The sequence below is a fragment of the Halorubrum salsamenti genome, from assembly GCF_007671685.1.
Classification (GTDB): Archaea; Halobacteriota; Halobacteria; order Halobacteriales; family Haloferacaceae; genus Halorubrum; species Halorubrum salsamenti.
The window spans coordinates 611,696-718,443 of the sequence record NZ_VCNL01000002.1; the positions used below are offsets into that span (position 1 = coordinate 611,696).

Genomic DNA, 106,748 nt, shown 5'->3' on the forward strand with positions numbered 1-106,748 from the left:
GCGATCCCATTCCGCACGGGACGGAGCTGGGGTACGTGGAATTCAATTCGACGCTTGACGCGACCGAAACGAGTGCGGCGACGCTGGAGTTCGCCGTCGACGAGGAGGCGATCCCCCGTGAACTGGGACCGGAACACGTTGCGGTGTTGCGGTACGTCGACGGCGAGTGGACGCTGGCGAACGTCACGCATGAGGTGGAGGGAGACACTCACACGGTAACACTGCCAGACGCCACACCCATCGCCGTCGCCGCGCTCGAACCCGGACGCGTCGACATCGTCGAGAGCGCGGTGCCGGCAGACCAAGTCCAGGCGGGGTACGAGACGACGCTTCGCGCGACGGTGGATAATCCCGGTGACCGCCCGGCAACTCGAAATCTCACCGTCAGCATGAACGGCGAGTCGGTTGCCGAACGAGCGGTGACGCTCGGGCCCGGTGAGAACGAGACCGTCCGGATCAGGTTCGAACCGCGCGGGAGTGGAACGGTGTTACTTGAGGGAACCGAGGCCGGCGCGATCACGCAGTTCGGTGGTGACGGTAACGCGACACCGACGGACGCTGAAACCACTGGAGACGCTCCCGGATTCGGTGTGATCGTCGCGGTGCTCGCGCTCCTCGTGACGGCACTCGGTGTCCGTACTCGGCGGTCGTGACCCAAACAGCATTTTTGACATCCTCCTCCGCGTTCACGCGGAGGAATCCCGAGCGGTGGGAGTTTCAGGTTCGCAACCATGACTCCGCCACTTTGCGGGAACCCGTCTAACCCAGTCGTCGTAGTCGGTAGCTGGCTGGCGGTGCCAAACCGCCGGTACTCCTATCCTCGGCGTCGGTGACTCTCACCTGTTGTTTTTGCCAGCAGGGAGTCGCTGACACGTCGCCGGACTTGGAGTTATCTTTGGGCTTGCTCGACCAACAGGCACAGACGAACGCTTCTGGCATTCGCGTTCACCGTGTTGGTGTTTCGGATATTGTCTCATTAGCGGCGGCGAGGCCGCCTCCCAAGGCCGTTCGGAATCCGCTCCGTTCCGACCTGACCTTACTTCCCTGTTGAAGCGATTGACAATTAAAACTGCGGATTGGGAAACTCAGGCTGTGCCATCCACGGTAGAACGTGTCGACGTTGTCGGATTCATCCTGCGGCTAAAGCCGCAGGTATTCTCCTTGAATCCTTATAAGTGGTGTACTCCAGTCTCGCGAATCCTGAACGAATGCGGGAAGAAGTGGGCCGGCGCGAATTCGAATCGCGGTTACGGCCACCCGAAGGCCGAAGGATACCAAGCTACCCCACCGGCCCGCATTCTCAGAAAGGCCGCTCGTTCTTTTAACCTTTCCGAAAACCAGGGACGTTCGAGCGTCGGTCCCGACGAGGGCCGACCGGGGCGCCCGCCTCACGCCTCGAAGTACCGGTCGCGGTGTCGTCGGCAGCCGGGGTTGAACGCGGCGTCACAGCGGGGGCAGGCGTCGTCGTCGGGCTTCGCCCGACTGCCAGAGGCGCGTTGCGCCTCTCCGTCGCCGTCGAGGTACTCGCGGGCTGAGAGCGTCGCGCCGCAGACGCCACAGCGGACCGCCGGCTCGTCGAACCGGTCACGGGGCCACTGTTCGGCCTCGTGGTCGGTCGCGGCGTCGTGGCACGCGTCGCACGGGTAGTACGTCTCACAGCAGCCGAACCGGAGCGCGACCACGTCGACGGCGCCGTCCCAGTGGGCACAGCGCGTCTCGGGGTCGACGTCGACGCCCCGAAGCGGGACCGCGAACCGGTCGTCGGTCGCGGGCGCGGTCGTCGTGCGCCGGTCGTCAGTAGGAGGCGTAGCCATCGGTGTCGAGCCAGTTGTGGACGACCGAGACGGTGTGGTCGGCGTGGAGGCGCTTCGGCCCGACCCGCACGCGGCGCTCCGCGCGATCCGCGAGCAGGTCGCGCTCGGCCGGAGTGAAGTCGTTGTGGTCGGAGAGCACGAACACGGGGTCGGTCGGCGGCGCGGCGTCGACGAGGGGGTCGCCGTCCTCGTGGAGCTGGACGGGCGTCGGGCCGGCGTCGGCGGAGTCGCCGGAGGCACTGGCGGCACCGGAAGCGTCGAGCAGTCGATCGAGGGTCGCCTCCAGCCCCATCCGCCGGAGCTCGACGCCGGGCGAGACGTCGGCGGGCATGTGCCCGATCGCGTCGTCCTGCGCGTCGAGCGCGTCCCGGATCCGCGCGGCGACGTTGCGCTCGTCGGGGTGGAGGTGTCGGAGGCTGTCCGCGTCGAAAGTGACCGTGAACTCGTCGGCGACGACGAGGTGAACGCGAACGTCCTCGCGGATCCCGTGCGAGAGGAAGACGCCGGCGGCGACGCACCGGCAGAGGAGGTCGAGCCGGCCCGCACCGGGGATGTCCGACAGCGAGACCGCGTCCGGATCGGTGGGCACGTCGTGGCCGATGACGACGAACTGGCGCATACGCGGGGGTCGCCCCCGACACTCATAAGCGACCCGACCCAAGGGGATCCATGAGCGTCACCGGACTCTGTCAGGTCTGTGAGGCGGCGCCGGCGCGCCACACGTGTCCCCGATGCGGCCGCGCCGTCTGTGAGGACCACTGGAGAGACGCCGGTGAGATCTGCACGGCGTGCGCGCAGGGGCGCCAGCAGTGAACCGGCCCCACACCCGATCCTAACGGCGTCGACGAGTCCTACCGATACCGATTCAGCCGCTTTTTCAGCCGCTTGGCGGCGTCGCCCGCGGCGCCGAAGTACGTCGCCTCGTCGCCCGGCCGACTCGACTCCTCGCCGGCGAAGATGATCCCGCGCGAGGAGTTGACGAGCCCCACGTCGACAGCGGTCTCCGGGCGGTCGGCGAGGCCGTACTCGACCGCGGCCTCCGCGTCGCCGCCCTGCGCGCCGACGCCGGGGACGAGGAAGGGGATCTCGGGGACGATCTCGCGGACCTCGGCGAGCTCCTCGGGCGCGGTCGCGCCCACGACGAGGCCGACGTTGTCGTTGCCGTTCCACACGTCCGCGAGCGCCGCGACGCGCTCGTAGAGGGGTTCTCCGGAGGCGAGTTCGAGGTCTTGGAGGTCGCTGCCGCCCGGGTTCGACGTGCGACAGAGGACGAACACGCCCTTCTCCGCGCGGTCGAGGAACGGCTGGAGGGAGTCGCGGCCGAGGTACGGGTTCACGGTGATCGCGTCGGCGTCGTCGAGCGCCGCGGCGTACCGCCGGGTGGTGTTGCCGATGTCGGCGCGCTTGGCGTCGAGGAGGACCGGCACGTCCTTCCCGTGGGCGTAGGCGATCGTCTCTTCCAGCGCGCGCCAGCCGTCGGCGTCCTCGTAGAAGGCCGCGTTCGGCTTGTAGCAGGCGGCGTGCTCGTGGGTCGCGTCGATGATCCGGCGGTTGAACGCCCACCGCGGCAGATCGGCGTCGGCGACGAACTCGGGAAGCCGGCTCGGGTCCGGGTCGAGACCGACCGAGACGACGCTGTCGGTCGACTCGCTCCGGTCCGCGAGCGTCTCGAAGAAGCTCATGACCGGTCGTGGGGACGGGGGCGCGCTAAACGTTGCGTTCCGCCCCGTGGTTCACCCTTTCCGATCGTCCGCGGGTCCGTGACCGGCGTACATCGATATCGTCCCGAACAGATATCGCTCCTCGCTCACGGTTTCCATCCGGTCCGCGAGCGCCCGTCCCGTCGCGGCCGTCCGCGCGTCAAGCTGGTCGAGCGGATCGCCACCTCTCACGTCGAACAGCCGCCCGTTCAGCCGGGCGAACGCGGAGAGGGCGGCGTTCGCGGGACGGCTCCCCCGCGGCGCGAACGCCGCGACGACGACGCTGTCGGCCAGCGCACACCACTCGCTCACGACCGCGTACGGGTCCGAGAACAGCGACGTGACGAACGTGGCGAGGACGGCGTCGGCCGAGCGAACCGGCGGACGGGTGGCGTCGCCCCGGACGAACTCGACGTTCTCCCACCCTCGCCGCCTCGCGAGCCCGCGCGCCCGCTCCAGCATCGCGCCGGTGATGTCGACGCCGATGACCCGACCGGTCGGCCCCACGGCCTCGCGCAACGCCGGGACGTTGACGCCGGGGCCGCAGCCGAACTCGACGACCGCGTCGCCCGCGTCGAGGTCGAGCGCCCGGACGCAGTCCGCCCGCACCCCGCCGACCGAGGCGGTCGCTCGCGCGAACCAGTCGTAGACCCGTGCCCACGCGGCGTACCCGCGCTGGATCCGGCGCGCCACGGGTTCGCCGTCGGTCGTCGGGGGCGACCCGTCGCCCGAGTTCGGTCGCGACGGTGGCGACCGCGACCGGCGACGGTCCCGGGTCACGATCGGGCGCGAACCGCCGCGGGCGGGTTCTTCGGCCACCACACCTCCGGGCCGTCGCGGGCGACGGTGGAGTAACACCGCTCGCTCCCGTCGCAGTCCCGCGGCCGCTGGTAGTCGATCCCCCGCTCCGCGAGGTACGTCACGTAGCCGTCGTCGACGCGGTCGAGCTTCTCGTGACACAGCCACTTCTCGCCGTAGATCCGCCCGCCCACGTCGCGGTACGGGCAGGTGAACGCCGTCCGCTCGGCGCCGGCCTCGCTCGCGGTGTCGTCGATGCTGACGCCGACCGACCGGTACGCCAGCCGGAGCCGCCGGACGACGCGCTCGGGCGAGGCGGCGCCGAGGAAGAGTCCGTGCGCGAGGACGTAGCCGAAGCCGTGGAGCAGGCGCTCGAGCCGGGTCAGACCGTCGGGGTCGTCGTCAAGCATCGACCTGAGGGTCGCGTACCAGCCGGCGATTTCGGTCACCTCGTCGGCCGTCTCGTCGGCCTCGGCGAGCGCCCGCCGCTTCTCCGGGAGGGGCGCCGCGCCGTCCGAGAGACGGAACGAGGGCACCGCCTCGACATGTTCGAGCACGTCCTCGCGGAGGACGTCGCCGTCGCGGTACGCCTCCGTCACGCTCTCGAGTTCGGGGTACCACTCGCGGAGCAGCCTGCCGTACGTCCCGTCGAGGAGGTCGTCGACGCGAGCGATCCGAGTCGACTCGGCGGCGCCGGCCGCCGCCGGGAACGCGTCGACGACCCGCCGCAGTTCGGCGGGATCCGGTCCTGCCATGCGTATCCGTGGCAGGCCACGGACTTGAATCCGCAGGTCGCCCCGGTGGCCCCGCCTCCACGACGGCCGGACCTTCCCCAGTCCGATCCGCTCGGCGGTCGCCGGGGCGAACACGTCGATCTCGTCGGCCTCGGCGTCCGCGGACTCCGAGCGCGTGGCGGGTTCGGCGAGGTCGTCGAGCCGCCCGGCCGCGAGCGTCGGGGCGTCGTCGAGGGAGCTGGGAGGGTCGAGGGCAGCCGATACGAGAGACACCGTCGGGCGGGGGAAAGCCGTACCGGTGGGCCCGATGAAATAAGCGTCGGAACCGGCGGGGACGGTCAGTCCGTCGACTCCGTCCTCTCTGCCTCCTCGACGCGACCCCGCGGCGCGTCGCGCTCCGAGAGCATGTCGACCACTTCGAGCAGCAGCGACGAGGGGGCCGACGATGAGCCCGATCGCTCCGAGGGTGAGGATACCGCCGACGAACCCGACGAAGTACAGCCCCGGGGAGATCCGACCGGTCCAGTCGGCGAGCTGCGTCCGGATCACCGCGTCGGGAACGAAGGAGACGACGACGAGGCCGAGCGCTAACACGGCGATCGCCCGCCCGGTCTCCCCGACGAGGAGGTCTCCCGCCGCCAGCGCGACGACGAGTACGCTCGGCCCGATGATGGGGACGAACTGGAGGACAGCCGCGATAACGGCCAGCAGGACCGGGGAGCCGTACCCAAGCGCCCAAAACACCGCAAACGCGAGCGCAAACGTCGCCGCCGCCGTCGCCGCCTGGAGGACGTAGATCGAGTACAGCGTCTCCCGCGTCCGCTCGTGGAGCCGCGTCGGGATGTCGTGGTACTCCGCCGGGACCACGCCGAAGACGGCGGTTCCGACCGCCCCCGGTCGGTAGAGGATTCCGTACACGAGAACGGTGAAGACGACGAGTTCGAGTACGAGCCGCGGCGCCGCGGCCGCGACCGCGAGCGCGACTTGCCGCACCCACGCTTCGGCGGCCGCCACGTACGGCGCCAACTCGATACCCAGCTCGAACCCGCCCACGCTGATCGGGACGACGTCGGGGATCCGTCCGAGGATCTCGATCAGCTCTCGCCGCCGCCGATACAGCACGTAGAGCAGCGGAACCACGAGGAGCACGGCGGCGACGAAGGCGACGACGGTGGTGGCGACGCACGCGATCCGACGAGACACACCCCGTCCGACGAGCCGCTGGCGGACCGGGTACAGGACGTACGCGACGGTGACCGCGAAGACGACGGTCCGCAGCACTTCCGCCAACACGACCGCCGCGAGTGCGGCCACCGCGACGAGCAACGCGCCCAGCAGTCGTTGTCGGTTGAGTAACATGGTATCGTATCACAATTGCGACCAAAAGCCGTTGCGGTGGCGTCGTCCGGGGATTCGGCCGCCGACGCTGGCCGCCCGCTGTGGGGTGCTTCTCGGCCCCGATCGGCACGGGGGACCGTAGCACCTAACCTCGCGCCACTCCCACGTCCGGTATGCGCATCGACCCGTTCGGCCTCGAACGCTGGTTCGCGGAGTACGAGCACGAGGCCGACATCATGTTGGCCGAAAGCGGGATCCGCTCGCTGGACGCGAGCCGGTTCGATCTCGACCCGGGCCGCCTCGATTACGTCATCCCGACCAACGGCGACCCCGAGTTCCGCGCGTCGGTCGGCGAGCGGTACGGCCGGAGCGCCGACGAAGTGCTGTTCACCTGCGGGACCCAGGAGGCGAACTTCCTGACCTTCCTGTCGCTGCTCGGCGACGACGCGGGCGTGGGCGGCGAGGGAGCGGATGCCGACTCGGCGGTCGGCTCCGGCACCCACGCGGTCGTCGTCACGCCCACGTATCAGGCCCTCCACGCGGTCCCCGAGGCGTTCGGCGAGGTGACCCGCGTCGAACTGGAGCCCCCGGAGTGGGAGCTCGACCCGGACGCGATCGCCGACGCGGCCCGCGACGACACCGCCGTGATCGTCGTGAACAACCCGAACAACCCCACCGGTCGGTACCACGACGAGGCGGCGATGCGGGCGGTCTACGACGCCGCCGTCGAGCGCGACGCGTACCTCCTCTCCGACGAGGTGTACCGTCTGCTGGCCGCGGAGCCGCAGCCCCCGGTCGCCAGCTTCGGCTCTCACGGGATCTCGACGACGAGCCTCACGAAGGCGTACGGGCTCGCCGGGCTCCGGTTCGGCTGGATCGCCGGCCCCGAGGCAGTCGTCGAGCGCGCGTGGCGGTGGAAGGACTACACCACCATCTCGCCGAGCCTGTTCGGGCAGCACGTCGCGAAGCAGGCGCTCGGGCGGCGCGAGCCGCGCATCTTGGAGGAGAACCGCGAACTGGCGGAGACGAACCGCGCGATCGTCGCCGACTGGCTCGACCGCCACGACCTCGACTGGCACGACCCCGTCGGCGTCAACGGGTTCGTCACGGTTCCCGACGGGTTCGACGACGGCGAGGCGTTCTGCCGGGCCGTCGTCGAGGAGGAGAGCGTCGTGCTCGCCCCCGGCGGGCTGTTCGGGTTCCCGGACCGCTTCCGGATCGGGTTCGGGCTCCCGACCGGGGAGCTGGAGGAGGGCCTGCAGCGGGTGAGCCGCGTCATCGAAAGTACGGAAGGAGGTGCCTGACGATGGGCTTTTTCAGCGACATCAAGGAGGACGTGGTCGGCTTCGTCCGCGACCCGACCGACGAGCAGAAGGCGCTGTTCGTCGCCGCCGTGGTCATGATGATCGCCGACCGCGCGCTCTGGTGGATCGACTTCCCGTTCGTCGTCCGGACGACCGCCGCGGTCGGCGTCGGCTTTATCGGCCTCTTCATCGCCAGCTACCTCCTCACCGGGCAGTTCGTCCCGCCGGACGGGAACGCCGACGAGGACGAGTACGTCGACGAGCTGGACCCCTGATCGGCTCGCCGATCGGGGCGGTTCCCCGCCTCTCGATCCCGGCCCACCGTTCCCGCACAACGCCGTTCCACCCGGCCCACCGTTCCCGCACAACGCCGTTCCAAACCGTTTATACCCGCGCCGGGGAAAGTAGCGCTCATGCCGCGAGAGCAGAAGCAGGTTCGCGAACTGCAGGAGGGTAGCTACGTCATGATGGACAGCTCGCCCTGCAAGATCAATCACTACAGCACAGCAAAGCCCGGGAAACACGGGAGCGCAAAGGCGCGCGTCGAGGGCAAGGGCGTCTTCGACGACAAGAAGCGCTCGCTCTCGCAGCCGGTCGACGCGAAGGTCTGGGTCCCGATCATCCAGCGGAAGCAGGGACAGGTCGTCTCCGTCTCCGGGAACGACGCGCAGGTCATGGATCTGGACACCTACGAGACGTTCACCATGCGCATCCCCGAAGGCGAGGACTTCAACTCCGACGACAACATCGAGTACCTCGAGTACGAGGGTCAGCGCAAGGTCGTCGGGTAATCGAGGCCGATGTTTCCGGGAGCGACGACGGACCGCGAGGCTGCTTCGTACGTGGTCGTCGGCGCTCCTCTCGACGCCACGACCACCTTTGAGCCGGGCACCCGGTTCGGACCGGACCGGATCCGGCGTTTCGCCGAGACCTACGACGACTACGACCGCAGAACTGACAGCGACTTCTCCGCGCTCGGCGTCTGCGACGCGGGCGACGTGCGCCCGTGGGACGACGTGGAGGGATACCTTGACCACCTCGCCGCCGAGCTCCGGAGCGTCACCTACGACGACGCCGTCCCCCTGACTCTCGGGGGCGAGCACACCGTCACGCACGCCGGCGTCGAGGCGGTCGACCCCGACGCCCTCGTCGTCTGCGACGCCCACCTCGACTTACGCGACGCCTACGACGGAAACCCGCTGAGCCACGCCTGCGTCACCCGCCGCGCCCTCGACGACCTCGGCGTCGACCGCGCCGTGATCGTCGGCGCGCGCACCGGCTCCGAGGCCGAGTGGAACCGCGCCGCCGACGCCGACGTGACGGTCGTCTCGCCCGAGGACGCCCGGGCGTGGGTCGACGGTCTCGACGCGGACACTTTTAAAGACGAATCGGTGTACTGCTCGGTGGATATCGACGGGCTCGACCCCGGCTTCGCGCCGGGGACCGGGACGAAAGAGCCGTTCGGGCTCGGCCCGCGGGAGGTCCGCGACCTCGTCCGCGCGGTCGCGCCCGCCGCCGACGGGTTCGACGTCGTCGAGGTGAACGACCGCGACGACGGGCAGGCCGCGGCGCTGGCGGGCAAGCTCCTCCGGGAGTTCGTGCGGTCGCACGCGGCGGCCCGGACCGAGTGAGCCGCGGCGCCTCGGACCGACCGATCGCTTCTCAGGACAGCTCCGAGAGCCGCCGTCGTACCGCGGTCACCGCCTCGACGGCGTCGATCCACTCGCGGGGGTCCGTACACCAGATGCGGTCGCCCTCGACGCTGACGCAGAACACGGACTCGCTGGAGGGCGCGAGGGTGACTCGGTCGACGTCGGACCGGTCGCCGAGGTAGGAGTCGATCAGGCGTCGGGCGGTCTCCGCCTCCGATCGGAGGCGACTGCCGGCGGCGTACTCGATGGCGATCTCGGCCATACCCCACGTACATCCTACACGATTAATAACTACTGTTTTCTGGCAGCGCTTGCGTGGTTTCGGGGCGGGGCTCGGCCGGGAGACGCCCTCACCACTTGTCGTACACCTCCGCCGCCCTCACCGCCCGTCGTACACGACCTCGCCGTCGACGACCGTCATCGCGGCGTCGATCCCGCGGATCGCCGCCGGCTCCTCCCACGGCGACGAATCGAGGACGGCGAAGTCGGCGCGCTTACCGGGCTCGACCGTGCCGAGCCGGTCCTCGTCGAAGCCCGCGTACGCCGCGCCCCGGGCGTACGCGCGCAGGGCCTCGGTCACCGTGAGCCGCTGCGCCTCGTCGGGGGCGTTGACGGCGTGATGGACGCCGAGCAACGGGTCCATCGGCATCCCGTCGGAGCCGAACGCGAGGTTCACGCCCGCGTCGAGCATGTCGCGGTACCGGTTCGTCGCGGCGGTGCGTTCCGGCCCGAGCCGCGCCTCGTAGAGCCCGCCGTCGCCCGCCCACTTGAGGAAGTTCGGCTGGACGCTGGCGACGACGCCCGTCTCCGCGAGCCGTTCGAGAGCCGCGTCGTCCGCGAGTTCGGTGTGTTCGATCCGGTGGCGCGCCGCGCCGGGGTCGGTCTCGGAAGCCTCCTCGTAGGCGTCGAGGACGGCGTCGACCGCCTCGTCGCCGATGGCGTGAGCGGTGAACTGGTAGCCGGCCGCGGTCGCGTCCGCGACCCTCGCCGCCAGCTCGTCCGGGTCGACGACCCACTGGCCGGTCTCCTCGGGGTCGTCCGCGTACGGCTCGGAGATCCGCGCGGTCCGCCCGCCGAGGCTCCCGTCCGTGTACGACTTGATCGCGCCCGTCTCGACCATGTCGCTCCCGGCGTTCGTCGGGAGACCGACCTCCCGAAGGGCGTCGAGGTGGTCGCTCCAGTAGTTGATCCGGACGCGCGCGGTCAGCTCGCCGGCGGCGTCGAGGTCGCGGTAGACGCGCGGGGCGTGGGAGTTCCGCACCATGTCGTGAAAGCCCGTGATCCCCTTCGCGGCGCAGTCGTCGAGCGCGGCCGCCACGAGCTCGCGGGTCGCCGCCGGTCCCGGTTCGACCGCCTCGTAGATCGGGTCGATCGCGCTCTCCAGGAGGACGCCCGTCGGCTCGCCGGCGTCGTCGGTCGGCACCGTCTCGTCGGGAACGCTCGCTAACTCGCCCGCGAACCGGTCGAGAACGGCTCCGTTGACCGCGGCGACGTGCATGTCCTCGCGGAAGGCGGCGACCGGGCGCTCCGTCGAGACGCGGTCGAGATCCTCGCGGGTCAGGTAGCGATCCTCGTCCCACGTCGACTCGTCGTAGCCGTAGCCGAGGACCCAGTCGGTCGCGGAGCCGTCGGACCCGCCGTCCGGCGCGTCAGCGTTCTGGTCCTCGACCTCCGCGGCCCGCTCCGCGAGCAGATCGACCGCCTCGCTCGGCGAGTCGGCGGCGGAGAGGTCGGCGTGGACGAGGTAGCGCCCGACCGTCGTCAGGTGGGTGTGCGCGTCGACGAATCCGGGAAGGAGTACGCGACCGTCGAGGTCGGTCACCTCGGTGTCGACCCCTTCGAGGAACCGGACCTCGCGGCTCCGGCCGAGGCGGACGACCTCGCCGTCCCGCACGGCGACGGCCTCATGGGTCTCGTCGGGGGTCGCGAGCGTGTGTATCTCCCCGTTTACGAACAGTCGGTCCGCGGCGTCGGTCATGGGCGATTCCGGGGGTGGCAGCGTGTTAACCGTTCGGGAAACGGCGACCGATTTATTCGGTGACGGGTCGAACCCCCGCGTATGTACGACCGGATACTGCTCCCCACGGACGGCAGCGAGGGCGTCGACCGCGCGATCGACCACGCGATCGACGCCGCCGAGCGCTACGGCGCGACCCTCCACGTGCTGTACGTCGTCGACAGCGACGTGGTCAACGCGTACTCCGGCGACGAGTTCGTCGACGGGTCGGAGGGCGCCGAGGAGACCTTAGAGGAGCGCGGCCGCGAGGCGCTCGACGAGGTGGCCTCGCACGCCGCGGACGCCGGCGTCGACGCGGTGACCGATCTGGTGTACGGCGTCCCCCACGAGGCGATCCTCAGCTACGTCGACGACGAGGACATCGACCTGACGGTGATGGGATCGAAGACCCGGTCGGGCGATTACCGCCGGATGCTCGGCTCCGTCACCGAGCGCGTCTCGCGGCAGTCGACCGCGCCCGTCAGCATCGTGAAGACGACCCTCTCGGAGTGAGGCGGACGTGAAACGCTGACCGAGAGCCGACGCGATCGGAAACTCGACCGGCGTCGAACGCCGAGGCCTCCGGCGCCCCGTCGCCACCCGTGGTCGACGATCACTGTCGATATGTGCGAGGAGGCCCAAGACGGCGTATGGCGCCATCGCACGTTCTCGTCCCGCTCGACGGATCGCCGCTGGCGGACGAGGCACTCACACAGGCGCTCGAACTCTTCGACTGTCGGGTGACGGTTCTGAACGTCGTGACACCGATCGACGCAGCGATGAGCGAGGGAGGCGTCCTCGAACCCGGCGAGGAGCGCCGTGAGGCCGCCCGTGACCGTGCCAGCCGCGTCGTCGAGCGTGCGAAGACGCGGGCGACCGAGGCCGACAGACCGATCGAAACGGCGGTCGAGACCGGTGACCCGGCCGAGACCATCCTCGGGTACGTCGCCGCTCACGACGTCGACCACGTCGTGATGGGCGGGCACGGCGGTGAGCAGCGCGATCTCGCTCAGCGGTTGCTCGGAACCGTGGCGACGACCGTCGTCAGCGAGGCCCCCGTGACCGTGACCGTCGTCCGCTGACCGGTTCTCCTCGCCTTATTTTACCTCATCTCAGCCACCCAGCACCGCGGCAAAGACCTTGTAGAGCCCGAATCCGATCGCGATCGAGGCGGCGAGCGTGATGAGCCAAAACGCGAGAGTGACACCGATTTTCCGCCGAGAGACGCCCGCAGAGCCGCCGGCGAGCCCACCGCCGATGACGCCGGAGATGATGATGTTGTTGAACGAGATCGGAATCCCGAGCGCGATGGCCAGTTGCGCGATGATGAACCCGGGGACCAGCGCGGCGATCGAACGCCTGACTCCCAACTGCGCGTACTCGCGGGAGGTCGCTTGGAGCAGTTTGGGCGCTCCCATCCACGCGCCCGCGAGAATCCCCGTTGCGCCGAGCGCGAGCAGGACGATGCCGGGGACCCCGAGCTCGACCCCGTAGAGGTTCTCGAGCGGGCCGGTCGCCAGGCCGACCTGACTGCCGCCACTGGAGAAGGCGACGACGCTCCCGAGGACGATCAGGAACGTCCGGATGCCGCCCTCGACCGACGCCTGGGTCCGCCAGCGAATGAGCAGGAACCACGCCGCGGCGGCCGCCAGCGTGACGAGCACCGTCACGGGATCGACGTCGGCGACCGTCGGCGTCTCGACCTGTCGCGCGATGAATCCCGCGATAGAGCTCTGGGTGGCGTCGGGCGGCGAGGGGATGACGCCCAGTTGGACGTTGGCGATGATGCCGCCGACGACCGCCGCGAGCAACGGGACGCCGATCGTCTCCGGGATGTCGTCTCGCCGGAGGATGGTGGCGGTGAGGTAGGCGAGCCCGCCCGAAACGGGAGGGACGAGCGCCCAAAAGAGCGCGATGCGGCGGTAGGTGTCGATGGCGGGGTCGCCGCCGAGCGAGAGCCCGACGCCGACCATCGCCCCCGTGGTAGCGAACGCCGCCGGGACCGGGTAGCCGGTGTAGACGCCGAAGGCCATGAACCCGGTCGCGGTCAGCAGTCCCGCCGTCGCCGCCAGCGACGTTATCTGGACGCCGTCGATGAGCCCCGCCCCGACCGTCTCGGAGATCGCGCCGCCCTGCGTGAGCGCGCCGAGCGCGGCGAGGATGCCGATGAGGAAGGCCGCTCGCATCGTCGAGATGGCGTTGGCACCGATCGCCGGTGCGAACGGCGGCGAATTGCTGTTCGCGCCGAGGGTCCACGCCGTGGCGAGGCTGGTGAGCGTCGCCAGCACGACGAGCGCCCAGAAGACGGCTCCCGCCACGATCAACGGCCTCCACTAACGTGGGTCCGAGCCATGTCACCCACTTCGACAGAGGCGGTGATTAAACGTTCCCCCACGGGATCTGTCAGATCGCACCGAGCGACCGGACGAAGGGCACCCCGACCGCGTCGGTGACTCCCGCGAACGGGAGCACCGCCAGCACGAGCACCGCCGACGCCCACGCGACGAACCCGATGACCCCCGCGTGGACCCACGAGGTCCCGTAGCGCGCTCGAATGACCCATATCCACGCGAGAAGCGGGACGAAGTCGCCGATCAGCGGGACCCACGAGAGGAAGAAGGCGGCGAGCCCCCAGACGATCGCGCCGACGAGCGCCGTGAACACGGCGTGGCCGTAGTCGCTCGCGCCGGTGACGACCGCGGCGGCGATGAAGATGGCCAGCCCGCCGACGAGCAGGCCGACGGCGAACGTGACCGCCGATCCGATGAGACTCATGGTCGCCCGTTTCGAGGCGAGCCACTTGGGGGCGTCGCCGACGGATCGGAACCCCCCGCCCGCGACCTGCCCGCCCCTCCCCGTCGGCCACAGCCCGACAGCTGCTCCCGCGCGTCACCGGCGTGGGTTCGAGATCGAGTCCCCCCCGCGCGCCTGCCGGCGGGAGGCGGTGGCCATTTATAAATCGGGCGGCAACGTCCGGCGATGAACGTCCGGCTGACCTACGAGGACGGAACGATCCGGGTCGCCGCCGGTGGCGCCGCTGACGACGGTGCGGGCGGTGTCGCCGGGGACGGGGAAGCCGACGGCGACGCCCTCGAATCGCTCCCGCCGCTCCCGGGTGTCGAGAGCGATCCGCGGTCGGGGACCGGGCGCGCCCCGGCCCACCGCTACGCCGCGATCCGCCGGGCGCTGGAGGTCGCCGGGGTGAGCGTCGAGGATCACGTGCTAGACGCGAGCGACCGCGCCGCGGAAGCGGCCGGGCTCGGCGACGGACTGTCGACCGACTACGACCTCCGGGAGTACCAGCGCGAGGCGCTCGACGCGTGGCGCGACGCCGGCGACCGGGGCGTGCTCGAACTCCCGACCGGGGCCGGCAAGACCGTGATCGCGATCCGCGCGATGGTCGAGTTGGGCGTGCCGACGCTCGTCGTGGTGCCCACGGTCGACCTGCTCGACCAGTGGCAGCGGGAGCTGGAGGCTGAGTTCGACGTCCCGATCGGGCGGTTCGGCGGCGGCGAGCAGCGGCGAGAGGCGATCACGGTGTCGACGTACGACTCGGCGTACCTGAAGGCCGAGGGCGTCGGCGACGCCTTCGAGTTCGTCGTCTTCGACGAGGTCCACCACCTCGGCGGCGAGGGGTACCGGGACGTGGCGCGCCTGCTCGCGGCCCCCGCGCGGCTCGGGCTCACCGCCACCTTCGAGCGCCCCGACGGCGCCCACGAGGCCGTCGCGGAGCTGATCGGCGACCGCGTGTACGCGCTCGACGTGGACGACCTGGCCGGCGGCCACCTCGCGCCCTACGACATCCGCCGGATCGAGGTGGAACTGACGCCCGACGAGCGCGAGCGCTACGACGAGAAACAGGGGACGTTCGTCGAGTACGTCCGCGACGCGGGGATCACGTTCACGAGCGGGAGCGACTACCGGGAGCTCGCCAAGCGCTCGGGCAACGACCCGGCCGCGAGGGAGGCGCTCCTCGCGAAGCAGGACGCCCGCGAGATCATGATGAACGCGCGCCGGAAGATCGACCGCCTCGAGTCGATCCTCGACCGCCACCGCGACGACCGGGTGATCGTCTTCACCGCGCACACCGACCTCGTCTACCGGCTCTCCGAGCGGTTCCTGCTGCCCGCGATCACCGCCGAGACGGGCGCGAAGGAGCGCCGCGAGATTCTGGAGCGCTTCCGCGAGGGGACCTACGGCCGGGTCGTCGCCGCCAACGTCCTCGACGAGGGCGTCGACGTGCCCGACGCGAACGTCGCGGTCGTGCTCTCGGGGTCGGGCAGCGAGCGGGAGTTCACCCAGCGGCTCGGGCGGGTGCTCCGCCCGAAGGAGGACGACGGCCGGGCGGTCCTCTACGAGGTCGTCAGCGCGGAGACGGCGGAGGAACGGGTGGCGAGTCGGCGGCGATAGGACCGTCGCGGGACGACAGTGCCGAATCCCGCGAGCGTTCGTCGACGAACGCTTCCTGATCGAGTACGGGAGTACGTCTCTCAGTGTGGTGGTGTGGTCATTTATAAGTCGGATCGGGGTGTTGCTGTTGGTGGTTTATAAGTGATCGGCGCTGTGGTGACGACCTCCAAAGCCCCGGCCGCGAGGACTCGCGCGGCTCGCTGCGGTCCTCGTCACTCGCTGCGCTCGTTCCTGCAGTCCTTGCGTCGCCGAGCTTCGTCCTCGCGGCCGCCCCTTTGAGTCCCACCCGCACAGCACCGCAGCCTCACACCTCCCCAGCCTCGCGATTCGCGCTCTGCGAGCGCTCACCGCGTCCCTCGCGCGTGCTCCTCGCGCCCGGTGGGCGCTCGGAGGCACGCGCCACCGCACTCGTCAGTTATAAGCGATCGTCGCCGTCGCTCACGGCTATTTAAATACGGTTACGCAGACGCCGATCTGCAATACCTACTCCCGCCGTCGTTCACCTATCGCGAGTTCTCTACGGACGATGGACACGTGTCGACGCCGAGCAGGGCGTAGAGCCCGCAGGTACCGGTCGCGGCGGTGCCGAGCATGACGAGAGCGATGACTCCGAGGACGGGTGCGGCGAGCGCGGGCAGCGGCACCGCGCCGCCGAGAGTTCCGAGCGAGGCGATCCCGAGGACCGCTCCGAGGGCCGTTCTGACGCGCTTGTCGGTCACTCCAACATTCTGTTGCATACATCACAATACAGCACACAACTGTATATACGTTTGCACGCCCGGGATATCTCGGAGGTGAGACGATCCGTTTGCGATCGAATAGCCGGCACGGACGCCGCCGGCGCGCTCCGCGACTCCGTCTCCCTCCCGGGGATCGCGAGCGGTCGTCGAGGCCGACGGATCGACGCGGAGCGGAGCGCAGTCGCCGCGCTCGACGGGTGGCGGGGCGGCTTCAGCCTCGGCCGCCGGGCGAGTTAAACGGTGTTGCGGCAGTTGAAAGAGGCGATCGCCGCCTCACCCGTCCTACTCGCCCGTCTCGATCGGCGCGCCGACGAGGTTCCCCCACTCGGTCCACGAGCCGTCGTAGTTGCGAACGTCGTCGTAGCCGAGCAGCTCGTGCAGCAGGAACCACTCGATCGACGAGCGCTCGCCGACGCGGCAGTAGGTGATCGTCGACTCGTCGCCGTCGACGCCGGCGTCTGAGTACAGCTCGCGGAGCTCGTCGGCGCTCTTGAACGTCCCGTCCTCGTTCAGCGTCGTCCCGATCGGGACGTTGCTCGCGCCGGGGATGTGGCCGCCGCGCTGGGCGGTCTCGTTGAGTCCCTCGGGTGCGATGACCTCGCCGGAGAACTCCTCGGGGGAGCGCACGTCGACCATCGGGATCCCCTCCTCGATCGCCTTGTCGATGTCGTCCTTGTACGCGCGGACGCTCTCGAAGGGACCGCGGGCCTCGTACTCCTGTACCGGGAAGTCGGGCTCCTCGGTGGAGAGCGGGTAGTCGTTCTCGACCCAATACCCCTTCCCGCCGTCGATCACGCGCACGTCCTCGTGGCCGTAGTACTTGTAGATCCAGTAGCCGAACAGCGCGAACCAGTTGGGGACGCGGCCGCCGCCGTACACGACGACGGTCGTGTCGGCGGTGATCCCGCCGTCGCCGTTTCGCTCGGCGAAGTCCCCCTTCGAGACGATGTCGCGCTCGGTCTCGTCGGTGAAGACCTCGTCCCACTCGAAGTTCAGCGCGCCCGGGATGTGGCCCTCCTCGTATGGCGTGTACTCCGACTCGTCGGTGACGGTCGGGTTGTTGATCTCGACGAGCCGATACGCCGGGTCGTCGCTCTCGAACTGCTCGAGGTTCGATTCGACCCAATCCGCCGTGACGAGTGCGTCTTCTGACATCGTGTCCTGTTACGCACCCAACGGTTTTTGAACTCCCGATATTGGTGGTCCTTGCCGTGGTCTCGGACGGGCCGGAGCCGTGCCGGCGCTACCGGAGTAGACTCGGCCGCGCTACCGGATCACCGTCACGGGTACGTCGGCCTTGTCGACGACGCTCTTCGCGACGCTGCCGACGACCTGCTCGCGCTCCTCCGAGAGCCCGCGGTGGCCGACGTAGATGGCGTCGACGGCCTGCTCGGCCGCGTAGTCCGTGATCGCGTCGGCCGGACGGCCGGTGAGCAGTTGCGTCTCCACGTCGATGGGCTCGTCGCCGACCGCCTCCTCGGCGACGGTTCTGGCGCTCTCCAAGACGCCCTGTCCCGCCTCGACGGCGGCCTCCTCGCCCGGGAGGATGATCGTCCCGTCGACCAGCTCCGAGTCGGGCGTCAGCACGTGGGCGATCTCGAGCGTCTCGTAGAACGCGACCGCCTGTCGCGCGGCGTACCGGACCGCTTCGTCGCTCTCCGTCGAACCGTCGGTCGCAACGAGGTAGCTCATACCCGGAGATGGCACGGGGACGCACATAACTCCTGTCCGGCGTTCCCGCGTCCTGAGTGCGCGGGGGCGTCCACCCGGCGCGCCGACCCAGTTCGTCGAGCCGCATTCACCGGTTCTTATACCCCCGGCCGATCGTTGCGGAGACGACGACAGATGCCCTCCGTTCCCCGCCGGGAGCGGCTCCACTCCCTCGGAGCCACCGGGTTCCTCCCGGTCCTGCTCGCCAACCTGGTCCCGCTCGTCGGCGTGGTCACCCTCGGGTGGGACCCCGCGACGCTCGCCGCGGTGTACGCGGTCGAGGTCGTGCTGTCGATCCCGCTGGCGGGCGCGACGGCGCTGTTCGCGGCCCGACCGCCCACCGAGGACCGCGAGTCGGGCGTCATCAGCGTCACGGAGTCGCCGTTGGCGAGCAAACGGGGCGCGTTCCGGCCGGTCTCGTGGCTCCCTCCGGTCTACCCCCGAAACCTCCCGTTCGCGGCGGCCGTCTGCGGCGCGACCGCGTGGATCGCGCTGTTCGTCGGCGTCGCGTTCTCGCAGGCGTTCGACGTGCCGGCCCTACTCGGTCGTCCGACAGTCCTCGCGTCGGCGCTCGCGCTCCTCGCGGGGCAAGCGGTCGAGGCCGCCCGCGACTACTTCGGCCGACGGCGGTACGCGGAGACCTCGCCGTACGCGGTCGTGGAAACTCCGACGAGGCGGGCGTTCTTCCTGGTGTTCGCCCTGTTCGCGCTCCCGCCGCTCCACGCCGCGGGCGGCGGGGTCACCGTGCTCGCCGCCTTCGTCGCCGTCAAGCTCGTCGTCGAGTGGTCGGCGTTCCGGACGGCTCACGCCGACGACGGTTCCGCCGGCGGTCAGATCACCGGCTGGCTCGCCGGTCCGACCGAGTCGCCCGGCGACCCGGAGCCGATCGCGGTTCCCGACGCCGAACCGGACGCAGGGGTCCCGGTTCATCGCCGGACCGCCGTCGCCACCGCCGTTCTGAAGACGCTCGTCGGCGTCGCCCCGATCTACGCGACCGGCTTCTTCGTCGTGTGGATCGCCGCTTTCGGTCTGTTCGTCGGCGGGGCGCCTCCGGTGCCGTCGTCAGCTGGTCCGCGGTCGCCCTCTTCGCGCTGTACCTCGGCGCGCTCGCCGCGAACGCCGCCGGATTCGCGCTCACCTACGCGCCGATCGAGTACCGTCGGTACGGCGACCGGCTAGTCGCGTACGACGCGTGGCTCGACGAACCGCAGTGGGCCGCCTCCGTCGATCGGATCCGGGGGGCGAGCGTGGTTCACACTCGGCTCCCGGACCGCGTGTTCGGCACGCGGACCGTGGAGCTGACCGCCGGCGTCGGCGACGAGGAGACGGAGCGGTTCGTCGGTCCGGTCGCCGACGGCGAGGCGCTCGTCTCGGCGTTCGACCTCCCGGTCCGCTCGACCGACCTGCCGGCGATGGACCGGCGGATCGCCGCGGGCGCGGTCGGGTTCGGGCTCGCGCTCGCGGCCGGCGCGCTCGCGTTGATCGCCGGGCCGTGGGGCGACTCAGGGACCACCGTACGGGTCCTCTTCCTGCTGCCGTTCGGCGTCTGGTCGGTACGGCTGCTGTGGCGGCAGGCGTACGGCGAGCCGGAGTGAGCGTGAGCCCGCCCTCCCGGGGGTCAGCCGTCGAGGGGCCGCGCCACCATCTCGCCCCACGGTTCGAAGCCGTGGCGGTCGTAGAAGGCTTTCGCGCGCTCGTTCGCCGGATCCACGTCGAGCACGATCCGGTCGAGCGGGAGGTCCTGATCACCCGCGAGGGAAACGACGGCGTCCAGCAGCTCGTCGGCGACGCCGGTCCCGCGGTACTCCGGGGCGACGTAGAGCTCGTTGATCACCGCGGCGTCCCAGACCATCGCGAGGCGCTCGGGGAGGACGTAGACGTAGCCGACGAGGTTCTCGTCGTCGCCCTCGATCCCCTCGCCGCCTCTGTCGACCGCGACCGTCACGCACCGCTCGTCGTCGGCGACGCACCGGTCCACCCACGCGAGCCACCGGTCGCGGTACTCGCCGGTGAGCTTCCCCTCGTAGACGGCGGCCTTCTCGTCCCCGCCGGTCGACTCGCCGAGCCCGCGCTCGAAGGCCGTCTTGAGGTCGTACAGCGCGTCGGCGTCGGTCTCGGCGTCGTAGGGGCGAATCTCGGCGGTCATTCCTCCTCGGCGTGAGGGTATCCGTCGTCGGCGACGGCGACGTCGCCGTCCTCGCCCTCCAGCACGAACTTCGCGAGCGTGGGAACGAACGTCCCGATGTCGGTGACCATCCCGACCGCCTGCGCCGAGCCGCGGTCGAGCAGCTGGGTGACGGTGGCGGGGTTGATGTCGACGCAGACGGTCTTCGTCGTCGACGGGAGGCAGTTCCCGACCGCGACCGAGTGGAGCAGGGTCGCGAGCATCAACACGATGTCGGCGTCGTGGGCCTGCTCGCGGATGGCGTCCTGCGCCTCCACCGCGTCGGTGATCGTGTCCGGGAGCGGCCCGTCGTCGCGGATCGAGCCCGCGAGGACGGTGTCGACGTCGTTTCGCACGCACTGGTACATCACGCCCTCCGTGACGATCCCGTCTTCGACGGCGGCCTCGATCCCGCCCGCCCGGATGATCTCGGAGATGGTCCAGATGTGGTGTTTGTGGCCCTTTCGCGGGTGTTCGAGCGTCTCCACGTCCATCCCGAGCGAGGTGCCGTACAGCGAGCGCTCCAAGTCGTGGGTGGCGAAGCCGTTGCCCGCCGAGAGGGAGTCGACGTGGCCCGCCTCGACCAGGTCCGCGAGCGCGTCGCCCGCCCCCGAGTGGATCACGGCGGGCCCGGCGACGACCATCACGTTCCCGCCGGCCTCGGTCACCTCGCGGAGCTCCTCGGCGACCTCGCGGATCGTCGACTCGGAGGGGCGCTCGGAGGAGACGCCGCCCTGCATGAAGCCGAACGCGCCGCCCCCGCTGCGGGGGCGCTCGGGGGGGTTCACGCGGATCCCCGACTGGTCGGTCGCGACGAGATCGCCCTCCTCGACCGCGTTGAGCACCTTCGTGTACGCCCGGGGACCGTCATCGGGACCGCCGTCGGGGTCCACGATCAGCGCGCAGTCCATCTCGATCCGTTCGACGTCGATCCACTCGCCGTCGTACAGCACCTCGGTCGGATGGTTCGTGGTGGAGTAGAAGTCCGGGGGAACGACCTTGTCGGCGGGCGCCGCAACGAGTTCCACGTCGCTCGGATCTTCGAGCACCGCGCCGTTCTGGTGGAGCTCGTGGAGGATCGCCTGGAGCGTCTCCGGGTCGTCGGCAGAGACCGCCATCCGGCAGTACGACTCCTCGTTCTCGTGTTTCCCCACGTCGAACTGCTCGACGTCGAAGGAGCCGCCGAGATCCATCACCGCGCCGAAACAGCGCTGCATCGTCCCGCTGTCGATGATGTGCCCCTCGATCTCGACGGTGCGTGAGTGGCTCATACCACACGGTTTCGCCCCGCGGAGAAACCCGTTTCCCATTCGCCGAACGTCGCGGGGGACTCCCGATCGCCGACTCGGGATTATAACAAGCCGAGCGCCATGAGGATCTGATTCCCGAAGATCATCATGATCAGCCCGGCGAGCATGACGAGTCCGGACGAGACCGTGATCGTCCGGACCGCGGCGTGGCGGTCGGAGACGGGGACCCGGCTCACCACCGCCTCGGCGACCATCCGGAGGATGCGGCCGCCGTCGAGCGGGAACGCGGGTAGGCAGTTGAACAGCGCGAGCTGGATGTTGATCCACCCGGTCCAGAAGAGCAGGTTCGCGAGCAGGAACGTCCCGCCTCCGAAGGCGGCGAACGCGCCCTCGACCACGTAGAAGTTGGTCATCTCGCCGGTGAACCCCGCGAAGTTGAACGGGAGCCCGAAGAGGCTGCCGAGCGGGAGGATGAGCGACGCGAACACGAGCCCGAGCGGCGAGTCCGTGAGCCCGCCGAGCGCGAGCCCGTCGGTCGCGCCCTCGCCGCCGTCGCCGCCGAGCAGTTCGAGGTACGCGCCGGCCGGGTACTCCGAGACGCCGAAGTCGTCGAGCGCGAGCCCGCTGGAGCCCGGGAAGACGCTCACGCCGACGAACCCGCCGTCGCGGTTCGGGTGCGGGTCGAGCTCCACGTCGTAGGGCACGCGCTCGTCGTCTGGGCCGTAGGCGACGACCTCGACGGTCGTTCCGGGCTGGCGCTCGCCGAGCGCCGCCGAGAGCTCGTCGTTGCTCCGGACGCGCTCCCCGTCGATCGAGACGATCGTCATGGGCTCGCCGAGGGGGGCGCCCGCCGCGTGAAGGGGGCCGTCCTCCTGCACGCCGAGCGCGTAGGCGCCGATTGGGATCTCGGCGGTCTCGGCGTCGATCGTGGCGTTGGCCGCGCCGTCGGCGTCGACGGTCACCGTCGCGCGCTCGGCGTCGCCGACGGCGTCGAGGAACTGCCCCTCGGTCGCCACGGGCTCGCCGTTGACCGAGGCGATCGCCACCGGCTCCGACTCGATGGTCACCCCCAGCGGGTTCCCGCCCGCGGAGCCGATCACGTGGAGCTCGCGGTCCACCTCGACGGTCCGCTCCCCGTCGCCGTCGTCGGCCGTGACGCTCACGGTCTCGCCGGCGTCGGCGAGGGCGGCCTCGAACTCCTCGGCGGTGTCGACCGGCGCGCCGTCGACCGCGACCAGCCGGTCACCAGACGCGATGTCGGCCGCCGCGGCCGGCGACTCGGGGGTCACCTCGCCGACGCCGTAGCCCGGTGCCGGCGCGATCGCGCCGACGACGGGACCGAAGAGGAGCGCGAAGACGAGCACCGTGAGGACCGTGTTCGCGGTGACGCCGGCGGCGAACATCCGGGCGCGGGCGCCGCGGGAGGCCTCCTGTGTCGCCTCCTCGTCCGGCTCGACGAAGGCGCCGACCGGGAGGAACGTGAAGAAGACGAGTCCCATCGACTCGATGTCGATCCCCTCGACGCGACACAACAGGCCGTGTGCGCCCTCGTGGACGACCATCGCGACCGCGAGCCCGGCGACGATCTCGGGCGCGACCGAGAGGGGGAGGAAGTCGTTCACGCCGGGGATGATGAGGAAGTTCTGCGGCTGCTGGATCGCGGAGGGTTGGACGGTGCGGATCGCGGACAGCGCCGACGAGAGGATGAGAACGAACGACCCCACCATCGCGACGAGCGCGCCGCCGAGCCCGAGGTTCGCGACGGCCCGCCAGAGCCGCTCCGGCGCGGCGAGTCGATCGAGGAAAGCTCGGCCACGGAGGGTGCGAAGGGTCAGTACCGGTCCGGAGACGCGGACGGACTCCGGGAGGACTCCCCGGTTCCGGAGCCATATCGCGGCCGCGGAGTACGCGAGGACCCCCGTGAGGACCCACAGCAGCGTGTTCTCGGCGAACAGTTCCGTCAGGACGTTCATGACGAACAGGTCCGTGTCGGTCGGGTGTAAGCCGTTCGGTTGTCGGGACGGTTCTTCGGTCCCGTTCCGGGCCGCAGTCACCAAGAAGGAAGGGCCGCCAACTCAACACCCAAGTACCCCCCGGTCCAACTGCCGGCCATGATGGCGCTCACCGATGTCGTCACCCGACTCGTCGGAGACGTGGGGCGGTTCGTTGACCTGTTCTTGAACGACCTGATCCTCGGGGCCGGCGATCCGGTGTCGGCGCTCTTGGTGGTCGTCGGTCAGGTGCTGCTCGTCGCCGCGGTGGCCATATTCGGCTACGCGACGATCGGCGCCCTCTTACAGGAGATCGGCGTGACGCTCCCCTCGCTCGGTGGCCGCGGTCCGGCGGAGTAGCGCGTCACAGTCGCGGGTCTCTCCTCAGTCGTCGTCGGCGCCCGCAGTCGACGCTCCCGATCGCTCCGCCTCGGGGACTTCCGTTCCGGTCGCGCGGTCGTCGCCACCGGCGTCCTCGGGAACGTCGAACTCGTCGAGCGTCGCGAGCAGTTCGTCCGACTGGTCAGAGAGCGCGTGGACCCGTCGGGTGACCTCGGACACCGTCGCGGTCTGCTCCTCGGCCGCGGCGGCGGCGGTCTCCGCCTCGGTCGCCGTCTGTCGGCTGACCGAGGCGATGTCGTCGACCATGTCGACGACCTCTTGGGTCGTCCGCGCCTGGTCGTCCGTCGCCTCGCTTATCTCCTGGACCGTCTCGTCGACGGTCGTCACGTCCTCGACGACCTCCTCGAACTCCCGGAGCGTCGACTCGATCGTGTCGACGCCGTCCGACACCTGCGACTCCATTGCGTCTACGTCCTCCGCGGTCTCCGCAGACGCCGTCTGCACCTCGTCGATGCGCCCGGAGATCGCCGCGGCCTCTTCGCGGGTCTCCTCGGCGAGCGCCTTCACCTCGTCGGCGACGACCGCGAACCCGTCGCCGGAGCCGCCGGCCCGCGCCGCCTCGATTGAGGCGTTCAGCGCGAGCAGGTTCGTCTCCTCGGCGATCCCGTCGATCACGGAGGCGATCTCGTCGATCTCGCCGATCCGGTCGACGAGGTCTTCGACCGCCGTCGCCGTCTCGGCGATGCTGGCTTCGAGCGCCTCCAGCTCCTCGATCGCCTCGGCCGCCTCCTCCCGCCCGGTCCGTCCCCGCTCCGCCGCGCTCCGGGCGGTCGCGGCCGCGTCGTCGGCCGACGCCGCGATCTCCTCCACGGTCGCCGAGAGCGTGCTCATCTCGCCGGAGACCGACTCCAGCTGCTCGGTCTGTTCGGCGGCGCCGTCGCTTATCTCTTGGACCGACCGCGCGACCTCCTCGCTGGCGTCGTCGACCTCGTCCATGCTCACGCGCACGTCGCCGCTCGCGTCCGCGACCTCGCCCGTGAACGACGCGACCTCGCCGACCGTCCCGCCGAGCGTGGTCACGAGCCGGTTGTAGTTCTCGACGAGCCCGACGTACCGGTCCTCGTCGGTCGCCAGCGCGCCGTCGTCGATCGTCGCGGTCAGGTCGCCGCCCCGCGCGCGCTCCGCCGCGTCGCCGAAGGCGTCGACGAGCGATTCGAGTTCGGTCGTGTACGACTCGAGGTTCGCGGCCATCTCGTCGAGCGAGTCGCCGAACGCGCCAGGCACGTCCTCGTCGAGCGCGGGGTCGTCGAACTCCTGTGTCGCGAGCGCCTCCGCCTGCGCCGAGACGGTGCCGAGGTAGCGCTCGACCTCGGCGAACGAGTTCGCGAGGCTCCCGATCTCGTCGGGCTGGTCGCTGCCGGCCAGCGCGGTGCCAGAGGCGTCACTCGCGCCGAGAACGCCGACATCGCCCGAAGCGATCGCGTCGGCGCCGGTCTCCAGTTGCCGGATCGGAGTCACGAAGTCGCGGCGGACGATAAGGAGGGTGTTGTAGATCGCGACGACGGCGCCGAGAAACAGGGCGCCGGAGAGAACGTACGAAAGCGTTCCCGAGACCAGAAGCGGCACGAGGAAGATACCGACGGTGACGAGAAACTGTATCCCGACGGCCGTGACGACCTTGCGCTCGATCGATTCGGAGATTTCGAGGCGGTCCATCGTCCCCCACAGGAGGGCCTCGTACCGCCCCTGAAGACCCGATCGTGGCTGTCGTGTCGTCGACATACACGGGACTCGACGGAAGCGGGTTATGAAGCTCACCCCGGAGTTATCAGGCGCGATTCCCGATTCTCGGGCCGCGGGAACGCCGGGGACGCCGGGGATGGCGGGGACGGTTTAAAAGACTCCGCTCACGGCTTCGGCCGCGAGACCGACCGCACTCTCCAGGTCCGGGCCGAGCGGCGATCCGACGACGAGCCCGTCGGCGTGTCCGGCGACGGCGGCCGCGCGCTCGCGGACGGTCTCGGGGGTGCCGGCCATGCAGAACGCGTCGATCATCTCGGGAGTCACGCGCTCGAAGGCCGCGGAGAACTCGCCGGCCGAGACGCGGTCGCCGATCGCGGCGGCGGCGTCGGGGTCGATCCCGTGGCGCTTCAGGACCGGCGGCGCCGCGCCCCCGGCGATGAACGCGACCGGCGGGCGGGCGGCCTCGCGGGCCGCGTCCTCCTCTTCGGCGATCGAGACCGCGGCGTACGCGATGAGGTCGAAGTCGCCGCGGTCGTCGGGGCGGTCCGCGAGCCCGTCGTCGACCTGTTCGCGGGCCCACGCGAGGTCCCTCGGATGCGACCCGTTGTACAGCAGCCCGTCGGCGTGTTTCGCGGCCATCCGACACATGTGCGGTCCCTCGCCGCCGACGTGGACCGGGATCGACGCGCCCTGCGGGGGCTCGTAGTTGAGCCCGGCCCCGTCGGCGTCGAAGGTCCCCTCGTGGTCGACGCGCTCGCCGGCCCACAGCCTCTGGGCGGTCTTGAACGCCTCCAGCACGGGGCGGAGCCCGCGCTCGTCTTCGAGCCCGAGGTTCCGGAGCGTCGAGGGGTCGCCGGGGCCGAGCCCGAAGACGGCGCGCCCCTCCGACAGCTCGTCGAGGGTCGCGACCTTCGAGGCGAGCGTCACGGGATGGGTCTCGTAGGGGTTGGCGACGCCCGGGCCGAGCCGGACCGAGTCGGTGGCGGTCGCGAGCTGCGAGAGGAACGCCCACGGGTCGCGGTTGTTGTAGTGACACGTCGAGTAGACGGCGTCGTAGCCGGCGTCCTCGGCGCGGACGCCGAGGTCGACGAGGCGATGCAGGTCGTGTTCGGGGGTGAGTTCGATGCCGAGCATGGTTATCCGTCGAACGTCCACTGCCGGAGGGCCTGTCGCACGAAGTCGCTCTCGACGGCGCGGAAGTGGTTGTCCGAGCCGTCGTGGTCGCCGAACGCCCAGTCGCGGACGACGACGACCGGGGTGCCGCCCGCGCCTTCACCGGCGACGAGGTTGGCGGCCGACGCGAGCTCGTCGATCACGTTCTGGACGGTGACGCCCATCTCGCGGCCGTCGCGGTCGCGTTCGCCGCGCCAGTCGCGGCTGGCGGGCATCCCGGCCCAGCCGATCGCGACCCCGCGCTGACCGTGTCTGAAGGGGCGCCCGCAGGTGTCGCTGACGACGACGCGGTCGGCCGCGAGCCCCTCGCGGATGCGGTCCGCGCTCTCGGAGGGGCGCTCCGGGAGCAACAGCAGGTCGCCGTCGGGGACGTTCGACCGGTCGATCCCGGCGTTGACGCCGATGTGGCCGAAGCGGGTCGCCGTCAGGAGGAACGGCGCCTCCATGATCAGCTCCGTCGACTCCTCGATGACGGCCTGCGCGAAGCGCGGGTCCTTCTCCTCGCCGGCGATCGCCGCGAGCCGGTCGGCGACCTCCTCCGCGCGGGGGCTCGCCGGGAAGTCCGAGAGATCGAAGGCGCGTCCCTCCGCCTTGGAGACGACGGTGCTGGCGACGACGACCACGTCGTCCGCGCGGAGGTCGACGCGTTCGCCGATCATGGCCGCCAGATCGTCTCCTTCCCGGATCTCCGGGAGGTCCGGGACGGGGAACAGCTCCATGTGCAAACCTGCGTGGCGGTGAGGAAAAACCCCGCCGGTACCGGGTCGGTTTGACGGTATCGGGATTCAGGAGCGGGGCGGTGAGTTCATCGCGGTTGGCGGCGACGATCGCTTATAAACGTAGTGCGGTGGCGCGTGCCTGCGAGCGGCCGCCATCGGCGGCCGCGAGGAGCACGCGCGAGGGACGCGGCGACCGGAGCGAAGCGGAGGGAGCCGCGAGGTTGGGGAGGTGTGAGGCCGCGGTGCGGGCTGGGGCTTTGGCGGTGTTCATCGTCGATCACCACCCGCCGACTTATAGACGAGTGGCTGGAGCTTTCGCAGTGTACCCTTCCGCTCCGCACACCTTATAAACAAACCCGCCAATTTCGTACTGTGGACCTGCACGTCCGGTACGAGGGCGACGACGACCCCGACAAGTGCACGGCCCGGAAGCTCGCGCGGTTCGACCTCGCGGAGCTCCACCGCTCCGACCGCGCCACGCCGTACGGCGTCGTGCTCAATCCCCACGCCGAGCGCGCGCTCTCGCCCGCGGACGCCGACCTCGCCGCCGACAACGCCTTGGTCGCGCTCGACTGCTCGTGGGAGTCGGCCGGCGAGAAGCAGTTCAGCCTCCCCGGCGAACACCGCGCGCTCCCGTACCTCGTCGCCGCCAACCCCGTGAACTTCGGGCGCCCGATGCAACTCACCACCGTCGAGGCGTTCGCGGCCGCGCTCGCGGTCCTCGGCGAGCCCGACCACGCCGAGCGGATCATGGCGAAGTTCACGTGGGGCGAGACGTTCCTCGAACTCAACGAGGAGCCGCTTCGGCGGTACGCAGCCTGCGAGGACTCGTCCGAGATCGTCGCGATCCAACAGGAGTACCTCGACCGGGAGTAGTCGGGCGCCGACTGCGAACGCGGCAAGCCTTTTGGACGAGTCGGTCGTATTACACGACGATGGTATCCACAGGCGACGCCGCACCCACGTTCACCGCGACGGTCGGCACGAGCGACCACGAACCGTTCGACCTCGACGACCACATCGGCGACGGGCCGGTCGTGCTCGCCTTCTTCCCGGGCGCGTTCACGCCCCCGTGCACGAACGAGATGGTGGCGTTACAGGAGCGCGCCGCCGCGTTCGACGACGCGGGCGCGACGCTGTTCGGCGTCAGCGCCGACTCCCCGTTCTCGCAGGGCGCGTTCCGCGAGGAGCACGGGATCGAGTTCGACCTCGTGAGCGACACGGCCGCCGACGCGATCCGGGCGTACGGGCTGGAGATGGACATCGCCGATCTGGGCCTTTACGGGATCGCCAACCGTGCCGTGTTCGTGATCGACGACGACGGCGAGGTCGTCTACGACTGGGTGGCCGACGACCCGACCAACGAGCCGGACTACGACGCCGTCCTCGACGCGGTCGAAAGCGCGTAGGACGCAACTGGCAGGTGTTCTTTATAAGCAGTTGACCGCGATCGGGTAGCGGGCTCTTCCGAGGCTCTCGCTGTCAGCTTATAAATAGCCGTTACGGAGAACACACTCACCAACCTCGCCGGTCCGTCCAACCTCGGAGAAAACGGTCTCAGTCCCCGAGTACGCCGCCGATCGCGCCCGCGAGCGCCGAGTCGATCGCGAACAGGAGCGTCAGGAGCAGTCCGACGACCAGCACGCCGGCGCCGCCGAGCAGGCTGCCCACCGGTCCCCCGACGAGCCCCACGAGCCCGCCGAACGCGGCCAGCAGCAGGGTGACGACGATTCCGCTCACCGACCCGGCGAGCAGGCCGTGCCACGTCCCCGAGAGCAGCCCGCCGCCGGCGACGTAGCCGGCGACGAACCCTCCGATCAACCCCGCACCGATGTGGCCGACGACCGGGACGAACGTCGCGAGGAGCCCGGCGATCAACATCACGATGAACCCGTAGCCGACGGCGCGCCAATCGGTCATACGCACCGTACCCGGTCGCGAGATAAATACTCGCCGCCGCATCCGTTCACGTCGCTGCCGTCCGGACGCGACGGGGGGAGAGCCGACGCCGGCCACTTCCCGACCGGCGTGGCGACCGGAATTTAAGCCCTCACCGGCCCAACGAGTGTCCATGCCCTCCGAGTCCGGCGCGTCGATCGACGGGATGCAGTCGCCGGGGGACCGAGAGCGCGGCGCGGACTCCGAGACCGATTCCGCCGCGGCCCTCGACTCCCATTCCGCCGCGGCTCCCGATTCCGACACCGGGCCCGACACGGCTCCCGTCGAGTGGGGACCGGTCCGTTTCGAGCGCCTGCGGTCGCTGGCGCTCGGCGCGAGCGTGACCGCGGGCGGACTCGTCCTCGCGGCGCTGCTGTTCGTCGCCGTCGGGATCGGCGCCTCACTGCTCGGCGGTGGCGGACCGCCCGCGTCGACGTGGGCGGTGGCCGTCATCCTCCTCGTCGGCGGTCCGATGTCGCTGCTCTACTGGCTCGTGGCGTACGACCGAACCTCCCCGGAGCGCCGCCGCGAACTCCTGTCGCAGTTCGGCGACTACTCGTTCGACCCCTCGCAGTTTCGGCTCGGCTGGACCGTCGCCGGGGCGGGGGCCGTGTTCGCGGGCGCCGCGGCGGCGGTCGGCCCCGGATCGCTCTCGGCCGCGCCGTCGCTGCTCTCGGGATTCGCTCCGCTGCTCGTCTCGTTCATCGCGTTTCTCCCGGTGATCGCGGGCTCGCGGGGGACCGACCTGCGGCTCGATCCGGCCGCCGAGACTATCGAGCGGACCTCCCGGAGCCACGACCGGACGCGCTCGGACGACCTCGGGTCCGCGATCCGGACGCGCCGGATCGACCTCCCGTGGGCGACCGTGTTCCTGCTCGCGTACCGCGGGAACGCCTGGTACCGGTCGACGCCGTGGCTGTTCGTCCCGACCGACCTCGCCGACGAGGTCGAGCGGGGGCTGGACGCGGCGCTCGCGCGAAGCGACGGACCAGACCGAGCCAGCGTCCCGGAGCGCGCCATCCTCGCGATCGCGGGATCCGCCTCGCTCGTCGTCGGCCTCGCGATGGCGCTCGCGGCCGGCGAGCCGGCGGCCGGCGCGCTGTTGGCGCTGCTGACGGCCCCGTTCAGCCTGCTCTTCCTCGCGCTCGCGGCCCGGCTGTGACCCCTGCCGGAGCGTGGTCGCGGTGGGCCGTCGACACCGGATGTGCCATTTTCTACCACGCGACTCATATACTCGGGCCTCGTAGGTTCGCCCATGGACCGACAGCGTCTGGAGAAGGCCCTCGAGGCGGAGTTCGGCGGGACCGAGGCCGAGCGGCGAGCGGTCGCTCGGGCGGCTCGCGACCTCGCCGACTCGGGGAAGCCCTCTCACGACCGGGGACACGCCCTCACCGTGCCCGGCGTGATCGACCACCTCGGCGACGCGCCGGACGGATCCTCGCTCGTCGAGCGCTGGAACTGGTGGCTGGGCGCGCTCGACGCCGCCTACGGCGGCTACGACTACTTCACCGTGCGGTTCGTTGAGGGCGACGAGGAGGCGGGACTCCGGCGGTAGGCGGCGGCGAGACCTCGGTTCGTTCCCACGCTCGCACCGCCAACGCCTCCACTTTCACTTTCACTCCGCGCATGGCTCGCTTATACGGGCGTTCCGACCCTCGTTGGAGATATGAGCGCGACGAGCCACGATCAACCGCGGTACGCGACGCCGACTCGCGTCGACATCACTGAGTGCAAAACCGATCGGATCGCCGACCGCGCACGCCTGAACCGCGTGCAGGGCAGTGAGGTCCATCTCGAACGCCGCGGCGGGCGCACGTTCCTCGTGACGACCCCCGCCGAGTGAGGCGGGGGCTGGCGGGGGACCGAGTCAGTCGTCAGCGGCGACCTGGTCACGGGCGGATCCGTCGTCGGACAGCAGGCTGTCGAGCCCGACGCCGAGCGCCTCGTTCGTCCGCGCCACCGATTCCCCTCTGGAGACGTCGGTCGCCAGCGTGCGAACCGCGTCGACGTTTTCCGGGACCACGTCCGCCTCTTGGTGGACGTTCTGGAACAGGTACAGGTCTCGTCCTTCGACGCTTATCGACTCCTCCCAGATGCAGTTCTCCCAGAGATCACCGCGGGGACGCCCCACGTCGGCCGCGTAATCTTTCAGGGCTCCAGCGCCGTCGATGCCGGCGTGTTCGGGGATCAGAAACAGCCGCGTCTCCGCGCGGAACAGCTCCCGGACCTCCGCCGTGGTCGGCGCCTCCTCGAGCGTGACGTTGACGCTGTGAGTGTGCATGGCGGTGACCGGTGCCTTCAGCGCGGCCGTGTCGATATCGATCTCGGGGAGAATCGCGTTCACGTCAGGCCCGTGGTGAGAGGGGACCGTCTTCGGATCCGGGACCACGTCGTTTATCGGGCCGCGGTCGGTCTCGCTCGGGTCGCCGCCCCGACGAACGAGGGTCACGCGGGCCTTCTCGACGCCGTACGCCTCGTCGAGCGGAGCGAGGAGCCGCGAGAGCCCGGTCGTGTTACAGGAGACGACGCGAAGCGAGCCGACGTCGCCGATCTCCCCGCTAGCGCGGGCGTTGAAGGAGGCGTCCGCGATCGCGGCGTCCTCGCCGCCCTGATAGATCGCGGGGGTGTCGTGTGCCTCGTAGGTCGGTTGGTTGCGCTCGCCGATCCCGGCCGGCGCGCAGTCGACGATCACGTCGACGGCATCGAGCAGGTCACCGAGGGTCCCCGCGACGCCGAGGCCGGCGTCCTCGAACGCGGCGGCTCGCTCGTCGATCGCCGCGTACAGGTCGTAGCCGCGACGGATCGCGGCCTCGGCGACGTAGTCCGGGCTGGTCTTCGTTACGCCGACGAGTTCCATATCGGGCTGGGCCGCGACCGCGTCCGCGACGCGTTTCCCGATCGTCCCGTACCCGTTGACGCCCACACGTATCATGGATCCCGGTCGCTCGGGGAACAGCATAATCTTTTCGAGTGATGCAATAAGAAATTAACTACGCCGAGAGTAATCTGTCGGTTAATTCGCGCGCCGCAAAGATGAAACTGAATTTCGAAATGGAGTAAATCGATCGGCGATGGGAAGGACTAACGCCCGTCGTCGCCGATCGGAGGGTATGTCGAGCGATCTTTCGGACGCCGCCGAGACCGCCGTCGAGCAGTGCCTGCGCGTCGCCCCCGAGGAGTCCGTGGTCGTCGTCACCGACGACAAGCGCGAACGCATCGGCGAGGCGCTCTACGAGGCCGCGAGCGCCGTCACCGACGACGCGACGATACTCCGGTACCCGCCGGCCGATCAGCACGGCACCGAGCCGCCCGCGCCGGTCGCGGCCGCGATGGCCGAGAGCGACGCCTTCCTCGCACCGACGACGAAGAGCCTGAGTCACACCCGTGCCCGCGGGAGCGCCTGCGACGCCGGAGCGCGCGGCGCGACGCTCCCCGGGATCACGGAGCCCGTGTTCACCACCGGGCTCGACGCCGACTACGCCGCGATCGACGCCGCCTGCGACGACGTGCTCGCACAGGTCGTCGACGCCGACGAGGTCCGGGTGACCTCGCCCGCGGGCACCGACATCGCGTTCGGGATCGGCGACCGCGAGTGGCTCGCCGACACTGGGATGGTCCACGAGCCCGGCGACTTCTCGAACCTGCCGGCCGGCGAGGTGTTCGTCGCGCCCGAGACCGCGACCGGCACCTACGTCGTCGACGGGACGATGATGCCACACGGCCTGCTCGGCGAGGGGCGTGAGCTGACGTTCGAGGTCGAGGACGGGCTCGTCACCTCGGTCAGCGACGACGCGGTCCGCGAGGAGCTCGAGACCGCCGCCGAATCGGTCGGCGACGCCGCGTACAACCTCGCGGAGCTGGGGATCGGGACCAACGTCGGCGTCGACGAGCTGGTCGGCTCCGTCCTCTTAGACGAGAAGGCGGGCGGCACGGTCCACGTCGCGATCGGCGATAACGCCGGGATCGGCGGGGAGACCGACGCACCCGTCCACCTCGACGGAATCCTCCGGAACCCGACCGTCTACGCCGACGGCGAGGAGATCGAACTGCCGAGCGCGTAGAGCGGGCGCTCAGACCGAAGGCGAGTGTTCATTTATAAGTAAACGAGACGGTTGGATCAACTACTTATAAAGACCCGAAACGCAATTCGTCACTCCACGACCGCGAGCGCGACGCTCGCGACCCCCCGCACGCCGACGACCTGGTGGCGCCAGCCGTCGCCGGCGTCGACGCAGAGCGTGCCGACGTCGGTCACGGCCACCGACACGCCGGGACCGTAGCCGAGCGCGACCGGCTCCTCGTCGACCGGGAGGTCCGCCACGGTCCACGTCTCGCCGTCCCACTCGGCGCCGTCGTCCGCGTGGACGAACAGGTCGCCGTCGATGACCGCCATCGCGTGCCCATCGCCGTCGGCGGCGACCGCGGTGGCGTCGCCCTCCAGCGCCGTCATCCAGCCGTTTCCCAGCCAGTAGGCGCCCGAGCCGGTCGCCGCGAGGGGCATCCCCGCTCCCGCCACGTCGCGGGCGTCGTCGAGGCCGACCGCGGTGAGCGCGCGGGTCGCACCCGCGCTATCGCCTCCGGTGACCCGGTGGACCCCGTCGCCAGCGGCGACGAGGGGACCGTCGATCGCGCGCGGGTCCGACACGGTCCCGACCGAGGTCGTCGTCGGCTCTGATCCCTCGTCATCGACCGCGATCCGGTCGATCTCACCGTCCTCGCCAGCGACGAGGAACGCGTCGTCGTGGACGCCGACCGCGACGATCGACTTCGAGCCGACGGGGTCGGCCGTGACGGGCTCGAACTCGGGGTCGTCGCCCACGTCGGCGACGCGCAGGCCGTCCCCGGTCGCTATTCCGACGAGATCCGGGCCGCCGTCGCGAGGGAGGACCGCCGCGTCGCGGGCGGGGTCGCGCGCGACCATGTCGAACGCGCCGACCTTGTCGGCCGAGAGCGCCACCCGGACGACGCCGCTCTCGGTGGCGACGTACGCGTCGGTGCGGCCCGCCGTCCCGGCGTACACGCGCTTCTCCTCGATCGAGATGTCGTCTTCGGCGGGTGCCATTGCCGGTGGTTCGGTCGGGGGTCCCATAAGCCCCGCGCGGCGCGACGGCGGGGACGAGAACGGCGAGACGTCACCTCCCGGTCCGCCCCTTCCGACGCTCATTAGGTCGCCGACCTCGTACGGTCGGTAGTGCAATCGGTCGCCGCCGAACTCGTCGCCCTGCTCGCCGAGGTGGCCCCGCGGCTCGCCCGCATCGCGGCGTTCATCGCGGTCGGCGTCTTCGCCGCCAACGTCGCGGTCGCGTTCGGGCTGATCCGGTACGTCGCCGGGCTCGCCGGGTGGCTCACCCGGCCCGCGAACCTTCCCGACGAGGTCGGCACCGCGATCCTCACGACCGCGGCGTCGACCACGGCGGGATACGCCACGCTCGCCGAGTACCGGGAGTCGGGCCTGCTCGACGACCGGGCGACGCTGGTCGCCGTGACCATCAACACGTTCTTCGGGTTCGTCCAGCACGTGTTCACCTACTACGTCCCCGTGTTGATCCCGATTCTGGGCGTCCGGACGGGGATCGTCTACGTCTCCGCGCGCGCCGGGATCGCGCTGGCGATCACCGTTACGGGCGTGCTCGCGGGCGGCGTTCTGCTGTCCGAGCGCAACGTCGACCGGAGCGCGCTCGCCGAGGTCGACGCGAGCGGGCCCGACGCCGACGACCGCACGAGCCGGGAGCGCGTGCGCGAGGCCGGCGAGAAGTCCTGGTCCACGCTCCGGCGGATCGTCCCGCGGCTCGCGGTCGTCTACACCCTCGTGATCGGGCTCGTCAACAACGCCGACGTGGAGGCCCTCACGAGCGTCGCCGAGCCGATCACCGGCCTCCTCGGGCTCCCCGGCGCCGCGGTCCCCGTGATCGCCGTCTACACCCTCGACACGACCGCCGGCGCGGTGACGCTGGCCGGCACTACGGAGGGGATCTTCACCGTTCGGACCGCGGTCGCGAGCCTGCTCATCGGCGGGATCCTCTCTTTCGCCGTCTCGACTTTCCGGCGCTCGATCCCCTTCCAGTACGGGATCTGGGGCGCCGAGTTCGGCACCAAGGTGATCGCCGTCAACACCGGCCTGAAGCTCGTCTTCATCTCGGTCACGGTCGCGCTGTTGCTCGCGCCGGTGTGGTGAGACGAGACAGTACGGCGGTTAACCGGGATTTCGAGAAACGATTTATAAACCGGATGCGGTCGGCGCGCGCCTCCGAGCGGTCGCCACTGCGACCGACGAGGCTGGGGAGGTGTGAGGTGCGGTTGCGGGCGGGTGGGACTTTGGAGGTGGCCACCGTCGATAATCGCGATCGAACCGTCGACGACCAGTTCCGACTGAAAGCAACGGGCAAAAAGCGGCCCCTGACAGAACCGATCCGAAAAAGCGGTCAATTTCGAGGTTCAAAACCCCACCCGCGAAAAACCGCTATTTCCGATTTTAGAGGTCGAAGCGGTCGAGCGTCATGACCTTGCTCCACGCGTCGGCGAAGTCCTGCACGAACTTCTCCTCGCCGTCGGCGGCGCCGTAGACCTCGGAGACGGCGCGGAGACGGGAGTTCGAACCGAAGATCAGGTCGAACCGGGTCGCCGTCCAGTCGACCTCGCCGGTCTCGGGGTCGCGGAGCTCGAAGATCTCGTTGTCCTCGTCGACGGGCTCCCAATCGCGGTCGAAGTCGAGCAGGTTGACGAAGAAGTCGTTCGTCAGCGTCTCCGGCTCGTCGGTGAACACGCCGTGATCGGAGCCGTCGTAGTTCGCGTCGAGGACGCGCAGCCCGCCGACGAGCACCGTCATCTCGGGGACGCTCAGCCGCAGCAGCTCGGCCTTGTCGACCATCTCGTGTTCCGGCTTGTGGGGCAGGTCGTCACCGAGGTAGTTGCGGAAACCGTCCGCCTCCGGCTTGAGCGCCTCGAAGGACTCGGGGTCGGTCTGCTCCTGCGTCGCGTCGACGCGTCCCGGCTCGAACGGGATCTCGACGTCGTGGCCGGCGGCCGCGGCGGCCTGCTCGACGGCGAGGTTGCCGCCGAGGACGATGAGGTCGGCGAGCGACACCCGCGTGTCGTCGTCGCGAAGGCCGTTGAACTCGGCCTGGATCTCCTCGTAGGTCTCCAACACGGACTCCAGCTCCTCGGGGCTGTTGACCTCCCAGCTCCGCTGGGGTTCGAGGCGGATCCGCGCGCCGTTCGCGCCGCCGCGCTTGTCGCTGTGGCGGAACGTGGACGCGGCCGCCCACGCGGTCTTGACTCGCTCGGAGATCGAGAGGTCGAACTCGGTGATCAGCTCTTCGAGCTCGGCGACCTCCGACTCGCCGACGACGTCGTAGTCCGCGTCGGGGAGCGGGTCCTGCCAGAGCATCGTCTCCTCGGGGACCTCGGGGCCGAGGAACCGCTCCGGCGGACCCATGTCGCGGTGGATGAGCTTGTACCACGCCTTCGCGAACGACTGCTGGAACTCGTCGGGGTCGTCGCGGAACTCCTCGAGGACCGCCCGGAAGTCGTCGTCGTGTTTCAGCGCCACGTCCGTCGTGAGCATCATCACGTCCTCCTTGTCGGAGGGGTCCTGCACGCCGGGGGCGGCGCCGTCGAGCTCGTCGTTCTTCGTGGTCCACTGCCACGCGCCGCCGGGACCCTTCTCCGGCTCCCACTCGTAGCTGAGCAGGTTGTTGACGTAGCTCAGGTCCCACGCGGTCGGCGTGGCGTTCCACGGTCCCTCGATCCCACTGGTGATCGTGTCGGGGCCCTTGCCCTCGCCGAAGTCGTTGTCCCAGCCGAGGCCCTGCAGGTCGATCGGGGCGTCCTCGGGCTCCGGACCGAGGTGGTCGCCGTCGTCGGCGCCGTGGACCTTCCCGAAGGTGTGCCCGCCGGCGATAAGCGCGACCGTCTCCTTGTCGTTCATCGCCATGTGGCTGAACGTGTCGCGGATGTTCTCCGCGGACCCCTCCAGATCGGGCTCGCCGTTCGGCCCCTCCGGGTTCACGTAGATGAGGCCCATGACGGTGTTGCCGAGCGCGTCGTCGAGGCGACCGTCCTCCTCGAAGCGCTCCGCCGATGTCGACTCCCACTCGTCTTCGGGGCCCCAGTCGACGGCTTCGTCGGTCTTGAAATCGTCCTCGCGGCCGCCGGCGAAGCCGAACGTCTCGAAGCCCATCGACTCGAGGGCGACGTTCCCGGTCAGAACGATCAGGTCGGCCCACGAGAGCTTGCGACCGTACTTCTGTTTGACGGGCCAGAGCAGCCGCCGCGCCTTATCGAGGTTAACGTTGTCCGGCCAGCTGTTGAGCGGCGGGAGCCGCTGTCGCCCGCCGGACGCGCCGCCGCGGCCGTCGTGCGTCCGGTACGTGCCGGCGCTGTGCCACGCCATCCGGATGAACAGCGGCCCGTAGTGGCCGTAGTCGGCCGGCCACCAGTCCTGCGACGTCGTCATTACCTCCTCGATGTCCGCTTTCACCGCGTCGAGGTCGAGTTCCTCGAACGCCTCGGCGTAATCGAACTCCTCGTCCAGCGGTCCGGGGTTTCCGGCGTGCTCGTCGAGGACGTCTAGGTCTAGCTGGTTCGGCCACCAATCGGTGTTGTCTCTTGGCATTATCGTTGAAGTTCCGTGGTTAGTTCGCTCGCAACTGTACCGAAAGCGTCCGCACGGTGGCTCCGCCCTCGAAAACGGTCGTACCGAAATCCGGTGCCGGCGGCGCGAGAGCGACCGGCGCGTGGAGGTCGGCGGTGCCCGCCTCGGAAGCGGAGTCGTCACGCATTCGGCGTCATCATTTCTTTAGTGACCTCAAATAAAAAGCTGGCTACTGTCGTCCGTGCCGCTTATTAGTTGGAAATTATCTTTCGACTTCATAAATAAGACTTTGAAAAACCGAACCGCCATCGGGATGCCCCGCGGTCCCGTTCCGCGATGCCCCGCGGCCCCGTTCCGCGATGCCACTACTCCGGGTCAGCCCGCGGATCGAACTCGCCGTGTCGGATCCCCACTCTGACGGGCGTGTGTTCCGCGTCTGTCGGCGTCGAAACCGATCGCCGGCACATCACTCACCCATCCGGACGGGCGACGCGCAGTGGTCCCCCTCGATACCGGTCGACGGATCGGAAGCGGTGTCGATCACGGCCGGTCGAGCGGTGTCGATCACGGCCGGTCGAGCGGTGTCGATCACGGCCGGTCGAGCGGTGTCGATCACGGGCGACCGTTCGGAATCCGCGGGCGAGTGCGTGTCCCCGAACGTATTCGGCTCAACACGGAATCGGGTCGGACCCGACTCTCCGATCGCATGCCCAGACTCGACGTCCGCGAGATCCCGCCGGTGAACCGCCACGACAAGATCCACGAGGAGTTCGACGGGATGGAGCCGGGCGAAACGCTCACGATCGTCAACGACCACGAACCGAAGCCCCTGTACTACGAGATGGCGGCCGAGGTCCCCGCGTTCGACGAGGAGGCGTACGAGGTGCGACAGAACGCGCCCGACGAGTTCGTCGCGGAGTTCCCGAAAACCGAGGAGTAGACCCCAACGGGACACCTGAGACGTTTCTCCGGACCGAAGCTACGCCTCGTCGATGTCGAAGAGTCGACGGATCGCTCGCGCTCGCTCTCGCTCCCGTCTCCCCGTCCTCTCAGACCGCTCCGCCCGCTCCAGCGCCTGTTCCGGGGCGTCGGTCAGCCCTTCGACGAGCGCGGCCCCGAGCTCGCGGACGGTCTCGCGCTGCTCGTCGGAGAGATCACCGCGCGCGTCGAGCTTCGAGATGGCTTCCTCGAGCTCGCACCGCTCTATCTCGGCAGTTTGACGGCGGAACCGTCTCCGGAGCTGCTCCGCGTCGAGCGATGGTTCGGACCGATCGTGTGTCGCCTCGGTCCGATCGGGAGCCGCTTCGAGGCTCTCGGTACTCATATCGGAACGTCGGTCGTCGGCGGGGTGCGTGTTCCCCCGAACGTATTCGGGGCCGATCGGGAGATACGGATACCCGAACATGTTCTTTCGGAGGCGTCTTCCGTCGGAACGAAGTTGATAGACGTGATGTCTAAATCCCAGTCGATCTACGAAACAATCGGCGGCAGAACGGCCGTCGAGGCAGTCGTCTCGGACTTCTACGACCGCGTCTTCGACGATCCCGTCCTCGAGCCGTATTTCGAGGGTATCGACCGCGAGGCGCTGTACGCCCACCAGGTTCAGTTCATCAGCGCGGTCGCCGGCGGCCCGGTCTCGTACGAGGGCGCGGACATGCGGGCGGCTCACGAGGGGATGGGAATCACCGAGGAGGCGTTCGGTCGCGTCGCGACCTACCTCGGAGAGGCGCTCAGGGAGAACGATATCGACGAAGGGGACGTCGAGACGATCCTCGAAGAGGTCGGCGCGCTCGAACCCGACGTCGTCGGGCAGTAGTCCGACCGGAGTCGGTCGGTCCTCGTCCCACGGCGATCGGGACTGGCAGGCACACTCAAGTCCCCGCCGAGAGACGTGCCGCCATGGGCACCGAGCGCTTCCTCTTCGTCTCCGCGGACGCCGCGCTGATCACCGACCTCGCGTGGCAGGTCCACCGCGAGGGTCACGACGTGAAGTACTATATCGAAGCCGAAAGCGATCAAGAGATCGGCGACGGTTTCGTCCCGAAGACGGACGACTGGCGCGCGGAGGTCGAGTGGGCGGATGTCATCATCTTCGACGACATCTGGGTCGGGTCGGATATCGGCACGGGTGAACTCGCTGAGGAACTCCGTGAGAGAGGGAAAGCTGTCGTCGGCGGGACGCCGAACACCGATCACCTCGAAGAGGATCGGGGATACGCGATGGAGGTCCTCGAAGACCACGGCGTCAACACCGTCGAACACCACATCTTCCACGACTTCGACGCCGGGATACAGCACGTCGAAGAGAATCCTGCCCCGTACGTGATCAAACCGCTCGGCGAGGTCCAGAACGTCAAGCGCTTACTGTACGTCGGGAACGAGGACGACGGGAGCGACGTCGTGGACGTGCTGAAGGCGTACAAGAAGGCGTGGGGTCACCGGATGAAGGGGTTCCAGCTCCAGCGGAAGGTCGAGGGCGTGGAAATCGCCATCTGCGGCTTTTTCAACGGCAACGAGTTCATCGATCAGGTCAACTTTAATTTCGAACATAAGAAGCTGTTCCCGGGCAACATCGGTCCCTCCACCGGCGAGATGGGAACGTCGATGTTCTGGGCCGGCCAGAACAAGCTGTTCAAAGAGACCTTCGGGAAGATCGAAGACTGGCTCGCCGACGAGGGGTACGTCGGGAGCATCGACATCAACTGCATCGTCAACGACACCGGCATCTACCCGCTGGAGTTCACACCGCGGTTCGGGTACCCGACGATCGCCTTACAGGAGGAGTCGATCGAGTCGTCGACCGGTCAGTTCTTCGCCGATCTCGCGCGCGGCAACGAGCCCGAGGTAGCGGTTCACAACGGCTACCAGATCGCGGTTCGGGTCGTCCTCCCGCCGTTCCCGTTCGACGACGAGCAGACGTACGACGAGAACTCCCGGAACGCCGCCGTGGTGTTCGAAACGGAGAGCCGCGATGGAATCCATCTTGAAGACGCAAAGAAGATCGATGGCCAGTGGCGCGTCGCCGGCGACAACGGCATGCCCATCGTTGTGACCGGCAAGGGCGACACGATGCAGGCCGCGCGCGAGCAGGCGTACGACCGGGTCGACGATATCGTCATGCCGAACATGTACTACCGCGATGACATCGGCGAGCGATGGGTCGACGGGGACGGCGATCGGTTGCAGGCGTGGGGATACCTCGGACCGTAATCGATTGCGGGAGTGGGTGTTTCAGAACCACGACAACGATACAGTATTTAAACTATCGTGAGCGCCAGCAGCATCTACTTATAAACGCGGTGCGGTGGCGCGCGCCTCCGAGTGGCCGCCCTCGGCGGCCGCGAGGAGCGCGTGCGAGGGAGCCCGCGGCCGCCAGAGGCGGCCGCGGCGAGGCTGGGGAGGTGTGAGGCTGTGCGGTTGGGTGGGGCTCAAAGGGGCGGCCGTGAGGCGGGCGCAGGAGACGTAAGCACCGCAACGAAGGAGCGATAGCGACTGAGTGAGGAGCGCAGCGAGCGTGCGCCCGCCTCACGGCTGGGGCTTTGGAGGGCATCACCGCAGAGCCGTCGATCACTTATAAATAGCCGACAAAACACCCAAACTCGACTTATAAATAACCACGCTATCACAGTGATTCATCCACTCCCGCCATCGATCGCCGCTGTTCCTGTACGAATCGCGTCGTCGGCCGAGCCGATAGTTTATGGGGCGGGCGGTACCTGTTCACGAGTATGACCGAGCAGGAGACGGTCCACGTCGCGGACGTCAGCGAGGGGATCGGGGGCGACGCGACGGCGGAGCCGGGGTCACCGGTAGAGCTTCCGGTCGTCGACGTGCTCACCGGCCGATCGTTTATCACGGGTAAAAGCGGATCCGGCAAGAGCAACACGGCGTCAGTCGTCATCGAGAACCTCCTCGATAACGGGTTTCCCGTGATGATCGTCGACACGGACGGGGAGTACTACGGCCTCAAGGAGGAGTACGAGATCCTCCACGCCGGCGCCGACGACGAGTGCGACATCGTCGTCTCGCCCGAACACGCCGAGAAGCTCGCGAACCTCGCCTTAGAGCAGAACGTCCCGATCATCCTCGACGTCTCCGGCTACTTAGAGGAGGAGACCGCAAACGAGCTCCTCTTGGAGGTCGTCAAACAGCTGTTCGCCAAGGAGAAGCGCATGAAGAAGCCCTTCCTGCTCGTCGTCGAGGAGTGTCACGAGTACATCCCGGAGGGCGGCGGGATGGACGAGACGGGCAAGATGCTGATCAAGGTCGGCAAGCGCGGCCGGAAGCACGGCCTCGGCATCGTCGGGATCAGCCAGCGTCCGGCCGACGTGAAAAAGGACTTCATCACCCAGTGCGACTGGCTCTGCTGGCACCGGCTCACGTGGGACAACGACACGAAGGTGGTGGGGCGAATCTTGGGGTCGAAGTACGCCAGCGCCGTCGAGGACCTCGGTGACGGCGAGGCGTTCCTGATGACCGACTGGGACGAGTCGATCCGCCGGATCCAGTTCCACCGCAAGCAGACGTTCGACGCGGGCGCGACGCCCGGGCTCGACGACTTCGAGCGCCCGGAGCTCAAGTCGGTCTCCAGCGACCTCGTGGGCGAGCTCCAGTCCATCTCCGACGAGAAGGAGCGCCGCGAGTCCGAAATCGCGGACCTCAGACAGGAGATCGACAAGAAAGACCAGCGGATCGCCGATCTCGAACGCGAGCTGGAGGAGGCCCGCGACCTGAGCAACATGGCCGACCAGTTCGCGCAGGCGCTCCTCGGAAAGGCCGAGGCTCCCTACCGGGGCGGAGGCGGGCGCTCCGCGGCCGCCGGCGGGGAGGAAGCGACCGGCGACCTGGGGGCGACCGGCGGCAACGGCGACCAGTCCGTGCTCAAGTCGTACGACGAGGCGGTAGCCGCGACCGAGAGAAGCGGCGAGAGCGCGACCGGATCGAGCGACTCGGCCGCCGACGGGGGGGCCGAGGTCGACGCGGACCCCGCCGCGAGCGAGGCCGACTTCAACGACCCGACCGACGAGGGGCTGAGCGATAACGACCCGGCCGTCGACGCCGCGACCGCCGGCGACGCCGCGACCGCCGCCGACGGGCCAACCAGCGACACTCCCGTCGACGACGTCGATCCGGTCACGCGCGCCGACGTGGCCGAGAGCGCGCTCCGGTTCGACGACGCCGTCGAACTCGGCACCCGCGAGGCCGTCATCGAGGAGCTCCGGAGCCGGATCGAGGCGCTCCCGGAACTCGCACAGGGGATGCTCCGGCACTACCGCCGCGAAGGAGTCAGCGACCCCGTCGCCGCCCACATCGACGCCGGCGGCGACGGCGACTCCGGCCACGCCTACAGCCGCCACCGACCCATCCGCCGGGCGGGGCTCATCCGGCACGCCGGCCGGGGCCACTACGCCTACGCCGTCCCCGACCTGATCCGCGAGGCGTACGCCGATCGGCTCGGCGAGGAGAGCGTCCGCGAGGTCGTTCGCGCCGTCGAGACCGCGTTCGTCCCGCCGGCCGAGCGGAGCTACCCGCCGGACGCCGATCCCTCGGAGGTCGGCGTCGGTGACGGCTCGACGGAGACCGGTTTGGACGGCGAAGGCGTTTCGGCCGGGGCGGACGAGACGGACACCACCGACGCCGCTCCCGGCGACGGCCGCGTTGACAGCGACGACAGCGCCCGCGACGATGAGAGAGGCGACGGCGACGACCGGGAGACGGGGGAGAAGCCAGAGCGACCGACGGGCGGCCTGAGCGACGCCGCACGGCGGCTCGCGGAGCGTGGACACGCCGCTGACGAGTAACTAGCCAGTACGGGAGACCGGTCAGTACGGAAGCCCGATCAGTACGGAAGCCCGATCAGTACGGAAGCCCGATCAGTACGGAAGCCCGATCAGTACGGGACCGACGGGTACTCGCTCGGGACCGCGTTCCACTGGGCCACCTGCGGGTCGACCGCCTCGCAGACGGTCCATTTCCGATGCGAACTCGTCGACGTGGCCGTCGCAGTGTGGGATCCCTTCTCGTGATGTCGTCTGATTCCGCGACCCGAAGACAAGTACCTCCCCGACGCCACGAGGTCAGCCGGTCCTGCGACCGAGCGCGGGGCGTTACCGGAGCGAATGGAGGAGACGTGTGAGCCGTGATCGGAGGGTCGTCCGGCGATCGGAGTCGGAGTCCGCGTCGGACGCGTCCGCGAGCTTGCGGTTCTTCTCCGCGATCAGGTCCTCGTACCGCCGGGTGACGCATCGGAGCTGTTCTTCCTTGCGTTCGATTTCGGCTTCGAGCCGTTCGATCTCTCGGCTGTCGGCGACGGCCGGCTCCCCGAGATCGCCGTCACGTCGTCCCTCCACTCGCCTATCGGCGGCGTCGCTCGGACGATGCGACGCCGTCCGAACGGACGTGTCATCCGTCCGGCGCGATTCCGTTCGATCGGCCAGACTCTCAGCGGGGACATCGGAATCCATGGGGCATGGTAGTATTTAGCATGGAAGCACGATAAAGGTCAGTCAGACGAATGGCGTGCGTTCAATATCGAGGGGCCGAGCCCGTCACGACGACGACTCGGCCGAACCCTCCCTGCGGGTGTCGGCGACACCGACGTAGCCGCCGTCGTCCTCGACGACGATGGACTGGACGTTGCCGATGGAATCGACGATGGAGACGTCGTGACCGGCGGCGTTCAGCTCCTCAGACGCGCGGCCGGTCCCGACCGGAACTATCCCACACCCAGTGTGACGCGTACTAGTAGAGAGTGCCGCGGTTGAGTGTCTCCAACTTGTATCGCTTCCCTATGTGACACCCATATATAACGTTAGATCAACTTTACAAGTCAACATCGCTCAGTAGAGACAATGATGTTCTCTCGGGAGCTCGCCCGTGTCTTTCTTCTCGTCGCCGTCGTCGTTCTCGCCGGCTGCGCGGGCGCACTCAGTGATCCGGAATCCACCGGTGCAACACCCGATAGCGGGGCGGATATCGAACCGACAAACGGCTCTCTCGAAGTTCACTATATCAACGTCGGACAATCCGTGAGTACGCTCGTCATCGAACCGGACGGCGAGACGATGCTCGTCGACACGGGCCACTACGACGACGACGGGGAGCACGTGCTCGAGTACCTCCGACGACACGACGTCGAGCGGATCGACCACCTCGTGACCTCGCACAACGACGCGGATCACATCGGTGGGAACGCGGCGATCATCGACTACTACGAGACGGAGGCCGACGGGATCGGCGCCGTCTACGATCCGGGAATCGCGGCGAACACGCTGACGTACGACGAGTATCTCGACGCCGTCGAGGAACACGACGTGACGCTGTACGAGACGCGTGAGGGCGACACCATTTCCTTCGGTGAGGCTACCGTCGACGTGCTCGGTCCCCCCGAGCCGTATCTCGAAAATGAAGACCGCAACGAGAACAGCATCGTTCTCAAACTCACGCACGGCGAGACGAGCTTCATGCTGTCCGGGGACGCCGAAAGCGACCAAGAGGCGTATCTCGTCGACGCGTACGGCGATGAACTCCGATCGACGGTGCTGAAAGCGGGTCACCACGGATCGAGCAGCTCCTCGAGCGGCGCGTTTATCGATGCGGTCGACCCGCAGGTCGCGGTCGTCTCGAGCGCCCACGACTCGCAGTACGGACATCCACACGACGAGGTCCTCCGGCGTTTCGCTGACCGGTCGGTGCCGACGTATTGGACGGCGACGCACGGTGATATCGTCTTCGTCAGCGACGGCACGAACGTCTCGGTACGAACGCAGCGGGACGCGCCGACGGATCCGCGGTCGCTCCGTGAGGGGAACCCGGTCGAACCCGGGACGGCTGGCGACGTCGCGGAACGAGCCCAGATTGGCAGTGGTGGAGCCGTCGCCGTTACCGACGGCGGCGACGGTACAGACGACTCTGGCAGCAGCGATACCGAGACGGCCCCCAACTCGAACGGCACGCTCGCGATCGCGACGATCAACGCGGACGCCGCCGATGACGACCGAGAGAACCTCAACGACGAGTACGTCGTCTTCGAGAACACGGGCACGGAGACGCTCGATCTGTCGGGGTGGACCGTCGAAGACGAGGCCGGGAAGCGCTACGTGGTTCCGGACGGCGCGACGCTCGCCCCCGGCGAGACGCTGACACTCAGAACGGGGAGCGGGACCGACACGGAAGGCGAGCTCTACTGGGGCGCCGGCTCGCCGGTCTGGAACAACGACGGCGACACCGTGATCGTCGCAAACGCTACCGGGGACCGCGTGCTAGAGGAGTCGTACGAATGACTGATATCGATCTTGCCGACGGTGAGTACACGGCGGTCGTGGACACGGTCGAAGACGGACTCGCGACCCTCTTCTTTGAGCGTGACGGTGCTGAAGTAGGCAACGCTGCCCTCGATGTCGACCGACTACCGGATAAGGGGCGGCATGCAGATGCGATCTTGCAAGTACAGATCGAGAACGGATCGATCGCGACCGCGATCTACGACCCGGAACGCACCACGACCCGTTCTGAGGCCGCTCAAGACCGATTTGATCGGTTATCCAAACGGCCGCCGAGAGACGATCGAGAGTAGGAGATCGACCGCGTGAATCGCCCTACCGAGGTGCAGTCGTCAGTGACCGATGACACGCATCCGCGATGAATCCGCACTCGCGACTCTCCCGCTGTTCGATCGTGTTCAGGTAGCTGAAATCCATAATACACCCGTAATAGTGGGTAACACATATCAGCGGTGGGTCCGTACCGTTCGTCGATTCACTCGACGGACCCACGATGACCGAAGTCGACGAGGCGGTAAAACTGAGTCTCGGCCTCGACTGAGCTACCGGCTCTCTCTTTGTTCGACCTTGTTCAACTCGATCAGCAGGCGGAAGATCGCCTTCACGAGGTTGGCGTCGACGTCGAACCGCTCGGCGTTCTCGCCGGCGCGCTCCATCACGCGCTCCTCCTGTCCCTCGTCGGTCGTCGGGAGGTCGCGCTCGTCTTTCACGGCCGCGACGGTGTCGGCGACGTAGGTCCGGCGGGCGATCAGTTCCACGATCTCGCGGTCGATGTCCTCGATCTCGCGTCGCAGTTCGTCGAGGCTTCGGTCCTCCGTGTTCGGTGTGTCACTCATTGGTAGTGGGGTCGGTGGTGTGGTCATTCGACGGCCGCGCCGTCGTTTCTGGTGGTCGTTCGTCGCAGCGTTCCGGGGCGATCGCCCCACGCGTCGGCGACCGCGTCGAGGTCGGTCTCGGAGTCGTCGGTGTCCGCGACGGCGACGACGCTCGGACCGGTCCCCGACAGCGACACCCCGGTCGCGTGGGGCATCGCCTCGACCGCGGGATCGGCGTCGAAGCCGAGCGCGGCGGAGAACGCGAGTCCGTTGACGGTCATCGCCTCGGCGTACCGGCCGTCGAGCGCGAGGTCGGCGACGAGATCCGCCATCGGCGCGACGGCCTCGCAGCGGGCCACGTCCGCGTCCGCGCTGTAGGCGCGTTCGGGGGGCGTCCACACGAGGACGTTCCAGTCGACGGTCTCGTGCGACCGCAACTCGTCGGCGCCGTTGTCGGTGACGGTGACGCCACCGAGCATCGAGGCGGCGGCGTCGTCGAACGCGCCCGTGACCGTGACGCCCGCTTCGCGCGCCGCCCGGACGCCGAGTCGGCAGGCGTCGATCCGGGTGACGTCGACGGACGGGTCGGAGTCGTCGTCTCCGACCGACAGCCCGAGAGCGTCGCAGGTCGCGAGCACGGTCGCGTTGGCGGCCGCGCTGGAGCTTTTGAGGCCCGCCGCGAGGGGTACGTCGCTGTCGGTCCGGACGGTGCCGCCCTCGCCGTCGCCCCAGCGCTCGGTCGCGACCGCGACGCAGCGCTCGATCAGGGCGGTGTCGGCCTCCGAGTCCTCGGCGATGGTCCCGCGTACCTCGTCGGCGTTCGAGTCGAGTGCGACGCTCGCGCGCGTCTCGACGTCGATCCCGAAGGCCGCGCCGGTACCCGTCGCGAGCGCGTTCAACACGGTGCCGGCGCCGAGCGCCGCTGCCCGTCCCTCCATGCACTCACGGCTCGCGAGCGCGGACAAAGAGGTAGCGATCACGGCGAGTCTCTCGGGGCGATCGGGGGCGTTACAGTGCGGGCTCGGAACGTCCTCTCCCTCAGGAACGTCCTCTCCCTCTCTCAGACCGGCTCCGCGCGCCGAACCGCGACCTCGATCTCGTACCAGTCCGGGTCGGCCCGCGCTCGGGTCTCCCGGCTCCGGAAGGCGATCTCGACCGTGAACCGCCGAGTGCCGTCGGCGAACCGGTCGCCCGACGAGTACTCCTCGCGGTGCTCCGCGAAGCCCACCGCCTCGCGCTCGATGGAGTTCGGACGGCTCGCGTACGCGTCGAGGCGAAAGAGGACCGTTCCGTAGGTGAACTGTCCGGCGTTCTCCACGGTGAGCCGCGCACGGACGGTCGTCTCGTACCCGCCGTCGGTCACGCCCAGCACGTCGACGTTCGTGACCACGAGACCGGAGCCGTCGGGACCGGTCTCTTCCGGGGGATCCTCGTCGTCGGCCTGTTCGGCGTCGGACTCGTCGCTCTCGGGTCCCTCGCCCTCGGAGAGGGATTCGCGGTCGGCCTCGCTCCCGGTGCCGCCTTCGGCCTCGCTCCCGGTGCCGCCTTCGGCCTCGCTTCCAGCCTCGCCCGCGGAGGTCCCCGTCCCGTCTCCGGAGCCGTTGGCGTCCTCGCTCGACTCCACGAGGCAGCCGGCGAGCAGCCCGGGGACCGCGGCGGCTAGCAGGCGTCGACGGCGGAGCGAGGGCGTCATGATCCCCTCCACGTCGTCGAGCGTCCTAAAAGTGGGCGCCGAGGCGTCCCGCGATCGCGACGGGTGAGCGTTCGGGCCGACATGGTCACCCCGTCACCGATCCGAGCACGCCGGCCACCGCGCCGACGACGGTGGAGACGATCGCCGTCGTGAGTATCGATCCGAACGCGTCGGCGATTCCGTGAGCCTGCGTCGCCGCTTCGCCCTGCGACGCGACGACGAGGACGACGACGACCAGCCCGTACGCCAGCGCGCCGAGCCCGCCCCCGAGCCCGCAGGTCGCGGCCGCCTCCCGCGCGCCGTACGCCCGCGACCCGACGAGGACGCCGAGCACGCCCGCGAGCAGGGGCGCGAGGACCAAGGCGGCGGCGGTGACCGCGAGGTACGACTGCGCGACGAACACCGGTGCGAACCGCGCGGTCTCGCCGGTGGCCGCCGTGGCGAGTACGGCCTCCGCCCACCCGGTGGTCGCGGCGGCGACGAGGCCGACGCCGGTGCCGACGACCGCGAACACCGCCGCCGTGAGACCGACTCCGTTCCCGTTCATCAGACCACCGCCCACCCGTTCGTCAGCTGGCCCTGCCAGCCGGTGCGCTCCTCCCACGCGTCGCCGGAGAACCCGGCCGCGAGCACGAACTCGCCGGCCTGCACGACGTAGCCGTACTGGACGCCGGCGTGCTCGTCGAACCCGTACCGCTCGCCCTCGGCCTCGTGGTGGTAGAGGCGGTGCCAGCGGGTCGGCCCCTGATACGTCGGGGCCTCGCTGTCCCCGTTAGTTCCGTTCTCCTCCGCCGTCGCGTTCCCGGAGAAGTCGGAGCCGGCCGCGGTCGCGTCGGGGTCGATCGGCGCTCGTCCCTCGGTCGAGGCGGCGGCGAGCGCTCCGTCGAGCCGGTCGCTCGCCGTCGACGCGTCCGGGTACCGCTGGACGTACAGGGGGACGCCGTCGAGCTCGTGCGCCCATCCCTCGAACGTCCGACTCGGTCGGTTGCCGGCGACGGGGCGGGTCGCGAAGGCGACGAACAGCTCCTCGGTCCGGTCTTCGGAGCGCGGTATCGGTCCGAGGCGCGCGCGCAACTCCTCTCGGCGGGCCGCCTCGAACGGGTTCCCGTAGATCCGCGGAATTCGGCCCCGGTCGTGCTCGTCGTCGTCGTACGGCTCGTGCGCGAACGCCGAGAACCCGCGACTCGCGAGCCCGATCTCCACGAACGCCTCGCCGCGGACTCGCCGGCGCTCGGCGGGATCGTCGGGGAGAGGGAACAGCAGGCGGTTCAGGAGCCGGTTGTGGATCGGCTCTCGCGAGAACGCCTCGTCGACGTAGGTGGCGGTGCCGACGGCGGCGAAGCCGCGTCGCATCCGCGAGAGCTCCTCTAAGACGCGGTCGACGTCGTCTCGGGGGGCGAACTCCCGGAGCACCTCGACGTGGCGGTCGGTGCGCGAGACGATCCGGGAGCGGGGGTGGAAATGCGGCTCCAGCGCGTCGGCGGCGGTGTCGGCGGCCGCGCGGCCGGCGGCGTCGAGCCGGTCGGCCATCTCGACGGCCACCGCGTCGTTCGCGTCGGCCGCCTCCCGAACGTCATCGATCTCGGCGACGACCTCCTGGATCGCGTTCCGATAGGTCTCGGTCGCCGTCCGGTACTCGGTCGCGAACCACACCGCGTCGTCGACGACGTTCCGCGTCGCCGTCGCGAGCGCCTCGTTCGCGACCGATTCGGGGTCGTCGTCGGGCCCGTCACTCTCGCCGCCATCGCCGCTGCCCTCGTCGTCATCGCCGTCGGCACCGTCGCTCGCGTTCGGTGAATCCTCCGCGGCCGCGTCGGGGTACTCGACCCCTTCGACGCCGAGACACCCGGAGATCCCGGCGACCGCGGCGGCGCCGACGCCCAACAGGCCCCGTCGCGTCCGTTGCATGGGATATCCTCCCGGCGGAGGGGTCTTAAATGTGCCATCCCCGATTCTCGCTTCTGAAGGAGCGACACGCGACCGCCGAGCGCGCCCCTTTTGAGTCGCGCGCACCGAACGGTGCGTATGTCAGCACCTTCACGCAGCGACGTTCCCCCCACGTCGATCGGGATCGACCTCCGCGAGGAGGGCGTCGTCGTCGAGTACCTCGACGGGCGGACCACCCTCTACCGCGGCGTCCCCGACGCCGTCGACGGGTCGGTGACGGCCGGTCCGGGCAAGGAGACGCACGTGCTCGTTACCGACCCGACCGAGACCGAGGGCGTGATGACGTACGTCAACGACTACAACACCGACGACGAGATCCTGGAGGACTCCGGCGTCGGCCGCGTCATCGTCGAGGACGGCGAGCGCGACGAGGTGTTCCCCGGTGTGATCGTCGGCCGAGAGGGCCAACGCAACGAGGTGATCGCCGACCCCGAGGTCGCCGGCGGCCGCGTGTTCGTCTTCGTCGAGGACGGCTGGACGGAGGGGAGCTACGAGATCGTCGAGGCGCCGGAGGACGGGCTCGACGCGCATCGGTGAGCGCTCCGCGGGAGCCCCTGACGATGAAACCGACCGACAGACGAAAGTCCGGCCGGCGCCGATCACGGGTATGAGCGACGAGGCGGACGCCGACGACGAGGTGCTACGCGCGAGCGACATCGGCGGCGAGGGACCCCCGATCGAGGAGAAGCCGTACAAGATCGTCTTCGAGGCGAACAAGTGCTTCGGGGCGGGCAAGTGCGCCGAGGTCGGCGACAACTGGGTGATGGACGTGCAGAGCGGGATGGCGAAGCCGCGCTCGTACTACATCGGTGAGGACGACCTGGAGGAGAACGTTCGGGCCGCCGAGGTGTGTCCCGCGAAGAAGGAACAGGGCGTCATCCACGTCGTCGACCGCCGCACCGACGAGGAGATCGCGCCGAACCCGCACGGCGACGGGACGCTCTCGGTGGACTGGTAGGGGAGTCGGGGCGCGTGTGCGCTCCGGTCCTCCCGTGCGCCGCCGCGCCATCCGAAAGGGGTTTGACCCCGCCGCCGGAATCCGAACCCGCGCGGGGGTGGCTGAGCCTGGCCAAAAGCGGCGGACTTAAGATCCGCTCCTGTAGAGGTTCGAGGGTTCGAATCCCTTCCCCCGCACTCCTGCGGCGAGCAATCCGCGAGCCGCAGGTGTCCGACTAGGAAGGGATTCGAATCAAGGAGGTCGCGCGCAGCGAAGCGAGCACGTCCGACTGTGGTTCGAATCCCGTCCCCCGCGTGCCGTTACGAGATGCTCTCCCGGAGAATTGTTCAAAAGTCTCCGTCGTGATGCCGTCCGTCAGACGCAGTTTCGTTCGAAACGGCTGGTCGTTGAAGACTGCTTCGTGATCGAGTGCGGGAGTACGTCTCTCAGTGTGGTGGTGTGGTCATTTATAAGTCGGATCGGGGTGTTGCTGTTGGTGGTTTATAAGTATTTGACGCTGTGGTGACGACCTCCAAAGCCCCGGCCGCGAGGACTCGCGCGGCTCGCTGCGGTCCTCGTCACTCGCTGCGCTCGTTCCTGCGGTCCTTGCATCGCCGAGCTTCGTCCTCGCGGCCGCCCCTTTGAGTCCCACCCTGCCGCACCGCACAGCACCTCACACCTCCCCAACCTCGCCGCTCGCTTCGTCGCCGGCGCTGCGCGCTGGCTGCATGAGGGGCCTCCGGTCCCTCTCTGCTCGCGGCGTCCCTCGCGGGCTAGCTCGCGGCCGCCGATGGCGGCCGCTCGCAGGCGCGCCACCGCACTCGTCATTTATAAGCTATCGTCGCCGTCGCTCACGCCTATTTAAATGCTGAACCGCGACCGGTGATCTGCAATACCCACTCTCGTACTCGATCAAGGAGTATCCTTCAGCGACCGGCTGTGGCATGTTGTGCCGTGACTGATGAGCGGGATCGCAACACAGCCAAAACGACACTGAAGCGGTCGTCCGCGAGGACGCGACCGGCCTCAGTGCTCGCCGCCCGTCCCCCGCCGGTCGGAGTCGAGGTCGATGTCGAGGTCGTCGAGGAGTTCCTCGGCCTCCTCGCGCTTCTCTTGGTGGTCTTCGAGGAACTCGCGCATCAGCTCGGCGGCCTGCTCCTTGCAGCCGCCACAGAGCCGCTCGCCGTTGACGCACTCGGAGTAGACGGTCTTGGTCAGCTCGTCGTCGTCGCCCGCGAGCAGGTAGGCGTACAGCTCGTAGACGGGGCACTCGTCGGCCTCGCCACCGAGTTCGCGCTGCTCCTCGGCGGTGTCGCGCCCGCCGGTGGTCGCCGCCCGGACCTTGTCGTAGCCGTCCTCGGGGTCGTCGAGCAGGGAGATGTGGCTCGCGGGGACCGACGAGGACATCTTCCCGCCGGTGAGCCCGGTCATGAAGCGGTGGTAGATCGAGGAGGGCTGCCGGAAGCCGAACCCGTCGTGGTCGATCTCGACCTCGCGCGCGACCGACTCGGCCTCGCCGCGGGTGAGCTCGAAGGCGTCGACGTGGCCCTCGAACACGCGCTTCTCGCCGTCGACCGCCTCGATCAGCGCCTCGAACGCCTCCTCGGTGGCGTTGCGGTCGAAGAAGCGCACGCGGGGGCGGAGCGGCTCCTTCCCGCCCGAGCGGAGCTTGTCGAGGGCGCCGGATTTCGCCTCGGAGACCGACTCGGGCGGCTCGTAGTCGGCGAGCCACTCGGCGGCGTCCTCGCAGCGCACGTCTGTCTCGGCGTCGTCGATCTCGGCGTCGTCCCCCGCGCTTCCCGCCGCGAGCGCGTCGTAGGCCGCCCGGACGAGTTGGCGCTCGTCGTCGTCGAGTTCGAAGGAGGCGAACGCCTCGGTCACCTTGAAGTAGCGCACACGGGTCGCCAGGTCGCGCGTGAGTCGGACGTGGGGGTCCTGATCGGGGCCGACCGGGATCACGGTGGGCTTCGGCTCGTCGACGAGCTGCGGGTAGAGGATGTCCGCGGTCTGGGTGATCACGCTCTGCATGTGCGAGATGTTGGTCTCGCCGTCGAAGCCGTAGATCGCCTCGAACTCCGAGAAGTTCGCCTTCGACCCCAGCTCGAACCCCAGGTCCTGCACCTCGCGGTTGTCGGACTGGCGGTACAGTTCTCCCTCCTCGGCGTCGAAGCCGAGCGCGAGCAGGCTCAGGAGGTAGTTGCGCGCGTGCTCGTCGATCTCGTCCCACGACATTCCCCGGGCGGAGTGGGCCTCCAGGTCGGCGATCAGCCCGAACGCGTCGCCGCCCTGCCGCTGGTGCCAGATGATCTCGTCGAACACGAGCTTGTGGCCGATGTGCGGGTCGCCGGTGGGCATGAACCCGGAGAGCGCGGCGAACGGCTCGTCGTTGGCCATCGCCTCGGCGACCGCGTCGTACTCGCGGTGCCCGAAGATGACGCCGCGGCGCATCAGGTAGTGCGGGTCCGTCACGTCGTCGGCGACGTCGTCGAACGCCTCGATGCCGAACTCCTCGAACAGGTCCGCGTAGTCGCCGACCGACGCCGACCCCCACGGGTCGAGCGCGACGTCCTCGGCCGGTTCCGCGCGCTCGGTCCCGCCGTCCGTCCGGGGGGTGTCCTCGTCCATACGTCCCCTCCAGTCGGTCGACGCAAAAACCGTTCGCTTGCGAGGGAGCGGTTGGCACGCCTCGGACGGGGAGCGGGAGCGACGAACCGGCGTCCCGCGTTCCCACCGAGCGACCGAGAGGCCGTACCGTTATTTAACACCGGATCGAACGATCGGCCATGTACGACGATCTACTGGTGCCGACCGACGGGAGCGAGGCGGTCGACCGCGCGCTCGATCACGCGATCCGGCTGGCGAGCGACCACGACGCGACGATTCACGCGCTGTACGTCGTCGACCGACGTATCGCCACCGCGAGCTCCGGAGAGCTCCACGACGAGGTCGTCGCCGACCTCGAATCGCAGGGCGAGGCGGCGGTCGGTACGGTCGCCGACCGCGCCGAAGAGGCGGGCGTCGACGTCGAGACTCACGTCGTGGAAGGGACGCCGGACACCGAGATCGTCGACTACGCCGACGAGTACGGGATCGACGTGATCGTGATGAGCCCCGAGGGGAAGTCGCCCCGCGAGCGGATCCGGTCGCTCGGAAGCGTCTCGGACCGGGTTGCCGACGACGCGAACGTCCCGGTGTTCCTGATCAAGTAGGCGTTCGGCGGTTCGGCAACCACCATCGAGCGGTTCGTCTCGGGGGCGCTCCGTCCGACCGAGTTAGGTGGGTGGGCGCACGGACACACGAGCATGGAACTCACCGTCCTCGGGTCCGGCAGCGCGATGCCGGTCCCGGACCGCGTGCAGGCCGGCTACCTCCTCGACGACGGCCACCGATCCCTGCTCGTCGACTGCGGCAGCGGCGTCCTCCAGCGGCTCGCCGGCACCGAGACCGGCTACGAGGGGGTCTCGACCGTCCTCTTAACGCACCACCACCTCGACCACGTCTCGGCGCTGCTTCCCCTGATAAAGGCCCGGTGGCTCGCCGGCGAGGAGCACTTGGAGGTCGTCGGCCCCGCGGGGACCAAGTCGCTTCTCGACGGGCTGCTCGACGTGCACGAGTACCTCGACGGGCGGATCGATCTGGCGGTCCGCGAGGTGTCGGCGGCGCGGCCCTTCGCCGCCGCCGGGTTCGACGTGACCGCCCGCGAGACGCGCCACTCGATGGAGGGGTTCGCCTACCGGTTCTCGCCGCCGAGCAGCGACCTCAACCCCGCGGACGGGCCGCTCACGCTCTCGGGAGACACGGAGGCGTTTGCGGGCATGGCGTCGTTCGCCGACGGGAGCGACCTGCTGGTCCACGACTGCTCGTTCCCGGACGGGACCGACGTGTCGAACCACCCGAACCCCGCGGAGCTCGGCGAGTCGCTCGCGGGCGTCGAGGTCGACACGCTGCTGCTCTCGCACCTCTACCCGCACACCGGCGGCCGCGAGCGAGAGATGGCACAGAGCGTCCGAGACGCGGGGTTCGACGGCGACGTCGAAGTCGCCAGCGACGGGCTCCGAATCGCGATCGCTGACAGTAATTAATCAGTAATACCACAGACTTATACTCCGCCGTGTCGAGGGCTCGCCTATGGCGTTCAGCGACGACCTTCTGACGGCGGGGGCGGAGATCTGGGCGGCCCAGTACGAGCACCCGTTCGTCCGCGAGTTGGCCGCCGGCGACCTCGACGAGGCGGCGTTTCGGCGGTGGCTCGAACAGGACTACCGGTACCTCTTCGACTACGCCCGCACGTACGCCGTCGCGGGCGCGAAGGCGCGAGACGAGGCGGCGATGGCGTCGCTCCTCGGCGGCGCCGACGCCGTGTTGAACGAGGAGCTCGACCTCCACCGGTCGTTCGCCGGCGAGTACGACGTCGCGCCGGCGGAGCTGGCCGCCGTGCGGAAACGCCCGACCTGCGAGGCGTACACGAGCTTCCTCGTTCGCACGGCGCACGAGCGCCCCGTCTCGGTCGCGGTCGCGGCGCTTTATCCCTGCATGCGGGGGTACCTCGACGTGGCGGACCACATGGCGGAGCTCGCGGACGAGAAGCACCGGTACACCCCGTTCATCGACACGTACACGAGCGAGGCGTTCCGCGCGGACGCCGCGTCGATGCGCGACCTCCTCGACGACTACGCGGCGGCGTACCCCGGCCATCGGGACGCGATGCGCGAGGCGTTCCTCACGAGCGCTCGTCTCGAACTCGCATTCTGGGAGATGGCGTACGTCGGGGAGGAGTGGCCGACCGAGTCCGACGTGACCGACGAGATCGACACGGTTGACGCGGCCCACGAAATGTAACCGTTCTCAGTTACGCACATCCGCGATCGACCCAGATATTTAAGCAAACGCGGCGGTTCCGATCGGACATGGCCGGTCCACTCGCGGACGACTTCGGACGGGAGGTGACGGGGGTTCGGATCTCGCTCACCGACCGCTGTAACTTCGACTGCGTCTACTGTCACAACGAGGGGTTAGGCGACACGCGAGGGCCGATGGAGCCGAGCGACGACGAGATGACCGCCGACGACGTGGTGCGCTTCCTAGAGGTCGTCGAGGGGTACGGCGTCGACTCGGTGAAGTTCACCGGGGGTGAGCCCATGCTCCGGCAGGACTTAGCGGAGATCGTCGAGCGCACGCCCGACTCGATGGAGGTGTCGCTGACGACGAACGGGACCTTCCTCCCCGGGCGCGCCGAGGACCTGAAGGCGGCCGGACTCGACCGCGTGAACGTCTCGCAGGACGCGCTCGACCCGGACGACTTCGCGGAGGTGACCAAGTCCGGCGCGTACGAGCGCGTGCTCGAGGGGGTGAAGGCGGCCGTCGACGCCGGGCTCGACCCCGTGAAGCTCAACATGGTCGTGTTCACGCACACCGCGGGCTACGTCGAGGAGATGGTCGAGCACGTCGCCGACAACGAGGGGCTCCAGCTCCAGCTCATCCAGTACATGCCGGAGCTGACCGGGAAGCCGGAGTGGAACGTCGACATCGGGCGCGTCCACGACTGGCTCGCCGAGAAGGCCGACCGCGTCGAGCGCCGCGAGATGCACGACCGGAAGCGGTACTTCGTGGGCGAGGACGGCGACGACGACACGGGCGGCATGGTCGAAATCGTCGATCCCGTCGAGAACGAGGACTTCTGTGCCAACTGCGGCCGCGTCCGCGTCACCCACGAGGGGTATTTAAAGGGATGTCTCAACCGCAACGACGACCTCCGGTCGATGGGCGAGATGACGCGCGACGAGATCGCCGAGACGTTCGAGGAAGTGGTGGCGAACCGGGTGCCCTACTACGGCGAGTACCTGATCGAGAACGACGACGGCGAGTACGAGATCAACGAGGAGTACCTCGGGACGCCGAGCGTGGCGGACTGAGGAGGCATTTATAATCTCGGCGGGCCGTTCGACGGCTCGTTGAAATCCGAACTGAGACCGTCAGTAGTTTCTATAGAACTCCGTGATTTGACGCGAGAGACGTTCTTAGACCTTCTTTCAACGAGAACGTCTAAAACGACGGTTCGCGTACGGGCACAGTGGGATTCGAACCCACGACCGTCGGATTAGAAGTCCGACGCTCTATCCGGGCTGAGCTATGTGCCCTCACTCGGAGTTCTCTCACTCAGCGACAAAAACGCCGACGGTTCGCGCCGACGTCGACGGCGCCACGTCCCAACAGCAGACCTAAGTCCGACACGGGACTACTCGCCGTCAATGAACGTCATCGGAACCGTCGGTCTCCCCGGCAGCGGGAAGGGGGAGGCGGCGAACGTGGCCGAGGAGGCGGGGATCCCTGTCGTCGTCATGGGCGACGTGATCCGGGCGGAGTGCCGCCGACGCGGGCTTGACCCGGCCGAACACCACGGGCGAATGGCCGGTACCCTCCGCGAAGAGGAGGGCGACGACGCGATCGCCGCCCGGACGCTCCCGCGGATCCGGGAGGCGGCGGCCGACAGCGAGGGTGACACCGTCCTCGTCGACGGGCTCCGCTCGACCGTCGAACTGGAGTGCTTCCGGAAGGCGTTCGGCGACGACTTCACGCTTGTGGCGGTCCGCGCTCCCTTCGAGCTCCGCGCCGAGCGGCTCGACGAGCGCGGCCGCGACGACTCCGATTCCGACCTGGAGGCCCTCCGCGAGCGCGACGCCCGCGAGATCGAACTCGGGCTCGGTGAAACCCTCGAACGGGCCGACGTCGAGATCGACAACACCGGGACGCTGGCGGCGTTTCGGCGCCGCGTCCGGGAGGCGCTCGGCGTCCGAAACGCCGAGGCGGGCGGGAGCGAGGACGTCGACGCCGACTCGGACCTCGATGACGACTCTGAAACCGATCCCGATGTCGATCGCGCGACCCCCAACGCCGGGGGTGAGGGCTCGTGATCTACAGCGTCGACGTGCGGATCGAGGCCCCCGTCCGCGACACGGAGGTGACCGACCGGGTCGCCGACGCGGTTCGGAACGTGTTCCCGGACGCGGAGCCGGTCCACGAGGACGGGATGCTCGTCGCCGAGGCCCACACCCTCGACGCCTTCTCGGACGTGCTCCACGAACAGGAGATCCTCGACACCGCTCGGCGGGTGTTCCTGCAGAACAGCACCGACGAGGGGTTCGACTTCTCCCTCAAGAAGCAGGCCGCGTTCGAGGGCGTCGTCAACTTCGCGGTCGGCGAGCCGGACGAGCTCGGCGAGATCGACGTCGAGGTCCGCGTCCGGGAGCCGGACGTCGAGGCGTTCATCGACTACGTCGCGCCCGAGACGGACGAGGGACGCCCGGTCGATCCCGCGAGGGAGTACGGCGACCGATTCGACCCCGAGGACGCGGAGTACTGACCGTTCCGGGCGGGCGAGGGTGCGAAGGACGGAACGTCGTCAAGACGTGGTCGAGACGAGACCGAGAAAGCGGGAGACCGGTTTTCAGGCTCAGTCACTCAGCAGCGACGAGGCGGCCCCCCCGATCGCGCCGAAGACGGCCGGGTAGACGGCGCCGGCGAGCAGCACGGCGGTGACGATGTCGGGCGCCACGGTTCCGTCGCCGACGGAGTACCGGAACAGGAACGCCCCGATCACCGCGAGCGGGAGGTACCCGACGAGGACGAACGCGCCGGCCTGCGCCCCGTCGACCGGGTCCGACGCGCTGGCGGCCCGACCGGCGACGACGCCGGCGACGAGGAGCAGGAGCGGCGGGAGGACGAACAGCAGCGACCCGCCCTCACCCTGCGAGAGGAGGTTCGCCGACTGCGCGCCGCCGATCAGGGAGGGAGCGTTGATGTCGACGAAGTGGGCGTTGTAGAACATCCAGCCCGCGGCCTGCCACGTGGAGATCGGGTCACCGCCGAACAGGTCGGCGAAGAAGTTGATTCCGGAGAGGCCCTCCTCGATCCGGTCGCCCTGCGTCACGTATACGACCAGATAGCCGAGGACGTACGCGACGGCGCCGGCCGCCGCGCCGCCGGTGATTCCGCTCATTCGGTTCGATTGATCGGGGACAGACATGTGCCCGGAGTCGTTTCGGCGGTCATAAGTGTTTGTTGGGTCGGTTCGGACGGCGCCGAACGGGTTCGGATCCCTCGTCGGCGCGGTCCTCCGCGCTCCGCCGCTTTCCGTCTACTTGGTCGCCTCGCGCCACTCCTCCTGCGAGATCGAGTACCGGATCTCGTCGTGGACGCTGCCGTCCATGAAGGTGATCTGATTCCGCAACAGCCCCTCACGGCGGCCGCCGAACCGGTCCACGTACTTCTCGATCGCCCGCTGCGACTGCTCGTTCTCGGGAAGGTGGCTGACGGCGATCAGGTCGAGATCGAGGTCCCCGAAGGCGACTTCGACGAGCGCCGCGGCGCGCTCGCCGGAGTAGCCGCGGCCCCAGAACCGCTTGCGGAGCCAGGTGCCCAGAACGGCGGTCCGTTTCTCCCAGTCGACCGTGAAGCCGCCGAAGCCGGCGATCTCACCGGCACCGTCCTCGCCTTCGCGGGGCCGGATGACGTAGTCCGCCGCCTCGTCGTCCTCCCACCGCTCGCGGCCGCGTTCGAGGAATTCGAGCGTCTCCTTCTTCGTCTCGTGGGGGTCCCACGTCACGTACTCGGTCACCTCGTCGATCCCTGGGTCAGACGAGCAGATCCGGTAGCACTCGTCGAGGTCGACGCGCTCGGGCCACCGGGGTTCTAATCGTAGTCGGTCGGTCTCGACCGTCTCGGGGAACATACCCGCTCGTCTCGCGGATCTGTCTAAAAACCACGCCGGACATGCTGCGTGTTGACGTGTCTAGTGTACCGTCAGCTGACGACGCCGTACTCGCGGAGCGCGTCCCTGAACGCCGCCCGCTTCACCAGCGCGAAGCCGGTGCAGATGATCAGGAAGCCGGCGACGGTGTTGGGGGTGATCGCCTCCCGCAGGAACAGCCACCCGGAGACCGCGGCGAACACCGGCGCCACGTACGAGACGAGGTTGATCTCGATCGGCCCGAGCCGGTCGAGGAGGTCGAAGTAGATGAGGAAGCCGAGCCCGCTGGCGACGACCGAGAGGTACCCGAGCGCGAGGAGCGCCTCGGTAGTCCACGCCACGTCGGCGACCGACTCGCCCAGCCCGAGCGACAGCAGGTGCATCAGCGCGGCACCGAGGAGCATCGACCACGCCTCCATCGTCTCGATCGGGAGGTCGTCGTCGGACGCCCGCATCAGCACCGAACCGAGCGCGAACGACGCGGCCGCAAGCAGCACGAGCAGCTTCGGGACCGTCCCGCCGCCGGCGAGGTTGCTCGGGTCCGGCGCGGCCAGCACGACCGCCCCGACGAGGCCGACGACGAGGCCGATAACGCCGACGACCGTCAGCCGCTCCGAGGGGAGGAAGGCGCGCGCGAAGACGGTCGTCAGGACGGGCGAGAGGCTGACGATGACGGCCGCGACGGCGCTCGTCACGGCCGGGTCGCTCTCGCCGATGAAGAGGAACGCGTGGTAGGCGGCGATGACCAGCGTCGCGCCGACGGCGACGACGGCCCACTCGTCGCGTCCCCGCGGGATCGGGTCGTCGACGACGTACGCCGCGTACGCGAGCATGACGACGCCGGCGACGTCGTACCTGAGCGCGGCGAACAGTACGGGAGGGAAGTACGCCAGCCCGGCTTTGATCGCCATGAACGCTGACCCCCACACCGCCGCGAGGACGAGAAACAACGCGAGGTTCCGTGTTCGGCTCACGAACGACTTCTTCCGGGAACGCGCCAAAAGGTTCCGGAAGCGGCCGGGCGTGCGGGGATCGGTCCCCCGCGGCGATTCGGGCGTCCGATCCTACCGGATCCGGTAGCGGTCCACGTCTGCGGAGCCGTCGCGGGCGACGACCCCGACGTCGGCGAGCCGCCGGAGGGCGCCCGCGACCGTCTCCTCGCGGGCGCCGACCTCCTCGGCGACCGCCGCGGGGGTGCCGTCGGTCTCGACCAGCGCGGCGAGGACCGCCGCGAAAAAGCGGCTGTCCGACTCGGTTCCGAGCCGCTCGTCGATCTCCGACAGCGTGTCGTCCACGCGACCCTGCACCCACCGCTGGGCCAGCGAGAGCTCCTGATCGAGGGCTTGGAGTCGACCGTACTCGCCGGCGAGCTCGGCCAGGTCGCTCGACGACCCGGAGCCGTCGGGGGCCTCTATCGAGAGGTGTTGACAGCGCGACGCCATGTCGAAGCTGTTCTTCGCGGGGTACGCGCTCTTCGCGCCGAAGCCGTACGGAGAGACGCTCACCTCCAGTCGGAGGCTCCGCGCGATGCGGAAGTACTTGCGGCGCTGATCGTCGGTGGTCGACTCGATGAGACCGGCCTCCTCCAACTTTCGCAGGTGGTCGATGACCGCCTTCGGGCTCACGTCGAGGTACTCCGAGATCTCCGTGACGTAGCAGGGCTTGGTGGCGAGCAGCCGGAGGATCCGCCGCCGGTTCTCGTTGCCGAGGAGATCGAGCAGTACCGCGGAGTCCATTAACGTATGGTTAGCGTCGGAGCGTGAAAAGGCTGACTTCCTCGGCGAGCACCGTTTTCCACGTCCGTCGGTTGGATAGGTCCGTCTCGTCCCAGCCGGTGCGCTCGCATGCTCGGGTTCCAGACCGGCGAGACCGACCGAGGACGTCACTCGGCGTCGGCTCCTCCGGTTCCCCCGGACTCGACGTAGATCTCGTCCGACAGCAGCAGCGCGATGGGGATCGCCGAGAGGACGACCAGCCCCGAGATCAACAGAAACGCGCGACGCAGTCCCGCCGCATCCCCGATCCAGCCGACGACGGCGGGCGACGCCGAGGAGAGGACGAGCGCCCCGGTCCAGAGGTATCCGAACGTGCGACCTTCGCTCTCGGCCGGCGCGATGTCCGAAACGATCGCGTCTCGCGCCGGGTTGAAGCCCCAGAGACTGCCGCCCAAGACGACGAGAACGAGAAACAGAACGGGAGGCGAAAGGACCGCCTCGGAGAGAACGGCCAACGTGGACGATCCGACGGCGAGGAACCCGAGCAGCACGTGCCGCGGGTCGTACCGATCGATGAGTCTCCCCGTCCCGATCTGGACGACACCAGCGGTCAACAACAACATCGAGTAGTAGAAACTCGCCGTCGATTCCGGTGTCACGGCGAACCCGCTGACCGAAAAGGAGTAGCCGTACTCGCTAGTGATGAACTCCGGGAGGAACACGGTCGTCCCGGCCGTCGCCACGAGCTGGATGACGAGAGCGACGAAGACGGCCAGGATTGGGTACAGGAACAGCCGACGGTCTGCGTCCCGGAGCGGGGACCGACCGGCGGGTTCCGCTCCGGTCGACGGCTCCGGAGGCGATGACCTCGGGGGTCGCGTCTCGAACGCGCCGAGCGTGACGAAGAGGTACGCGGCGTACAGCAGGCCGACGATTCCGAAGACGACGAGGATCGCCTCCCATCCCGTGAGGAGCAGCCCGACGCCGACGAGCGCGGGTGAGATCCCCTCCCCGAACGACCGGGCGGATCCCCACATCCCGAGAACCGTCCCTTTGCGCTGTTCGGGCACGTTCTGGCTGATGAGCGGGTACCCGATCGGATGGAGCGTGCTCGATCCGAGTCCGACGACGAGCATCACGGCCAACATGCCGAAGAACTGGCCGTTCAGCGCCGTTCCCGCAATCGAAGTCTCGAACTCGAGGACGTGTAGCATCGGGAGTGCGGGGAAGACGGCGAAGCTCGCTCCCATCAGAGCGACCCCCGCCGGAAGCATGAGCCGACGATCGTACCGATCCGAGAGGTGTCCCATCGGCGCCTGTCCGACGGCGGAACCGAACGTCTGAGCGCCGAGCAACACCCCTAGTTGCCACAGCGGAAACCCGAACGCGGCCGCCCAGACGGGTATCAGCGGAGGGAACGATCGCTTCAGGAAGTGATCCATCCCGTGAGCCCCGCTGATCACGAACGCGAAGCGACGTTCCTCGTCCTCCATTCGGTATGCGAGCGTCTCAATATCGACACATAACCGCTCCGGTATCACCGAGTCTTTGCCGGGATACGTCCCGCGATCGAACCGCCACAGCGGTCGATCGGCTCGGTCGGCTGGTCGACGCTTTCGGACCGGAGCGAAGGGTAATTATGCCGCCGCAGGCAGGTGAACGTATGCGAACAGCGCTCATCATCCTCGACGGATGGGGTCTCGGCGGCGGAGCGGACGACGGTGAGGGCGGCGAGACGGTCGACCCCTCGGGCCGACCGGCAGGCCGCGACGCGGTCGCGGCGGCCGACACGCCGGCGTTCGACGCCGCGACCGATCGCGGCGCAGATGGTCGGCTCGTCGTCCACGGACGACGTGTGGGACTCCCGGAGGGCCAGATGGGGAACTCCGAGGTCGGCCACCTGAACATCGGCGCGGGCCGGGTCGTCAAACAGGCGTACACCCGCATTTCCGACGCGCTCGCCGAGGGATCGCTGTCCGACAACGACGCCATCGCGGACGCGCTGGCCCACGCCGACTCGACCGGCGGGCGGGTCCACTTCATGGGGCTCGTCTCCGACGGCGGGGTCCACTCGGACGTGGAGCACCTGCTCGCGCTGATCGACGCCGCCGCCGACGCCGGGGTGCCGGCGACGAGCCACGCGTTCACCGACGGCCGCGACACCGCCCCGGAGATCGCCGACCGGTTCCTCGCGGACGTGACCGCGAAGGCCGACGAGCGCGGGACGGGCCACGTCGCGACCGTGACGGGCCGCTACCACGCGATGGACCGCGACGAGAACTGGGCACGGACGAAGAAGGCGTACGACGCCATCGTCGAGCGCGAGGCCCCGCACGCGGCCGAGACGGCGGTCGAGGCCGCGACCGAGGCGCACGCCCGCGGCGAGACCGACGAGTTCATCGAGCCGACGCTCGTCGACGACCGGCCGGCGATCGATGACGGCGACGCGGTCGTCTTCTTCAACTTTCGCGCAGACCGCGCCCGACAGCTGGTCCGGATGCTCACCGACACCCGCCCCGACTGGGCGTTCGATCTGGACCAGCCCGACGTCCGGATGACGACGATGACCGAGTACGACGAGACGTTCGCGTTTCCGGTCGCGTTCCCGCCACAGATACCCGAGAACACGATCGGCGAGGTCGTCTCCGACGCCGGCCTGACCCAGCTCCGGATCGCCGAGTCGGAGAAGTACCCGCACGTGACGTACTTCCTCAACGGCGGCCGCGAGGTGGAGTTCCCCGGCGAGCGGCGCGAGATCGTCGAGAGCCCGGACGTCCCGACCTACGACCTCCAGCCGGAGATGTCGGCCCCCGCAGTGACAGACGAGGCGGTCGGGATCATCGAGGCCGACGACCCCGACCTGCTGGTGTTGAACTACGCGAACCCCGACATGGTTGGCCACACCGGCGACTTCGACGCCGCGGTCGCGGCGGTCGAGGCGGTCGACGCCCAGCTCGACCGACTCCTCGACGCGATCGCCGACGCGGGCGGCCACGCGGTCGTGACGGCCGACCACGGCAACGCCGACGACATGGGAACCCCCGAAGACCCCCACACCGCCCACACGTTCAACCCGGTCCCGTTCGTCTACCTGACCCCCGACGGCGACGACGGGGGACGCGAGGTCCGCGAGAACGGCTCCCTCTGCGACATCGCTCCGACGCTCGTGGACCTCATCGGCGTCGATCGCCCCGCCGAGATGACCGGCGAGAGTCTCCTGACGGAGTAAACGGTAAACTGCGGTCGGATTCCCTCGGGTTCCACGCCGTTTTAAGTCCCTCACCGGCCAGTGATCGTTCATGACAGACGAGACCACGCCGGTTATCGCCGCCGCCTACCGAACCCCGCAGGGACGCGACGGGGGCGTCTACGCGGACGTCCGCAGCGAGGACCTCTCGACGCGCCTCATCGACCACACGCTCGCGGAGACGGGACTGACGAGCGACCACGTCGACGATCTGATGTGGGGGGTCGCCCAGCAGCGCACGGAACAGGACAACAACGTCGCGCGGGTCATCGCGCTGCTCTCGGAGCTCGGCGAGTCGGTGCCGGCCACCTCGATCAACCGCTGGTGCGCCTCCTCGATGCAGGCGATCATCTCGGCGGCGGACGCGATCGCGGCCGGAAACCGCGACTGCGTCATCGCCGGCGGCGTCGAGAACATGAGCCGCGTCCCGATGGACGGCGACTCCTACCAGCACCTCCACCCGGAGCTCTCGGAGACGTACAACGTCTTCCAGCTCCAGATGGGGATGACGGCCGAGAAGGTCGCCGAGGAGTACGAGGTGAGCCGGGAGGCGCAGGACGAGTACGCCGCGCGGAGCCACCAGCGCGCCGCCGAGGCGACCGAGTCGGGCCGCTTCGACGACGAGATCGTCCCCGTGGAGACCGATGACGGCCTCGTCGAGGAAGATGAAGGGATCCGTCCGGACACGACCGCCGAGAAGCTCGCCGACCTCTCGCCCGCCTTCACGGGCGACGGCACGGTGACCGCGGGGAACTCCTCGCAGATCTCCGACGGCGCGTCGCTGACGCTCGTCACGAGCAAGGCGTTCGCGGAGGACCACGGTCTCGACGTGCTCGCGGAGGTCGGCACGAACAACGTCGCCGGCGTCGACCCCACAGTGATGGGAATCGGCCCGGTGCCCGCGACGCGGGGCCTGCTCGACCGTGCCGGCCGGACCATCGACGACTACGACCTCGTGGAGCTCAACGAGGCGTTCGCCTCCCAGTGCGAGTACTCGCGGCGCGAGCTCGGGATCGACGAAGAGAGATACAACGTCAACGGCGGCGCCATCGCCATCGGCCACCCGCTCGGCGCCTCCGGCGCGCGGCTCCCCGTCACGCTAATCCACGAGATGCGGAAGCGCGACGCCGACCGCGGACTCGCGACGCTCTGCGTTGGCTTCGGTCAGGGCGCGGCGATCGAGTTCAGCCGCTAAGCGCTCGGCGCCGTCGCTCGGGTTTAAAAGGTACGTCCCGTCGACACCGCATTGCGGCGTTACTGGATGTGGCCTTCGCGCCGGAGCTGGTCCGCGTCGTCGTCGTCGTACCGCCACTCGACGTTCGCCTTCTCGTCCTGCCAGTCCCACGGCTCCGCGAGGACCACGTCGCCCTCGCTGATCCAGGTCCGGTACTTCATGCGGCCGGGGATCCGGCCCATCCGCGTCTCGCCGTCGACGCAGCGCAGTCGCACGTGGTTCCCGCCGAGGTGTTCCGTCACCACGGCGAACACTTCGTCGTCGTTGGGCATTCGGAGGTTCCGACGCCCGGATTCTTCGCTCATACAGGTAATATGACGGTCGCCCGTATAAGTGATGGGAGATGCGTGTGCGCGTGTCTCGTGCGGATCGTTGACACGGTTCTCATGAAGTTGACGCGGCCTCAACTGAAGCGATAGCGCGGAGTCCCCTTCCTCAAGGAGCGGCTGAAGGGAGCGAGTAGGGAGGGAAGGAGCGCGTTCGTATCTGTCACAAACACCAGCCTATAAATAGCCACTTATACACATTGAACACGTGGCAGACGACTACGTGCGTCGGACGGCAATCACCCGCCTCTCGGTAGATGGCGAGCAACGCGAGTTGCTTGAGGAAACCATCTCCGAGTGGAAGCGTGGTTGCCAACTCGCCACAGATATGGCGTGGGGGAAGTGTAACGCCAAGAGCGACGTACAACCCCTCGCCTACGACGACGTGCGCGAGGAAACCGACCTCGGGAGTCAGCACGCGATTCTCGCCACCCACCAAGCCGCACAAGCCATCACCGGCTGTCTCGAACGCCGCTCGAACGGCAAGCAGGTCAGCAAACCCACGTTCACCGCACCCACGGTAAAGTACGACACTCGAACGATGACGCTGTTCGATGACGATACAGTGTCGCTCTCCACGACGGAGAGTCGCGTCCGATGTGAACTTGCTCTCCCTGAAGCCGAGGATGGCTACCAACGGCAGTACCTCGACTCCGACAACTGGAACGTCACGGAAAGTACATTCACCACTCGTGAGGGCGACTACTTTTTACACATCGGCTTCCGCCGACATAAGACCGACACCGAGCGGAACACCGCCGAGGACGGAACGGTCCTCGGGGTCGACCTCGGTATCGAAAATCTCGCCGTCACGAGTACATCCTACTTCTTCAGCGGACGGGAGTTAACCCATAATCTCCGCGAGTTCGAGAAGGTGCGTGCCGGGCTCCAACAGGCCGGAACGCGAAGCGCCCACCGAACGCTCGAACAGTCAAGTGGTCGGGAGATTCGCTACGTCCGCGACGTACTCCACCGGGCGTCGAACGCCATCATAGACGAAGCACTCCGATACGAGTGCGACGTGATTGCGTTCGAAGACTTGACACGTATCCGCGACCGCACGGGAGCGTCGTGGGGACACAAGTGGGCGTTCCGAACGCTGTACGAGCAGGTGGAGTACAAGGCCGAAGCGGAAGGCGTCTCGGTGAAGCAAGTCGGGTCGGCGTACACGTCGAAACGGTGTGCCGAGTGTGGATTCACAGCTGAGGAGAATCGCGCGACTCGCAACGACTTCCGGTGCGTAAAGTGTGAGTCAGAAGCGAACGCGGACTACAATGCGGCGAAGAACATCGGGATGCGGTACGTCCGTCGAGGCCAACAGTCGTCTCGGCGGACGGGCAACAGTCAGCTTGCCCTCAAGTCTGGAACGGTGACGCCGAGTGGCGGATTCACCGCCTACCCGGACGGGTTCGAGGCCGAGTTCATGGACAAGCCCCATCACCAGAAGTCACAGACTTCTGGTTAGCAGCCAGAACTCTTCGAGTTCTGGCGACACCCTCCACGAGCGAACCTCTCAGGGTGAGCGAAGTAGGGTGGGGTAGTTGACTAGCCTCTTTCGGTCCCGGTGGCGGCGCGGATTCGATCCCGTTCGGCGTTCCGACCGAGCCCGGAGACCGGCGAGCGAAGCGTTCAAATCCCGTCGCGACGACGGGTCTCGCATGAAAGACATGGAGTCGCTCGTGCTCGATCAGGACGACGAGATCCTCGCGCCCGCGGTGGTGGTGGCGACGATCGCCCTCCTCGCTGTCTTCGTCGTCGGGTTCCTCGTGCAGATCGTCGGTCTAGTGGCTTGAGCGTCCTCGAACCGATCGATCGCTCTCCGTTCCAGACTCTCGCCCCGTCCGTTCCCTTTTTACTGACGGGGGCGGGTCGACGGGTATGAGCCGAGACCTTCTGACGGAGCTCCTCGACCGCAACGACGCGCACGTCGCGTCGCTCGACGCGGACGCCTTCGCGGACCAACGCGACGGCCAGCGTCCCCCGGTCGTCTCCGTCTGCTGTTCGGACTCCCGCGTGTCCCAGGAAGGGATGTGGGCGGTCGATCGGCCGGGATTCCTCTTTACCGCCGGCAACATCGGGAACCGCGTGAGCGACCGCGTCGACGGCGAGCGCGTGCTCGACGGCAGCGTCGCGTACCCGCTCGCGTACACCGGTACGGAGGCGCTCGCGGTCGTCGGGCACACCGGATGCGGCGCGGTCGGCGCGGCTCTCTCCGCGGTTCAGACCGGCGACCTCCCCGCGGAACCCGGCGTCAGGGCCGACGTGGAGGACCTCGTTCCGATCGTCGAGGCCGGCCTCGACGCGCTCCGCGAAGGCGACGAAACCGACGGGGGCGACTCCGATGAAACCGGCGGCGAGGGCGCCGTCAGCGTCCGGAACCGGCTCGTCGAGTACAACGTCCACGAGCAGGTCGCGATCGCTCTCGAGAGCGAGACGGTCGCCAACACCGACGTGTACGGCTTCGTCTACGACTTTCACGGCGTGTACGGGAACCGCGACGGGGCGGCCTACCTCGTGAACGTCGGCGGTGAGCGCGACCTCGACTCCCTCCGGGACCGAGTTGGACCGGCGTACGCGGACCGCGTCGCCACGCTGTTGTAGTCCGTTCTCGCCACCCCGCCGTGGTTCGGCCCCGCCGCATCCGACAGGGGTATCACGCCGCCGACCGAATCGAACGGTAATGGACCGTCGCGTTCTGTTCGCGAGTCTGATCCTGTTCGCCGGCGGCGCGACCGGCGTCGGCGTCGCGCTCTTCGCGTTCGTCGGCGTCGACGACGCAACGATCGACGCCGAGGTCGTCTGGGAGTCCGAGCCCGTCGCCGGCGACGACGGCAGCGGCGCGGTCGTCGCCACCATGGACGGCGACCCGCTCGTCCTCCAGCCGACGGTCGAAGACGGGGACCGAACGATACGCGCCACCGCCGTGGGCGGCGACGTGGAGTGGAGGACGACCGTCGGCGGGGGGAACGTCGGCGCTGGCGACACCGACGACGCCGACGGCACCGATCCCCCCGTGACGAGCGGGCTGGTCTCCGGCCGGCTCGGCGGTGACGAGGTCGTCGCGTTCACGACCGAATCCGGGTCTCTCGTCGTTCTCGACCCGGCCGACGGCACCGAGCGGTTCGCCGTCGACCTCGACGGACCGGGCGGGCTCACGCCGGCGATCGGCGACCTCGACGGCGACGGCGATTCCGAGGCCGCGGCGGTCACGACCGACGGACGAGTTCGGGCCGTCGACGCCGCCGGCGACACGGTGTTCGAGACCGACCTCGATGCGCCTGTGGACCGCCGGCCGCTGGCCGTCGACTTCGGCGATCCCGAGGGCGACACCGCCCGCGGACTCGCCGTCGTAACCGCGGTCGACGGAGAGCAGTCGATCAGTCTGCTCGACGCCACCGGTGAGGCCAGGTGGACGACGACCCCGTCGGTCACGGCCCTGAGCTGGAGCGCGGCGGACACCCGGAGCGGCCCGGTGCTCGCGCTCGGCGGCGCGAACGGGAATTTGGAGACGATCGACGTCGCCGACGGCGGGAGCCGCTACGAGGTCGGACTACAGGACCTGCCCGTCACCGTCGGCGACGCGGACCCCGGCCGGGTCCACGTCGCCGGGAGCGGGAGCGTCTGGGCGGTCGACCTGCTCGACGGTGAGGTCGTCTGGAAACAGCAGTACGGTGGGGATACACGGGTGAACGCGCCCGGCGTCGCCGACGTCGACGGCGACGGTTTACCGGGGCCAGTCGTGGTGAACCGGAACGGCGGCGTGCTCGCGCTGAACCAGAACGGCGAGGCGATCGCTCGCGGCGACATCGGCCGTGCCGTCGTGTACGCGGGGCCGTTGTTCGCAGACGCGACCGGAGACGGGAGCGCGGAGATGCTCGTGGTCGCCGAAGACGGCCGAATCGTGGCGCTGTCCGACTGAGCCGCCGATCTCGTTCCGAGCGGGTTTATCAGTCGATGGAGGGCGGTCATCCGCCGCAGTCACCGAATTTCAGATGTGATTTCACCGGAAATGAGGTGTGTCGGAATAGCTACCGCTCACGGGAACGCGGCGTCGAAGAAAGCGAAAAGCGGCGTCGCCGTTCAGTGCTGTTCGTCCTCGTACACCCACGCGGCGGTGTCGAGGCCGTAGTCGACGAGTTCGTCCTCGTCGAAGAACAGGTCGATCTCGCGCTCGTTAGCGCCCTCGTCCTCGTGGTCCGACGCGTGGATCACGTTGTGACCGAGGTCTAAGCCGAAGTCGCCGCGGATCGTGCCCGGGGCGGACTCGGCGGGGTCGGTCTCGCCGACCATCGCGCGGACCTGTCGGGTCGCGTCAGCGCCCTCCCACACCATCGCGAAGACGGGGCCGGAAGTGATGAACTCGACGAGGCCGTCGAAGAACGGCTTGCCCTCGTGTTCGCCGTAGTGCTCGTGGGCGAGGTCCTCGTCGATCTGCATGAACTTGCCGCCGACGAGCTTCAGACCGCGCTCCTCGAAACGGGAGACGATCTCGCCGATGAGACCGCGCTGCACGCCGTCGGGCTTCACCATCACGAAGGTGCGCTCGTCGTGGTGGCTCATCTACTCGCCACCCTGCTCGCGCCCTTCCTCGGTCCACTCGAGGTCGCGCGCCTCACGGCCGAGGAAGTAGTTCTTCTCCGCCTTCGAGTCGACGAAGTGGAGAATCTGTCCGTTCTTCTTCACGTACATCGTGCCCGTGCCGGGCTCGATCTCTTCGCCGGTGTAGTCGCAGGTGCGTGTCTCGACCATTGGTTATCGCCCTCCGATGGAGTCGGCGTCGCGCTGCGTCTCCCGGAGCTGGAGCACGTCGCCCATGCGGACGGGGCCCAGGACGTTCCGGGTGATGATCCGGCCCTGGTTCGATCCCTCCTGGATGCGGCACTTGACCTGCATGGCCTCGCCGTGCATCCCGGTCTTGCCGACGACCTCGATGACCTCCGCGGTCGTCGAGTCGCCGGTGCCCTCTTCTGCGCTCATGGGTGGTTATCGAAGCTCCGCGACCTTCTCGCCGATATCCTCGACGTCGTCGTCGGCGTCGCCGGCGTCGACGACGGCGGCGGCGGCCGAACCGACTTCGAGGCCGGCGGCGTGGCCGACTTCGTCCTGCGTGTCGACGAAGACGACCGGGATGCCCTTCTCCTCGGCGAGTTCGGGGAGGTGCATCACGATCTCCTCGGGGGAGACGTCCTCGGCGACGATGACGAGGTCCGCGTTGCCGCGCTCGACGGCCTTCGTGGTCTCGTTGGTTCCTTTCTTCACGGTACCGGTGTCTCGGGCGACCTCGAGCGCCTCAAGCGATCGCTCGGCGAGGTCGGCTGGGGTTTCGTAGTCTACGTAAACGGGCATATGTTGTTCACCTATCCCCCGCGCGGGCTCGCGTGTCCGTCCCGTGGTCGGTCCCTATCGGAACGGCACATCATCAACCCCGCAGAGGCTGTGAAGCGACGTAGTCCGGACATCCATAAAAGCGCTTTCAATGTCTCGCGCGTGTGAGAGCGGGGATCACGGGGGTCGGACCCGCTTCAGTCGCGACGTTGGCGACGGATCGGCCGATTCGCCGCACCGCACTCCGACGGCAGCGCGCCGCCCGGACTCCGCGCTTTTTAAGCGTCGTTCGCCCCTTCCCCCGCACATCGAATGGCCCGTCTCGTTCACTATTCCGACATCGAGAACGTCTTTGACGCCCCCGAGCGGGCGGCCCGCCTCGCCGGCCGGATCCGGGAGGTTTCGGGCCCCGACGCCGCCGTCGTCGCCACCGGCGACACGACCGCCCCGGGCGTCCTCTCGCTGGTCGCGACCGGCCGGCAGGTCCTCGATTTCTACGCCGCGACTGACACCCTCCTCGACACGTTCGGTAACCACGAGTTCGACTACGGACCGGACCCGCTGCGCGGCCTCGTCGACGACGCCACCGCGACGTTCGTCTCCGCGAACGTCCGCGACGAGAACGGAGACCCCTTCGGCCGCGACGAGGGCGTCGTCCCGTGGACGGTCCGCCGGATCGACGGCGCGACCGTCGGGTTCGTCGGCGTCACCGATCCCGCGACCGACTCGCTGAACCCCATGGCCGCCGACCTCACGTTCGACGACCCCGTCGCCGCCGCGCGCACCGCTATCGCGGAGATGCGCGCCGATGCCGCCGAGAACGGGGACGGCCTCGATCGCGTCGTCGTCCTCTCCCATCTCGGCGCGGGCGACGACGACCTCGCCCGCGAGCTCGACGTGGACGCGGTCCTCGGCGGCCACGTCCATAGCCCGCGCAACGAGCGCGTGGCCGATACCTTGCTGGTCCGCCCCGGAGTCAACGGCGAGACCGTCGTCGAGGTCGATCTCGGCGGGGAAGAAGACGCCGAAGGGGATTCCGAGGGAGACGCCGAGGGGGCATCCGTCCCCACCGCGACCCTTCATGAACCGGACGGTGCCGAGCCGGTCGCCGGTCTCGGAGCCGCCCTCGAAGAGCGGATGGCCGCCGCCGACCTCGACGAGGTCGTCGACCGCGTCGACGAGCCGATCGAGCGGACCGGCGAGGTCGTCCACGGCGGGGAGTGTCGCGTCGGTAACTTCGTCGCGGACGCGTTCCGCTGGGCGCTCGACGCCGACGTGGGGCTGTCGAACGCGGGCGGCCTCCGTCAGGGGGACCCGTGGGTCGGCGACGTGACGAAGGCCGACCTGATCAGTCTGATCCCGTTCGAGGAGCCCGTGGCGCTCGCGTCCGTCACGGGCGCGGAGCTGCGTGACGTGCTCCGCGAGATGGCCGCGCCCGACGTTGACTTCGGCGAGGACGACTGGTGGCACGGCCACGTCTCGAACGCTCGAGTCGTCTGGGACGCCGACGCCGAGCTCGTTCTGGGGGCCACCGTCGGCGGCGAGCCGATCGACCCCGAGGCGCGCTACACCGTCGCCGTCTCGGAGTATCTCCTCCACTCCGACCACGAGTTCCCGACGCTCGCGCAGCGCCACCGGATCGACGAGACGGACATCCAGTACGAGGTGCTCGCCGACTACGCCCGCGAACACGGGATCGATCCGCGGATCGAAGGACGGATCGAGATCAGGAATAAGGAAGCGATTCCCGGTGAGAGCCGGTGAAAACGGGGAACACCTACGCGCTGCCGTCGACGAACTGCTCGGCCCCCTCGTAGAACCAGTAGCCGTTCTCGCGCATCGCGCGCCCGAGCTCTTGGTGGAACTCGACGAAGTCCTCGAACTCCTCCTTCTCGACGTTCTCGAAGATATCCTCGACGGAGACGACCGTCTCGAAGTCGATCCGGATCGGATGGTCGCCGTACTGCTCGACGTAGTCGGCGGCCGACAGCGGGAAGTCCTCCCCTTCGTCGATCTTCTTCGCGAGCACCGCGTGCCCGTACTGCCGCATGCCCTCGCTCCCCTGTTCGCCGTCGGGGTCGTGTGGCCAGTCCATACCTCCCGGTTCATCGGGACCGGGGATAGTCATTACGGAACGACAGACCGAACCCAACCGGTGCTGACCACCGTGACTACCGGGACCGACGAGACCGACGGTTCCGGTCTGCTCCGTTCTCGTTTCGACTGGAACGCTCTGAATAACTGATATATAATTAAATTATAACTTAATTTATTAACAGTATAATATAATGTAAAAACGTTTAGAATACCAGACGCCCATTGGTCACACGGAGCACATAATGAGAGCTGTTGTATACCAAGGCCCGTACGACGTGGCCGTCGAAGAAGTAGATGACCCGGAGATCGAACACCCGAACGACGTCGTCGTCGACATCACGACGTCGTGCATCTGTGGCTCCGACCTGCACATGTACGAGGGTCGGACCGCCGCCGAGGAAGGGATCGTGTTCGGTCACGAGAACATGGGGATCGTCTCGGAAGTTGGTGAAGCCGTCTCGACGTTGGAGGAGGGCGACCGCGTCGTGATGCCGTTCAACGTCTCCTGCGGGTTCTGTCAGAACTGTGAAGAGGGGTACACCGGCTTCTGTACCAACGTCAATCCCGGCTTCGCCGGCGGAGCGTACGGCTACGTCGCGATGGGACCGTATCCGGGCGGACAGGCCGAGAAACTGCGCGTCCCGTACGCGGACCACAACGCCCTGAAACTGCCCGAGGGGCGCGAACACGAAGACGCGTTCTCGCTGCTCGCGGACATCTTCCCGACCGGCTGGCACGGCACCGAACTGGCGAACCTCGAATCGGGCGAGTCCGTCGCCATCTTCGGCGCCGGGCCGGTCGGACTGATGGCCGCCTACAGCGCGAAGATCAAGGGCGCCGCCGAGATCTACATCGTCGATCAGGTGCCCAGCCGGCTGGAGCTGGCCGAAGAGCACTGCGACGCCCACGCTATCGACTTCTCCGAGGGCGACCCGGTCGATCAGATCATCGAGGAGCACGGCGGGATGGTCGACAAGGGCGTCGACGCGGTCGGGTATCAGGCGACCGATCCCGACGACGTCGACACCGACACGGAGGACTACTCCTACCAGCCGGCCAAGGAGAACCCGGCGGTCGTGATCAACAACCTGATCCGCGTGGTTCGACCGACGGGCGAACTCGGCATCCCCGGCCTGTACGTGCCGGAAGATCCGGGCGCGCCCGACGACATGGCCGCGCAGGGGCGGCTCGGCATCGACTTCGGGAAGTTCTTCGAGAAGGGGCTCAAATGCGGCACGGGCCAGTGTAACGTGAAGGCGTACAACCGGTACCTCCGCGACATGATCATCGAGGGTCGCGCCGACCCGAGCTGGGTCGTCTCGCACCGCGTCAACCTCGACGAGGCGCCGGAGATGTACGAGGCGTTCGACGCCCGCGAGGAGGGCGTCACGAAGGTCCTGCTCGAACCCTGAGTCGCCGAGGCGAAGCCTCGCCGTCCGGTTTTCTTTTAAACTGATCGACCGTCAGGCCCGGAGCCACGCCTCCGGGTGCTCGTCCCGGAGATGTGACTGGTACCGCCCGATCAGCTCCGGGTACCCGCCGGCGATGCAGTGCCAATCGCAGTGATCGCAGGTGCGTTCGACCGCCTCGTCGTTTCCCTGAACGTGTCCGCCGCGCCTGTATGTGACCATGAGTGTCTCGTCGCGGCCGGTCCGCGCTGATGGGTACCATACGTCACGAGTGCGGTTCACTCTGTCGACATCCGTGGGACGTACCACCTCCGTCCCCCCGCCGAAACCGGTACCACTTGCGTCCCTCCCGCCGAAACCGGTATGTCGGTCCCGCGCGTGGTCACCGGTATGTGTAAGTACTGCAACTGGGCGTTCCACGACGGCTGGGGGGAGCTGTTGAAGTACGACGACGTCTACCAGTCGGCGGTCGGCGCCGAGACCGAGTCCACCCACGGGTTCCACGAGGACTGGGACGACCTACAGGCGGAGCTAGGTATCTGATTCGGACCGGCCGGTGGAGCCCGCTCAGATCGGGAACGCGTCCGCGCTCTCGACCGCCTCGGGGTCCGAGGCCGCCAGCCCGTCGAGTTCCCCGCGGATCCGCGCTTCGTCCATCTCGCTGCCGATGAACACGAGCCGCGTGCGGCGGTCGTCCTCGGGCCCCCACTCGCCGATCGGTCCCGCCTGTACCGAGGGGCCGGCCTGACTCACGCCGATGACCTCGTCGGTGCCCGCGACGTTGGCGACGCCCTTCGCCCGCACGATGGCGCCGTCCCAGTCGGCGAGCCAGTCCGCGAACGGCTCCGGGTCGAGGGCGTCGGCCGAGCGGTAGACGAACGAGTCGACGCCGTGGGCCGCGGCGGCGCCCTCGGCGTGGTCGTGGCCGTGGTGATCGCCCGCCGACTCTTCCCCGCCCTCGCTCTCCGCTATCGCGCGTTTCCACCCGGGCGACCGCGTGGCCGTCTCGAAGTCGAAGCGCCCGGTGTCGAGCACGTCCCCCGGATCGACCTCGGAGTAGCTCGTCCGGATGCGCTTCGCCCGCGGACCGAGTCGCTCGGTGACCGACTCGATCTCGTCGAGCACGTCGTCGGGAACCATGTCCGTCTTGTTCATCACGAGCACGTCGCAGAACTCGATCCCCTCGACGAGCACGTCCGCGAGGGGGCGGTCCGCGGTCGACTCCCCGTCGCCCGGCAGGCTCTCGCCGGCGTCGAACTCCTTCCAGAATCCGTAGGTGTCGAGGACGGTCACCATCGTGTCGAGCCGGAAGCGCTCGGTCGGGTCGATATCGGAGTCCTCGGTCCCCTCAGTGAACGCCCGCGCGACCGGGATCGGCTCGGAGATGCCCGACGACTCGACGAGGAGGTAGTCGAACTCGCGGGACTCCGCAAGTGCGGCCGACTCGCTCAGCAGATCGTCCTGCAGCCGACAGCAGATACAGCCGTTCGAGAGGTCGACGATCCCCTCCTCGTCGTTCTCGCGCGCGACGAGCTCCGCGTCGACGTTCACCTCGCCCATGTCGTTTAAGATGACGGCGATCCGCCTGTCTCCGGGGTTCGCGAGCAGGTGGTTTACCATCGTCGTCTTCCCGGCGCCGAGGTACCCGCTGAGAACCGTCACGGGAATCCGATCGTCGCTCATGTGTGTTACCGTGAGACGTGCTATCAGTATGAAACGATCGATCGCAGAAGTCCCTCGCCGCCACAAAATTTACCCCGGCCGCCGGGCGGCTCTCCACCATGCGCCGCAGAGCCCTCCTCGCGACCGCGGCCGCCGCCTCGACCGCCTCGATCGCCGGCTGTCCCACGCCGCCGTGGGGTGAAATTCCTGAAAGGGTCGATGGCGCAGAAGTGACGCTCCGCCGCGAGCACACCGGCGAGTTCGAACCCGACGAAGCGAGTCCAAACAACGCTGTCATCCTGCTCCGCGCGGTCGACGCCGAGCCGCCGCGCCTCACCGTCAGGGGGCGGCTGCTCGACGGCTCGCGGGACTGCTACCGCGTCGATCTGATCGAGGCGGACCTCGACGCCGGCCGCCTGCTGTTCCGGCTGACCACCGAGGACGATCCGGACTGGGACGGCGGCCCGTGCTCCGATATCGGCGAAACGCATCCCTACGAGGTCGCTGTCGCGTTCACGGAGGCGTCGATCCCCGAGCGCGTCGAAGTCCGCCACGGCGACGAGACGGTACTCGACGAGCGGGTGTAAACAATCGGGTAAGGTCGGAATCCGATCTCCTGTTTTCATAAATGGACTGCGGTGGCGCGTGCCTGCGAGGCCGTTTCACGGCCGAGCAACACGCGCGAGGGAGTCGCAGGCGGCGACAGCCGCCAGCGACAGGGCGAGAGCGGAGCTCTCGCTTGTAACCGGACGCAGTCCGGTGACGAGGCTGGGGAGGAGTGAGGCTGAGCGGTGCGGTTGGGCGGGGTTCAAAGGGGCAGTCGCGAGGACGAAGGCGGCCGCAGTAAGCACCGCAGCGAGCAACGCGAGCGAGGCGCGCAGCAAGGCCTCCGAGTCGTCGTGACTGGGGCTTTGACGGTGTTCTCCGTCGAGTCACCGATCCCGTACTACTGAGCGGTTGGGGCTTTGGTGGTGTTCACCGTCGATCCGGTATCAATCACTTATAAACGAGCTGCCGGGGCTTCGGAGGTCTTCACCACGGCGCACGTCACAGCCATCTAAAAACGACCGACTACAACCTCTCAGCCTGCCACCCAACCACCAACAATCACGCCCTACCGCTCGATCCCGCCCTGCTCTTTGATCCGCATGATGTGCCGGACGTTCAGGTATATCTCCTCGGGAGATGTCTGCTCCTCCGAGTCGTACAGGTCCGACACGCGGTAGAGGATCGCCGAGAGCTGCTTGCTCTCGGAGCTGTCGCCGCGCACGTCGGCGGCGATCTCGCGGAGGAACGCGCGGACCGCGTCGTCCTCGGCGAACGCCTCGCCCGCCGCGTCCGCGGCCGACTCGGGGACGACCGGATCGATCCCGGCCGCGTCGAGAGGGTCTGCGGGCTCGTCGCTTTCGCCGCCCTCTCCCTCTTCGCCGTCGCCGTCGCCGTCGCCTTCCTCGCTCATCGCTCTCCGCTCACCTCGCGGCGGCGCACGACCCCGGCGTTGTTCGCGACGTTCTCCACGATCACCCGGAACGCGTCCGCGGTCTCGCCCTCCTCCAAGACGACCGGCTCGCCGTCGTCGCCGCCGGTCCGGACCGCGGGGTCGAGCGGGACGCCGCCGAGGAAGGGAAGCTCGTGCTCCTGCGCCAGCGCCTTCCCGCCGCCGGAGCCGAATATCTCGTGGAAGCCGCCGCAGTCGGGACACCGGAAGCCCGCCATGTTCTCGGCGATCCCGAGCACGTTCGTGTCGTGTTTGCCGAACATCCGGAGCCCCTTCACCGCGTCGTCGAGCGCGACCTCCTGCGGGGTCGTGACGATCACGGCGCCCGTCAGCGGGAGCGTCTGGAGGATCGTGAGCTGGGTGTCGCCGGTGCCCGGCGGCAGGTCCATCACGAGGTAGTCGAGCTCGCCCCACTCCACGTCCTCGACGAGCTGGGTGATGATCTTGTGGACCATCGGGCCCCGCCAGATGACCGGGTCGTCCTCGCCGGTGAGGAAGTCCATGCTCATCAGCTTCACGCCGAAGCGCTCGGGAGGGACGATCGTCTCGCCGTCGGTCTGCGGGCGCTCCTCGGCCGAGACCATTCGGGGGACGTTCGGGCCGTACACGTCGGCGTCGAAGAGGCCGACGCGCGCGCCGAGCTCCGAGAGCCCCGCCGCGATGTTGACGGCCATCGTCGACTTCCCGACACCGCCCTTGCCGGAGGCGACCGCGATCACGTTTTTCACGCCCGGCAGGACCTGCTCGTCCGCGTCCAGCTCGTCCGGGATCGAGGCCGAGAGCTCCACGTCGAGGCCCGTGTCGGCGAGCGCCGCCCGGACGTCCTCGGCGATCCCCGACTCGTGCGGCGAGAAGGGGGCGCCGAGCGCGAGCGACACGTGGACCGTCCCGCCGGCCCCGCCCTCGTCAGCCTCGACGGCGACGTCGTTCACGAGACCGAGCGAGACGATGTCGTCCCCGAGGTCGGGGTCCTCCACGTCCGCGAGCCGCTCCCGTACGTCCGCTTCGTTCATACCTAGAGGGAGAACGGTGGGCCGAATAAGGGTTCTGTCCCCCGATCAGTCGACCCGAGTGCCGGCGTCTTCCCCCCGCAGGAACGACGCCAACCCGTCGGCGCCGAACACGTACGCCGGCGCGTCGAGCGCCAGCAGTTCGCGGACCTTCGCCGCCATCCCACCGGATACGTCCGTCGCGTCGCTCGCGCCCAGCGCGTCGGCGACCGACTCGAAGGAGCCGATGGCGGGGATCACCGCGCCGTCGCCGTCGAGGACGCCCGGGACGGTCGAGCAGACGCCGACCCGCCGCGCGCCGAGCCCGGCGGCGAGCTCGACGACCAACTCGTCGCCGGAGACGACGGTGACTCCCTCGCCCGCGGTCGCGACGCCGTCGCCGTGGAGCACCGGGACGAACCCCTCGCCGAGCAACGTCGCCGTCGAGGAGAGCGGCAGGTCGAGGTCGCCGTCGGAGCCCTCGGGACGGGCCGAAAGCGACAGGGGATGGACGGGCACCGCGGGCACGTCCCGCTCGTGGAGCCGGTCGAGGACCGCCCGGTTCAGCGTCGTCATCGCGCCGTGGACGTCCATCACCGCGCCGGCGTCCCCGGTTCCCGCCGTCGTCGAGACGCCGTGCTCGCTGGCGTGGTGATGTCCGAAGCTCCCGCCGCCGTGGACGACGACGAGCCGCTCGACCGCGCCGTCGGCGAGCGCGCCCGCGACCGCGTCGCAGGCCGCGGCGAGCGCGTCGTCGTCGATCGTCTCCGGGTGGTCCTTCTCCGTGATCAGGCTCCCTCCGAGCTTGAGGACGACTGGTGGTCCGGCGTCGGAGTCGCCTGCGGCGTCGGAGTCCGGATCCGTGCCGATGCCCGTCACGGCTCCACCACCCGGACGCCCTCCGTCGCCAGCTCGGCGCGGAACGCCTCCTCGCAGCCCTGCGTGAAGGAGAGCGCGGTCTCCGTCGCGTCGCTCGGGTCGAGCGCGACGATGCAGCCGCCCCCGCCAGCGCCGGTGAGCTTCGCCCCGTGGGCGCCGGCGTCGCGGGCGGCCCACACCATCGCGTCGAGCGAGCGCGCGGAGACGCCGAGCGCGGCTAACAGTCCGTGGTTGAAGTCCATCAGCTCGCCCAGCTCCGCGAGCAGCTCCGGGGACGGCTCTTCTTCAGGAGCGGCGTCTTCGAGCAGCCCCTCGCCGGTCCTGACTAGGTCGCCTATCGAATCGACGGTGTCGGCCGCGAACCCGTACTCCTCGCGGAGCTCGCCGACGCCGGCGACGAGTTCTCCGGTGTCGCCGGCCCCGCCGTCGAAGCCGACGACGAACGGGAGGTTCGGCGTATCGATCGGTTCGCAGTCGTCACCTTCGACGCGGACCGCGCCGCCCATCGTCGAGCAGAAGGTATCGGCGCGGGAGGCCTGCCCGTCCTGCACCTCGTACTCGGCGCGATACGCGCGGTCAGCCAGCTCGCGGCGGTCGAGCGGGTCACCGAGCGCGCGCGTCGCGGCGTCGATCCCGGCGACGACGACAGCCGCAGAGGAGCCGAGTCCGGCCCCGAGCGGGATGTCGCTCTCGACGGTGATATCGAAGCCGGCGTCGGGGGCGTCCGCCGCGTCCCGAGCCTGCCGCACCGCGGCGTCGACGTAGCCCATCGCGGCCTCGACCAGCGGGGTCGGCACGTCCACGTCGGGTCGGTCGCCGGTGCCGCCGGCGTACTCTACCGTGAACCCGTCGAGCGAGAGGTCCTCGGCCTCGACGCGGACGTGGTCGTCCGACCGGGGCTCGGCGGTCACCGTGGCGCGTCGCTCGATCGCCGCCGGCACGGCGGGCTCGCCGTAGACGACGGCGTGTTCGCCGAAGAGGTACACCTTCCCCGGCGCTTCACAGGCGGTCATACGAACTCACTCTCTCCGCGTGCTTACAGGCGTTGCGCTTGCGGGATCGTCACAGGTGTGGTTCGGACGCGGAGCGGCAAGCCCCACCGACCCCGCCAGCTTTTCACCGCCGGCCGCTGTCGTGCGCGCTATGACGACGCTCCCGTCGCTTTTGACACGGTCACTCATGAACTTCGTTGAGGGTCTGGCAGTCGCGATACCGCGGCTGCTCTCGGGACTGATCTTCCTCGCCCTGGCGTACGTGACGGTACGGGTCATCCTCTCTCTGGTTCGAACCTCGATCGACCGGATCTACGTCGGCGACCGCGAACTGGTGGGCGATCTCATCGCCACGCTCATGGCTATCTTCCTGTGGTTCGGCGTCGCGCTAACGTTCCTGAAGGTCGTCGGTATGGGCGACATCGCGGCGAGCCTCGGCACCGCCGTCGGCTTCATCGCGCTGGGGATCTCCTACGCGCTCTCCGAGATGATCGAGGACACCGTCGCGGGCGTCTACCTCCTCCGCGACCCCGACTTCAACGTCGGTTACCGCGTCGAGGCGAAGGGCGTGACCGGAACGGTCGCCGCCATCGAACTCCGGAAGACCCGGATCGACACGGACGGCGGCGACCGAGTCGTGCTCGCGAATCGGGAGATAGAGCCGCGGTGGACCCATGACGTGCCCGACGAGAGTCCCTAGCTTCGTGGTCCGATCGGGAATCTGGACCCAATACTTATCAATTCAGTATGAGATATCCGTAGTATGTCATCCCCAACAGATGCGGGCGTTGAGGAAACGGTCGCCGGAGATACGACTCTCGCCGCCCTTTCGCACGCGTCGGCACTGGTCGCTTCGTTCCTGGGACCGCTGTTGTTCCTGATACTCGCGGACGACGACGACGAGCTCGTCAAACAGAACGCCAAAAACTCCCTCAACTTCCAGCTGATCATCTTCATCGCGATGGTCGTCTCGGGACTGTTGACGGTCGTCCTCGTCGGGTTCGCGCTCATCCCGCTCATCGGACTGATCGATCTCGTGTTGGTTCTGATAGCCACTCTGAAGGCCAACGACGGGCAGGTCTACTCGTACCCGTACACGCCGGACATCCTCTGAGGGCCGCGGAGCAGGTCGCGGCCCGCGTCGCACACGACGCTCGCGGGAGCGTCCTCACGAGTCCGTCTCCCACGAGATCGCCTCCCGCAAGATCGCCTGCCGATCACTCGTTATCACGATAGCGACGGCGACAGCGGCGGTGCTACGGGAGTGAACTGTCAGAAAAGTCGAAATCGACGTCGAAACGGCCCTACAGCTCGTCCTCGAAGTCCTCGAGGGCGAACACGGTGTCGGAGCCGCGGCGGTCGAGCGTCTCGTTGGCGAGGAGCCAGTAGACGACCGACAGCGCGCGTCGGCCCTTGTTGTTCGTCGGGATGACGAGGTCGACGTTCGACAGCTGGTTGTTGGAGTCGCACATCGCGATGACCGGGATGCCGACGGTGATGGCCTCCTTGACGGCCTGCGCGTCGCCGATCGGGTCAGTGACCACGACGACGTCCGGCTCGATATAGCCGGCGTAGTCGGGGTTCGTCAGCGTTCCGGGGATGAAGCGACCCGTGCGGGCGCGGGCGCCGATGGCGTCCGCGAACTTCTCGGCCGGGAACCGGCCGTACTGGCGCGAGGACGTGACGAGGATCTGCTCGGGGTCGTAGTTCGCGAGGAAGTCCGCGGCGGTGCGGATCCGCTGGTCCGTCGTGCTCACGTCGAGCACGTACAGGCCGTCGTCGCGGACGCGGTGGATAAACCGCTCCATGTCCTTCGTCTTCTGCTGGGTCCCGATGTGGACACCGGCGGAGAGGTAGTCCTCGACCGGGATCAGCAGGTCGACGTCGTCGTCGGGCATGACGTCGTCGTCGAACGGGGAGGCGTCCTCCTCGTCCGCGGCGTCGTCACCCGCGTCTTCCGTCGCGTCGGCCTCGGCGGCCGCCTCGCTCTCGGCGTCGGCGGATGCTTCGGGCTCGGCGTCAGCGGACGCCCCCTCGGCAGCCGCGTCGGCGGTCGGTTCCTCGGTCGTGTCGGCCTCCTCCTCGACCGCCGCGTCGACCGCCTCGGTCTCCGCGTCGTCGTCGAGTTCGACCGCGTCGTTGTCTTCGCTCATGCGTGGTGTCGGCCCGTCATACCGCGTCGTCCGCGATGCGGACCAGTTCGTTCAGCTTGGCAGTGCGCTCGCCGCCGACCGTGCCGGTCTTGATGAATCCGGCATCGGTCGCCACGGCGAGGTGTGCGATGGTGGTGTCCTCGGTCTCGCCCGAACGGTGCGAGATGACCGTCTCGTACCCGTTGCGAGAGGCGAGTTCGACCGCGTCGAACGCGTCCGACAGCGTCCCGATCTGGTTCGGCTTGATCAGGATGCTGTTGGCCGCGCCCGTGTCGATCCCCTCGCGGAGCCGCTCGACGTTGGTGACGAACAGGTCGTCGCCGCAGATCAGCGTCCGGTCGCCGACTCGGTCGGTCAGCTCCGCGAACGCCTCGTAGTCGTTCTCGTCGAGAGGGTCCTCGACGTACGCGAGGTCGTACTCGTCGACGAGTCCGGCGACGTAGTCGATCTGCTCGCCGGTCGATTTGGTCTCGTCGCCGTACACGTACGCACCCTCGTCGTCGTCGTACAGCTCGGCGGCAGCCATGTCGAGCCCGAAGCGGATCTCGAAGCCGACGTCGTCCTCGACGCGGTCGACCGCCTCGTCGACGACCTCGAACGCGTCGGCGTCCGAGATCGGGGGCGCCCACGCGCCCTCGTCGCCCTTCGCGGCCGGCACGCCGCGCTCGTCGAGCACGTCCGCCACCGCCGCGTGGACCGCGGCGTTCGCGAACACGGCCTCCGAGACGCTGGGCGCGCCGACGGGCGCCGCGAGGAACTCCTGGATGTGCGTCGCCTCCTTGGCGTGCTCCCCGCCGCCGACGACGTTGCCGAGCGGGATCGGGAAGTTCTCGCCGCGGAACGCGCCCCCGAGGTGCTGGTACAGCGGCGCACCGAGCACGTCGGCGGCGGCCTTCGCGGCCGCCATCGAGATCGCGACCGCGCTGTTGGCGCCGATCGCGGAGAAGTCGTCCGTGCCGTCGGCGGCGCGCAGCGCGTTGTCGACCGCGCGCTGGTCGCCGGCGTACACGCCTTCGAGGCGGGGGACCGCGTGCTCGCGGGCCGCCGCGATGGACTCGTTGGCCGGGAGCTCGATCGCCTCGTACTCGCCGGTCGAGGCCCCGCTGGGGGCCGCCCCGCGGCCGAAGCCGCCGGACTCGGTGAGCACGTCGGCCTCCACGGTGGGGTTCCCGCGTGAGTCGAGCACGCGACGCAGTGAGATGCCGGTGATTCGGGTCATTAGTTGGATTCCCTCCGGACCGTGAACGGGAGCGCACCCGCGTCGTACTCCTCGGCGGCGACGAGGATGGGCTCCGTCTGGTCCGTCTCGATCAGCACGGGCGCCCCGTAGGACACCTGCAGCGCTCGCGCGCCGAGGATTCGTGCCTTCTCGTATCGGTTGTATCGCTGTTCTGACATGGTTTACTGGTACGGCGAGACGACGTCGACGAGGTCGCGGTGACTGACCAGCATTCGGCGACAGCAGTGCCGGTCGACGCCGAGCTCGTCGAGGACCTCACCGGGGTCCTCGTCGCCCTCGCGGGCGCGCTCCTTGAATTCCTCCCAGTGCTCACCCACGACGTTGCCGCACGTGAAACACCGGACGGGGATCATCATGACTGGATCACCTCAGCGGTAGGACTTCTGGTAGCGGGCACGCGCGCCGGGTCCGCCCCACTTCTTGGGTTCGGACTGGCGCACGTCGTTGACCAGCAGCGTGCGGTCGAAGTTCATGTACGCGTCGCGCAGCTCGGCGTCGCTGAGGTGCTGAACGAGACCGCGCGCGATGGCGGTCCGCGTCGCGTCGGCCTGGCCGCTGAAGCCGCCGCCCTCGACGTTGATATCGATGTCGACGCCGTCGCGGAGTTCCTCACCCGCGATGCGGAACGGCTCCAGCATCTTGAGCCGCGCCTGCTCCGGTTCGACCAGCTCGACTGGCTGGGAGTTGATACGAACGCGGCCCTCGCCGTCTCGCACGGTGGCGCGGGCGACGGCCGTCTTCTTCTTGCCTGAGGTGTTAGTTACCATGTGACGTTGGCTCCCAGAGACTCGGAGATGGATCCGAGCGTCGTGAATTTGATGTTCGAGAGGCGGTCGAGCGAGGTTCCGTCGAGGACGACGCTCTCGACGTCATCGTCGCGCTCGTAGGGGTTGCCCACGTAGACGCGGACGTTCGAGAACGCCTCGCGACCGTCCTCCGTCTTGTACGGCAGCATGCCGCGGATGGCACGCTTGAAGATCCGGTCGGGGCGCTTGGGGTAGTACGGCCCGCTGTCGGAGCCGAGCTCCGCACGGGTGTGGTACGTCTCCATCGTCGCCTCTTCGTTGCCGGTGATGACCGCGCGCTCGGCGTTGACGACGGCGACCGTCTCGCCGTCGAGGACGCGCTGGGCGACCTTCGACGAGACACGACCGAGGATGCAGTCTCGGGCGTCGACGACGACGTCCGCGTCGATCTTCGCGAGACTCATCGGATCACCCGGACGTTGCTCCCTTCGGGATTCTGTTCAATGAACTGTTCGAGCGACACCGCTTCGCCGGCCTGGTCGATCTTCGTTCGGGCGGTGCCCGAGAAGTCGACGGCGGCGACGGTGACGTTCTTTTCGAGCACACCGCTGCCCAGCACCTTGCCGGGGACGACGACCGTCTCGTCTTCCTGAGCGTATCGTTCGATACGGCCCAGGTTGACCTCAGCGTGCGTGCGCCGTGGCTTCTCCAGTCGGGCGGCGATATCCTGCCATACGTTGGCACCGGAATCGCGCGAGACCGACTTCAGATCGGCGATGAGGTTCTGTAGTTTCGGATTCGTCTTGCTACTCATAGCTGTCCCTCCTGAAGTGGAGAGTTAGTGAAAACGGAGTGCAGGGAGCAGGATTTGAACCTGCGGACCTCTACAGGACAGCGCCCTGAACGCTGCGCCGTTGGCCTGACTTGGCTATCCCTGCGTGCACTCCTGCGTAATCCGGCTCCCTTCAAACCACTTTCGGTCCCGGCGTCGTGACTCCGTGCAGGGGCGAGCGCCGTGTGTGCGGTTTGAAGGTCCGTCATTACGTTAGACCGCGACTTTCGTCTGTAGTTCGTCCGCGCGCTCCTCGATGGAGTCGATCGCGCGGAGCAGCAGTTCCTCGACGTCGAACGAGCCGTCCGTCTCGATGTGGAACACGAACGCGCCGGGGACATCCTCGACGCTGACTTCCTTCCCGGGGAACCGCTCCGAGAGGTCGTTGTCGAACTCGTCGGTGAGCTCGATCTCCCCGTCAGGCGTCTCGATGACGCCGCGGAGGATCCGGGGCTCGTCGTCGTCGAACTCGCCGAGGTCGCCCTCGACGGAGACGCGCTGAAGGTGACGATAACCGACGGAGACACCGCCCTGATGTTTGGCGTGCTCCTTGCCGGTATCGAGCACCGCGTCGGCCTCGAACTCCAACCGCTGTCCCTCCTTCAGCTCGATGATCGGGATGTTGTCGTCGGCGACCTCGACGAGCGGGTCCGCGCACTCGATGTCGCCGGAGTACGCCGTCGCCGGTCCTTCGACGTCGAGCGCGAGGGTGACCTCGTCGCCGAGTTCGAAGTCGTCGAGCGGCGTCTTCAGGGGCACGAGCCCCAGCCGAAGTCCGATCATCTCGTCGAACATGACGGAGGAGTTCTCGACGAACCGAACGGTGTCGATCGAGAACGTCGGGACGTCGGCGATCATCGCGCGGCGGATGCCGTTGGCGAACGCCGGCGTGAGCCCGCGGATCAGTACCCGCGCGCTGCGATCGTCCCGTTCGACGTACTGGACGTCGAAGTCGTCTTCCGTCATGTCAGACTCGCTTGTTCTTGGGCGCCTTCGTCCCGTCGTGCGGGATGGGCGTGACGTCCTCGATCCGGCCGATCTCGACGCCCGCACGCGAAAGCGCGCGGATCGTCGCCTGCGCACCGGGACCGGTGGACTTGTTGAGGTTGCCGCCGGGGCCGCGCACGCGAACGTGCACGCCCTCCAGGCCGGCGTCCTTGACGCGCTCGGCGACGACCTCCGCCATCTGCATGGCGGCGTACGGCGACGCCTCGTCGCGGTTCTGCTTCACCACGGTGCCGCCGGACGACTTGGCGATCGTCTCGGCGCCCGTCTCGTCCGTGACCGTGATGAGCGTGTTGTTGAACGACGCGTACACGTGGGCGATGCCCCACTTTCCGTCCTCGGATTCACTCATGGTTGGTTACTCCTGTGACTCCGCGCGCTCGGGGTGGAGATCGTCCGCGAGCGGGCTGTTCTCGTCGAAGGCGATGGCGCCTTCGTCGTCCACATCGACCTTCACCGACGGGCGCGTGACGCGGGCGCCGTTGACGGTGATGTGGCCGTGAACGATGAACTGGCGGGCCTGCTGGGTCGAGGACGCGAACCCCTGCCGGTAGGCGACCGTCTGGAGACGGCGCTCGAGCAGGTCGGTCACGTCCAGCGAGAGGACCGCGGAGATGTCGTCGTTGTCGCCGAGGATGCCGATGCGGCGGAGCCGTGCGACGAACTCCGCGCCGGCCTCCTGTGCGGCGTCGACGTCGCCCTGCGCCTCGCCGAGCAGGCGACGCGCCTCGCGTCGCATGCTGCGAAGCTCGGACTGGGCGCGCCAGAACTCCTCTTTGTTCTTGAGACCGTACCGCGAGAGGAGATCGGACTCCTCGGCGATGCGCTCGCCCTGGTACGGGTGGTTCGGCGTCTCGTAGCCCTTCGTGTTCTTGCCGGTGCTCATTCCTCGTCACCCGCTGCTTCTTCTTCCGCCATCTCCTCGCGGATCTCCTCGACGTTGACCCCGATGGTCCCCTCCGAGCGACCCGTGGACTTCGTGCGCTGACCGCGTACCTTCTGGCCGCGCTTGTGGCGAACGCCCTTGTACGATTCGATGATCTTCATCCGGTTGATGTCGTGGCGACGTTTCTCGTTGACGTCGGTGCCGACGAGGTGCGTCGTCTCTCCGGAGTAGAAGTCGTTCTGTCTGTTCGTCATCCACGACGGGACGTGGTCTTCGAGGTTCTCGGCGATGTCGACCACCGCGTCGAGGTCATCCTCGTCGAGGAGTCCGAACGTGGCGTTCTTGTCCACGTCGGCCTTCTCGGCGACCAGCCGCGCCGTGCGCGTGCCGATGCCGTCGAGTTCGGACAGGCTTCGCTCGACCGTCTTCGTCCCGTCGAGGTCCGCGCCCCCGATCCGGACGAAGTACTGGAGGTCTTCCTCCTCCGGCGAGTCGTCCTGTGATTCTTCCGTGCTCATGTGTTGGTTGTGGTGAGCCCTACCGGCGCGAATCCGGCGGTGCTCGGTCCGTTCGAGCGTTGCGGCGGGGATTCGAACCCCGGAGGCAGTGACGCCACAGAGTTAGCAACCCTGCGCCTTGGGCCAGGCTTGGCTACCGCAACTCGCGTCGTATCATCGCCCTCGTGGACTCGGGACCCGGCGCCCCTGCAGTTCGTGCATCCGTATGGTCCCCCTTTCGGTACTTAAACATCACGAAAGGCTCGGGACGGATGCGCCCGATTCACACCGGTGTGAGGGCTTGTCACGGAAGAACGAGCATTCGCCGAGGGCGGCAACGGGAATCCCGCGTGGTCCGGCGGTTCCGTTTGGCGTACTGTTTAGTGGGTGCCGCGGCTGGATCCTCCCATGAAGGCCGTCCAGTTCGACGCCCACGGCGACCGCGACGTGATCGAGTACGGCGAGTTCCCGGACCCGGAACCCGACCGCGGCGAGGTCCTCGTCGACGTCAAGGCGGGCGCGCTGAACCACCTCGACATCTGGACGCGTCGCGGGATGCCGGGCATCGACCTGGAGATGCCCCACATCCCCGGCAGCGACGCGGCCGGCGTCGTCGAAGCCGTCGGGGAGGGCGTGACGCGCTTCGAACCCGGCGACCGCGTCGCCGTGAGCGCCGGCGTCTCCTGCGGCGAGTGCGAGTTCTGCCGGCACGGCGAGGAGTCGCTCTGCCCGTCGTTCCACATCATCGGCGAGCACGTCCGCGGCGTCCACGCCGAGCGCGCGGCCGTGCCCGCGGAGAACCTCGTGCCGGTCCCCTCGGGCGTCGACTGGGAGGTCGCGGGCTCCGCCTCGCTCGTCTTCCAGACCGCGTGGCGGATGCTCCAGACCCGCGCCGACATCGAGGCCGGCGAGAAGGTGCTCGTCCTCGGCGCCTCCGGCGGCGTCGGCCACGCGGCCGTCCAGATCGCCGACCACGCGGGCTGTGAGGTGTTCGCGACCGCCTCCACCGAGGAGAAGCTCTCCCACGCCGAGGCGTGCGGCGCCGACCACGTCATCGACTACGAGACGAACGACTTCGCCGAGGAGATCGCCGAGCTGACCGGGCGACGCGGCGTCGACGTCGTCGTCGATCACATCGGCGAGGCCACGTACCCCGACTCGCTGAAGTCGATGGCGAAGGGCGGTCGGCTCGTCACCTGTGGCGCGACGACCGGGCCGAACCCCGACGCCGGACTCAACCGGATCTTCTGGAACCAGCTGTCCGTGATCGGCTCGACGATGGCGACGCCCGGCGAGGTCGACGACGTGCTGGAGCTCGTCTGGGACGGCACGTTCGAGCCGCACGTCCGCGACACACTGCCGATGAGCGAGGCCGCCCGCGCACACGAGATGATCGAGAACCGTGAGGGCTTTGGCAAGGTGGTCGTAAAACCCGACAGTGAGCTCTGAAGCCGACGGCGACACGGGCGAGAGCACGGACGGCGGCTACGTCCACGTGCCCGGCGAGGTCAGCGACGGCGGGGGCGACCACGGCGGTGAGAGCGACGGAACCGGCCGGAGAGCGTCCGATCCGGCGCCCGCCGCGTCCGAGCCCGAGGCCGACGGCTTCGGCCGGAAGGGGTGGGCGCTGACGGCGGTGCTTTTCACCTGTATCCTCGTCATCCCCGGGATCATCTACGTGTACCCGTACGCGGCGGGCGCGCTCGGGTTCTCGTTTTTCGCGACGTACCTCGCCTTACCGCTCGTCCCGGCCGTCCTGCTCGGCGCGGTCGCGGTCTGGTCGATGACCGCGGCGACGCGGGATCAGTAGGGACGCTTCGACGCTCGGCGGCGCCTCGTCGGAACCTCGCCGACGCGCTTCCTCGCTTGCCGCGCGCCGAACGACAACCGTTTTGAACGACACCCGCGCAGTAGCGATATGTTGATCACCGTCTCCGGCCCGCCGGGAAGCGGGAAGAGCACGAACGCCGCGGGGCTCGCCGATCGGCTCGGGCTCGATCACGTCTCCGGCGGGGACATCTTCCGCGAGATGGCGGCCGAACGCGACATGACTCCCGTCGAGTTCAACGAGTTCGCGGAGGAGGACCCCCAGATCGACCGAGACCTGGACGGTCGACTCCACGAGATCGCCACGACCCGCGACGACCTCGTGTTGGAGTCGCGGCTCGCCGGCTGGCTCTCGGCGGACCACGCCGACTTCCGGTTCTGGTTCGACGCTCCCGTGTCGATCCGCGCCGAGCGCATCGCCGAGCGCGAGGCGAAGCCCGTCGACCGCGCGAAGGCCGAGACCGAGCGCCGCGAGGCCTCAGAGAAGAAGCGCTACCGCGAGTACTACGACATCGACATCGACGACCTCTCGATCTACGACGCCGCGTACAACACCGCCCGGTGGGGACCGGAGCCGTTCATCGACGTCCTCGTCGCGACCATCGACGCGTACGACCCCGCGACCGACGAGGGAAAGGCACCGATCGAGGGCGTGAGCTACGACTTCTGACCGCTGAATCCACACTCCCCACACTCCACACAACCCCCGCATGACCCGACACTCCGACGACACCGATCCGGGCGACGACTCCGCCGCCGATCTCAGTGACGACCCCCTCCGAGCCCCGCCCGGCGAGCGCTCGGTCCCGGAGCTGCTCAGGTTCGGCGTCGTCAACGTCGACAAGCCCGCGGGCCCCTCCTCCCACCAGCTCTCCGCGTGGGTGCGCGACGCGATCATCGAGACGCTGGCGAATCTGGACCCCGAGGGTCCCGCGATCGGCGGGGTCGCGCACGCGGGAACGCTCGATCCGAAGGTCACCGGCTGTCTCCCGACGCTGACCGGCGACGCGACCCGCGCTGCACAGGTCTTCTTGGAGGGGAGCAAGGAGTACGTCTCGGTGTTGGAGCTTCACGGGTCGCCCCCTGCGGACTTCCGCGACGTGATCGCCGAGTTCGAGGCGGAGATCTACCAGAAGCCGCCGCGCAAGAGCGCGGTGACCCGCCGGCTCCGGACCCGCACGATCCACGACCTCGACGTGCTGGAGGTCGACGGCCGGCAGGCCCTCATCCGAATCCGGTGTGAGTCCGGGACGTACGTCCGGAAGCTGTGTCACGACATCGGTCTCGCGACGGGCGTCGGCGCGCACATGGGCCACCTCCGCCGGACCGCCACCGACCCGTTCGACGACCGCGATCTGCATCCCTTACAGGACCTCTTCGACGCGCTCGCGTGGGCCGAGGAGGGCGACGACGCGCTCCTCCGCGAGGTCGTCCGCCCCGCCGAGGACGCGCTGGTCCACCTGCCGTCGGTGACGATCGCGCCCTCCGCCGCGCGCAACGTGGCTACCGGCGCGCCAGTCTACGCCCCCGGCGTCATCGACGTGGACGGTGTCGACACCGACGAGAGTCCGGGCGAGAACGGTGACGAGAGCGACGACCCCCCGCTCGTCGCCTGCCACACCCCCGACGGCGCTGCGGTCTGTCTCGGCCGGCTGGTCGGCGATCCGGACGCCGAGTCCGGCGTCGTCGTCTCGCTGGAGCGCGTCCTCGTCTGAGGCCGTCGTGGTCGGCGGACGAGGAGTGAAACGAAGTCCTTAATTACCGGACTCTCGTTTTTTCGGATGCAGACAGGGACCGTGGGGTAGTGGTATCCTATGCGGATGGGGTCCGTATGACCTGAGTTCGACTCTCAGCGGTCCCATGCGAATTCTCACACGATCTGCCCGAAATTAGCCAGCTTCGCTGCTATTGCGTCGATATAGCGTGACGTGTCCTGTCCGGCCCACCGGCCAGTCACGCTCGTCGGAGATACAGGGAGATCTCGAGCGTTTCAGCGTTTCTCCCGAATGTCTATGGGAAACACCGTTAGGTGCGTTCAACCCGTAGAAGGAGTATGTCCGTTCGTTCCCGACCAGCGGCCGTTGCCGCGTGTGCCCTGTTTGCGACGCTCGTCGCGAGACCGGTCGCGGCCCACGTCGATTACGTCACCGAAGACACGGGGGACCCGCTCGACGCGGTGGCGTTCGCCGTCGGGGTGCTGTCGGAGCCGCTGAACGCCGCGGTGTTTACGGGCGCCGGTCTCGTCACGGCCGTCGGGATCGCCGTGTATCTCTGGGTACGACCGACGATCACCGACGTGGTCGTCCTCCGCCAGACGCTCGCCGGCTACGCCGACCTCGTCCCGTGGATACTGCGACTCGCCATCGGTCTCCCACTCGTCGGCGCCGGGTTTCAGGGGTACCTGTTCGCGCCGACGCTCGCGTTCGACACCGGGTCGAGCCCGTTCCTCCGGGTGCTGTTCATCGGGATCGGTTTCTTCGTCCTCTTCGGGCTCGCGACGCGGATCGCCGCGACGGTCGGGCTAATAACGTACGCGTGGGTCCTCCTCGCGGTCGATCCCGCCGTCGTCATCGCGATGGAGTACGTCCCGGTGCTGATCGCGCTCGTGATGGTTGGCGGCGGTCGGCCGAGCGCCGACGACATCCTGTTAGCGGTCGCGAGCACACCGGGGTCGTACTACGGTCGGGTCGACCCCGTCCACCACCTGAAGTCGTTCCTCGACGCGTCGACGGGCTCACTGCGCCGGTACGTCCCGACGATCCTCCGCGTCGGGATGGGCGTCACGTTCGTGTATCTCGGGCTCATCGAGAAGCTCGCAGACCCCGGCAGGGCGCTGCTCGTCGTCGAGAAGTACGACCTCACGTCGGTCGTCCCCGTCGATCCGGGACTGTGGGTCGTCGGCGCCGGCGTGACGGAAATAGCGGTCGGTGTGGCGCTGATCGCCGGGTTCTTCACCCGCGGCGCGGCCGCGCTCTCGTTCGTGTTGTTCACGACGACGCTGTTCGGTCTCCCGGACGACCCCGTCCTCGCCCACGTCGCGCTGTTCGGAATGGCGTCGGCCGTCTTCACGCTGGGGTCCGGCCCGCTCTCGTTCGACCGCTTGGTCGGCCGTCCAGCGCTCGACGGCGACGAATCGGCCATTGCGGCCGACTGAGGGATCGAAGGCGGTGACACGTCGGAGCGACTCGACGACGGCGTCACCAACGCGCACGGCCGGACCGCCGAGCGCCTGCAACGAGTGGCTCCGCAACCACTAAACGCGGCTCGCTCTTTGCACCGGTAATGGCCGACTGGACCGAAAAGTACCGCCCGAGCACCCTCTCTGAGGTCCGCGGCAACGACAAGGCCCGCGACGCGTTCGCGGACTGGGCGCGCTCGTGGGACGATCACCGCGAGGCCGTCGTCCTCCACGGGAGCCCGGGCGTCGGGAAGACGAGCGCGGCCCACGCGCTCGCGAACGACATGGGGTGGGAGACGGTCGAGCTGAACGCCTCCGACCAGCGCACCGCCGACGTCATCGAGCGCTTCGCGGGCCGGGCCGCCCGCAACGCCACTCTCGGCGGGAGCGCGGCCGGGGGCGGCGCGGCCGGCGGCGACACGGCCTCGCGCCAGCTCGTTATCCTCGATGAGGCCGACAACATTCACGGCAACTACGACCGCGGCGGGGCCTCGGCGATCACGAAGCTGGTCAAGGAGTCGGGCCAGCCCATCGTCCTGATCGCCAACGACTACTACGACATGGCGCGCGGGCTCCGGGACGCCACCCAGGAGATCGAGTTCCGCGACGTCTCCGCTCGCTCCATCGTCCCCGTCCTCCGCGACGTCTGCCGGAAGGAGGGGATCGAGTTCGAGTCGGACGCGCTCGAACGGATCGCGGAGCGCAACCGCGGCGACTTGCGCGGCGCGATCAACGACCTGCAGGCCGCCACGGAAGGCCGCGACTCGATCGCGGTCGAGGACGTGGTCACCGGCGACCGCGACAAGGCGCTCGGGTTGTTCCCGTTCCTCGACGCGGTCCTCAAGGAGGAGTCGGCAGAGGAGGCACTCCAGTCGGCGTACGCGGTCGACGAGACCCCCGACGACCTCACCAAATGGATCGAGAACAACGTCCTCGACGTGTACGACCCGATGGAGTCGGTCCGCGCGTACGACTTCCTCGCGAACGCCGACGTGTGGCTCGGGCGCGTCCGGGCCACCCAGAACTACACCTACTGGCGCTACGCCACCGACAACGCGGCCGCCGGCGTCGCCGCCGCGCGTGACGGCGAAAAGGGGGGGTGGACGCGCTACGGCCGTCCGCAGTTCTGGAGTTCCTCCGACGCGACTGCGGATGAGCTGGTCGGGAAGATCGCCGCCGAAAGCGGGTGCAGCGTCGCGACAGCGCGCCGTGAGGTGCTCCCGTTCCTGCAGGCGGTCACCCACCACTGCAAGCCCCGCGAGCTGACGGTCGCGATGGCGGCCGCCTACGACCTCGACGAGGCTGGCGTCGCCTTCGTCACCGGGTCCGGCGAGTCGACGAACAAGGTGGCGTCGGTCGTCGAGGACGCGCAAGCGCTCCGCGACGAGCGGATGGAGGACCACGCCGAGGGGGCCTTCGCCGGCGGCCGCCGCGCGGCGGACGAGACCGACCCGTCGGACGCCGGAGCCCCAGACGGGACGACAGCCGGTGCGGACGAGAACGACGGGAACGGCGAAGACGACGAGGGCGACGAGGACGACGACGCTGGCGGCGACGACGGACAGGCGGGGCTGAGCGACTTCGTCTGAAGGGAGACGGCCGTCGGATCAGCCCGTACGATCCCCCGCAGCGCTCATTCGCTCGGGGGCGTTTCCGATCCGCTGCGAGAACCGGATCCGCCGGATCCGGGATCGACACGCACGTTCGGCGCGGCGTCCGCGACGTCGGTTTCCTCGGAGTCGACGAGGTCGACATCGGAGAACTCGAACCGGGCGCCGCCGGCCCGGCTCTCGGTGACCGAGAGCTCCCAGCCGTGGGCCTCCGCGATGCGCTCGACGATAGAGAGCCCGAAACCGGTCCCGTCTCTGTCGGTCGAGTGGCCCGGCTCGAAGACGGCGTCGCGCTCCGACGGGTCGATCCCCGTGCCGTCGTCGGCAACGTAGAAGCCGTCCGGCAGCCGTCCCACGAACACCCGTAGCAACGGATCGCGGTCGGTCGCGCCCTCGGAACCGTCGTTCCCGGAACGGGGGACGGGTCCGTCGAAATCGGAGCGAGCGGTGGTGTCTCCACCGAACGTCTCGGTGTCGATGTCGTCGGTCGACCTTCCGGCACCCCGTTCGACGGAATCGCTCTCCGTCGATTCCGACGTCCCGTGTTCGATCGCGTTGCGGAAGAGGTTCTCTAACGCCTGCCGGAGCCGGCTCCGATCGCACTCGATGGACGGCAGGGGCTCGTCAACGACGAGGACGACGCCTTCTGGGGCACCGACCGTCTGCCACGCCCGATCCACGATGGTCCGGAGGTCGGCCGTCGCGGTCTCTTCGACCGATCGGCCCTCGCGAGCGAGCGCGAGGAGGTCGGAGATGAGGTCGTCCATGTAGTCGAGCGCGTCGTGCGCGCGGTCCAATCGCTCGTCCGCCTCCTCCCCGTCGAACTCTCGGGCGAGTTCGATGTTCCCGACGACGACGGAGAGCGGATTCCGCAGGTCGTGGGAGACCACGCTGGCGAACTCCTCTAACCGCTCCCGTTGCTGTTCGAGCTGTTTGCGGCGCTGGACCCGGTCGTCGGCGGGGAAGAGGTATCCGACGACGTCGCCGCTCTCGTCGCGCGCGCCGCGCTCGTGGATCCACTCGGACTCGTCACCGACCGTGAGCCGATACGTCACGTCGACCGCGCCCCCGTCGAGCGCGTCGCGAAGCCGCTCTCTGTCGTCCGGCTCGACGATCCGGAGCCAGTCAGACCGCGTCAGGGTCTCCGGGTTCAGACGCGACTCGCCGGCGGCCTCAACGACAAGCCGCGTCGGGTCGCCGTCCGGTCGACGGTACGCGACTCCCGGTCGACCTTCCATCGGCTGTGTCACACGTAGTACAATTTCTGTAGAATAATAAACCTTTCTCAAATACCAGTTTAGTTACCAGTAACTCGATCGTTGAAATTTCATAATACGCTCCCTAAAGCCGTTAAAAGAGCGTTTAGTGGGTGAAAACAAAGTTCATAGACAGGTCTCGCTGATATCGTATCACGTTCGAATCACGTGTCTGACGCCGTATGCGTCCGGAGCGCAGTTTTAATTCACGCTGGATTGTGGTACCGGTATGCGCGCAGCGATCCTCCGCGAGTACGGCGAACCGCTCGACGTCCGCGAGGTCCCAGGGCCGGAGCCCGACCCAGACGGCGCCGTGGTCGACGTGGCGGCCTGCGGCGTCTGCCGAAGCGACTGGCACGCGTGGGCGGGCCACGGGGAGTGGGCCGACGACCGCGTCCCTCGCGGGCAGGTACTCGGCCACGAGCCCGCCGGCGAGGTGGTCGCCGTCGGCGACTCGGTCGATCGATTCGCGCCGGGCGACCGCGTCGTCGTCCCGTTTTCGCTCGGCGACGGTACCTGCCCGCGCTGCCGCCGGGGACACGGGAACGTCTGCGACGACGGGCGAGCGCTCGGCTTCGAGCCCGACGCCCCCGGCGCGTTCGCCGAGCGGATCGCCGTTCCGGACGCCGACTACAACCTCGTCGAGCGCCCGCCGTGGCTCGACGCGACCGCAGCGGCCGCGCTCGGCTGTCGGTACATGACGGCCTACCACGCCCTCGCGGAGCGGGCCGGCCTCGGCGGCGGCGAGTGGCTGGCCGTCCACGGCTGCGGCGGCGTCGGGCTCTCGACGGTCCAGCTGGGCGACGCGCTCGGCGCGCGGATCGTCGCCGTCGACGTCGACGACGAAGCCCTCTCGCTCGCCCGGGATCTGGGCGCCGACGAGACCGTGAACCCGACCGACCTCGGTGACGGCGAAAAGGCGGTGCCGGACCGGGTCCGGGACCTGACCGACGGCGGGGCGGACGTCTCGGTCGACGCGCTCGGTATCGCCGAGACGTGCCGCAACTCGGTCCGGTCCGTGCGCCCCCGCGGGACCCACGTGCAGGTGGGACTGACCACCGAGGCCGAGCGCGGCGAGGTGTCGCTGCCGACCGACTGGATGACCCGTTGGGAGGTGTCGTTCGTCGGCTCGCGCGGGATGCCGCCGACCAGCTACGACGACCTGTTCGCGCTCGTCGAGGCGACCGACGTGGACCCCGCCGCGCTGGTGAGCGACGAGCTGGCGCTCTCGGAGGTCTCCGACCGGCTCGCCGCGATGGGCGAGTACGACGCCCGGGGCGTCGAGGTCGTCACCGACTTCGGGGGGTGAGCGCCGTCCGAGCCCGGCGCCTCACTCCTCGCTTCCGGCGCCGAGCCCGGGGATCGCCACACGATCTTCGACGCGGACCATCAGCTTCGACGCCGTGAGGACCAAGGCGAGGTACATGGCTCCCGTCACGAGGAAGATGAGCGTGTACCGGAACGTCTCGGCGGCGATCTGGTCGGCCCGGTAGTACAGCTCGGGGACCGTGATGAACCCCGCCAGCGACGAGTACTTGATCAGGTAAACGAACTCGTTGGTCCACGACGGGATCGCGTACCGGAGCCCCTGCGGAAGCACGACGTGGTAGATCGTCTCCAGCTTCGAGAGGCCGATCGCCCGGCCCGCGGTGATCTGTCCCTCCTCGACGCTCTCTAAGGCGCCGCGGATGTACTCGGCCTGATACGCGGCCCCGTTGAGCGTGAACCCGAGGATCGCCACCCAGACCACGTCACGCGCGAACACCCCGGAGACCGCGCCGGGGACGTAGCTCGCGAGGTTGAGCCCGTAGTAGAGCACGAACAGCTGCGCCAGAAGGGGAGTGCCTCGCAGCAGCTCCGTGTACGCCAGCGAGACCCACGACGAGAACCGACCGTACACGCGGGTCACCGCCAGCGGGACCGCGATCACGAACCCCAGCCCGAGACTCACGCCGGTTATGACGACCGTGAGCCACGTCCCCCGCGCAAGATCCGGCGTCATCTCGACGACGAAGGCGGCGTCGGCCGCGTAAGCGGCGAGCCCGGGAACTCCGGCGAGCGTCGCTTCGACGGCGGCAGGCGGGACCAGCGGCTGCCCGACCGGCACGAGAACCCCGCCCAGCCACCGATTGACCCAGCTCACGGCGAGCCAGCCCCAGAACAACGCGCCGGCGGCGACGAGGAGGAGCCGACCGACGGAGCGGTCGGACTCGGCCACGCGCTCCCGGACCGTCGCGGGTCTCGTCGCGCTCGACATCAGTCGTGACTCGCGATCCGTTCGAGGAACCGGCCGGTCCGCTCCTCCTCGGGGCGTTCGAACAGCTGTTCGGGCGGCCCGCGTTCGACCACGCGGCCGTCGTCCAAGAAGACGACCTCGTCGGCGACCGCGCGGGCGAAGCTCATCTCGTGGGTGACCACGAGCATCGTCATCCCCTCGTCGACGAGCCCGTGCATCACCTCCAGCACCTCGCCGATGAGCTCGGGATCGAGCGCGCTCGTCGGCTCGTCGAACAGCATCAGCTTCGGCTCCATCGCCAGCGCGCGGGCGATGCCGACGCGCTGCTGTTGGCCGCCGGACAGCTCGGCGGGGTAGGAGTCGAACTGCTCACCGAGCCCGACGCGCTCCAGCTGGTCCTCGGCGCGCTCGCGGGCCTCCGTCTCCGAGAGGCCGAGCACGCGCCGCGGACCGAGCGCGACGTTGCCGACCGCGGTGAGGTGCGCGAACAGGTTGAACCCCTGGAACACCATCCCGACCTCGCGGCGGAGCTCGTCGACGTCGAGGTCCGGCGAGAGCACCTCCTCGCCGTCCAGCAGGATCGAGCCCTCCTGCGCCTCCGCGAGGCGGTTGACGCACCGCAGCATGGTCGATTTCCCGGAGCCGGACGGCCCGATGAGGACGGTCACGTCGCCGCGGTCCATCTCGAAGGAGACGTCGTGGAGCACCTGCTCCTCGCCGTACCACTTCGAGACGTCCGTCACGCGGAGGAAGTCGTCGTCACTCACGTCGACTCCCCCTCCGGAATCGCGTAGTAGCTGCCGAGGCGGTCGAGCGCGCGGTTCGTCGTGAACGTGAGGACGAAGTAGATTGCACTGATGAAGAGAATGACTTCGAGCACCGCGGTCGTCTGCTCCGAGAACAGGTCGTATCCCCGGGTGAGCAGCTCCGCGAGCCCGATCGCGAACACGATGCTCGTGTCCTTCAACACGATGGTGAACTCGTTTTGAAAGCCCGGGATCGACCGGCGCAGGGCCTGCGGGACGACGACGTACCGGACCGCCTCGAACCGCGAGAGCCCGAGCGAGCGACCCGCCTCCAGCTGGCCGTCGTCGACGCTGGCGAGGGTCGCCCGGAAGATCTGCGACTGGTAGGCGGCGCTGCGCAGGCCGAGCCCTAAGATTCCGGCCGTCATCGCCGAGGAGATCGAGACGACACCGAGGTTGATCTGCGGCACCCCGACGACGAAGTACATCACGATGAGGATCACGACGATAGGCGTCCCGCGCAGCACGACGCCCGCGACGTTCACCGCCCGTTTGAGATACCCGTCGCCGTACACCTCGACCGCGCCCGCCGGGAACCCGACGACGAAGCCGAGGAGGATCGAGGCGACCGTGAGTCCGATGGTCAACAGAGCGCCGACACCGAGGTAGTCGGCGTTCCTGAAGACGAACTCCCAGTCGACGGCGTCGCCGACGAACGCGGTCGAGAGCCCGGTCGGTGGGGCCACGGCCGTCGCCCGGGCCGCGGCGCCGAGGCTCTCGACCGCCGCGAGCGCGAGCGTCCCCGCGACCGACATCCTACTCCTGCCCGAACCAGGTGTTGGTTATCTCCTCGTACGTACCGTCGTCGCGAACGGTCGCGAGACCGTCGTTGAGCGACGACTGGAGCTCCGACTCGCCCTGCCGGAGGCCGAATCCGAACTCTTCGCCGGTCTCCTCGACGAACGCGATCGCGACGTCCCGGTTGGCGGCGAACGTCTCCGCGACGGGAGTGTCGATCACGACGGCGTCGATGTTCTCGTTTTCGAGGTCCTCGACCGCGAGAACGTAGCTACCGTACGTGCGGTAGTCGTCCTCGGAGACGAGGCCGGGCTCGATGAGGTTCGACTCGACCTGTCCGGCCCCGGTTGTCCCCGACTGCGCGCCCACGTTGACGCCCTCGAAGTCCTCCCACGACTCGGGCTGGAAGCTACCGCCCCCACGCACGAGGATCGCCTGATCGGACTCCCAGTAGGGGTCGGAGAAGGCGATCGTCTCCAAGCGCTCCTCGTTGATCGTCATCGCGGCCGCGATCACGTCGATCTCCTCGTTCTGGGTGAGCGCCGGGATGAGCGAGTCGAACTCGAAGGTCTCCCACTCGGCGAGCTCGTACTCGGTCTCGGCGACGACGGCTTCCAGCAGGTCGATGTCGAAGCCGATCAGCTCGCCGTCTTCCTGCATCTCGAACGGCGGGAAACCGGGCGCGGTCCCCGGGGTGATCGTGGTGCCGCTCCCGCCGCCGCCGAGACAGCCGGCGACTCCGGTCAGTCCGACGGCACTCGACGCTCCGGTGAGCTTCAGGTACGTCCGACGGCTCATGTCGGTCCGCGTGCGGCGTGACATACCGGTGGGAGAACGGGAACCGATTTCAACCTTTCCTCCTCGGGCGGGTCGTCGCACCCGTTCCGGCGGGTTCTTCGTCGATCGGGCCGGTACGTCACTGGGAAATCGGCACGGAATCGACCGCGAGCGGACGGTCGAGAAGGCAGTCGCGGCGGCGGGGTTCAGTCGCGGCGGCGGGGTTCAGACGACCTCCCCGGACGAACTCAGTCGCTCCGGACGGGCCCCGTCGTCGTCCCCTCGGAACTGAGCCCTTTCACCACCCACGCGGCGCCGAGCGCGAGCGCGGCGGCGACGCCGAGCGCGACGAGGTTGAGCCGCTGCCAGAACGCGGTGTACAACACCAGGTCGCGGCCCAGAAGCAGGGTGCCGACCAGCGCGGCCATCGATCCGGCGGCGAGCAGGCGGACCGTCTTCGCGGTCGACCGGTCGACCCCTGCGTAGCCGCCGTTGACGGCCTCGGTGGCGTACGCGACGGCCGCCACGAGCCCGAGGTGACCGGCGAGCCCGGTCGCGTAGAAGCCGGCCTGCGCGCCCGGCGAGTAGGTCACGAAGGGGACCGCCCGCGAGAACACCGCGCTGGCGACGATCCCGACCGCGGCGACCCCGACCGCGGCCCGGAGCAGCCGCGGGGAACCGCGGCCGCCGCCCCAGATCGTCGCGAGTCCGAGCAGCGTGAAGATCGCCAGCGCGACGATCAGGTGGGCGGCGTGAGTCGACACCGTGTATCCGCCGGGAACGAGTCCGCCAACCGTGACGGTGATCGCGCCGACCGTGATCTGCAGCGGGAGGATCGCGACCGCGAGCGTCGCCGCCAGCCGGGTTCGGCGATCCCGACCCCCGAACCAGGTCCAGCCGGCGACCCCGATGATGAGGAAGCCGGTGACCATCGCCCACACGCGGTGGAACCACTCGATGAAGTCCGGGTTGATCGTCAACGTGGGGATGAGCTGGTCCGAACAGAGCGGCCACTGGGCCTGACACGCCAGCCCCGAGCCGGTCGCCGCGGTGTAGACGCCGAGCGCGAACAGCACCAGGGTCATCCCGGTCGTCGCCGCCGCGTATCGCCTGAACGTCAGCCACGCGGGCCGAAGACTCATTGGTCGAGTTCGGGTTTGAGCGCACTTAGACCGTTCGGACGCTCCGGGAAGGCGGGAACGCGACGTGCGAGGCGAGGACCTTCACAGATCCGTTTCTACTTATAAAGATCGGGCGGGGCGCGTGCCTCCGAGTGGCCGCCGACGGCGGCCGCGAGGAGCACGCGCGAGGGAGTCGCTGGCGGCGGCAGCCGCCAGCGACGAGGCTGGGGAGGTGTGAGGCTGTGCGGTTGCGGGCGGGTGGGACTCAAAGGGGCAGCCGCGAGGACGAAGGCGCGGGACGCAAGGACCGCAAGGAGGGAGCGGAGCGACCGACTGAGGACCGCAGCGACCGCACCGAGTCCTCGCGGCTGGGGCTTTGGAGGTGTTCGCCGCCGATCCAGCATCAGCGACTTATAAGCGATCGACAGTTACCTCAACAACGACCTCCGAGACTTATCCCGACAGTTCCCGCTTCGCTCTCCGCGCCCGGTCCGACATCTCCTCGTTGCTCTCCACGTCGGCGAGGGTCTCGATCGCCTCAAGCTGCCGCACCGAGTCGTCGAGGAACGAGAGCACGTCGCCGGTGTAGGCGTACACCATATAGTCGTCGCTCATCACGTCCACGATCGCCTGCGGACCGAGCCCCTCGGCCCGGAGCTCCAACACGTACCGCATGAACTTCTCCTCCGGGCAGCCGCAGTAGGGGTTCGCCTGACAGTCGCAGTCGAGGAAGTCCTCCGCGAAGTCCAGGATCCGGTCCCGCGTCGTCTCGTCGAGCTTCGAGAGCCCGTCGCCGGTGAACAGCATGTCGAGGGTCGCGCCGGCGAAGGCCCCCTTCGGGATGTTCGTCTCCAGCTGGGAGGCGAGCTGCCGGTGGTTCTTCACGTAGATCTTGTCGGTGAACGCCACGGTTACCCGCGGATACGCCGGCTGGGAGTAAAAGCGGCGTGGTCGTCGGGGCAATTGGCGTCCCGACCGACGGAGACGATCACCGGACGCTACCGCGTCACACGCACGTCCGGGAGTCGTAACGGTTATTTATCAAAGCGGGATAGATATCGACGCGTGTCCGGGTTAGGGTAGTGGACTATCCTTCAGCCTTGTGGAGGCTGAGACGCGGGTTCGATTCTCGCACCCGGACCTTTTCCGACGAACGGAGTGAGGAGCGAAAAGTCCGGAAGGCGAGATTGAATCATGCGAGACGAGCGGAGCGAGTCTCGCTCGGGTTCGATTCTCGCACCCGGACCTTCTTCGAAACGCCGCTTTCGAACAGCGACGCGGCTACAGCTCGATCGCTTCCCCGTCCTCCGGGACCAGCACGTCCTCGGTCTCGGACCGCAGCTCCTCCCGCGAGAGCAGACAGTGGTTGATCGCCTCCATGTGGGCCACGGCGACCGCGGCGTCGGTGGCCTCGCGGACGGCGACCACGTCGTCGACGCCCATGGTGATCGGCTCCCCCTCGTTGAACCGCGCCGCGCCGCCGTTGAGGAGGACCGCGTCGGGCTCGAACCGGTCCAGCGTCTCCGCGACCGGCTCGTACCAGACCGTGTCGCCGGCGAGGTACAGCGTCTCGTCGCCTTCGAGGACGAACCCGGAGACCGGCCCCATCCGCTCGGCCAGTTCCCCGTGCCCGTGACGGCCCGGCGTCCGGTGGAGGGTGACGTCCGCGAACGACGCCGCGTCCTCGACGGGCCGCACGTCGGTGAACCCCTCCTCGACGAACGCGTCCGCCTCGGCGGGCTGACAGAACAGCGGGACGTCCGCGTCGAGCTCCGCTTTCGCCGCCTCGTCGAAGTGGTCTGGATGGCGGTGGGTGACGATCACCGCGTCGTGTGCCAGGTCGACGTCGGGCATCGGGACGAGCGGGTTCGCGCGGTCATTCGGCGTGTCGTCGATCGGCGGCAACGCGCCCTGCGGCGCGAACAGCGGATCGACGAGGAAGGTCGTCTCGTCGACGGTCGCGAGGACCGTGGCGTTGCGGGCGAGGGTGACGCTGACGTCGGCGTTCGTCGACATGTAGCGACCACTTCGGCGAGCGAGGGGTTGTCACTTGCGACGGGGGCGATTCGGTATCGACGACGACGGGTGCGGAGCGTCGACGGGATCACCCGAAGATCCGTAGGAGCCCGAGCACCCATCGGGCCAGCTCGGAGCAGACGAAGAGAGCACCCTCGGTGCGCGAGAGCCGTCGTCCGGACCACAGCGCCGCGACCATCAGCACCGTGAGGACCGTCAGCCAGAGGAGCGTCTCGATCGCCGCGCCGCCGACCGCGAGCGGGCGGAGGAGAGCGGCGATCCCCAGGATCCCGAGCACGTTGAACACGTTGCTCCCGACGACGTTACCCACGGACATCCCGACGTGGCCCTGTCGCATCGCGACGAGCGAGACGGCGAGTTCCGGCGTCGAGGTCCCCATCGCGACGATCGTCCCCCCGATCACCCAGTCGGAGATACCGACCCCGCGCGCGAGCGTCGACGCGGCCTCGACCATGAAGTGCCCGCTGACCAGGACGACCGCCAGCCCGCCGCCGAGCAGCAGCGCGTCGCGGGCCCGGTGCGAGAACCCGGTCGGGATCGCGCCGGTGACCCGCGACTCCGCGTACTCCGTCTCGATCGAGTGCGCGGTGCGTTCGTCACGGACCAGATAGGTAGTGTACGCGACGAATAACCCCACCAACAGGGCGCCCTCGACGCCGGTCACGGTCCTGTCGAACAGGACCGCGAACCCGGCCAGCGTCGAGAGTACCAGCGCGACGCCGTCCCGGTGGACCAGCGAGCGCTCGACCGGGATCACCCGCAGCAGCGACACCGCGCCGAGGATGAACGCGAGGTTGTAGGCGTTCGAGCCGACGACGTTGCCGACGCCGATCTCGCCGAGCCCCGCCAGCGCCGCGTCGACCGTCACGACGAGCTCGGGCGTCGAGGTCCCCATCGCGACGATCGTCAGCCCGATGGTGAGCTCGCTGACGCCGAACCGACGAGCGATCCGCACCGTCGAGTCGACGAGGGCCCGAGCGCCGATCCACAGGCCGACGACGGTGAGCGCGATGATCGCGAACTGGACGGTCGACCCCCCAAGAGCCATGTGCGTAGTCGTTCTCGAAAGGCGGTGTTAAAATCGACCCCGGGGCCGGATCCGGAAACCAGATCCGGATCCAGTCTCGGAGCCGCTCGACGCGACCCGTAACGCACCGGGTACTTATGTGTCGGTCGAGCGTCGTGTCGCTCATTATGGACGGACGTGAGACGCCGTGAGACGACGCGGTCTGCTCCGGAAGAGCGCCGGGCTCGGCGCCGTCGGGCTCGCCGCCGGCACGGCGGTGATCTGGGGGGCCGACGCGACCCACTACGTCGACGACCGCTCGGTGGCCGTCGAACCGCGATGAGCGGTGAATCGGAGACGGCGTCGAGCGCGGACGACGCCGAAGACGCCGACGACGCCGACAGCGACGCGAGTACCGCCGACACGATGCGAGAGCGCGCCGGCGAGAACCGGATGAAGCTCTGGCTGCTGTTGCGCGCGAACCGGCTCGTCGTCGCGGGAGTCCTGACGGTCGCCGTCTTCGTCGCGTTCGTCGCCGTGGCGGTCGCCTTCTCGCCGTCCCTCGCCGAGAAGGTCGGAGCGAGCGACCCGATCGAGACGCTGTTCGCTTCGATGATCACGGTGATCGTCACGGGGGCGACGCTCGTCGTCACGATCGGTCAGGTCGTGCTCACGCAGGAGAACGGCCCGCTCGGAGACCAGCAGGAGCGCATGAACGACACGCTCACGGTCCGGGACTCCGTCGCGGGACTGACCGGCTCCCCGGCGCCCACGAACCCCGCCGCGTTCCTCGACGCGATCCTCGGGGCCGCGACCCGGCGCGCCGAGGACCTCCGCGAGTCGGTCCGCGAGCGCGGTGGCGACGGACCCGACGAGGCCGCCCTCTGGGAGGACG

General features: G+C 68.6%; 124 protein-coding genes, 7 tRNA genes and 1 pseudogene (2 of these 132 running past the window's edge). 58 read left to right on the forward strand and 74 right to left on the reverse strand.

Annotation, left to right across the window (positions count from 1 at the left end; genetic code table 11):
• Window positions 1-653, forward strand: partial view of a CARDB domain-containing protein gene (locus FGL94_RS07580; protein ID WP_144922943.1) — the 3' portion only. Its footprint begins 2,101 nt before the window's first position; 653 of the gene's 2,754 nt are visible here — the last part of the coding sequence; its start codon lies beyond the left edge, outside the window; the stop codon is at window positions 651-653.
• Between the two features lie 568 nt (window positions 654-1,221).
• Here the strand turns inward: FGL94_RS07580 and FGL94_RS07585 are convergent.
• The 3 genes from FGL94_RS07585 to trmY form a co-directional block, all read right to left on the reverse strand.
• A tRNA-Pro gene (locus FGL94_RS07585) sits at window positions 1,222-1,294 on the reverse strand.
• A gap of 94 nt (window positions 1,295-1,388) precedes the next feature.
• Window positions 1,389-1,814, reverse strand: coding sequence for a CHY zinc finger protein (locus FGL94_RS07590; protein ID WP_144922946.1), 426 nt, complete (start codon window positions 1,812-1,814; stop codon window positions 1,389-1,391).
• The gene (gene trmY, locus FGL94_RS07595; RefSeq protein ID WP_144922949.1) at window positions 1,795-2,433 is read right to left on the reverse strand and encodes a tRNA (pseudouridine(54)-N(1))-methyltransferase TrmY; all 639 of its coding nucleotides are present in this window, start codon (window positions 2,431-2,433) and stop codon (window positions 1,795-1,797) included. Before trmY ends, FGL94_RS07590 begins: the two co-directional genes overlap by 20 nt.
• Window positions 2,434-2,483: 50 nt before the next feature.
• Between trmY and FGL94_RS07600 the strand changes: the two genes are divergently transcribed.
• Window positions 2,484-2,627: a zinc finger HIT domain-containing protein gene (locus FGL94_RS07600; protein ID WP_144922952.1), complete on the forward strand. Its 144-nt coding sequence runs from the start codon at window positions 2,484-2,486 to the stop codon at window positions 2,625-2,627.
• A gap of 38 nt (window positions 2,628-2,665) precedes the next feature.
• Here the strand turns inward: FGL94_RS07600 and pyrF are convergent, their stop codons facing one another.
• The 4 genes and pseudogenes from pyrF to FGL94_RS07620 form a co-directional block, all read right to left on the reverse strand.
• The gene (pyrF, locus tag FGL94_RS07605) at window positions 2,666-3,496 is read right to left on the reverse strand and encodes an orotidine-5'-phosphate decarboxylase (RefSeq protein ID WP_144922955.1); all 831 of its coding nucleotides are present in this window, start codon (window positions 3,494-3,496) and stop codon (window positions 2,666-2,668) included.
• Between the two features lie 51 nt (window positions 3,497-3,547).
• Window positions 3,548-4,333, reverse strand: a complete 786-nt coding sequence (locus FGL94_RS07610) for a class I SAM-dependent methyltransferase (RefSeq protein WP_144922958.1) — start codon at window positions 4,331-4,333, stop codon at window positions 3,548-3,550.
• Window positions 4,291-5,067, reverse strand: a complete 777-nt coding sequence (locus FGL94_RS07615) for a hypothetical protein (RefSeq protein ID WP_144923757.1) — start codon at window positions 5,065-5,067, stop codon at window positions 4,291-4,293. The genes FGL94_RS07610 and FGL94_RS07615 overlap by 43 nt, the downstream gene beginning before the upstream one ends.
• 317 nt (window positions 5,068-5,384) lie before the next feature.
• Window positions 5,385-6,405: pseudogene (locus FGL94_RS07620) on the reverse strand (AI-2E family transporter).
• Window positions 6,406-6,557: 152 nt separating this feature from the next.
• On the opposite strand from FGL94_RS07620, the gene FGL94_RS07625 reads away from it, so the two are divergent.
• The 4 genes from FGL94_RS07625 (at window position 6,558) to speB (ending at window position 9,319) form a co-directional block, all read left to right on the forward strand.
• A complete protein-coding gene (locus FGL94_RS07625) occupies window positions 6,558-7,688 on the forward strand; it encodes an aminotransferase class I/II-fold pyridoxal phosphate-dependent enzyme (protein WP_144922961.1) in 1,131 nt (376 codons plus the stop codon).
• Between the two features lie 2 nt (window positions 7,689-7,690).
• On the forward strand, window positions 7,691-7,963 hold the full coding sequence (locus FGL94_RS07630) for a hypothetical protein (RefSeq protein ID WP_144922964.1): 273 nt from the start codon (window positions 7,691-7,693) through the stop codon (window positions 7,961-7,963).
• Between the two features lie 138 nt (window positions 7,964-8,101).
• A complete protein-coding gene (locus tag FGL94_RS07635; RefSeq protein ID WP_004046308.1) occupies window positions 8,102-8,479 on the forward strand; it encodes a translation initiation factor IF-5A in 378 nt (125 codons plus the stop codon).
• Window positions 8,480-8,488: 9 nt separating this feature from the next.
• Window positions 8,489-9,319, forward strand: coding sequence for an agmatinase (gene speB / locus FGL94_RS07640; RefSeq protein ID WP_144922968.1), 831 nt, complete (start codon window positions 8,489-8,491; stop codon window positions 9,317-9,319).
• A 31-nt stretch (window positions 9,320-9,350) separates the two neighbouring features.
• On the opposite strand, the gene FGL94_RS07645 is transcribed toward speB, so the two are convergent.
• The gene (locus tag FGL94_RS07645) at window positions 9,351-9,602 is read right to left on the reverse strand and encodes a SelT/SelW/SelH family protein (RefSeq protein ID WP_144922971.1); all 252 of its coding nucleotides are present in this window, start codon (window positions 9,600-9,602) and stop codon (window positions 9,351-9,353) included.
• Between the two features lie 117 nt (window positions 9,603-9,719).
• Complete coding sequence (locus tag FGL94_RS07650; protein WP_144922974.1) at window positions 9,720-11,318, reverse strand: amidohydrolase; 1,599 nt, start codon at window positions 11,316-11,318, stop codon at window positions 9,720-9,722.
• 81 nt (window positions 11,319-11,399) lie between these two features.
• Here FGL94_RS07650 and FGL94_RS07655 point away from each other — a divergent pair, with 81 nt between their 5' ends.
• Both FGL94_RS07655 and FGL94_RS07660 read left to right on the forward strand, forming a co-directional pair.
• Window positions 11,400-11,849 (forward strand): universal stress protein, encoded by a 450-nt coding sequence (locus tag FGL94_RS07655; RefSeq protein ID WP_144922976.1) that lies wholly within the window; start codon window positions 11,400-11,402, stop codon window positions 11,847-11,849.
• 137 nt (window positions 11,850-11,986) lie between these two features.
• Entirely contained in the window at window positions 11,987-12,418 is a 432-nt protein-coding gene (locus FGL94_RS07660; protein ID WP_144922979.1) for a universal stress protein, read from the forward strand.
• Between the two features lie 30 nt (window positions 12,419-12,448).
• Here FGL94_RS07660 and FGL94_RS07665 read toward each other — a convergent pair whose 3' ends face one another.
• Window positions 12,449-13,654, reverse strand: coding sequence for an inorganic phosphate transporter (locus tag FGL94_RS07665; RefSeq protein ID WP_144922982.1), 1,206 nt, complete (start codon window positions 13,652-13,654; stop codon window positions 12,449-12,451).
• A gap of 85 nt (window positions 13,655-13,739) precedes the next feature.
• Window positions 13,740-14,111: a hypothetical protein gene (locus FGL94_RS07670; protein ID WP_144922984.1), complete on the reverse strand. Its 372-nt coding sequence runs from the start codon at window positions 14,109-14,111 to the stop codon at window positions 13,740-13,742.
• A gap of 204 nt (window positions 14,112-14,315) precedes the next feature.
• Here FGL94_RS07670 and FGL94_RS07675 point away from each other — a divergent pair, with 204 nt between their 5' ends.
• Complete coding sequence (locus tag FGL94_RS07675; protein ID WP_144922987.1) at window positions 14,316-15,746, forward strand: DEAD/DEAH box helicase family protein; 1,431 nt, start codon at window positions 14,316-14,318, stop codon at window positions 15,744-15,746.
• Between the two features lie 503 nt (window positions 15,747-16,249).
• On the opposite strand, the gene FGL94_RS07685 is transcribed toward FGL94_RS07675, so the two are convergent.
• Complete coding sequence (locus tag FGL94_RS07685; protein WP_144922990.1) at window positions 16,250-16,483, reverse strand: YgaP family membrane protein; 234 nt, start codon at window positions 16,481-16,483, stop codon at window positions 16,250-16,252.
• A 57-nt stretch (window positions 16,484-16,540) separates the two neighbouring features.
• Here FGL94_RS07685 and FGL94_RS18565 point away from each other — a divergent pair, with 57 nt between their 5' ends.
• Entirely contained in the window at window positions 16,541-16,723 is a 183-nt protein-coding gene (locus tag FGL94_RS18565) for a hypothetical protein (RefSeq protein ID WP_241659144.1), read from the forward strand.
• A 45-nt stretch (window positions 16,724-16,768) separates the two neighbouring features.
• On the opposite strand, the gene FGL94_RS07695 is transcribed toward FGL94_RS18565, so the two are convergent.
• Together FGL94_RS07695 and FGL94_RS07700 are read right to left on the reverse strand one after the other, a co-directional pair.
• Window positions 16,769-17,641: a sulfurtransferase gene (locus tag FGL94_RS07695; RefSeq protein ID WP_144922993.1), complete on the reverse strand. Its 873-nt coding sequence runs from the start codon at window positions 17,639-17,641 to the stop codon at window positions 16,769-16,771.
• A 111-nt stretch (window positions 17,642-17,752) separates the two neighbouring features.
• Window positions 17,753-18,178, reverse strand: a complete 426-nt coding sequence (locus FGL94_RS07700) for a universal stress protein (RefSeq protein WP_144922995.1) — start codon at window positions 18,176-18,178, stop codon at window positions 17,753-17,755.
• A gap of 153 nt (window positions 18,179-18,331) precedes the next feature.
• Between FGL94_RS07700 and FGL94_RS07705 the strand changes: the two genes are divergently transcribed.
• Both FGL94_RS07705 and FGL94_RS18570 read left to right on the forward strand, forming a co-directional pair.
• On the forward strand, window positions 18,332-19,375 hold the full coding sequence (locus FGL94_RS07705; protein WP_241659145.1) for a DUF6498-containing protein: 1,044 nt from the start codon (window positions 18,332-18,334) through the stop codon (window positions 19,373-19,375).
• Window positions 19,376-19,443: 68 nt separating this feature from the next.
• A complete protein-coding gene (locus FGL94_RS18570; protein WP_241659146.1) occupies window positions 19,444-19,791 on the forward strand; it encodes a hypothetical protein in 348 nt (115 codons plus the stop codon).
• 23 nt (window positions 19,792-19,814) lie between these two features.
• Here the strand turns inward: FGL94_RS18570 and FGL94_RS07710 are convergent, their stop codons facing one another.
• The 3 genes from FGL94_RS07710 to FGL94_RS07720 form a co-directional block, all read right to left on the reverse strand.
• A complete protein-coding gene (locus tag FGL94_RS07710) occupies window positions 19,815-20,342 on the reverse strand; it encodes a GNAT family N-acetyltransferase (RefSeq protein ID WP_144922998.1) in 528 nt (175 codons plus the stop codon).
• Window positions 20,339-21,631 carry an ornithine cyclodeaminase gene (locus FGL94_RS07715; RefSeq protein ID WP_144923001.1) on the reverse strand — a complete coding sequence of 431 codons (1,293 nt, stop codon included), beginning with the start codon at window positions 21,629-21,631 and terminating at the stop codon, window positions 20,339-20,341. Before FGL94_RS07715 ends, FGL94_RS07710 begins: the two co-directional genes overlap by 4 nt.
• Before the next feature lie 80 nt (window positions 21,632-21,711).
• Window positions 21,712-23,583: a site-2 protease family protein gene (locus FGL94_RS07720; RefSeq protein ID WP_144923003.1), complete on the reverse strand. Its 1,872-nt coding sequence runs from the start codon at window positions 23,581-23,583 to the stop codon at window positions 21,712-21,714.
• A gap of 138 nt (window positions 23,584-23,721) precedes the next feature.
• Between FGL94_RS07720 and FGL94_RS07725 the strand changes: the two genes are divergently transcribed.
• Window positions 23,722-23,961 (forward strand): hypothetical protein, encoded by a 240-nt coding sequence (locus FGL94_RS07725; protein WP_144923006.1) that lies wholly within the window; start codon window positions 23,722-23,724, stop codon window positions 23,959-23,961.
• Between the two features lie 24 nt (window positions 23,962-23,985).
• Here FGL94_RS07725 and FGL94_RS07730 read toward each other — a convergent pair whose 3' ends face one another.
• The 3 genes from FGL94_RS07730 to FGL94_RS07740 form a co-directional block, all read right to left on the reverse strand.
• Window positions 23,986-25,659: a methyl-accepting chemotaxis protein gene (locus FGL94_RS07730; RefSeq protein ID WP_144923759.1), complete on the reverse strand. Its 1,674-nt coding sequence runs from the start codon at window positions 25,657-25,659 to the stop codon at window positions 23,986-23,988.
• 177 nt (window positions 25,660-25,836) lie between these two features.
• Window positions 25,837-26,820, reverse strand: coding sequence for a 5,10-methylenetetrahydromethanopterin reductase (locus tag FGL94_RS07735; protein ID WP_144923009.1), 984 nt, complete (start codon window positions 26,818-26,820; stop codon window positions 25,837-25,839).
• 2 nt (window positions 26,821-26,822) lie between these two features.
• A complete protein-coding gene (locus FGL94_RS07740; protein WP_144923012.1) occupies window positions 26,823-27,578 on the reverse strand; it encodes a coenzyme F420-0:L-glutamate ligase in 756 nt (251 codons plus the stop codon).
• A 372-nt stretch (window positions 27,579-27,950) separates the two neighbouring features.
• Between FGL94_RS07740 and FGL94_RS07750 the strand changes: the two genes are divergently transcribed.
• Window positions 27,951-28,454 carry a DUF367 family protein gene (locus tag FGL94_RS07750; protein ID WP_144923018.1) on the forward strand — a complete coding sequence of 168 codons (504 nt, stop codon included), beginning with the start codon at window positions 27,951-27,953 and terminating at the stop codon, window positions 28,452-28,454.
• 59 nt (window positions 28,455-28,513) lie between these two features.
• Window positions 28,514-28,987, forward strand: coding sequence for a redoxin domain-containing protein (locus FGL94_RS07755; protein WP_144923021.1), 474 nt, complete (start codon window positions 28,514-28,516; stop codon window positions 28,985-28,987).
• Window positions 28,988-29,135: 148 nt separating this feature from the next.
• On the opposite strand, the gene FGL94_RS07760 is transcribed toward FGL94_RS07755, so the two are convergent.
• Window positions 29,136-29,498: a DUF5518 domain-containing protein gene (locus FGL94_RS07760; RefSeq protein WP_144923024.1), complete on the reverse strand. Its 363-nt coding sequence runs from the start codon at window positions 29,496-29,498 to the stop codon at window positions 29,136-29,138.
• 151 nt (window positions 29,499-29,649) lie between these two features.
• Between FGL94_RS07760 and FGL94_RS07765 the strand changes: the two genes are divergently transcribed.
• From FGL94_RS07765 to FGL94_RS18235, 3 genes are all read left to right on the forward strand, one after another.
• A complete protein-coding gene (locus tag FGL94_RS07765; RefSeq protein ID WP_144923027.1) occupies window positions 29,650-30,678 on the forward strand; it encodes a hypothetical protein in 1,029 nt (342 codons plus the stop codon).
• A gap of 93 nt (window positions 30,679-30,771) precedes the next feature.
• Window positions 30,772-31,071 carry a hypothetical protein gene (locus tag FGL94_RS07770; RefSeq protein ID WP_144923030.1) on the forward strand — a complete coding sequence of 100 codons (300 nt, stop codon included), beginning with the start codon at window positions 30,772-30,774 and terminating at the stop codon, window positions 31,069-31,071.
• Window positions 31,072-31,182: 111 nt separating this feature from the next.
• Window positions 31,183-31,359, forward strand: coding sequence for a hypothetical protein (locus FGL94_RS18235; RefSeq protein ID WP_186313358.1), 177 nt, complete (start codon window positions 31,183-31,185; stop codon window positions 31,357-31,359).
• 24 nt (window positions 31,360-31,383) lie between these two features.
• On the opposite strand, the gene FGL94_RS07775 is transcribed toward FGL94_RS18235, so the two are convergent.
• On the reverse strand, window positions 31,384-32,448 hold the full coding sequence (locus FGL94_RS07775; protein ID WP_144923032.1) for a type II glyceraldehyde-3-phosphate dehydrogenase: 1,065 nt from the start codon (window positions 32,446-32,448) through the stop codon (window positions 31,384-31,386).
• Window positions 32,449-32,626: 178 nt separating this feature from the next.
• Between FGL94_RS07775 and FGL94_RS07780 the strand changes: the two genes are divergently transcribed.
• Entirely contained in the window at window positions 32,627-33,577 is a 951-nt protein-coding gene (locus FGL94_RS07780; protein WP_144923035.1) for an aminopeptidase, read from the forward strand.
• An 89-nt stretch (window positions 33,578-33,666) separates the two neighbouring features.
• On the opposite strand, the gene FGL94_RS07785 is transcribed toward FGL94_RS07780, so the two are convergent.
• Window positions 33,667-34,578, reverse strand: a complete 912-nt coding sequence (locus FGL94_RS07785) for an HVO_0234 family beta-propeller protein (RefSeq protein ID WP_144923038.1) — start codon at window positions 34,576-34,578, stop codon at window positions 33,667-33,669.
• A 129-nt stretch (window positions 34,579-34,707) separates the two neighbouring features.
• Between FGL94_RS07785 and FGL94_RS07790 the strand changes: the two genes are divergently transcribed.
• Window positions 34,708-35,691, forward strand: a complete 984-nt coding sequence (locus FGL94_RS07790) for a nucleoside recognition protein (RefSeq protein ID WP_144923041.1) — start codon at window positions 34,708-34,710, stop codon at window positions 35,689-35,691.
• A gap of 297 nt (window positions 35,692-35,988) precedes the next feature.
• Here the strand turns inward: FGL94_RS07790 and katG are convergent, their stop codons facing one another.
• The 3 genes from katG to FGL94_RS18245 form a co-directional block, all read right to left on the reverse strand.
• Window positions 35,989-38,130, reverse strand: a complete 2,142-nt coding sequence (gene katG, locus FGL94_RS07795) for a catalase/peroxidase HPI (RefSeq protein WP_144923044.1) — start codon at window positions 38,128-38,130, stop codon at window positions 35,989-35,991.
• A gap of 19 nt (window positions 38,131-38,149) precedes the next feature.
• Window positions 38,150-38,296: a hypothetical protein gene (locus tag FGL94_RS18240; protein WP_186313359.1), complete on the reverse strand. Its 147-nt coding sequence runs from the start codon at window positions 38,294-38,296 to the stop codon at window positions 38,150-38,152.
• 279 nt (window positions 38,297-38,575) lie between these two features.
• Window positions 38,576-38,725, reverse strand: a complete 150-nt coding sequence (locus tag FGL94_RS18245; RefSeq protein WP_186313360.1) for a hypothetical protein — start codon at window positions 38,723-38,725, stop codon at window positions 38,576-38,578.
• 90 nt (window positions 38,726-38,815) lie between these two features.
• On the opposite strand from FGL94_RS18245, the gene FGL94_RS07800 reads away from it, so the two are divergent.
• Window positions 38,816-39,049, forward strand: a complete 234-nt coding sequence (locus FGL94_RS07800; RefSeq protein WP_144923046.1) for a DUF2249 domain-containing protein — start codon at window positions 38,816-38,818, stop codon at window positions 39,047-39,049.
• A gap of 39 nt (window positions 39,050-39,088) precedes the next feature.
• On the opposite strand, the gene FGL94_RS07805 is transcribed toward FGL94_RS07800, so the two are convergent.
• On the reverse strand, window positions 39,089-39,433 hold the full coding sequence (locus tag FGL94_RS07805) for a glutamyl-tRNA reductase (protein WP_144923049.1): 345 nt from the start codon (window positions 39,431-39,433) through the stop codon (window positions 39,089-39,091).
• Between the two features lie 126 nt (window positions 39,434-39,559).
• On the opposite strand from FGL94_RS07805, the gene FGL94_RS07810 reads away from it, so the two are divergent.
• The 3 genes from FGL94_RS07810 (at window position 39,560) to FGL94_RS07820 (ending at window position 43,910) form a co-directional block, all read left to right on the forward strand.
• Window positions 39,560-39,925 (forward strand): group I truncated hemoglobin, encoded by a 366-nt coding sequence (locus tag FGL94_RS07810; protein ID WP_144923052.1) that lies wholly within the window; start codon window positions 39,560-39,562, stop codon window positions 39,923-39,925.
• An 83-nt stretch (window positions 39,926-40,008) separates the two neighbouring features.
• The gene (locus tag FGL94_RS07815) at window positions 40,009-41,319 is read left to right on the forward strand and encodes a phosphoribosylglycinamide synthetase C domain-containing protein (protein ID WP_144923055.1); all 1,311 of its coding nucleotides are present in this window, start codon (window positions 40,009-40,011) and stop codon (window positions 41,317-41,319) included.
• Between the two features lie 518 nt (window positions 41,320-41,837).
• Window positions 41,838-43,910, forward strand: coding sequence for a helicase HerA domain-containing protein (locus FGL94_RS07820; protein WP_144923058.1), 2,073 nt, complete (start codon window positions 41,838-41,840; stop codon window positions 43,908-43,910).
• Window positions 43,911-44,216: 306 nt separating this feature from the next.
• Here FGL94_RS07820 and FGL94_RS07825 read toward each other — a convergent pair whose 3' ends face one another.
• Window positions 44,217-44,459, reverse strand: coding sequence for a V-type ATPase 116kDa subunit family protein (locus FGL94_RS07825; protein WP_144923061.1), 243 nt, complete (start codon window positions 44,457-44,459; stop codon window positions 44,217-44,219).
• 501 nt (window positions 44,460-44,960) lie between these two features.
• Here FGL94_RS07825 and FGL94_RS07830 point away from each other — a divergent pair.
• Window positions 44,961-46,391 carry a lamin tail domain-containing protein gene (locus FGL94_RS07830; protein WP_144923064.1) on the forward strand — a complete coding sequence of 477 codons (1,431 nt, stop codon included), beginning with the start codon at window positions 44,961-44,963 and terminating at the stop codon, window positions 46,389-46,391.
• The gene (locus FGL94_RS07835) at window positions 46,388-46,684 is read left to right on the forward strand and encodes a DUF3006 family protein (protein WP_144923067.1); all 297 of its coding nucleotides are present in this window, start codon (window positions 46,388-46,390) and stop codon (window positions 46,682-46,684) included. Before FGL94_RS07830 ends, FGL94_RS07835 begins: the two co-directional genes overlap by 4 nt.
• A gap of 249 nt (window positions 46,685-46,933) precedes the next feature.
• On the opposite strand, the gene FGL94_RS07840 is transcribed toward FGL94_RS07835, so the two are convergent.
• From FGL94_RS07840 to FGL94_RS07860, 5 genes are all read right to left on the reverse strand, one after another.
• Window positions 46,934-47,227 (reverse strand): chorismate mutase, encoded by a 294-nt coding sequence (locus FGL94_RS07840; protein ID WP_017344192.1) that lies wholly within the window; start codon window positions 47,225-47,227, stop codon window positions 46,934-46,936.
• A gap of 23 nt (window positions 47,228-47,250) precedes the next feature.
• The gene (locus tag FGL94_RS07845; protein WP_144923070.1) at window positions 47,251-48,144 is read right to left on the reverse strand and encodes a shikimate kinase; all 894 of its coding nucleotides are present in this window, start codon (window positions 48,142-48,144) and stop codon (window positions 47,251-47,253) included.
• Between the two features lie 122 nt (window positions 48,145-48,266).
• Window positions 48,267-48,899: a hypothetical protein gene (locus FGL94_RS07850; RefSeq protein ID WP_144923073.1), complete on the reverse strand. Its 633-nt coding sequence runs from the start codon at window positions 48,897-48,899 to the stop codon at window positions 48,267-48,269.
• Between the two features lie 85 nt (window positions 48,900-48,984).
• A complete protein-coding gene (locus FGL94_RS07855) occupies window positions 48,985-49,446 on the reverse strand; it encodes a hypothetical protein (RefSeq protein ID WP_144923076.1) in 462 nt (153 codons plus the stop codon).
• Window positions 49,446-50,807, reverse strand: a complete 1,362-nt coding sequence (locus tag FGL94_RS07860) for a hypothetical protein (protein WP_144923079.1) — start codon at window positions 50,805-50,807, stop codon at window positions 49,446-49,448. The genes FGL94_RS07855 and FGL94_RS07860 overlap by 1 nt, the downstream gene beginning before the upstream one ends.
• A gap of 117 nt (window positions 50,808-50,924) precedes the next feature.
• On the opposite strand from FGL94_RS07860, the gene FGL94_RS07865 reads away from it, so the two are divergent.
• The 3 genes from FGL94_RS07865 to FGL94_RS07875 all read left to right on the forward strand — a co-directional run bounded on the left by FGL94_RS07865 (window position 50,925) and on the right by FGL94_RS07875 (window position 51,980).
• The gene (locus FGL94_RS07865; protein WP_144923081.1) at window positions 50,925-51,383 is read left to right on the forward strand and encodes a DUF5796 family protein; all 459 of its coding nucleotides are present in this window, start codon (window positions 50,925-50,927) and stop codon (window positions 51,381-51,383) included.
• Window positions 51,384-51,453: 70 nt separating this feature from the next.
• Window positions 51,454-51,804, forward strand: coding sequence for a ferredoxin (locus FGL94_RS07870; protein ID WP_144923084.1), 351 nt, complete (start codon window positions 51,454-51,456; stop codon window positions 51,802-51,804).
• Between the two features lie 91 nt (window positions 51,805-51,895).
• Window positions 51,896-51,980 (forward strand) — tRNA-Leu (locus tag FGL94_RS07875).
• Window positions 51,981-52,809: 829 nt separating this feature from the next.
• Here the strand turns inward: FGL94_RS07875 and FGL94_RS07885 are convergent.
• Window positions 52,810-54,408 (reverse strand): tryptophan--tRNA ligase, encoded by a 1,599-nt coding sequence (locus tag FGL94_RS07885; protein ID WP_144923089.1) that lies wholly within the window; start codon window positions 54,406-54,408, stop codon window positions 52,810-52,812.
• A gap of 158 nt (window positions 54,409-54,566) precedes the next feature.
• Between FGL94_RS07885 and FGL94_RS07890 the strand changes: the two genes are divergently transcribed.
• The 4 genes from FGL94_RS07890 to moaA all read left to right on the forward strand — a co-directional run bounded on the left by FGL94_RS07890 (window position 54,567) and on the right by moaA (window position 57,695).
• Window positions 54,567-54,992, forward strand: a complete 426-nt coding sequence (locus FGL94_RS07890) for a universal stress protein (RefSeq protein ID WP_144923092.1) — start codon at window positions 54,567-54,569, stop codon at window positions 54,990-54,992.
• A 93-nt stretch (window positions 54,993-55,085) separates the two neighbouring features.
• Complete coding sequence (locus FGL94_RS07895) at window positions 55,086-55,865, forward strand: MBL fold metallo-hydrolase (RefSeq protein WP_144923095.1); 780 nt, start codon at window positions 55,086-55,088, stop codon at window positions 55,863-55,865.
• Window positions 55,866-55,911: 46 nt separating this feature from the next.
• Window positions 55,912-56,622 carry a thiaminase II gene (gene tenA, locus FGL94_RS07900; RefSeq protein ID WP_144923098.1) on the forward strand — a complete coding sequence of 237 codons (711 nt, stop codon included), beginning with the start codon at window positions 55,912-55,914 and terminating at the stop codon, window positions 56,620-56,622.
• 68 nt (window positions 56,623-56,690) lie between these two features.
• Window positions 56,691-57,695 carry a GTP 3',8-cyclase MoaA gene (gene moaA / locus FGL94_RS07905; protein ID WP_144923101.1) on the forward strand — a complete coding sequence of 335 codons (1,005 nt, stop codon included), beginning with the start codon at window positions 56,691-56,693 and terminating at the stop codon, window positions 57,693-57,695.
• 150 nt (window positions 57,696-57,845) lie between these two features.
• Here moaA and FGL94_RS07910 read toward each other — a convergent pair.
• Window positions 57,846-57,920 (reverse strand) — tRNA-Arg (locus FGL94_RS07910).
• 111 nt (window positions 57,921-58,031) lie between these two features.
• Here FGL94_RS07910 and FGL94_RS07915 point away from each other — a divergent pair.
• Window positions 58,032-58,694 (forward strand): AAA family ATPase, encoded by a 663-nt coding sequence (locus FGL94_RS07915; protein ID WP_144923104.1) that lies wholly within the window; start codon window positions 58,032-58,034, stop codon window positions 58,692-58,694.
• Window positions 58,691-59,143, forward strand: a complete 453-nt coding sequence (locus tag FGL94_RS07920) for an RNA-binding domain-containing protein (protein ID WP_144923107.1) — start codon at window positions 58,691-58,693, stop codon at window positions 59,141-59,143. Before FGL94_RS07915 ends, FGL94_RS07920 begins: the two co-directional genes overlap by 4 nt.
• A gap of 90 nt (window positions 59,144-59,233) precedes the next feature.
• On the opposite strand, the gene FGL94_RS07925 is transcribed toward FGL94_RS07920, so the two are convergent.
• The 5 genes from FGL94_RS07925 to FGL94_RS07945 all read right to left on the reverse strand — a co-directional run bounded on the left by FGL94_RS07925 (window position 59,234) and on the right by FGL94_RS07945 (window position 63,737).
• Window positions 59,234-59,806, reverse strand: coding sequence for a transporter (locus FGL94_RS07925; RefSeq protein ID WP_144923110.1), 573 nt, complete (start codon window positions 59,804-59,806; stop codon window positions 59,234-59,236).
• Window positions 59,807-59,917: 111 nt separating this feature from the next.
• Window positions 59,918-60,511, reverse strand: a complete 594-nt coding sequence (locus FGL94_RS07930; RefSeq protein ID WP_144923113.1) for a GNAT family N-acetyltransferase — start codon at window positions 60,509-60,511, stop codon at window positions 59,918-59,920.
• Between the two features lie 71 nt (window positions 60,512-60,582).
• Window positions 60,583-61,503: a DMT family transporter gene (locus FGL94_RS07935; RefSeq protein ID WP_144923117.1), complete on the reverse strand. Its 921-nt coding sequence runs from the start codon at window positions 61,501-61,503 to the stop codon at window positions 60,583-60,585.
• A 90-nt stretch (window positions 61,504-61,593) separates the two neighbouring features.
• Window positions 61,594-62,265 (reverse strand): ArsR/SmtB family transcription factor, encoded by a 672-nt coding sequence (locus tag FGL94_RS07940; RefSeq protein WP_144923120.1) that lies wholly within the window; start codon window positions 62,263-62,265, stop codon window positions 61,594-61,596.
• A gap of 146 nt (window positions 62,266-62,411) precedes the next feature.
• The gene (locus tag FGL94_RS07945) at window positions 62,412-63,737 is read right to left on the reverse strand and encodes an MFS transporter (protein WP_144923123.1); all 1,326 of its coding nucleotides are present in this window, start codon (window positions 63,735-63,737) and stop codon (window positions 62,412-62,414) included.
• Between the two features lie 170 nt (window positions 63,738-63,907).
• Between FGL94_RS07945 and gpmI the strand changes: the two genes are divergently transcribed.
• Both gpmI and FGL94_RS07955 read left to right on the forward strand, forming a co-directional pair.
• On the forward strand, window positions 63,908-65,473 hold the full coding sequence (gpmI, locus tag FGL94_RS07950; RefSeq protein ID WP_144923125.1) for a 2,3-bisphosphoglycerate-independent phosphoglycerate mutase: 1,566 nt from the start codon (window positions 63,908-63,910) through the stop codon (window positions 65,471-65,473).
• Between the two features lie 70 nt (window positions 65,474-65,543).
• Entirely contained in the window at window positions 65,544-66,686 is a 1,143-nt protein-coding gene (locus tag FGL94_RS07955; RefSeq protein ID WP_144923128.1) for a thiolase family protein, read from the forward strand.
• A gap of 59 nt (window positions 66,687-66,745) precedes the next feature.
• Here FGL94_RS07955 and eif1A read toward each other — a convergent pair whose 3' ends face one another.
• Entirely contained in the window at window positions 66,746-67,030 is a 285-nt protein-coding gene (eif1A, locus tag FGL94_RS07960) for a translation initiation factor eIF-1A (RefSeq protein WP_004046489.1), read from the reverse strand.
• A 229-nt stretch (window positions 67,031-67,259) separates the two neighbouring features.
• On the opposite strand from eif1A, the gene FGL94_RS07965 reads away from it, so the two are divergent.
• The 4 genes from FGL94_RS07965 to FGL94_RS07975 all read left to right on the forward strand — a co-directional run bounded on the left by FGL94_RS07965 (window position 67,260) and on the right by FGL94_RS07975 (window position 70,970).
• Entirely contained in the window at window positions 67,260-68,516 is a 1,257-nt protein-coding gene (locus tag FGL94_RS07965; protein WP_144923131.1) for an RNA-guided endonuclease InsQ/TnpB family protein, read from the forward strand.
• Between the two features lie 193 nt (window positions 68,517-68,709).
• On the forward strand, window positions 68,710-68,844 hold the full coding sequence (locus FGL94_RS18785; RefSeq protein ID WP_277752611.1) for a hypothetical protein: 135 nt from the start codon (window positions 68,710-68,712) through the stop codon (window positions 68,842-68,844).
• A gap of 85 nt (window positions 68,845-68,929) precedes the next feature.
• Entirely contained in the window at window positions 68,930-69,652 is a 723-nt protein-coding gene (locus FGL94_RS07970) for a carbonic anhydrase (protein WP_144923134.1), read from the forward strand.
• 79 nt (window positions 69,653-69,731) lie between these two features.
• Window positions 69,732-70,970: an outer membrane protein assembly factor BamB family protein gene (locus tag FGL94_RS07975; RefSeq protein WP_144923138.1), complete on the forward strand. Its 1,239-nt coding sequence runs from the start codon at window positions 69,732-69,734 to the stop codon at window positions 70,968-70,970.
• A 161-nt stretch (window positions 70,971-71,131) separates the two neighbouring features.
• On the opposite strand, the gene ndk is transcribed toward FGL94_RS07975, so the two are convergent.
• Genes ndk through rpl7ae form a run of 4 tightly spaced genes read right to left on the reverse strand, consistent with a single transcriptional unit; the run spans window position 71,132 to window position 72,397 of the window.
• A complete protein-coding gene (gene ndk, locus FGL94_RS07980) occupies window positions 71,132-71,611 on the reverse strand; it encodes a nucleoside-diphosphate kinase (RefSeq protein ID WP_144923141.1) in 480 nt (159 codons plus the stop codon).
• Window positions 71,612-71,800, reverse strand: a complete 189-nt coding sequence (locus FGL94_RS07985; protein ID WP_050024967.1) for a 50S ribosomal protein L24e — start codon at window positions 71,798-71,800, stop codon at window positions 71,612-71,614.
• 3 nt (window positions 71,801-71,803) lie between these two features.
• Window positions 71,804-72,028, reverse strand: a complete 225-nt coding sequence (locus FGL94_RS07990) for a 30S ribosomal protein S28e (RefSeq protein ID WP_004046478.1) — start codon at window positions 72,026-72,028, stop codon at window positions 71,804-71,806.
• 6 nt (window positions 72,029-72,034) lie between these two features.
• Entirely contained in the window at window positions 72,035-72,397 is a 363-nt protein-coding gene (gene rpl7ae, locus FGL94_RS07995; protein ID WP_095637209.1) for a 50S ribosomal protein L7Ae, read from the reverse strand.
• A 291-nt stretch (window positions 72,398-72,688) separates the two neighbouring features.
• Here rpl7ae and FGL94_RS08000 point away from each other — a divergent pair, with 291 nt between their 5' ends.
• A complete protein-coding gene (locus FGL94_RS08000) occupies window positions 72,689-74,140 on the forward strand; it encodes a bifunctional metallophosphatase/5'-nucleotidase (RefSeq protein WP_144923144.1) in 1,452 nt (483 codons plus the stop codon).
• 13 nt (window positions 74,141-74,153) lie between these two features.
• Here FGL94_RS08000 and FGL94_RS08005 read toward each other — a convergent pair whose 3' ends face one another.
• Complete coding sequence (locus tag FGL94_RS08005; RefSeq protein ID WP_144923147.1) at window positions 74,154-74,471, reverse strand: DUF5785 family protein; 318 nt, start codon at window positions 74,469-74,471, stop codon at window positions 74,154-74,156.
• A 244-nt stretch (window positions 74,472-74,715) separates the two neighbouring features.
• Here FGL94_RS08005 and FGL94_RS08010 point away from each other — a divergent pair, with 244 nt between their 5' ends.
• Window positions 74,716-75,885 (forward strand): glutathione-independent formaldehyde dehydrogenase, encoded by a 1,170-nt coding sequence (locus FGL94_RS08010; RefSeq protein WP_144923150.1) that lies wholly within the window; start codon window positions 74,716-74,718, stop codon window positions 75,883-75,885.
• Window positions 75,886-75,936: 51 nt separating this feature from the next.
• On the opposite strand, the gene FGL94_RS18250 is transcribed toward FGL94_RS08010, so the two are convergent.
• Window positions 75,937-76,104, reverse strand: a complete 168-nt coding sequence (locus FGL94_RS18250) for a hypothetical protein (RefSeq protein WP_186313361.1) — start codon at window positions 76,102-76,104, stop codon at window positions 75,937-75,939.
• Window positions 76,105-76,272: 168 nt separating this feature from the next.
• Here FGL94_RS18250 and FGL94_RS18255 point away from each other — a divergent pair, with 168 nt between their 5' ends.
• Complete coding sequence (locus tag FGL94_RS18255) at window positions 76,273-76,425, forward strand: hypothetical protein (RefSeq protein WP_004046465.1); 153 nt, start codon at window positions 76,273-76,275, stop codon at window positions 76,423-76,425.
• A 24-nt stretch (window positions 76,426-76,449) separates the two neighbouring features.
• On the opposite strand, the gene FGL94_RS08015 is transcribed toward FGL94_RS18255, so the two are convergent.
• Window positions 76,450-77,565 carry a CobW family GTP-binding protein gene (locus FGL94_RS08015; RefSeq protein ID WP_144923153.1) on the reverse strand — a complete coding sequence of 372 codons (1,116 nt, stop codon included), beginning with the start codon at window positions 77,563-77,565 and terminating at the stop codon, window positions 76,450-76,452.
• Between the two features lie 98 nt (window positions 77,566-77,663).
• Between FGL94_RS08015 and FGL94_RS08020 the strand changes: the two genes are divergently transcribed.
• Window positions 77,664-78,131 carry a hypothetical protein gene (locus tag FGL94_RS08020; RefSeq protein WP_144923155.1) on the forward strand — a complete coding sequence of 156 codons (468 nt, stop codon included), beginning with the start codon at window positions 77,664-77,666 and terminating at the stop codon, window positions 78,129-78,131.
• Between the two features lie 527 nt (window positions 78,132-78,658).
• Here the strand turns inward: FGL94_RS08020 and FGL94_RS08025 are convergent.
• The 4 genes from FGL94_RS08025 to mvk are packed head-to-tail and all read right to left on the reverse strand — an operon-like array spanning window position 78,659 to window position 81,923.
• Window positions 78,659-79,003: a hypothetical protein gene (locus FGL94_RS08025; RefSeq protein ID WP_144923158.1), complete on the reverse strand. Its 345-nt coding sequence runs from the start codon at window positions 79,001-79,003 to the stop codon at window positions 78,659-78,661.
• Complete coding sequence (locus FGL94_RS08030; protein WP_144923161.1) at window positions 79,000-80,055, reverse strand: Mrp/NBP35 family ATP-binding protein; 1,056 nt, start codon at window positions 80,053-80,055, stop codon at window positions 79,000-79,002. The genes FGL94_RS08025 and FGL94_RS08030 overlap by 4 nt, the downstream gene beginning before the upstream one ends.
• Window positions 80,056-80,100: 45 nt before the next feature.
• A complete protein-coding gene (locus tag FGL94_RS08035) occupies window positions 80,101-80,910 on the reverse strand; it encodes an isopentenyl phosphate kinase (RefSeq protein ID WP_144923164.1) in 810 nt (269 codons plus the stop codon).
• Window positions 80,907-81,923, reverse strand: a complete 1,017-nt coding sequence (gene mvk, locus FGL94_RS08040) for a mevalonate kinase (RefSeq protein WP_144923167.1) — start codon at window positions 81,921-81,923, stop codon at window positions 80,907-80,909. The genes FGL94_RS08035 and mvk overlap by 4 nt, the downstream gene beginning before the upstream one ends.
• Before the next feature lie 130 nt (window positions 81,924-82,053).
• On the opposite strand from mvk, the gene FGL94_RS08045 reads away from it, so the two are divergent.
• Window positions 82,054-82,602, forward strand: a complete 549-nt coding sequence (locus FGL94_RS08045; protein WP_144923170.1) for a mechanosensitive ion channel domain-containing protein — start codon at window positions 82,054-82,056, stop codon at window positions 82,600-82,602.
• A 63-nt stretch (window positions 82,603-82,665) separates the two neighbouring features.
• Window positions 82,666-83,016: a DUF4870 domain-containing protein gene (locus FGL94_RS08050; protein WP_144923173.1), complete on the forward strand. Its 351-nt coding sequence runs from the start codon at window positions 82,666-82,668 to the stop codon at window positions 83,014-83,016.
• 190 nt (window positions 83,017-83,206) lie between these two features.
• Here FGL94_RS08050 and rpsB read toward each other — a convergent pair whose 3' ends face one another.
• From rpsB to FGL94_RS08115, 13 genes are all read right to left on the reverse strand, one after another.
• Entirely contained in the window at window positions 83,207-84,055 is an 849-nt protein-coding gene (gene rpsB, locus FGL94_RS08055; RefSeq protein WP_144923176.1) for a 30S ribosomal protein S2, read from the reverse strand.
• 16 nt (window positions 84,056-84,071) lie between these two features.
• Window positions 84,072-85,274, reverse strand: coding sequence for a phosphopyruvate hydratase (gene eno, locus FGL94_RS08060; RefSeq protein WP_144923179.1), 1,203 nt, complete (start codon window positions 85,272-85,274; stop codon window positions 84,072-84,074).
• Window positions 85,274-85,453: a DNA-directed RNA polymerase subunit K gene (locus tag FGL94_RS08065; protein ID WP_050024947.1), complete on the reverse strand. Its 180-nt coding sequence runs from the start codon at window positions 85,451-85,453 to the stop codon at window positions 85,274-85,276. Before FGL94_RS08065 ends, eno begins: the two co-directional genes overlap by 1 nt.
• 3 nt (window positions 85,454-85,456) lie before the next feature.
• Window positions 85,457-85,651 carry a DNA-directed RNA polymerase subunit N gene (locus FGL94_RS08070; protein ID WP_004046453.1) on the reverse strand — a complete coding sequence of 65 codons (195 nt, stop codon included), beginning with the start codon at window positions 85,649-85,651 and terminating at the stop codon, window positions 85,457-85,459.
• A 12-nt stretch (window positions 85,652-85,663) separates the two neighbouring features.
• Window positions 85,664-86,062 carry a 30S ribosomal protein S9 gene (locus FGL94_RS08075; RefSeq protein ID WP_144923182.1) on the reverse strand — a complete coding sequence of 133 codons (399 nt, stop codon included), beginning with the start codon at window positions 86,060-86,062 and terminating at the stop codon, window positions 85,664-85,666.
• Entirely contained in the window at window positions 86,056-86,505 is a 450-nt protein-coding gene (locus FGL94_RS08080) for a 50S ribosomal protein L13 (protein ID WP_144923184.1), read from the reverse strand. The genes FGL94_RS08075 and FGL94_RS08080 overlap by 7 nt, the downstream gene beginning before the upstream one ends.
• Window positions 86,502-86,855: a 50S ribosomal protein L18e gene (locus tag FGL94_RS08085; RefSeq protein ID WP_008008421.1), complete on the reverse strand. Its 354-nt coding sequence runs from the start codon at window positions 86,853-86,855 to the stop codon at window positions 86,502-86,504. The genes FGL94_RS08080 and FGL94_RS08085 overlap by 4 nt, the downstream gene beginning before the upstream one ends.
• 39 nt (window positions 86,856-86,894) lie before the next feature.
• Window positions 86,895-86,979 (reverse strand) — tRNA-Leu (locus tag FGL94_RS08090).
• A 107-nt stretch (window positions 86,980-87,086) separates the two neighbouring features.
• Window positions 87,087-87,839 carry a DNA-directed RNA polymerase subunit D gene (locus FGL94_RS08095; RefSeq protein WP_144923187.1) on the reverse strand — a complete coding sequence of 251 codons (753 nt, stop codon included), beginning with the start codon at window positions 87,837-87,839 and terminating at the stop codon, window positions 87,087-87,089.
• A 1-nt stretch (window position 87,840) separates the two neighbouring features.
• Window positions 87,841-88,230: a 30S ribosomal protein S11 gene (locus tag FGL94_RS08100; RefSeq protein WP_004046448.1), complete on the reverse strand. Its 390-nt coding sequence runs from the start codon at window positions 88,228-88,230 to the stop codon at window positions 87,841-87,843.
• Window positions 88,231-88,236: 6 nt separating this feature from the next.
• Window positions 88,237-88,764, reverse strand: a complete 528-nt coding sequence (locus FGL94_RS08105; protein WP_099255453.1) for a 30S ribosomal protein S4 — start codon at window positions 88,762-88,764, stop codon at window positions 88,237-88,239.
• On the reverse strand, window positions 88,761-89,282 hold the full coding sequence (locus tag FGL94_RS08110; protein ID WP_144923190.1) for a 30S ribosomal protein S13: 522 nt from the start codon (window positions 89,280-89,282) through the stop codon (window positions 88,761-88,763). The genes FGL94_RS08105 and FGL94_RS08110 overlap by 4 nt, the downstream gene beginning before the upstream one ends.
• A gap of 57 nt (window positions 89,283-89,339) precedes the next feature.
• Window positions 89,340-89,425: transfer RNA gene (locus tag FGL94_RS08115), tRNA-Ser, on the reverse strand.
• A 244-nt stretch (window positions 89,426-89,669) separates the two neighbouring features.
• Between FGL94_RS08115 and FGL94_RS08120 the strand changes: the two genes are divergently transcribed.
• The 7 genes from FGL94_RS08120 to FGL94_RS08150 all read left to right on the forward strand — a co-directional run bounded on the left by FGL94_RS08120 (window position 89,670) and on the right by FGL94_RS08150 (window position 95,855).
• Window positions 89,670-90,710, forward strand: a complete 1,041-nt coding sequence (locus FGL94_RS08120) for a zinc-binding dehydrogenase (protein ID WP_144923193.1) — start codon at window positions 89,670-89,672, stop codon at window positions 90,708-90,710.
• A complete protein-coding gene (locus tag FGL94_RS08125) occupies window positions 90,700-91,071 on the forward strand; it encodes a hypothetical protein (RefSeq protein ID WP_144923196.1) in 372 nt (123 codons plus the stop codon). Before FGL94_RS08120 ends, FGL94_RS08125 begins: the two co-directional genes overlap by 11 nt.
• 108 nt (window positions 91,072-91,179) lie before the next feature.
• Window positions 91,180-91,758, forward strand: coding sequence for a (d)CMP kinase (gene cmk / locus FGL94_RS08130; RefSeq protein ID WP_144923199.1), 579 nt, complete (start codon window positions 91,180-91,182; stop codon window positions 91,756-91,758).
• 40 nt (window positions 91,759-91,798) lie between these two features.
• Window positions 91,799-92,803, forward strand: a complete 1,005-nt coding sequence (locus FGL94_RS08135) for an RNA-guided pseudouridylation complex pseudouridine synthase subunit Cbf5 (protein ID WP_144923202.1) — start codon at window positions 91,799-91,801, stop codon at window positions 92,801-92,803.
• Between the two features lie 75 nt (window positions 92,804-92,878).
• Window positions 92,879-92,949 (forward strand) — tRNA-Pro (locus FGL94_RS08140).
• A gap of 192 nt (window positions 92,950-93,141) precedes the next feature.
• Window positions 93,142-94,242 (forward strand): DoxX family protein, encoded by a 1,101-nt coding sequence (locus FGL94_RS08145; protein ID WP_144923205.1) that lies wholly within the window; start codon window positions 93,142-93,144, stop codon window positions 94,240-94,242.
• Between the two features lie 128 nt (window positions 94,243-94,370).
• The gene (locus tag FGL94_RS08150; RefSeq protein WP_144923208.1) at window positions 94,371-95,855 is read left to right on the forward strand and encodes a replication factor C large subunit; all 1,485 of its coding nucleotides are present in this window, start codon (window positions 94,371-94,373) and stop codon (window positions 95,853-95,855) included.
• Between the two features lie 44 nt (window positions 95,856-95,899).
• Here FGL94_RS08150 and FGL94_RS08155 read toward each other — a convergent pair whose 3' ends face one another.
• Entirely contained in the window at window positions 95,900-97,114 is a 1,215-nt protein-coding gene (locus FGL94_RS08155) for a sensor histidine kinase (protein WP_144923762.1), read from the reverse strand.
• Between the two features lie 247 nt (window positions 97,115-97,361).
• Here FGL94_RS08155 and FGL94_RS08160 point away from each other — a divergent pair, with 247 nt between their 5' ends.
• Window positions 97,362-98,441, forward strand: a complete 1,080-nt coding sequence (locus FGL94_RS08160) for a zinc-dependent alcohol dehydrogenase family protein (RefSeq protein ID WP_144923211.1) — start codon at window positions 97,362-97,364, stop codon at window positions 98,439-98,441.
• 21 nt (window positions 98,442-98,462) lie between these two features.
• Here FGL94_RS08160 and FGL94_RS08165 read toward each other — a convergent pair whose 3' ends face one another.
• The 6 genes from FGL94_RS08165 to FGL94_RS08190 all read right to left on the reverse strand — a co-directional run bounded on the left by FGL94_RS08165 (window position 98,463) and on the right by FGL94_RS08190 (window position 103,719).
• Complete coding sequence (locus FGL94_RS08165; protein ID WP_144923214.1) at window positions 98,463-99,389, reverse strand: amino acid ABC transporter permease; 927 nt, start codon at window positions 99,387-99,389, stop codon at window positions 98,463-98,465.
• Window positions 99,389-100,135, reverse strand: coding sequence for an amino acid ABC transporter ATP-binding protein (locus FGL94_RS08170; RefSeq protein ID WP_144923217.1), 747 nt, complete (start codon window positions 100,133-100,135; stop codon window positions 99,389-99,391). The genes FGL94_RS08165 and FGL94_RS08170 overlap by 1 nt, the downstream gene beginning before the upstream one ends.
• Window positions 100,132-100,929: an amino acid ABC transporter permease gene (locus FGL94_RS08175; RefSeq protein WP_144923220.1), complete on the reverse strand. Its 798-nt coding sequence runs from the start codon at window positions 100,927-100,929 to the stop codon at window positions 100,132-100,134. Before FGL94_RS08175 ends, FGL94_RS08170 begins: the two co-directional genes overlap by 4 nt.
• Before the next feature lies 1 nt (window position 100,930).
• The gene (locus FGL94_RS08180; protein WP_144923223.1) at window positions 100,931-101,734 is read right to left on the reverse strand and encodes a basic amino acid ABC transporter substrate-binding protein; all 804 of its coding nucleotides are present in this window, start codon (window positions 101,732-101,734) and stop codon (window positions 100,931-100,933) included.
• A gap of 203 nt (window positions 101,735-101,937) precedes the next feature.
• Complete coding sequence (locus FGL94_RS08185) at window positions 101,938-102,831, reverse strand: COX15/CtaA family protein (RefSeq protein ID WP_144923225.1); 894 nt, start codon at window positions 102,829-102,831, stop codon at window positions 101,938-101,940.
• Window positions 102,832-103,263: 432 nt separating this feature from the next.
• The gene (locus FGL94_RS08190) at window positions 103,264-103,719 is read right to left on the reverse strand and encodes a DUF5814 domain-containing protein (RefSeq protein ID WP_144923228.1); all 456 of its coding nucleotides are present in this window, start codon (window positions 103,717-103,719) and stop codon (window positions 103,264-103,266) included.
• A 159-nt stretch (window positions 103,720-103,878) separates the two neighbouring features.
• Between FGL94_RS08190 and FGL94_RS08195 the strand changes: the two genes are divergently transcribed.
• Window positions 103,879-103,951, forward strand: a tRNA-His gene (locus FGL94_RS08195).
• 140 nt (window positions 103,952-104,091) lie between these two features.
• Here FGL94_RS08195 and FGL94_RS08200 read toward each other — a convergent pair.
• Together FGL94_RS08200 and FGL94_RS08205 are read right to left on the reverse strand one after the other, a co-directional pair.
• Entirely contained in the window at window positions 104,092-104,826 is a 735-nt protein-coding gene (locus FGL94_RS08200) for an MBL fold metallo-hydrolase (RefSeq protein WP_144923231.1), read from the reverse strand.
• An 88-nt stretch (window positions 104,827-104,914) separates the two neighbouring features.
• On the reverse strand, window positions 104,915-105,895 hold the full coding sequence (locus FGL94_RS08205) for a calcium/sodium antiporter (RefSeq protein ID WP_144923234.1): 981 nt from the start codon (window positions 105,893-105,895) through the stop codon (window positions 104,915-104,917).
• A gap of 166 nt (window positions 105,896-106,061) precedes the next feature.
• Between FGL94_RS08205 and FGL94_RS18790 the strand changes: the two genes are divergently transcribed.
• Together FGL94_RS18790 and FGL94_RS08210 are read left to right on the forward strand one after the other, a co-directional pair.
• Entirely contained in the window at window positions 106,062-106,196 is a 135-nt protein-coding gene (locus FGL94_RS18790) for a hypothetical protein (protein ID WP_277752612.1), read from the forward strand.
• Window positions 106,193-106,748, forward strand: partial view of a hypothetical protein gene (locus FGL94_RS08210; RefSeq protein ID WP_144923237.1) — the 5' portion only. 518 nt of this gene lie beyond the right edge of the window; 556 of the gene's 1,074 nt are visible here — the first part of the coding sequence; the start codon lies at window positions 106,193-106,195; its stop codon lies off the right edge, out of view. The genes FGL94_RS18790 and FGL94_RS08210 overlap by 4 nt, the downstream gene beginning before the upstream one ends.

Bases quoted from the DNA above. Each gene is read 5' to 3' on its own strand.
- FGL94_RS07675 (WP_144922987.1), top strand. From the start codon at position 14,316: ATGAACGTCCGGCTGACCTACGAGGACGGAACGATCCGGGTCGCCGCC.
- FGL94_RS07800 (WP_144923046.1), top strand. From the start codon at position 38,816: ATGCCCAGACTCGACGTCCGCGAGATCCCGCCGGTGAACCGCCACGAC.
- FGL94_RS07685 (WP_144922990.1), bottom strand. From the start codon at position 16,483: ATGCAACAGAATGTTGGAGTGACCGACAAGCGCGTCAGAACGGCCCTC.
- FGL94_RS08030 (WP_144923161.1), bottom strand. From the start codon at position 80,055: ATGAACGAAGCGGACGTACGGGAGCGGCTCGCGGACGTGGAGGACCCC.
- FGL94_RS07810 (WP_144923052.1), top strand. From the start codon at position 39,560: ATGTCTAAATCCCAGTCGATCTACGAAACAATCGGCGGCAGAACGGCC.
- FGL94_RS07705 (WP_241659145.1), top strand. From the start codon at position 18,332: ATGCCCTCCGTTCCCCGCCGGGAGCGGCTCCACTCCCTCGGAGCCACC.
- FGL94_RS07860 (WP_144923079.1), bottom strand. From the start codon at position 50,807: ATGCAACGGACGCGACGGGGCCTGTTGGGCGTCGGCGCCGCCGCGGTC.
- FGL94_RS18255 (WP_004046465.1), top strand. From the start codon at position 76,273: ATGTGTAAGTACTGCAACTGGGCGTTCCACGACGGCTGGGGGGAGCTG.
- moaA (WP_144923101.1), top strand. From the start codon at position 56,691: ATGGCCGGTCCACTCGCGGACGACTTCGGACGGGAGGTGACGGGGGTT.
- FGL94_RS07700 (WP_144922995.1), bottom strand. From the start codon at position 18,178: ATGAGCTACCTCGTTGCGACCGACGGTTCGACGGAGAGCGACGAAGCG.
- FGL94_RS07815 (WP_144923055.1), top strand. From the start codon at position 40,009: ATGGGCACCGAGCGCTTCCTCTTCGTCTCCGCGGACGCCGCGCTGATC.
- FGL94_RS07850 (WP_144923073.1), bottom strand. From the start codon at position 48,899: ATGACGCCCTCGCTCCGCCGTCGACGCCTGCTAGCCGCCGCGGTCCCC.
- FGL94_RS08135 (WP_144923202.1), top strand. From the start codon at position 91,799: ATGACCCGACACTCCGACGACACCGATCCGGGCGACGACTCCGCCGCC.
- FGL94_RS07780 (WP_144923035.1), top strand. From the start codon at position 32,627: ATGTCGAGCGATCTTTCGGACGCCGCCGAGACCGCCGTCGAGCAGTGC.
- FGL94_RS07695 (WP_144922993.1), bottom strand. From the start codon at position 17,641: ATGTCAGAAGACGCACTCGTCACGGCGGATTGGGTCGAATCGAACCTC.
- FGL94_RS07845 (WP_144923070.1), bottom strand. From the start codon at position 48,144: ATGGAGGGACGGGCAGCGGCGCTCGGCGCCGGCACCGTGTTGAACGCG.
- FGL94_RS07785 (WP_144923038.1), bottom strand. From the start codon at position 34,578: ATGGCACCCGCCGAAGACGACATCTCGATCGAGGAGAAGCGCGTGTAC.
- FGL94_RS07740 (WP_144923012.1), bottom strand. From the start codon at position 27,578: ATGGAGCTGTTCCCCGTCCCGGACCTCCCGGAGATCCGGGAAGGAGAC.
- FGL94_RS08175 (WP_144923220.1), bottom strand. From the start codon at position 100,929: ATGTCGGTCGCGGGGACGCTCGCGCTCGCGGCGGTCGAGAGCCTCGGC.
- pyrF (WP_144922955.1), bottom strand. From the start codon at position 3,496: ATGAGCTTCTTCGAGACGCTCGCGGACCGGAGCGAGTCGACCGACAGC.
- FGL94_RS07615 (WP_144923757.1), bottom strand. From the start codon at position 5,067: ATGGCAGGACCGGATCCCGCCGAACTGCGGCGGGTCGTCGACGCGTTC.
- FGL94_RS07765 (WP_144923027.1), top strand. From the start codon at position 29,650: ATGCCCTCCGAGTCCGGCGCGTCGATCGACGGGATGCAGTCGCCGGGG.
- FGL94_RS08165 (WP_144923214.1), bottom strand. From the start codon at position 99,389: ATGTCGAGCGCGACGAGACCCGCGACGGTCCGGGAGCGCGTGGCCGAG.
- FGL94_RS07735 (WP_144923009.1), bottom strand. From the start codon at position 26,820: ATGCTCGGCATCGAACTCACCCCCGAACACGACCTGCATCGCCTCGTC.
- gpmI (WP_144923125.1), top strand. From the start codon at position 63,908: ATGCGAACAGCGCTCATCATCCTCGACGGATGGGGTCTCGGCGGCGGA.
- FGL94_RS08120 (WP_144923193.1), top strand. From the start codon at position 89,670: ATGAAGGCCGTCCAGTTCGACGCCCACGGCGACCGCGACGTGATCGAG.
- FGL94_RS08085 (WP_008008421.1), bottom strand. From the start codon at position 86,855: ATGAGTAGCAAGACGAATCCGAAACTACAGAACCTCATCGCCGATCTG.
- FGL94_RS07945 (WP_144923123.1), bottom strand. From the start codon at position 63,737: ATGGAGGACGAGGAACGTCGCTTCGCGTTCGTGATCAGCGGGGCTCAC.
- FGL94_RS08155 (WP_144923762.1), bottom strand. From the start codon at position 97,114: ATGGAAGGTCGACCGGGAGTCGCGTACCGTCGACCGGACGGCGACCCG.
- eif1A (WP_004046489.1), bottom strand. From the start codon at position 67,030: ATGAGCGAAGAATCCGGGCGTCGGAACCTCCGAATGCCCAACGACGAC.
- ndk (WP_144923141.1), bottom strand. From the start codon at position 71,611: ATGAGCCACCACGACGAGCGCACCTTCGTGATGGTGAAGCCCGACGGC.
- FGL94_RS08070 (WP_004046453.1), bottom strand. From the start codon at position 85,651: ATGATGATCCCCGTCCGGTGTTTCACGTGCGGCAACGTCGTGGGTGAG.
- FGL94_RS07775 (WP_144923032.1), bottom strand. From the start codon at position 32,448: ATGATACGTGTGGGCGTCAACGGGTACGGGACGATCGGGAAACGCGTC.
- FGL94_RS08080 (WP_144923184.1), bottom strand. From the start codon at position 86,505: ATGAGTCTCGCGAAGATCGACGCGGACGTCGTCGTCGACGCCCGAGAC.
- FGL94_RS08065 (WP_050024947.1), bottom strand. From the start codon at position 85,453: ATGTCAGAACAGCGATACAACCGATACGAGAAGGCACGAATCCTCGGC.
- FGL94_RS07805 (WP_144923049.1), bottom strand. From the start codon at position 39,433: ATGAGTACCGAGAGCCTCGAAGCGGCTCCCGATCGGACCGAGGCGACA.
- FGL94_RS07725 (WP_144923006.1), top strand. From the start codon at position 23,722: ATGATGGCGCTCACCGATGTCGTCACCCGACTCGTCGGAGACGTGGGG.
- FGL94_RS07840 (WP_017344192.1), bottom strand. From the start codon at position 47,227: ATGAGTGACACACCGAACACGGAGGACCGAAGCCTCGACGAACTGCGA.
- FGL94_RS08000 (WP_144923144.1), top strand. From the start codon at position 72,689: ATGGCCCGTCTCGTTCACTATTCCGACATCGAGAACGTCTTTGACGCC.
- FGL94_RS07885 (WP_144923089.1), bottom strand. From the start codon at position 54,408: ATGGACGAGGACACCCCCCGGACGGACGGCGGGACCGAGCGCGCGGAA.
- FGL94_RS08160 (WP_144923211.1), top strand. From the start codon at position 97,362: ATGCGCGCAGCGATCCTCCGCGAGTACGGCGAACCGCTCGACGTCCGC.
- FGL94_RS07600 (WP_144922952.1), top strand. From the start codon at position 2,484: ATGAGCGTCACCGGACTCTGTCAGGTCTGTGAGGCGGCGCCGGCGCGC.
- FGL94_RS07650 (WP_144922974.1), bottom strand. From the start codon at position 11,318: ATGACCGACGCCGCGGACCGACTGTTCGTAAACGGGGAGATACACACG.
- tenA (WP_144923098.1), top strand. From the start codon at position 55,912: ATGGCGTTCAGCGACGACCTTCTGACGGCGGGGGCGGAGATCTGGGCG.
- FGL94_RS08010 (WP_144923150.1), top strand. From the start codon at position 74,716: ATGAGAGCTGTTGTATACCAAGGCCCGTACGACGTGGCCGTCGAAGAA.
- FGL94_RS07660 (WP_144922979.1), top strand. From the start codon at position 11,987: ATGGCGCCATCGCACGTTCTCGTCCCGCTCGACGGATCGCCGCTGGCG.
- FGL94_RS07985 (WP_050024967.1), bottom strand. From the start codon at position 71,800: ATGGTCGAGACACGCACCTGCGACTACACCGGCGAAGAGATCGAGCCC.
- mvk (WP_144923167.1), bottom strand. From the start codon at position 81,923: ATGACCGCCTGTGAAGCGCCGGGGAAGGTGTACCTCTTCGGCGAACAC.
- katG (WP_144923044.1), bottom strand. From the start codon at position 38,130: ATGCCAAGAGACAACACCGATTGGTGGCCGAACCAGCTAGACCTAGAC.
- FGL94_RS18240 (WP_186313359.1), bottom strand. From the start codon at position 38,296: ATGCGTGACGACTCCGCTTCCGAGGCGGGCACCGCCGACCTCCACGCG.
- cmk (WP_144923199.1), top strand. From the start codon at position 91,180: ATGTTGATCACCGTCTCCGGCCCGCCGGGAAGCGGGAAGAGCACGAAC.
- FGL94_RS07855 (WP_144923076.1), bottom strand. From the start codon at position 49,446: ATGAACGGGAACGGAGTCGGTCTCACGGCGGCGGTGTTCGCGGTCGTC.
- FGL94_RS07630 (WP_144922964.1), top strand. From the start codon at position 7,691: ATGGGCTTTTTCAGCGACATCAAGGAGGACGTGGTCGGCTTCGTCCGC.
- FGL94_RS08200 (WP_144923231.1), bottom strand. From the start codon at position 104,826: ATGTCGACGAACGCCGACGTCAGCGTCACCCTCGCCCGCAACGCCACG.
- FGL94_RS07870 (WP_144923084.1), top strand. From the start codon at position 51,454: ATGAGCGACGAGGCGGACGCCGACGACGAGGTGCTACGCGCGAGCGAC.
- FGL94_RS07720 (WP_144923003.1), bottom strand. From the start codon at position 23,583: ATGAACGTCCTGACGGAACTGTTCGCCGAGAACACGCTGCTGTGGGTC.
- FGL94_RS07940 (WP_144923120.1), bottom strand. From the start codon at position 62,265: ATGGACTCCGCGGTACTGCTCGATCTCCTCGGCAACGAGAACCGGCGG.
- FGL94_RS07930 (WP_144923113.1), bottom strand. From the start codon at position 60,511: ATGTTCCCCGAGACGGTCGAGACCGACCGACTACGATTAGAACCCCGG.
- FGL94_RS08025 (WP_144923158.1), bottom strand. From the start codon at position 79,003: ATGAGCGAGGAAGGCGACGGCGACGGCGACGGCGAAGAGGGAGAGGGC.
- FGL94_RS08105 (WP_099255453.1), bottom strand. From the start codon at position 88,764: ATGAGCACCGGCAAGAACACGAAGGGCTACGAGACGCCGAACCACCCG.
- FGL94_RS08095 (WP_144923187.1), bottom strand. From the start codon at position 87,839: ATGACGGAAGACGACTTCGACGTCCAGTACGTCGAACGGGACGATCGC.
- FGL94_RS08180 (WP_144923223.1), bottom strand. From the start codon at position 101,734: ATGTCACGCCGCACGCGGACCGACATGAGCCGTCGGACGTACCTGAAG.
- FGL94_RS07645 (WP_144922971.1), bottom strand. From the start codon at position 9,602: ATGGCCGAGATCGCCATCGAGTACGCCGCCGGCAGTCGCCTCCGATCG.
- FGL94_RS08045 (WP_144923170.1), top strand. From the start codon at position 82,054: ATGACGACGCTCCCGTCGCTTTTGACACGGTCACTCATGAACTTCGTT.
- FGL94_RS07715 (WP_144923001.1), bottom strand. From the start codon at position 21,631: ATGAGCCACTCACGCACCGTCGAGATCGAGGGGCACATCATCGACAGC.
- eno (WP_144923179.1), bottom strand. From the start codon at position 85,274: ATGACCCGAATCACCGGCATCTCACTGCGTCGCGTGCTCGACTCACGC.
- FGL94_RS07635 (WP_004046308.1), top strand. From the start codon at position 8,102: ATGCCGCGAGAGCAGAAGCAGGTTCGCGAACTGCAGGAGGGTAGCTAC.
- FGL94_RS07835 (WP_144923067.1), top strand. From the start codon at position 46,388: ATGACTGATATCGATCTTGCCGACGGTGAGTACACGGCGGTCGTGGAC.
- trmY (WP_144922949.1), bottom strand. From the start codon at position 2,433: ATGCGCCAGTTCGTCGTCATCGGCCACGACGTGCCCACCGATCCGGAC.
- FGL94_RS07970 (WP_144923134.1), top strand. From the start codon at position 68,930: ATGAGCCGAGACCTTCTGACGGAGCTCCTCGACCGCAACGACGCGCAC.
- FGL94_RS07655 (WP_144922976.1), top strand. From the start codon at position 11,400: ATGTACGACCGGATACTGCTCCCCACGGACGGCAGCGAGGGCGTCGAC.
- FGL94_RS07670 (WP_144922984.1), bottom strand. From the start codon at position 14,111: ATGAGTCTCATCGGATCGGCGGTCACGTTCGCCGTCGGCCTGCTCGTC.
- FGL94_RS07710 (WP_144922998.1), bottom strand. From the start codon at position 20,342: ATGACCGCCGAGATTCGCCCCTACGACGCCGAGACCGACGCCGACGCG.
- FGL94_RS08150 (WP_144923208.1), top strand. From the start codon at position 94,371: ATGGCCGACTGGACCGAAAAGTACCGCCCGAGCACCCTCTCTGAGGTC.
- FGL94_RS07890 (WP_144923092.1), top strand. From the start codon at position 54,567: ATGTACGACGATCTACTGGTGCCGACCGACGGGAGCGAGGCGGTCGAC.
- FGL94_RS18235 (WP_186313358.1), top strand. From the start codon at position 31,183: ATGAGCGCGACGAGCCACGATCAACCGCGGTACGCGACGCCGACTCGC.
- FGL94_RS07625 (WP_144922961.1), top strand. From the start codon at position 6,558: ATGCGCATCGACCCGTTCGGCCTCGAACGCTGGTTCGCGGAGTACGAG.
- FGL94_RS08110 (WP_144923190.1), bottom strand. From the start codon at position 89,282: ATGAGCACGGAAGAATCACAGGACGACTCGCCGGAGGAGGAAGACCTC.
- FGL94_RS07830 (WP_144923064.1), top strand. From the start codon at position 44,961: ATGATGTTCTCTCGGGAGCTCGCCCGTGTCTTTCTTCTCGTCGCCGTC.
- FGL94_RS08050 (WP_144923173.1), top strand. From the start codon at position 82,666: ATGTCATCCCCAACAGATGCGGGCGTTGAGGAAACGGTCGCCGGAGAT.
- FGL94_RS08100 (WP_004046448.1), bottom strand. From the start codon at position 88,230: ATGAGTGAATCCGAGGACGGAAAGTGGGGCATCGCCCACGTGTACGCG.
- FGL94_RS08205 (WP_144923234.1), bottom strand. From the start codon at position 105,895: ATGGCTCTTGGGGGGTCGACCGTCCAGTTCGCGATCATCGCGCTCACC.
- FGL94_RS07990 (WP_004046478.1), bottom strand. From the start codon at position 72,028: ATGAGCGCAGAAGAGGGCACCGGCGACTCGACGACCGCGGAGGTCATC.
- FGL94_RS07590 (WP_144922946.1), bottom strand. From the start codon at position 1,814: ATGGCTACGCCTCCTACTGACGACCGGCGCACGACGACCGCGCCCGCG.
- FGL94_RS07820 (WP_144923058.1), top strand. From the start codon at position 41,838: ATGACCGAGCAGGAGACGGTCCACGTCGCGGACGTCAGCGAGGGGATC.
- FGL94_RS08020 (WP_144923155.1), top strand. From the start codon at position 77,664: ATGCGCCGCAGAGCCCTCCTCGCGACCGCGGCCGCCGCCTCGACCGCC.
- FGL94_RS07760 (WP_144923024.1), bottom strand. From the start codon at position 29,498: ATGACCGATTGGCGCGCCGTCGGCTACGGGTTCATCGTGATGTTGATC.
- FGL94_RS07865 (WP_144923081.1), top strand. From the start codon at position 50,925: ATGTCAGCACCTTCACGCAGCGACGTTCCCCCCACGTCGATCGGGATC.
- rpl7ae (WP_095637209.1), bottom strand. From the start codon at position 72,397: ATGCCCGTTTACGTAGACTACGAAACCCCAGCCGACCTCGCCGAGCGA.
- FGL94_RS08015 (WP_144923153.1), bottom strand. From the start codon at position 77,565: ATGAGCGACGATCGGATTCCCGTGACGGTTCTCAGCGGGTACCTCGGC.
- FGL94_RS07915 (WP_144923104.1), top strand. From the start codon at position 58,032: ATGAACGTCATCGGAACCGTCGGTCTCCCCGGCAGCGGGAAGGGGGAG.
- FGL94_RS07895 (WP_144923095.1), top strand. From the start codon at position 55,086: ATGGAACTCACCGTCCTCGGGTCCGGCAGCGCGATGCCGGTCCCGGAC.
- FGL94_RS08145 (WP_144923205.1), top strand. From the start codon at position 93,142: ATGTCCGTTCGTTCCCGACCAGCGGCCGTTGCCGCGTGTGCCCTGTTT.
- FGL94_RS07975 (WP_144923138.1), top strand. From the start codon at position 69,732: ATGGACCGTCGCGTTCTGTTCGCGAGTCTGATCCTGTTCGCCGGCGGC.
- FGL94_RS07755 (WP_144923021.1), top strand. From the start codon at position 28,514: ATGGTATCCACAGGCGACGCCGCACCCACGTTCACCGCGACGGTCGGC.
- FGL94_RS07730 (WP_144923759.1), bottom strand. From the start codon at position 25,659: ATGGACCGCCTCGAAATCTCCGAATCGATCGAGCGCAAGGTCGTCACG.
- FGL94_RS08185 (WP_144923225.1), bottom strand. From the start codon at position 102,831: ATGAGTCTTCGGCCCGCGTGGCTGACGTTCAGGCGATACGCGGCGGCG.
- speB (WP_144922968.1), top strand. From the start codon at position 8,489: ATGTTTCCGGGAGCGACGACGGACCGCGAGGCTGCTTCGTACGTGGTC.
- FGL94_RS18785 (WP_277752611.1), top strand. From the start codon at position 68,710: ATGAAAGACATGGAGTCGCTCGTGCTCGATCAGGACGACGAGATCCTC.
- FGL94_RS07770 (WP_144923030.1), top strand. From the start codon at position 30,772: ATGGACCGACAGCGTCTGGAGAAGGCCCTCGAGGCGGAGTTCGGCGGG.
- FGL94_RS08005 (WP_144923147.1), bottom strand. From the start codon at position 74,471: ATGGACTGGCCACACGACCCCGACGGCGAACAGGGGAGCGAGGGCATG.
- rpsB (WP_144923176.1), bottom strand. From the start codon at position 84,055: ATGAGCGAAGACAACGACGCGGTCGAACTCGACGACGACGCGGAGACC.
- FGL94_RS08075 (WP_144923182.1), bottom strand. From the start codon at position 86,062: ATGGTAACTAACACCTCAGGCAAGAAGAAGACGGCCGTCGCCCGCGCC.
- FGL94_RS07955 (WP_144923128.1), top strand. From the start codon at position 65,544: ATGACAGACGAGACCACGCCGGTTATCGCCGCCGCCTACCGAACCCCG.
- FGL94_RS07925 (WP_144923110.1), bottom strand. From the start codon at position 59,806: ATGTCTGTCCCCGATCAATCGAACCGAATGAGCGGAATCACCGGCGGC.
- FGL94_RS18250 (WP_186313361.1), bottom strand. From the start codon at position 76,104: ATGGTCACATACAGGCGCGGCGGACACGTTCAGGGAAACGACGAGGCG.